At 47.3% G+C, this 115343-nt stretch carries 107 protein-coding genes, 2 tRNA genes and 1 pseudogene (1 of these 110 running past the window's edge); 38 read left to right on the top strand and 72 right to left on the bottom strand.

The genetic code is table 11. The features are described 5' to 3' along the window. From BLU47_RS02080 to BLU47_RS02055, 6 genes are all read right to left on the bottom strand, one after another. Nucleotides 1-2433: the 5' portion of a BT4734/BF3469 family protein gene (locus BLU47_RS02080; RefSeq protein ID WP_091957781.1), read on the bottom strand. 60 nt of this gene lie to the left of the window's left edge; only the first 2433 of its 2493 coding nucleotides appear in the window; the start codon lies at nt 2431-2433; its stop codon lies off the left edge, out of view. Between the two features lie 108 nt (nt 2434-2541). Further along, nucleotides 2542-2871 carry a hypothetical protein gene (locus BLU47_RS02075; protein WP_091957778.1) on the bottom strand — a complete coding sequence of 110 codons (330 nt, stop codon included), beginning with the start codon at nt 2869-2871 and terminating at the stop codon, nt 2542-2544. A gap of 106 nt (nt 2872-2977) precedes the next feature. Beyond that, complete coding sequence (locus BLU47_RS02070; RefSeq protein ID WP_091957776.1) at nt 2978-3298, bottom strand: hypothetical protein; 321 nt, start codon at nt 3296-3298, stop codon at nt 2978-2980. Nucleotides 3299-3304: 6 nt separating this feature from the next. After that, nucleotides 3305-3694 (bottom strand): hypothetical protein, encoded by a 390-nt coding sequence (locus BLU47_RS02065; protein WP_143025431.1) that lies wholly within the window; start codon nt 3692-3694, stop codon nt 3305-3307. Nucleotides 3695-3801: 107 nt separating this feature from the next. Next, nucleotides 3802-4278: a hypothetical protein gene (locus tag BLU47_RS02060; protein ID WP_091957772.1), complete on the bottom strand. Its 477-nt coding sequence runs from the start codon at nt 4276-4278 to the stop codon at nt 3802-3804. A gap of 191 nt (nt 4279-4469) precedes the next feature. Further along, nucleotides 4470-5303 carry a LexA family protein gene (locus tag BLU47_RS02055; RefSeq protein ID WP_091957769.1) on the bottom strand — a complete coding sequence of 278 codons (834 nt, stop codon included), beginning with the start codon at nt 5301-5303 and terminating at the stop codon, nt 4470-4472. Between the two features lie 328 nt (nt 5304-5631). On the opposite strand from BLU47_RS02055, the gene BLU47_RS02050 reads away from it, so the two are divergent. Further along, nucleotides 5632-6285: a putative polyvalent protein kinase domain-containing protein gene (locus BLU47_RS02050; RefSeq protein ID WP_091957767.1), complete on the top strand. Its 654-nt coding sequence runs from the start codon at nt 5632-5634 to the stop codon at nt 6283-6285. Nucleotides 6286-6369: 84 nt separating this feature from the next. Here the strand turns inward: BLU47_RS02050 and BLU47_RS02045 are convergent, their stop codons facing one another. The 13 genes from BLU47_RS02045 to BLU47_RS01990 all read right to left on the bottom strand — a co-directional run bounded on the left by BLU47_RS02045 (nt 6370) and on the right by BLU47_RS01990 (nt 24366). Then, the gene (locus BLU47_RS02045; RefSeq protein ID WP_091957764.1) at nt 6370-8742 is read right to left on the bottom strand and encodes a phospholipase D-like domain-containing protein; all 2373 of its coding nucleotides are present in this window, start codon (nt 8740-8742) and stop codon (nt 6370-6372) included. Beyond that, nucleotides 8729-10246, bottom strand: coding sequence for a hypothetical protein (locus BLU47_RS02040; protein ID WP_091957762.1), 1518 nt, complete (start codon nt 10244-10246; stop codon nt 8729-8731). The genes BLU47_RS02045 and BLU47_RS02040 overlap by 14 nt, the downstream gene beginning before the upstream one ends. A gap of 17 nt (nt 10247-10263) precedes the next feature. Continuing rightward, on the bottom strand, nt 10264-10602 hold the full coding sequence (locus BLU47_RS02035) for a hypothetical protein (RefSeq protein WP_091957760.1): 339 nt from the start codon (nt 10600-10602) through the stop codon (nt 10264-10266). A 100-nt stretch (nt 10603-10702) separates the two neighbouring features. Then, nucleotides 10703-14044 (bottom strand): type I restriction endonuclease subunit R, encoded by a 3342-nt coding sequence (locus tag BLU47_RS02030; RefSeq protein WP_091957756.1) that lies wholly within the window; start codon nt 14042-14044, stop codon nt 10703-10705. 12 nt (nt 14045-14056) lie between these two features. Continuing rightward, nucleotides 14057-14962, bottom strand: a complete 906-nt coding sequence (locus BLU47_RS02025) for a Fic family protein (RefSeq protein WP_255402069.1) — start codon at nt 14960-14962, stop codon at nt 14057-14059. Between the two features lie 78 nt (nt 14963-15040). Further along, nucleotides 15041-16150 carry a restriction endonuclease subunit S gene (locus tag BLU47_RS02020; protein ID WP_091957751.1) on the bottom strand — a complete coding sequence of 370 codons (1110 nt, stop codon included), beginning with the start codon at nt 16148-16150 and terminating at the stop codon, nt 15041-15043. A gap of 43 nt (nt 16151-16193) precedes the next feature. Continuing rightward, entirely contained in the window at nt 16194-16394 is a 201-nt protein-coding gene (locus tag BLU47_RS14630) for a hypothetical protein (RefSeq protein ID WP_176780415.1), read from the bottom strand. Between the two features lie 2 nt (nt 16395-16396). Further along, on the bottom strand, nt 16397-17914 hold the full coding sequence (locus BLU47_RS02015) for a class I SAM-dependent DNA methyltransferase (RefSeq protein WP_091957748.1): 1518 nt from the start codon (nt 17912-17914) through the stop codon (nt 16397-16399). A 46-nt stretch (nt 17915-17960) separates the two neighbouring features. Continuing rightward, nucleotides 17961-18176 carry a hypothetical protein gene (locus BLU47_RS02010; RefSeq protein WP_143025430.1) on the bottom strand — a complete coding sequence of 72 codons (216 nt, stop codon included), beginning with the start codon at nt 18174-18176 and terminating at the stop codon, nt 17961-17963. 118 nt (nt 18177-18294) lie between these two features. After that, nucleotides 18295-20541 (bottom strand): N-6 DNA methylase, encoded by a 2247-nt coding sequence (locus tag BLU47_RS02005; protein WP_091957743.1) that lies wholly within the window; start codon nt 20539-20541, stop codon nt 18295-18297. 76 nt (nt 20542-20617) lie between these two features. Beyond that, entirely contained in the window at nt 20618-21709 is a 1092-nt protein-coding gene (locus BLU47_RS02000; RefSeq protein ID WP_143025429.1) for a hypothetical protein, read from the bottom strand. Nucleotides 21710-21744: 35 nt separating this feature from the next. Continuing rightward, a complete protein-coding gene (locus BLU47_RS01995) occupies nt 21745-23301 on the bottom strand; it encodes an AAA family ATPase (RefSeq protein WP_143025428.1) in 1557 nt (518 codons plus the stop codon). Nucleotides 23302-23349: 48 nt separating this feature from the next. Continuing rightward, nucleotides 23350-24366 (bottom strand): helix-turn-helix transcriptional regulator, encoded by a 1017-nt coding sequence (locus tag BLU47_RS01990; protein WP_091957734.1) that lies wholly within the window; start codon nt 24364-24366, stop codon nt 23350-23352. Between the two features lie 776 nt (nt 24367-25142). Here BLU47_RS01990 and BLU47_RS01985 point away from each other — a divergent pair. From BLU47_RS01985 to BLU47_RS15045, 3 genes are all read left to right on the top strand, one after another. After that, entirely contained in the window at nt 25143-25709 is a 567-nt protein-coding gene (locus tag BLU47_RS01985) for an HU family DNA-binding protein (protein WP_091957731.1), read from the top strand. Between the two features lie 170 nt (nt 25710-25879). Then, nucleotides 25880-25996 carry a smalltalk protein gene (locus tag BLU47_RS14625; protein WP_176780414.1) on the top strand — a complete coding sequence of 39 codons (117 nt, stop codon included), beginning with the start codon at nt 25880-25882 and terminating at the stop codon, nt 25994-25996. Between the two features lie 40 nt (nt 25997-26036). After that, nucleotides 26037-26165 carry a hypothetical protein gene (locus tag BLU47_RS15045; protein ID WP_255402054.1) on the top strand — a complete coding sequence of 43 codons (129 nt, stop codon included), beginning with the start codon at nt 26037-26039 and terminating at the stop codon, nt 26163-26165. A 7-nt stretch (nt 26166-26172) separates the two neighbouring features. Here BLU47_RS15045 and BLU47_RS01980 read toward each other — a convergent pair whose 3' ends face one another. Next, entirely contained in the window at nt 26173-26535 is a 363-nt protein-coding gene (locus BLU47_RS01980; protein WP_091957729.1) for a SprT-like domain-containing protein, read from the bottom strand. 401 nt (nt 26536-26936) lie between these two features. Here BLU47_RS01980 and BLU47_RS14620 point away from each other — a divergent pair, with 401 nt between their 5' ends. Together BLU47_RS14620 and BLU47_RS01970 are read left to right on the top strand one after the other, a co-directional pair. Further along, nucleotides 26937-27107 (top strand): hypothetical protein, encoded by a 171-nt coding sequence (locus BLU47_RS14620; protein WP_176780413.1) that lies wholly within the window; start codon nt 26937-26939, stop codon nt 27105-27107. Nucleotides 27108-27187: 80 nt separating this feature from the next. Continuing rightward, nucleotides 27188-27694: a GNAT family N-acetyltransferase gene (locus tag BLU47_RS01970; protein WP_176780412.1), complete on the top strand. Its 507-nt coding sequence runs from the start codon at nt 27188-27190 to the stop codon at nt 27692-27694. Nucleotides 27695-27718: 24 nt separating this feature from the next. Here the strand turns inward: BLU47_RS01970 and BLU47_RS01965 are convergent, their stop codons facing one another. Next, nucleotides 27719-28318: a macro domain-containing protein gene (locus tag BLU47_RS01965; RefSeq protein WP_091957720.1), complete on the bottom strand. Its 600-nt coding sequence runs from the start codon at nt 28316-28318 to the stop codon at nt 27719-27721. A 22-nt stretch (nt 28319-28340) separates the two neighbouring features. Here BLU47_RS01965 and BLU47_RS01960 point away from each other — a divergent pair, with 22 nt between their 5' ends. Together BLU47_RS01960 and BLU47_RS01955 are read left to right on the top strand one after the other, a co-directional pair. Further along, the gene (locus BLU47_RS01960; protein ID WP_091957718.1) at nt 28341-29537 is read left to right on the top strand and encodes an L-serine ammonia-lyase, iron-sulfur-dependent, subunit alpha; all 1197 of its coding nucleotides are present in this window, start codon (nt 28341-28343) and stop codon (nt 29535-29537) included. A gap of 24 nt (nt 29538-29561) precedes the next feature. Next, nucleotides 29562-30041, top strand: coding sequence for a GNAT family N-acetyltransferase (locus tag BLU47_RS01955; protein ID WP_091957715.1), 480 nt, complete (start codon nt 29562-29564; stop codon nt 30039-30041). A 97-nt stretch (nt 30042-30138) separates the two neighbouring features. Here the strand turns inward: BLU47_RS01955 and BLU47_RS01950 are convergent, their stop codons facing one another. Further along, entirely contained in the window at nt 30139-30699 is a 561-nt protein-coding gene (locus BLU47_RS01950) for a M48 family metallopeptidase (RefSeq protein ID WP_091957713.1), read from the bottom strand. Between the two features lie 194 nt (nt 30700-30893). Here BLU47_RS01950 and BLU47_RS01945 point away from each other — a divergent pair, with 194 nt between their 5' ends. Then, a complete protein-coding gene (locus tag BLU47_RS01945) occupies nt 30894-31337 on the top strand; it encodes a MarR family winged helix-turn-helix transcriptional regulator (protein WP_091957710.1) in 444 nt (147 codons plus the stop codon). 47 nt (nt 31338-31384) lie between these two features. Further along, entirely contained in the window at nt 31385-33253 is a 1869-nt protein-coding gene (locus BLU47_RS01940; protein WP_091957708.1) for a TonB-dependent receptor plug domain-containing protein, read from the top strand. An 83-nt stretch (nt 33254-33336) separates the two neighbouring features. Here the strand turns inward: BLU47_RS01940 and BLU47_RS01935 are convergent, their stop codons facing one another. After that, nucleotides 33337-35295: a M13 family metallopeptidase gene (locus BLU47_RS01935; RefSeq protein ID WP_091957705.1), complete on the bottom strand. Its 1959-nt coding sequence runs from the start codon at nt 35293-35295 to the stop codon at nt 33337-33339. A gap of 155 nt (nt 35296-35450) precedes the next feature. Between BLU47_RS01935 and BLU47_RS01930 the strand changes: the two genes are divergently transcribed. From BLU47_RS01930 to BLU47_RS01880, 11 genes are all read left to right on the top strand, one after another. Then, nucleotides 35451-36113, top strand: a complete 663-nt coding sequence (locus BLU47_RS01930) for a B3/B4 domain-containing protein (RefSeq protein WP_091957703.1) — start codon at nt 35451-35453, stop codon at nt 36111-36113. Between the two features lie 11 nt (nt 36114-36124). Further along, nucleotides 36125-36532 carry a PaaI family thioesterase gene (locus tag BLU47_RS01925; protein WP_091957700.1) on the top strand — a complete coding sequence of 136 codons (408 nt, stop codon included), beginning with the start codon at nt 36125-36127 and terminating at the stop codon, nt 36530-36532. A 278-nt stretch (nt 36533-36810) separates the two neighbouring features. Then, the gene (locus tag BLU47_RS01920) at nt 36811-37515 is read left to right on the top strand and encodes a 4Fe-4S binding protein (RefSeq protein ID WP_091958323.1); all 705 of its coding nucleotides are present in this window, start codon (nt 36811-36813) and stop codon (nt 37513-37515) included. A gap of 66 nt (nt 37516-37581) precedes the next feature. Next, nucleotides 37582-38181, top strand: a complete 600-nt coding sequence (locus tag BLU47_RS01915; protein ID WP_091957698.1) for a formate/nitrite transporter family protein — start codon at nt 37582-37584, stop codon at nt 38179-38181. Between the two features lie 228 nt (nt 38182-38409). Then, the gene (gene thrC / locus BLU47_RS01910) at nt 38410-39714 is read left to right on the top strand and encodes a threonine synthase (protein ID WP_091957695.1); all 1305 of its coding nucleotides are present in this window, start codon (nt 38410-38412) and stop codon (nt 39712-39714) included. A 118-nt stretch (nt 39715-39832) separates the two neighbouring features. Then, nucleotides 39833-41272, top strand: coding sequence for a tagaturonate reductase (locus tag BLU47_RS01905; RefSeq protein ID WP_091958320.1), 1440 nt, complete (start codon nt 39833-39835; stop codon nt 41270-41272). 205 nt (nt 41273-41477) lie between these two features. After that, nucleotides 41478-43493, top strand: a complete 2016-nt coding sequence (locus tag BLU47_RS01900; protein ID WP_091957693.1) for a transketolase family protein — start codon at nt 41478-41480, stop codon at nt 43491-43493. Next, nucleotides 43493-43936 carry an RpiB/LacA/LacB family sugar-phosphate isomerase gene (locus BLU47_RS01895; RefSeq protein ID WP_091958317.1) on the top strand — a complete coding sequence of 148 codons (444 nt, stop codon included), beginning with the start codon at nt 43493-43495 and terminating at the stop codon, nt 43934-43936. Before BLU47_RS01900 ends, BLU47_RS01895 begins: the two co-directional genes overlap by 1 nt. A gap of 21 nt (nt 43937-43957) precedes the next feature. Then, a complete protein-coding gene (locus BLU47_RS01890) occupies nt 43958-44863 on the top strand; it encodes a type IX secretion system protein PorD (RefSeq protein ID WP_091957690.1) in 906 nt (301 codons plus the stop codon). Between the two features lies 1 nt (nt 44864). After that, nucleotides 44865-46523, top strand: coding sequence for a DNA repair protein RecN (gene recN, locus BLU47_RS01885; RefSeq protein WP_091957686.1), 1659 nt, complete (start codon nt 44865-44867; stop codon nt 46521-46523). Then, complete coding sequence (locus BLU47_RS01880) at nt 46520-48190, top strand: serine protease (RefSeq protein WP_091957681.1); 1671 nt, start codon at nt 46520-46522, stop codon at nt 48188-48190. Before recN ends, BLU47_RS01880 begins: the two co-directional genes overlap by 4 nt. Before the next feature lie 2 nt (nt 48191-48192). On the opposite strand, the gene dnaB is transcribed toward BLU47_RS01880, so the two are convergent. Both dnaB and BLU47_RS01870 read right to left on the bottom strand, forming a co-directional pair. Then, nucleotides 48193-49728 (bottom strand): replicative DNA helicase, encoded by a 1536-nt coding sequence (gene dnaB / locus BLU47_RS01875; protein WP_091957679.1) that lies wholly within the window; start codon nt 49726-49728, stop codon nt 48193-48195. Between the two features lie 90 nt (nt 49729-49818). Further along, the gene (locus BLU47_RS01870; protein WP_091957676.1) at nt 49819-50589 is read right to left on the bottom strand and encodes a gliding motility protein GldB-related protein; all 771 of its coding nucleotides are present in this window, start codon (nt 50587-50589) and stop codon (nt 49819-49821) included. A gap of 196 nt (nt 50590-50785) precedes the next feature. Here BLU47_RS01870 and BLU47_RS01865 point away from each other — a divergent pair, with 196 nt between their 5' ends. Next, the gene (locus tag BLU47_RS01865) at nt 50786-52009 is read left to right on the top strand and encodes a DUF4861 domain-containing protein (protein ID WP_091957672.1); all 1224 of its coding nucleotides are present in this window, start codon (nt 50786-50788) and stop codon (nt 52007-52009) included. On the opposite strand, the gene BLU47_RS01860 is transcribed toward BLU47_RS01865, so the two are convergent. Beyond that, nucleotides 51996-52631, bottom strand: coding sequence for a hypothetical protein (locus tag BLU47_RS01860; protein WP_091957670.1), 636 nt, complete (start codon nt 52629-52631; stop codon nt 51996-51998). The genes BLU47_RS01865 and BLU47_RS01860 overlap by 14 nt on opposite strands. 41 nt (nt 52632-52672) lie before the next feature. Between BLU47_RS01860 and BLU47_RS01855 the strand changes: the two genes are divergently transcribed. Then, the gene (locus tag BLU47_RS01855; RefSeq protein ID WP_091957668.1) at nt 52673-53887 is read left to right on the top strand and encodes a type IX secretion system plug protein; all 1215 of its coding nucleotides are present in this window, start codon (nt 52673-52675) and stop codon (nt 53885-53887) included. Here BLU47_RS01855 and BLU47_RS01850 read toward each other — a convergent pair. The 20 genes from BLU47_RS01850 to BLU47_RS01750 all read right to left on the bottom strand — a co-directional run bounded on the left by BLU47_RS01850 (nt 53863) and on the right by BLU47_RS01750 (nt 74075). Next, a complete protein-coding gene (locus BLU47_RS01850) occupies nt 53863-56343 on the bottom strand; it encodes a helix-turn-helix domain-containing protein (RefSeq protein ID WP_091957665.1) in 2481 nt (826 codons plus the stop codon). The genes BLU47_RS01855 and BLU47_RS01850 overlap by 25 nt on opposite strands. Before the next feature lie 66 nt (nt 56344-56409). Continuing rightward, nucleotides 56410-58155, bottom strand: a complete 1746-nt coding sequence (locus BLU47_RS01845; RefSeq protein WP_091957663.1) for a phospho-sugar mutase — start codon at nt 58153-58155, stop codon at nt 56410-56412. Between the two features lie 103 nt (nt 58156-58258). Continuing rightward, entirely contained in the window at nt 58259-59455 is a 1197-nt protein-coding gene (locus tag BLU47_RS01840) for a tetratricopeptide repeat protein (RefSeq protein ID WP_091957660.1), read from the bottom strand. Next, the gene (gene galE / locus BLU47_RS01835; RefSeq protein WP_091957658.1) at nt 59455-60495 is read right to left on the bottom strand and encodes a UDP-glucose 4-epimerase GalE; all 1041 of its coding nucleotides are present in this window, start codon (nt 60493-60495) and stop codon (nt 59455-59457) included. The genes BLU47_RS01840 and galE overlap by 1 nt, the downstream gene beginning before the upstream one ends. A 124-nt stretch (nt 60496-60619) precedes the next feature. Next, nucleotides 60620-60693, bottom strand: a tRNA-Asp gene (locus BLU47_RS01830). A gap of 44 nt (nt 60694-60737) precedes the next feature. Continuing rightward, nucleotides 60738-60811: transfer RNA gene (locus BLU47_RS01825), tRNA-Asp, on the bottom strand. 76 nt (nt 60812-60887) lie between these two features. Then, nucleotides 60888-61391 (bottom strand): GNAT family N-acetyltransferase, encoded by a 504-nt coding sequence (locus BLU47_RS01820; RefSeq protein ID WP_091957639.1) that lies wholly within the window; start codon nt 61389-61391, stop codon nt 60888-60890. After that, entirely contained in the window at nt 61378-62256 is an 879-nt protein-coding gene (locus BLU47_RS01815; protein ID WP_091957637.1) for a glycosyltransferase family 2 protein, read from the bottom strand. The genes BLU47_RS01820 and BLU47_RS01815 overlap by 14 nt, the downstream gene beginning before the upstream one ends. Then, entirely contained in the window at nt 62235-62474 is a 240-nt protein-coding gene (locus BLU47_RS01810) for a hypothetical protein (RefSeq protein WP_091957635.1), read from the bottom strand. Before BLU47_RS01810 ends, BLU47_RS01815 begins: the two co-directional genes overlap by 22 nt. A gap of 40 nt (nt 62475-62514) precedes the next feature. Next, on the bottom strand, nt 62515-63141 hold the full coding sequence (recR, locus tag BLU47_RS01805; protein WP_091957633.1) for a recombination mediator RecR: 627 nt from the start codon (nt 63139-63141) through the stop codon (nt 62515-62517). A 2-nt stretch (nt 63142-63143) separates the two neighbouring features. Beyond that, nucleotides 63144-64919 (bottom strand): ribosomal protection-like ABC-F family protein, encoded by a 1776-nt coding sequence (gene abc-f, locus BLU47_RS01800; RefSeq protein WP_091957630.1) that lies wholly within the window; start codon nt 64917-64919, stop codon nt 63144-63146. Further along, nucleotides 64916-66436, bottom strand: a complete 1521-nt coding sequence (locus tag BLU47_RS01795; RefSeq protein WP_091957628.1) for an SLC13 family permease — start codon at nt 66434-66436, stop codon at nt 64916-64918. Before BLU47_RS01795 ends, abc-f begins: the two co-directional genes overlap by 4 nt. A 28-nt stretch (nt 66437-66464) precedes the next feature. Next, nucleotides 66465-67532: an HAD family hydrolase gene (locus tag BLU47_RS01790; protein WP_091957625.1), complete on the bottom strand. Its 1068-nt coding sequence runs from the start codon at nt 67530-67532 to the stop codon at nt 66465-66467. Nucleotides 67533-67548: 16 nt separating this feature from the next. Then, nucleotides 67549-68151, bottom strand: coding sequence for a ribosome biogenesis GTP-binding protein YihA/YsxC (gene yihA / locus BLU47_RS01785; RefSeq protein WP_091957623.1), 603 nt, complete (start codon nt 68149-68151; stop codon nt 67549-67551). Between the two features lie 99 nt (nt 68152-68250). Further along, nucleotides 68251-68697, bottom strand: coding sequence for a D-Ala-D-Ala carboxypeptidase family metallohydrolase (locus BLU47_RS01780; RefSeq protein ID WP_091957620.1), 447 nt, complete (start codon nt 68695-68697; stop codon nt 68251-68253). Beyond that, complete coding sequence (locus tag BLU47_RS01775; RefSeq protein WP_255402053.1) at nt 68694-69128, bottom strand: hypothetical protein; 435 nt, start codon at nt 69126-69128, stop codon at nt 68694-68696. The genes BLU47_RS01780 and BLU47_RS01775 overlap by 4 nt, the downstream gene beginning before the upstream one ends. A 39-nt stretch (nt 69129-69167) precedes the next feature. Continuing rightward, nucleotides 69168-71501: a hypothetical protein gene (locus BLU47_RS01770; RefSeq protein ID WP_255402052.1), complete on the bottom strand. Its 2334-nt coding sequence runs from the start codon at nt 71499-71501 to the stop codon at nt 69168-69170. Nucleotides 71502-71505: 4 nt separating this feature from the next. Beyond that, the gene (locus BLU47_RS15040) at nt 71506-72210 is read right to left on the bottom strand and encodes a BRO family protein (RefSeq protein WP_255402051.1); all 705 of its coding nucleotides are present in this window, start codon (nt 72208-72210) and stop codon (nt 71506-71508) included. A 249-nt stretch (nt 72211-72459) separates the two neighbouring features. Beyond that, entirely contained in the window at nt 72460-72768 is a 309-nt protein-coding gene (locus tag BLU47_RS01755) for a hypothetical protein (protein WP_091957618.1), read from the bottom strand. Nucleotides 72769-72941: 173 nt separating this feature from the next. Continuing rightward, the gene (locus BLU47_RS01750; RefSeq protein WP_143025427.1) at nt 72942-74075 is read right to left on the bottom strand and encodes a hypothetical protein; all 1134 of its coding nucleotides are present in this window, start codon (nt 74073-74075) and stop codon (nt 72942-72944) included. Nucleotides 74076-74372: 297 nt separating this feature from the next. Between BLU47_RS01750 and BLU47_RS01745 the strand changes: the two genes are divergently transcribed. After that, nucleotides 74373-74606, top strand: a complete 234-nt coding sequence (locus BLU47_RS01745; protein WP_091957614.1) for a hypothetical protein — start codon at nt 74373-74375, stop codon at nt 74604-74606. Next, entirely contained in the window at nt 74597-74863 is a 267-nt protein-coding gene (locus BLU47_RS01740) for a Txe/YoeB family addiction module toxin (RefSeq protein ID WP_091957611.1), read from the top strand. Before BLU47_RS01745 ends, BLU47_RS01740 begins: the two co-directional genes overlap by 10 nt. 269 nt (nt 74864-75132) lie before the next feature. On the opposite strand, the gene BLU47_RS01735 is transcribed toward BLU47_RS01740, so the two are convergent. Further along, a complete protein-coding gene (locus BLU47_RS01735; RefSeq protein ID WP_143025426.1) occupies nt 75133-77361 on the bottom strand; it encodes a hypothetical protein in 2229 nt (742 codons plus the stop codon). A 242-nt stretch (nt 77362-77603) separates the two neighbouring features. Between BLU47_RS01735 and BLU47_RS01730 the strand changes: the two genes are divergently transcribed. The 4 genes from BLU47_RS01730 to BLU47_RS14610 all read left to right on the top strand — a co-directional run bounded on the left by BLU47_RS01730 (nt 77604) and on the right by BLU47_RS14610 (nt 79372). Then, a complete protein-coding gene (locus tag BLU47_RS01730; protein WP_143025425.1) occupies nt 77604-77852 on the top strand; it encodes a hypothetical protein in 249 nt (82 codons plus the stop codon). Between the two features lie 24 nt (nt 77853-77876). Then, nucleotides 77877-78026, top strand: coding sequence for a hypothetical protein (locus tag BLU47_RS14615; RefSeq protein WP_176780410.1), 150 nt, complete (start codon nt 77877-77879; stop codon nt 78024-78026). Between the two features lie 606 nt (nt 78027-78632). Beyond that, nucleotides 78633-79232: an HU family DNA-binding protein gene (locus BLU47_RS01725; RefSeq protein ID WP_091957603.1), complete on the top strand. Its 600-nt coding sequence runs from the start codon at nt 78633-78635 to the stop codon at nt 79230-79232. Nucleotides 79233-79258: 26 nt separating this feature from the next. After that, a complete protein-coding gene (locus BLU47_RS14610; protein WP_176780409.1) occupies nt 79259-79372 on the top strand; it encodes a smalltalk protein in 114 nt (37 codons plus the stop codon). A gap of 177 nt (nt 79373-79549) precedes the next feature. Here the strand turns inward: BLU47_RS14610 and BLU47_RS01720 are convergent, their stop codons facing one another. The 11 genes from BLU47_RS01720 to BLU47_RS14950 all read right to left on the bottom strand — a co-directional run bounded on the left by BLU47_RS01720 (nt 79550) and on the right by BLU47_RS14950 (nt 87451). Next, nucleotides 79550-80086 (bottom strand): TlpA family protein disulfide reductase, encoded by a 537-nt coding sequence (locus tag BLU47_RS01720; RefSeq protein WP_091957601.1) that lies wholly within the window; start codon nt 80084-80086, stop codon nt 79550-79552. 161 nt (nt 80087-80247) lie between these two features. Then, a complete protein-coding gene (locus BLU47_RS01715; RefSeq protein ID WP_143025424.1) occupies nt 80248-82236 on the bottom strand; it encodes a hypothetical protein in 1989 nt (662 codons plus the stop codon). A 241-nt stretch (nt 82237-82477) separates the two neighbouring features. Beyond that, nucleotides 82478-82903, bottom strand: a complete 426-nt coding sequence (locus tag BLU47_RS01710; protein WP_091957596.1) for an Hsp20/alpha crystallin family protein — start codon at nt 82901-82903, stop codon at nt 82478-82480. A 234-nt stretch (nt 82904-83137) separates the two neighbouring features. Further along, complete coding sequence (locus BLU47_RS01705) at nt 83138-83629, bottom strand: DUF4112 domain-containing protein (RefSeq protein WP_255402048.1); 492 nt, start codon at nt 83627-83629, stop codon at nt 83138-83140. Nucleotides 83630-83632: 3 nt separating this feature from the next. Further along, complete coding sequence (locus tag BLU47_RS01700; protein WP_091957593.1) at nt 83633-84001, bottom strand: YccF domain-containing protein; 369 nt, start codon at nt 83999-84001, stop codon at nt 83633-83635. A gap of 127 nt (nt 84002-84128) precedes the next feature. Further along, nucleotides 84129-84866 (bottom strand): carboxypeptidase-like regulatory domain-containing protein, encoded by a 738-nt coding sequence (locus BLU47_RS01695; protein ID WP_091957589.1) that lies wholly within the window; start codon nt 84864-84866, stop codon nt 84129-84131. After that, nucleotides 84863-85213, bottom strand: coding sequence for an MmcQ/YjbR family DNA-binding protein (locus BLU47_RS01690; protein WP_091957586.1), 351 nt, complete (start codon nt 85211-85213; stop codon nt 84863-84865). Before BLU47_RS01690 ends, BLU47_RS01695 begins: the two co-directional genes overlap by 4 nt. Before the next feature lie 20 nt (nt 85214-85233). After that, nucleotides 85234-85875 carry a hypothetical protein gene (locus tag BLU47_RS01685; RefSeq protein WP_143025423.1) on the bottom strand — a complete coding sequence of 214 codons (642 nt, stop codon included), beginning with the start codon at nt 85873-85875 and terminating at the stop codon, nt 85234-85236. Nucleotides 85876-86056: 181 nt separating this feature from the next. Next, nucleotides 86057-86779, bottom strand: a complete 723-nt coding sequence (locus BLU47_RS01680) for an aldo/keto reductase (RefSeq protein ID WP_143025422.1) — start codon at nt 86777-86779, stop codon at nt 86057-86059. A gap of 7 nt (nt 86780-86786) precedes the next feature. Further along, on the bottom strand, nt 86787-87323 hold the full coding sequence (locus tag BLU47_RS01675) for a flavodoxin family protein (RefSeq protein ID WP_091957577.1): 537 nt from the start codon (nt 87321-87323) through the stop codon (nt 86787-86789). 26 nt (nt 87324-87349) lie between these two features. Next, nucleotides 87350-87451 (bottom strand): NAD(P)H-dependent oxidoreductase, encoded by a 102-nt coding sequence (locus BLU47_RS14950; RefSeq protein WP_218131527.1) that lies wholly within the window; start codon nt 87449-87451, stop codon nt 87350-87352. Between the two features lie 174 nt (nt 87452-87625). Here BLU47_RS14950 and BLU47_RS01670 point away from each other — a divergent pair, with 174 nt between their 5' ends. Genes BLU47_RS01670 through BLU47_RS01660 form a run of 3 tightly spaced genes read left to right on the top strand, consistent with a single transcriptional unit; the run spans nt 87626 to nt 90497 of the window. Continuing rightward, nucleotides 87626-88780, top strand: coding sequence for a DUF4421 family protein (locus BLU47_RS01670; RefSeq protein WP_176780408.1), 1155 nt, complete (start codon nt 87626-87628; stop codon nt 88778-88780). Nucleotides 88781-88785: 5 nt separating this feature from the next. Beyond that, nucleotides 88786-90297 carry a Y-family DNA polymerase gene (locus BLU47_RS01665; RefSeq protein ID WP_091957573.1) on the top strand — a complete coding sequence of 504 codons (1512 nt, stop codon included), beginning with the start codon at nt 88786-88788 and terminating at the stop codon, nt 90295-90297. Continuing rightward, on the top strand, nt 90294-90497 hold the full coding sequence (locus BLU47_RS01660) for a hypothetical protein (protein ID WP_091957570.1): 204 nt from the start codon (nt 90294-90296) through the stop codon (nt 90495-90497). Before BLU47_RS01665 ends, BLU47_RS01660 begins: the two co-directional genes overlap by 4 nt. On the opposite strand, the gene BLU47_RS01655 is transcribed toward BLU47_RS01660, so the two are convergent. From BLU47_RS01655 to BLU47_RS01620, 8 genes are read right to left on the bottom strand one after another with little or no spacing between them, the layout of a single operon-like run. Then, entirely contained in the window at nt 90485-91666 is a 1182-nt protein-coding gene (locus BLU47_RS01655; protein WP_091957568.1) for a DUF4861 family protein, read from the bottom strand. The genes BLU47_RS01660 and BLU47_RS01655 overlap by 13 nt on opposite strands. Further along, complete coding sequence (locus BLU47_RS01650; RefSeq protein WP_091958304.1) at nt 91660-92922, bottom strand: DUF2264 domain-containing protein; 1263 nt, start codon at nt 92920-92922, stop codon at nt 91660-91662. Before BLU47_RS01650 ends, BLU47_RS01655 begins: the two co-directional genes overlap by 7 nt. Before the next feature lie 23 nt (nt 92923-92945). Next, a complete protein-coding gene (locus tag BLU47_RS01645) occupies nt 92946-94064 on the bottom strand; it encodes a glycoside hydrolase family 88/105 protein (protein WP_091957565.1) in 1119 nt (372 codons plus the stop codon). Between the two features lie 53 nt (nt 94065-94117). Beyond that, nucleotides 94118-94483 carry a hypothetical protein gene (locus tag BLU47_RS01640; protein WP_091957562.1) on the bottom strand — a complete coding sequence of 122 codons (366 nt, stop codon included), beginning with the start codon at nt 94481-94483 and terminating at the stop codon, nt 94118-94120. Further along, the gene (locus BLU47_RS01635) at nt 94480-95022 is read right to left on the bottom strand and encodes a beta-class carbonic anhydrase (protein ID WP_091957559.1); all 543 of its coding nucleotides are present in this window, start codon (nt 95020-95022) and stop codon (nt 94480-94482) included. Before BLU47_RS01635 ends, BLU47_RS01640 begins: the two co-directional genes overlap by 4 nt. Nucleotides 95023-95062: 40 nt before the next feature. Continuing rightward, nucleotides 95063-95608: a glutathione peroxidase gene (locus BLU47_RS01630; protein ID WP_091957557.1), complete on the bottom strand. Its 546-nt coding sequence runs from the start codon at nt 95606-95608 to the stop codon at nt 95063-95065. A gap of 22 nt (nt 95609-95630) precedes the next feature. After that, nucleotides 95631-96209: an LbetaH domain-containing protein gene (locus BLU47_RS01625; protein WP_091957554.1), complete on the bottom strand. Its 579-nt coding sequence runs from the start codon at nt 96207-96209 to the stop codon at nt 95631-95633. A gap of 17 nt (nt 96210-96226) precedes the next feature. Further along, nucleotides 96227-98551 carry a transglycosylase domain-containing protein gene (locus BLU47_RS01620; protein ID WP_091957552.1) on the bottom strand — a complete coding sequence of 775 codons (2325 nt, stop codon included), beginning with the start codon at nt 98549-98551 and terminating at the stop codon, nt 96227-96229. 127 nt (nt 98552-98678) lie between these two features. Between BLU47_RS01620 and pyrB the strand changes: the two genes are divergently transcribed. The 4 genes and pseudogenes from pyrB to BLU47_RS15245 form a co-directional block, all read left to right on the top strand. Continuing rightward, nucleotides 98679-99626, top strand: a complete 948-nt coding sequence (gene pyrB / locus BLU47_RS01615; protein WP_091957549.1) for an aspartate carbamoyltransferase — start codon at nt 98679-98681, stop codon at nt 99624-99626. Next, nucleotides 99623-100069, top strand: a complete 447-nt coding sequence (locus tag BLU47_RS01610) for an aspartate carbamoyltransferase regulatory subunit (protein WP_091957546.1) — start codon at nt 99623-99625, stop codon at nt 100067-100069. The genes pyrB and BLU47_RS01610 overlap by 4 nt, the downstream gene beginning before the upstream one ends. Nucleotides 100070-100158: 89 nt before the next feature. Further along, complete coding sequence (gene glyA / locus BLU47_RS01605) at nt 100159-101439, top strand: serine hydroxymethyltransferase (protein WP_091957542.1); 1281 nt, start codon at nt 100159-100161, stop codon at nt 101437-101439. Nucleotides 101440-101448: 9 nt separating this feature from the next. Further along, a pseudogene (locus BLU47_RS15245) lies at nt 101449-103947 on the top strand (two-component regulator propeller domain-containing protein); the annotation flags it as partial. Nucleotides 103948-104103: 156 nt separating this feature from the next. Here BLU47_RS15245 and BLU47_RS15030 read toward each other — a convergent pair. The 4 genes from BLU47_RS15030 to BLU47_RS01580 all read right to left on the bottom strand — a co-directional run bounded on the left by BLU47_RS15030 (nt 104104) and on the right by BLU47_RS01580 (nt 107634). Beyond that, nucleotides 104104-104703 (bottom strand): riboflavin synthase, encoded by a 600-nt coding sequence (locus BLU47_RS15030; protein WP_091957536.1) that lies wholly within the window; start codon nt 104701-104703, stop codon nt 104104-104106. Between the two features lie 295 nt (nt 104704-104998). Further along, nucleotides 104999-106168, bottom strand: a complete 1170-nt coding sequence (locus BLU47_RS01590; protein ID WP_091957534.1) for an MFS transporter — start codon at nt 106166-106168, stop codon at nt 104999-105001. Nucleotides 106169-106171: 3 nt separating this feature from the next. Further along, nucleotides 106172-106990, bottom strand: a complete 819-nt coding sequence (gene panB / locus BLU47_RS01585; protein WP_369796948.1) for a 3-methyl-2-oxobutanoate hydroxymethyltransferase — start codon at nt 106988-106990, stop codon at nt 106172-106174. A gap of 14 nt (nt 106991-107004) precedes the next feature. Next, the gene (locus BLU47_RS01580; protein ID WP_091957529.1) at nt 107005-107634 is read right to left on the bottom strand and encodes an HAD family hydrolase; all 630 of its coding nucleotides are present in this window, start codon (nt 107632-107634) and stop codon (nt 107005-107007) included. 120 nt (nt 107635-107754) lie between these two features. Between BLU47_RS01580 and BLU47_RS01575 the strand changes: the two genes are divergently transcribed. Further along, a complete protein-coding gene (locus BLU47_RS01575) occupies nt 107755-110025 on the top strand; it encodes a RelA/SpoT family protein (RefSeq protein WP_091957526.1) in 2271 nt (756 codons plus the stop codon). Between the two features lie 299 nt (nt 110026-110324). On the opposite strand, the gene BLU47_RS01570 is transcribed toward BLU47_RS01575, so the two are convergent. Then, nucleotides 110325-112247 carry a S8 family serine peptidase gene (locus tag BLU47_RS01570; protein WP_091957522.1) on the bottom strand — a complete coding sequence of 641 codons (1923 nt, stop codon included), beginning with the start codon at nt 112245-112247 and terminating at the stop codon, nt 110325-110327. A 107-nt stretch (nt 112248-112354) separates the two neighbouring features. Continuing rightward, nucleotides 112355-114766: a glycosyl hydrolase gene (locus tag BLU47_RS01565; RefSeq protein ID WP_176780407.1), complete on the bottom strand. Its 2412-nt coding sequence runs from the start codon at nt 114764-114766 to the stop codon at nt 112355-112357. A 252-nt stretch (nt 114767-115018) separates the two neighbouring features. On the opposite strand from BLU47_RS01565, the gene BLU47_RS01560 reads away from it, so the two are divergent. After that, nucleotides 115019-115343: helix-turn-helix domain-containing protein (locus tag BLU47_RS01560; RefSeq protein ID WP_143025421.1), on the top strand; the 325-nt coding region annotated here is incomplete at its 3' end.

Below are 115343 nucleotides of genomic sequence, written 5' to 3'. Positions count from 1 at the left end.
CTCTTCCACCTTTTCAGCCAGGCGGTCTTTCATCAGGCGGAACACCCGGGCGCGAGCCGACGTGTTGTTCTTCAGCCCAAAACAGCGCATCACATCCTCTGTCGTAAACTCCTCCGGCAGTCGTGCAAAAGCCTCGAAGGTCTTTTGTCTGCGTTGTACGTTCACGCTGGCGTCCTTCAACTTGTTGTCGAAGTAGTTCTCCGCCATCGCTCCGAAGTAGTGACGTTGACAGGCATACTGGATGTTCGTGATCAGCTCTGCCAGTCGCCAGTCCACCTCGTCCGTCTCGAACTCGCCACACCAGTAGTCACCGTCCTGGTGCATCTTGTCCCAGTGGCGCATCACGATGAACGGAGCAGAGAAGTTCAGGCCATGATAGGCACATCGTTTCAGCAACATCTCGTCGGCTTTCGAGTCGTTGTCGGCAGCATCAGCCATGCGACGTGCCGTCCAGTCGTAGAGCTCGTCCACTATCTTCTGCACCGTCAGCTCACCCTTCATCCTGTCCAGCTTCTCAGCCCATTCCTTCAGTCGGTTGTCACTCTCGTAGTCCACCGTCAACTCACGCGTCATCATCTCGAAGTTGGTGGCAGGCAACGGAATGCAGGTCAATCGCGTAGCCAGACCAGAACCGAAGTTCTGCTCGTTCACCATCTTCTTCAGGGCTATCGGCGTTCCGGTATAGATGAAGTTCCAGATGACGAAGAAGTTCTGGAGGATGCTGTCCACGTTCGAGTAAGCCTGACCGTCCTCCTCGTTGTGGAAGGCTTTCAGCTGCAAGGCCTGCTTGTCGATGTATGCCCCACCCTTCTGCAGCGACAGCGTGTTGTCCAGCTCCGTGTCGAAGGTCAGCATGTGCAACTGCATCAGCTCTCCGTCCACCTCCTCCACGGCGTTCACCATGTCCTGAATAAACTGGGCATTCGAGGTTCGAGCCGGGTGGATGCGAATCACCACCTTCGGCTTCTTCGGTTTCTCCTTGTTGGCACCCTTTGTGCGCATCTGCTCACGATAGGCATTGATAGCATCTTTTCCCACCTTGTCGGCTTCCACGATGGGCGATGCCAGCAACTTGAACAGTCGGGTGGCAAAGCTCTTACCACTGGCAGGATCACCGATGATCAGCGTCGAGTTGTTGAGTCTGCGGAGTTCCTCCGGACGGTGGTAGAAGCGGTAGGTACAGCGCGTCATGAGCGTCATCAGCAGACCGCCACCCACAAACAATGCTGCCGGATACTGGTTGCGCTTCAGTCCCTTGCAGATGTCGCGCAACAGGGGGAAATCGTCGAACATCGACTCTATCTGTGCACCCCAGTCCCACAAGCGTTGGTTGATGTCGGACTCAGCGGTGAGAGGTGAGAGGTAAGAGGTCAGAGAAATGTTCAAGCCCTGGAGGGTTTCGCGCATCATTTTGCTCAGTCCTTTCACGGGTTCCTTGCAGGCCGAATCGACGATGCTGCACAGTTCCTGTTCGTCCAGTCCCAGCCGTGGCATGATCTGCAGCAGCAGAGCCTTGTTATTGTCGCAGATAGCCCTCAGGTTCACCGCCAACTGGTACAGCTTCACGTTCCGTTCACCCTCCTGCGGCACACCCCCATTATGCGTCCACCACGCATCGATGATCTCACTATAAGGCACCCCCTTGAACGATAGAGGACCCACCTCCGTCCCCTCCCTGTGATGGAGGGGCGTAGATAGTTTTTGATCTTGAGTCTGACCACTCCCCTCACTAACAGGGAGGGGCTGGGGGTGGGTCTCTTGTGAATGACCGTCTCGATATAGAGCAGTATATCGCTCTGCAAACGCCTTGTTCTCATAGGTGAACAACTCCTTGTCCAGATACAGGATATCCGACTCTTTGCAGATGAACGACATGCGACTGGCGTCCTTGCAACTCTCGTCCACCTCCACGCCCAGCAGCTTCGCCATCTGGTGCTGGTTGTCAATCAGGTTACCCCATTCCGTGCGTGCCTTGAACACGATCTTCAACCCATGTCCGGAGGGTGTGATGTAGATGAGTAAGATGGACCCCCTCTTATCCCCCTGCAAGGGGGATGCAAATAGTTCTGCGTGCTCTTTTTGCCACTTGACAAATAGCTCACGTGGTGGCAGCATCATATTACTCCCCTCACTAACAGGGAGGGGCTGGGGGTGGGTCTGCTCCCCCACATGGTCCACGTCCATCACCACCAGTCCCGTCAGTCTCGTAGCACTCTGCTTGCGCCAGGCACCCGTCTTGCCACTCTTCGACGTGGTGTCGTCGAATATAGCCTGGAAGATGAAGGCAGGCAGTTTGCGCTTCAGGGCAGCATCACCCGTCTCTCTGAACTGATCGATATGCTCATTCCATTGTGTAGCCCTGACGAGCGCATAGAACTGCGCTTCGTCAATGGGCAACGTAGGATTATTGAAATTCTTCTGATAACAAAACATATTAGTTTACCGTTTACTGTTTACCGTTTACTGTTTACCGTTTACTGTTTACCGGTTATTCTTGCGTCCCTTCGGTAGCAAGCGAGCAGAGCTCGAGCGGTTTATTGTTTAAATGGTTTCTATCAGTTCTTTGTCAAGCAAGGATGTCTTGGCTTCCTTCATCTCTCGGTCGATGATGCTCAGGATGCGGGGCAGTCCCAGCTTCTTATAGATGCTCAGGAAAACCTTGTACTTCTCCGGCGACTCCTTCACCCAGCCCATCTCCAGCTGATGCACCAGCTTGTCCTTGGCCCGTTGCTTCTTCGTCTTGTGCTTCCAGTCGTCAAATGTTATAACACCTGTTGCCAAAGCCTTTTTCATCTGACCTGGAACACTCTTACCACTCATGAGGCGGATATATGCCTCTTCTGAAATGTCAATATTAATATTAATTATCATAATCGATTCGAATTTGTGAGCTATCAGGAGAAAGCGAAGATTTTAGTTTGAGCTCAATTCCGTACGTACACATTTTCTCCGCTCATGCCTTCGACTCGGTTATTGGTTATTCTTGCGTCCCTTCGGTAGCAAGCGAGCAGAGCTCGAGCGGGTTATTGTCCAAAGCTTCTCTCAGTGTCAGTTCACTGGTCAGCAGGAAGAGGAACTTCTCCTGGGCATCGGCAAAGCCTACCGACTCCAGCATCTTCACGATCTCTGCCACGGTGGATGACAGTCCCATCAGCGCCACCAGCGAGGGGTGTTCCACATGGGTATGCTGTCCCATTACATGCATCAGATCAATCATCAGCTGCTCTGATTCCTTCACTACGGCTTCCGCCTCCATGAACGCAGCATTCGTGCGCATCTCGTTCTTGTCTTTTTTCATTGTTGTTTACTGTTTAACGATTTTTTTTTTATCAAATCTCTGACACATCACCTTGAACATCGTTCGTTGCACTTCGTGATCGAACAAATACCTGTCACCCGTGTGCAAATAGTCCATCAGTGCGCCAATCATCTCCACCTGCCTGTCCGTCGTGTTGAACTCCAACATCTTGTTCGTCTTGACGTCCAGTGATTCTTCGCCCGTCCACTTTTTCAGCAAGTCGCGCATCGTTCTCAGACAATGGTCTGAAATGTCCGTCTCTTCCTCAGCCTTACGCTCCCATATGGCGCATTTCTGCCTGGCCTGATTCAGAGCCGCTTTGGTCTGGTTTAAAGCTTCTTGAGTTTCTTTCAGCTGCTGCTTGGTCAACTCCAATTCATTTTTCTCTTTTTTCATTTCTTTTTTCATTTCTTTTGAGTTTTAATTCGTTGCAAAGGTATGTTGTTTTCTCGCTCGTTTTCTGGTCAGCCATCGTGGTTTCCGACAATCCTTCCGACAATCCTTTATTCCTTCCGAGATGCTTCCGGGTTTGAGCACCGATTCCTGTTGAAAGCCAGCAGAAACAGTCTCACGATGTTGATTCTCCTCTTCCCTTCGACATCACTGGGGCCATCGCTGAACGTCCATTCGGGATAGTGTCCGCCTATCGTGTGCAAAGTGTCGTAGAGTGTTGTCTTGCCAGGTGTCTTTTCGATACCCAGAAGCTTCAAGTATGCGATATAGTCCAACGGCGAGTAGAAGAAGGGAGCACCCTTCAGCAATTCCTCATTCATGGCTGCCATGATGTACGAATGATCACGTGGGAAGCGTATCACCTTGCGCTTCTCCAGTTCGCTGATGGCTCTGGCAAAGCTTACATCCATGCTTGTAGCCATCTGTTCACCATCCGTTTCCACTACATTCACATCATGACAAAGCCGGAGCATTCCCAACACATGCTCATAGGCACTGTCGTCTACGTTCAAAATAATCTCTTTCATCTTTCCGAAGCGTTGTGAGATGTGACAGGCGTACGTACTTTCCTCATGAGACCTCACAATCTCGGATTAATACTGTGTGATCTTTGAATCACACGGCAAAGGTAATGCTATCTTTTCAGCATAAGGCATAAAAAAACTGGTCATTCCTGAACGACCAGAAATGACCAGAAAATGTAGGGGTAAATAGGATTTCAGCGGGCTATCAGGCTCCTGAAGATATCAACCAGCGACCAGAACTGCTGTTCATCGGCATATTTGTTTTTCGTGGGATCAGTATAGTCACTGAGCGATGTCTTCGAAGTTCGCTTAAAGCCAAACTCAGAACCGTACTCAGCCCATGTCGGGCGACGAATGGCACCTGCCTCCATCGCTGCACGCAAAGGCATCAGTATGTCCCTGGGCTTTTGTTTTCCGTCAGATAGTTCGTGCAGACGTCCTACCACCTTGTCGGCACACGCTGGACTAATGACAAGCTTCTTGAAATCCTCCGACTGAGCTTGCTCGACCGCCATCTGTGCCCTTGCCTCCTCGATGCTCTCCATTATATGCGCCATCGTATCCTGGGGATCATGTCGAAGGTGGGCTTTCACCTTGCCGAGGAATCGAACGTTCATGGTGCCATCAATCCTACGCGCTTTATATTTCTTGTTAGAGGGTATCAGCCATTGCTCACCGTTCTCTGCCAGGTAATAAGTCTTCAGAGTCCGTTCACCGTCAATGTCAGCCAGGACAATATCGTGGCTGTGGTATTCAGGCACCATCTCCATCACCAGCAAATCGCCAGGCATGATGTTCGCTCCAATCATGGAATCGCCTTTCGCACGCGTACAATACGTATCGTTTGCACCCAATATGTCGTCAGGCATCATCATCCAGACTGCCGGCACATCGCCAGTATCCTTCGGAATACCGCAAGAAACGGGCGCATCAAAGAAAGGCACTGGTGTGTTAAACACCATCCCTTCCATATCCGACTCGTTCAGCAAATAAGCCTTGCCCGTCTTTTTTATATGCAATCCCGACATAGAATTTGGTTTAAGCTATTGTTACGTTATAGGTATGCCATTGGCAAAAACTGGCTGCAAAAATACAAAATAATAATGGCCTGACAAAACGCCAGACCACTTACTTTTGTTTAATAATCGTTAAATCCTTTAGTACACTCAATCCCACCCTTCATCCATCATACATCACATGTCACCCGTCCCTGTGGCATGTCGATAAATTATTTCTTTGTTTTATTTGCTTGATTAACGATTTTATTGTATCTTTGCATTTGAATATAAGATTCAAACGCGAGAACAGGCTCAGCACTCGACCTGCACTGTCCTTGCCGCTGATATTTAAGAAAAGATGGATTATGACATTTCTCAACCAGTTCCACAAGGAAGTAACGGAGCGCAAGATGCGGAAAATAGCCGCATCGCAGCAATCGCCAATGAGCTCGAGCGACTTTGCACAATACATGAAGCGCAATCTGGAGATAGCCAACAAAATGTAAGTCGTTTCGAGACCGAGCAACGTGCCGCTGAACAAATGGCTAAAAGCCAGGGTTTCTGGATCCCTATGATGGATGTCTTCAATCTTGGTGTTCCTGGTCCAAGCGGCAACGAAAACGACACATACGTTGGAGAGAAAGTCATTTACAAAGTCAACAACCTGCTTAATAGTGGTAGTATTATTGGATTGTTGCACAAGGTCATGATGCACAATATTCTTTTCCCAGATACCGCTTATTCCTTTTATGGCTTTGCTGGGTTTGATGGACGCACCATCCAACCTGTTATTGTACAACCCAGAATAGCCGATGCTCATCCTGCCACAAAGATTCAGATTGACACCTATATGGCTGCCCTCGGTTTCGAGAAGACAACTCAAGATGGCTGTTTCAGAAACAGCCAATACGAGGTTTGGGATGTTTTACCTCGTAATGTTCTCGTCGATGACGAAGGAGACATCTTTGTGGTCGATGCAGAAATCAAGCATATTACTTCTTCCATCACTTAATCCCACCCTTCTTCCACATCAGTCACAGGCAAGGTACTTGTCGGGGTACTTCGGGCTGTCAGTTAAACCTTCCATTTGTGCTCATTAAAGTTTGTCGATAAAGTTCTTAACATGGCTATATCGGAATGCGTAGTCATATCTCTCTGACAAAGGCGAAAGTTCATCCTCAAGGAATTTTTCTGAAGGGATACCGAATAAGGATATAAGGGACTGAAGGGCTTGAAGCACACGATTCTTCAAATGCTCCTCTTTCCAAGTCGCATTTCTATAGAACAATGAACCGAAAAGCAAAGCATACTTCATGGTACGGTCTGTTTTCTTTTTAAAGTCTTCATCTTTGAATGAAGGTTTACCCATTGAACGGCAGAAGCCTGCAAAACGCTCTAGTGCTTCAATCCCGTCAACACACATACTCCTATCTAAACTGTCGTATAACTGCTTTTGGCAACTGCTTCTATAGATAGGGTCTATTTCATCAAATTGGTATTTATGTCTGTTGAGATAGCATATTTCAACAGAAGCAAACATGGATAATGAGAAGAAGTTCAAGTCATCCTTAGTTACGAATTTGAAAACAGATTTGTTGAGCTGTTCTGTACGCTTAGTAATAAGTTTAGAATAGTTTGACAAGACAGAACTAGACAACTCTCCATAACTTTTGATGGTCTTTTTCGATACAGAAATTTCTTCATACTCAACAATCTCTCTATCGTTGCTTGTTTCAGCTTTGCCTTCCTCCTCTTCATCAGTTATGGCGTCATCAATCGAACGAATCTTCTTTCTGATACTTTCTTCAATACATTCTATTAAGCGAGAAGTTCTATCAACAAGAATCGATCTGTGGCTACGAACTTCATCATTGTCATAAGCAGCATTGTATTTTATATCTGGTAATGATTTATCCCTCGTACGTTCTTTGCTTGAAGCAGTAACCTTTCTGAGTTGTTGATTATCATCTGTTTCATTAACAAGATCCCACATAATATCTGTTAGCATGTCTGCGACCTCTAAACCGTCATATCCTTCGTTTTCAATTCGTGAGATAAATCTGTTCAGGCTCCTGCTCGTTTGAGAAGGATTTGTTATTTCAAGATTGGCAATATTATTAATGAATACCTTGTTTGACAAACACTCTCCATTAGATGTAGCAATATAACATACTGACAAATCCTGTGCAAGTTTTGCTTCGACATAGCATCGCTCGTTTTCAATGGTATCTATTTTACAAATAGCCATGTTGTAACCATTATCAATTGCAACAAAACAATCTCCAGGAATTACTTGGTCACAGAAAATGGATAGCCTACCACTGTCATACTGAGCAGACAACACCCTATATTTTCTATGGTCATCATCAGTGCTGTCGGCAACAGCACGTTTCATATCCTTGACCTTAAAATCAATCTTCTGCTTGGTCTTTAAACCCAGTTCACTCATGAAATCAGTATTCGATGAAACATAGATAATACCAAATTCATCATTGATACCTCTGTTCTTGATTGTTCCTAATCCGGCAATAGTCGCATTGGCACTACCAATAACACAAAATTCCTTGTCAGATGTCTTAAAATGTATAATTTTGGCATGAAGCTGTCTGTCATATACCTTAAAGTTCATCTTACCTCTCACAGTCTCCTCAAAATCGAAGAAACTTATTCTTTTATTCTCAGGCATTTTGCATGGAGGGAGTGAACATGTTCGATGTATCAAAACATCGATTTTTGCATTGGTACATAATTCTGCCAATGTCACTAAAGAATCACCATTCTCGTCGAAGAAAGGACTAACAACTGTCACATTCTGCACGTCCTGAAGAGGGACAATATCGGTGATTTGTTTTAAATAGCTTGATGAATCGTCGTTGTAAAGAAGTGCTGCGTACAGTCCACTTTGAACATTACATAACCTATGAGGTACAACATGATATGTGGGACTTAACATCGTGCAATTTTCTGGAATCTCACGAAGAATACGATTATTATCAAAAGAAACGAATTGATTAGAGAATCGATATAGATATCGCCAACACTCTTCTATTAAGGGACGATGAGTATCGTTGTTGCTATCAACCATTAAACCAGTAAACGTTTCATGGTTTTTGCCATGACCAGTTACCGTCAAATTACCTGTACCCAAAACGATGAGAACGGAATCGTCACCAACAAAGATATTTATTTTGGGATGGAATGCGCCTTTTGAGCTAATGCCTTGTATGCTGTATTCTCTGCCTATTCCCTTCATGAAACGGGGATTGACATACTCCATCTCCTTTTCCAGTTGATTCGCATCTGCTAAAACATTAATGCTACATATTTGTTTTCTATGGAGCATGTTTACCAGATGTCTATCAAAATGAATCAGATCAATAGCATACGTCGTCAGAACTGCGGAGTGAAACTTTCCATTTTTTCCACCGCTAGGAATATCTGTAAATATATGATGCTCAATCATTGCCATAGTTCTGAATATAATTGTATGCTATATCCGTTAGCTGCCCGTCAGAGTCGATGTAGCTTAAATCCTGTAGGAAATTATAGAGAGAATCGATACGGGGACTAGTAGCAGTTGGATAACGTATTTCCACTAAAACGACCCTTCCATCTTCAAGAATAAACTTTCGTAGGTCGGTATCTGTATTGCCCATCTTACTAATAGCAATAATAGTATGCTCCTGCATGATTTGGTGTACAATGGAAACTATATACATATCAACAGACTGTTTAGAGTGAAGCAGCACATAAGATTTAAGCCCTTCACTTAATATACCACGCTGGCGAGTCAGATCATTTTCATTTTGAAAAGCCAAGATGCTTTCTTTGTTCAGCTCATATTCATTTTGTAATCTAAGCAATAGCCCCAACGATTGAACTGCTGCCTGAGTATAATCCTTTACATAGATAAACTCCTTCAGTTTATCAAACATCTCTTCGATTTTGCCATTTACATTCTGCTTCCACTCTTCTATTGAAGTATATTTCTTTTGTTCATCCATATATGAAAGCATTCTCTCTTTGATATCCTCCACAAGAATCTTCATCGACGGATTATACAAGTCGTATAATTCATTAAGAATTAAGCAAAAAACGGACTCAATGCAATAATGAAATGCTTCACACAAATAATAGAAATACCAGCCAAACGAGGCATCGTATTCATCATCTTTATCTGCATTCAAAAAACGGTGCTCGACAAAATCATTAACAGTGATGCCTTTATCTAAATCTTTCAGCATCAAAAGTACAGTCTCGCGACGCAAAGAAGAACCGTCATCATCCTGTTTTGTAAGCAAATGATTGAGAGCAACCCATTCTGCCGAGTTTACTACTATTCTGTTCAGGCCTAAAAGTTGTAATTCTTCTATTTCTTCTTCTGCTAAGCTACCTTCTACAATACAATCAATGAAAAGGTCTCTGGCATCTTTATCTACGCTTTTACTAAAGGCAGAAGCCAAAGCTTTTCCTTTGTCTCGAAGATAAAAACGGCCTTCTTCTATCTTGACCAGTTCATAATAAATGAGTGATCCTAAATAGTACTGGCCAAAAGCTCCAGTTTGGTAAGTCCAATATTTATCTTCTGAGCCATAATCACCACCGTCTGCCAAATTATAAAGTCCTTTTTCAATGAGCTTATACCTTTCCTGTGATACAAATAAGGCACCAACGACAGAACCGACATTCTGATTCTTCATGATAAGTGCCATAGCCAGTTCAGCCCGACGTATGAAATTGTACTGGTGAATTTCTGTTTGTTCCTCCGTTTCTAATTTGTCATATTCGTTAAGGAGCCAACAATATAGACTATAATAACGGATGTGACCCGTAAGGTTTGTCATGCCAGGCAACAACCTACTATAGGTCGCAACAGAACTATTCTGTATTCCCATTGGGTCACGCCCCCCCTTGAAGCCATCGTTAGTGGCCCAAAAGGGTGAAGTTATATCAGACTGCTTATATTGTGGCATATTACTCTTAGTTTAAATTAATCCCACCCTTCTTCGTCGTTATTCTCCATAAAGCGACGCATGCCGTTGTCATCCATGTCATCCTCGGATGCAGGGTCGAAGCCTCGCATATTGTCCGAGGAACTATGAACCCTTGAGGAACCAGATCTACTGCTGACGCTCGCAGGACTGGAAACAGTTTCTTTTTCTGCTTCATCCTTGAGTGTTTTCTCACTATCCAAAGAATCCTCCAGCTCTTTCTGATAGCGATCACCCCACCCCTCTTCCACGTCAGTCACAGGCAAATCACTCTTAGCCTTATTGCCGCAAGACAACAAGAGCACTACAGCTGTCAATATCAACCAACGATTCTTCATATTCTTTCAGACTTATTTTCTCCATGTAAAACCACATCCCTGGCCTCACAAGTGCCATCATCGAAGACTATGTGACAATGGTACCTGTCCCTGGTGTCACCTACGCAGATATCGAAATTACCTGATGGATCTCTTTTACGAAATCCTTTAGATTCATAAAGTGATCGCCAAAGGTTACTCGCCAGTTGAGGGCCTTCAATGGATATTCCATGAAGTTCTTCACTTCTATATCTCCATTGACACTCACATAGTCGAGAATATTCTTCAGATATCTTTCCTGTTCAGATGTCAGGTTATTGTCGTTGATGAAGTCCTGATATATCTGCAGGGCTTTCTTCCTGTCTATGCCATTGACAACACGGATGAATGCTGCCACATTTGACTGATAAGGATGTCCTTCTGCCAACTTGTCAAACTCTTCGCGAGTACCAAGATCTTCAAAGAAGACACGCTCCAGTTCTGCGAAATCACTTGCTGTCAACTGCTCAAACTTCTGTATCTTCTGAAGTGTTGGATTATCAGTATTCATTGCCAGATAATCAATCACTCTTTGCTTGTAAGATTTACGAATAACCACATCCACTCCACCTTCCTCAACCTCGTAAGGGTCTTCGATGTCGATAATAAATTTCTCTGTCTTTCTTGTGCCTTCAAGCAACTTGATCAGGTCTCTCAATTCTATCCTTACATGTTCAAGGCTGTCAAGTGATTCATTATCCCAGAATTGTGGCTGCTGAACCAATCGTATAGTGTCTATTCGCTTCATTACAGCAGGTATAGAGCCCTTCTTCTCCAGATGGGCAGCAACGTTTACAACCACCTGTCTGAACTGCCCCACACGAACTGTAGAGTCAATATGAGCCAGCTGAAGATGCAACATTACGACATCAAATTTCTTTGCCGATTCATCATCATCATCTTGTGGTATCAGCTTTCCTATTTCCTTCAAGCGCAACACATCTACATCAGAGATATAGGTCCATTTTTCCTTATCTCTGAATGGCTCTATGGTGTTCCAATACGGACGGGCATCCTTACGTTCCTTTACTATGCCGTTAACCTGCCTGTGCAGTAATGTCTTCAGGTCATCATGCATCTTCTTGTCAAATGCCTTCTCTTGATGTTCTGCACTTTGCAGTTCCTTGGCTATGTCGAGACGCAGAGAGAAGAGTCTTTCTGTCAGCGACTTGCTGTTTGAAGCATCTATGCCATCAGGCTTCTTGGAGAAATAATCAAAGTTGCCACACCAGTCAAAGATATAGAAAAGTTCCTTGTCCTTTCCCTCTCCGAAGATGTTAGGACAAAGGCGAGTGCCTCGACCTATCATCTGCTCGAACTTGATCTTCGACTTCACAATCTTAAAGAAGACAAGATTCAGTATCTCTGGCACATCAATACCAGTATCAAGCATATCCACACTGACAGCTATTTGTGGCAAGCTATCAGCAACCTTGAATTTGGCTATCAGCTTGTCATGATACTTCACCTGATTGTCTATCAACTGACAATAGTCAGCACCACGATTTGAATATAGCGCATGGAAACGCTCTACTATTCGCTCTGCGTGCTTGTGATTATAGGCAAAGATAATCGTCTTTCCTATATCTTCACCACTCTTAATCTTCAAGCCCTTTTCCATCAGTTCTGACAATACATTGTCTATCGTATCATCATTGATGAGATAGCGGAAAATCTCGTTTCCTTCAATGTCACGATGGTATTCCTTTGTAGGGTCTATACCCTTAAGCATCTTCTCGTAATCCCAGACCTTTTCCAACTCCTCCTTTTGTTCAGGCGTCAGCTCGTCATACTTGATACCATTGTTTATCATTTTCGAGTTATGGCGCTTTGCCTTGTAAGACACAAGGTAGCCATCGTTTACAGCCTCATCAAAGGTATATTCAAAGTTTGGCTCGTTCTCCAGTTCCAAGAGTCTGAAGGTGTTCTTGTCTATCTCGTCACGAGGCGTTGCCGTCAGACCTATCAACAGCGAATCGAAGTATTGGAAGATGGCGCCATACTTGCCGAATACGGACCTGTGGGCCTCATCGATGATAATCAGGTCAAAATGCCCCACACTGAACTTCACATCATACTCGTTGATGTAGTTCACCATTGTCTGGTATGTAGAGAACACAAAACGTGCATCCAAGTCTGGCTCATCATCATCTGACAGTGATGTCATCGACTCACTGGGCAGCAACTTTTCAAAGTTCCCCCTGGCCTGTTTCACCAGTTCTGTTCTGTCAGCAAGGAACAGTACTTTCTTTATCCAGTTGTTGTTGGAAAGCAGCTTACAGAGCGAAATACTCACACGCGTCTTACCTGTACCTGTTGCCAATACCAGCAATCCTCTGCGATGCTTCTTGTTGAGCCATTCCACAAGGCTCTTGATGGCTGTCTTCTGATACGCTCTGTCCGTAATAGTCTCATCAATGGTCAGGTCTTTAATGTCAGCCCTGCCACGTTTCTGCATCATATACTCCAAGTCATCATGACTATGAAATGATATCACGTCACGGTCAGGATACCCCAAACCGTCAATCACCTTGGTCACATAACCATTAGTATAGTATATGACTGGGCGAACACCATATTTCTTTTCCAGACAATCTGCATACAGTATTGCCTGTTCACGCCCCTTTCCTGCATTCTGTATGGTGCTCTTTGCCTCTATTACTGCCAAAGGCTTTCCACCCTTGCTAAACAATACATAGTCGCAATAGCCCTTACCGCTTGGGGTTGGCATTCCTTCCACCTCTACCTCAATACAAGCCTTTCCGCCTTGTATATCACCCTTTACAGTCAGGATATCCCACTTTGCTTCATTCAGCATATAGTCGATGAGACATCTTCTTGTGACAGCCTCGCTGGCGAGCGATTCCTTGGGTGTCTCTACAGGCTTGGTTGGATGGTCAACAACCTCCTTCGGCACGCTATCCACGACGTCAGGAGCCACCTGTGGTTCATCCGTTGTGATAGGCTGCATTCCTGGGAAGGCTTGTGGTATGAGCGTCGCATCAAATGCCATCATGCTCTTGATGGCCTTCCACCGATACAGGAAACCTTCTACCACATAGAAAAGAGCCCTCAGACAGATAAAGGCATCGTTCTTCTTGATCTCCTGCCCACTGATATGTGAGGCATGGTTGCCAAACTTCTTGACGGTATAGATATTCTTCTCAAACTCCCAGTCGTAATTGATGAAAGCATTCATCTCTGGGCGTTTCAGCATATCGTTCAGTGACTCCTTTTTCTCCACATTCGCTGATGTCATAGCGAGGTGGTTCTTCACCAGCCATTCCAATGCCTTGCGGGCATTAGAGGCGGACTCTTCAGGAAAAGAATTCTGAAATATTTCTGCCTTATCGCAATAAGCATGCAATTTGCTGAAGCTCGGAATATGCTGAGCTAAGAGCTGGATAAAGTCAAAATTCTTCATAGTACTGTGATATTAAATAATATAGTAACCACCATTCTTTGGGGCGCCACGAAACGCTATCCTTTTTGTGTCGGATAACGACTTCAGATGTCTTTGGATTGTCCTGAGGCTCTTCTGCAGCATTTCTGCTATGGTTGGAGCGTTTAACCCAGGATTGTTCTTGATGGCATCAAATAGTAGCTCGTCTAAATTTACACCGCCATTTACAGTATCATTTACACCGCCATTTACACCGCCATCAGTCAGAAGGCGCAGTAAGTCCATCTGTGTGGCAATTATTCGTTCAGCAATGAAATCTACAAAAACATTGGGAGTCTTATGCGATGCTTCAAGTGCCATCACATATTCATGCCGCAAAAGGGCAGGAATGAGTGCAATGGTGTATTCTCCTCTGATAAGGGCGAGATTAAGGATGAGTCGTGCTACTCGCCCGTTGCCATCAATGAAAGGATGAATAAATACAAATTTCTGATGGGCAAGAGCAGCAAACTCCGGAGTGGGCAGCCGATGCTCATTGTCGTTGAACCACTTCACGAACTTCTTCATGTCGCTCTCTATCCTTGCAGGGGGAGAGACTGCATACTGACTGCCGCTGATGAAGACAGGAACAGTTCGATAATGCCCTGCTTTCTCATTGTCTATTTTCTCATAGAACAATCTATGCAATTCAAGAATATCCGTTTCCTCCAATGGTTTGGTGGCGGCAAGCGTATGAATATAGTCATAGGCATGAGCATGCCCGACAGCTTCATATACATCACGCAGTGGCTTTCCCTCAATCGTCAAGCCGTCTTCTATCACTACCTTAGTTTCTGACTCTGTCAGGCTATTGCCCTCAATGGCGTTGCTGGTGTAGGTAAGACCTATACGATAATAGTCTCTGAGCGACTTTAACGTCTCTTCAGGCAAAGGTCGCATAGCTATCACCCTGTCTCGCAATTGTTCTGCAGTATGCAGCAATTTGGAGGAAATATATTGTTTCATATCGATTACGTTTTAGTCAAACCAATACTGCATTCGTGATGCCAACAAAGTCTCAAGGTCTTTTATAGTAGAACTAATCTGCGCTTTCTGCTGCTCTATCAACTCTATCCTCTTTGCAAATTCTTGCTGGAGGGAGAGAGGGGGAAGAGGACATTTTAGAGTTCTTAATGTGCCCAAAGCAACAAACTTTTGAGTTCCACCTTTATTTAAAGAAAGAAGATACTGTTTATATGAATCATTATCTAATAGTGCTTTTACATAAACATTCTTTACTAAACATGATTCAGGAAATTTAATTAAGGCTACATTTTTTACACAGAATTTCAAATTATTCTTGTGAACAATGATAGGCTTTCCAATTGTCCCAATCATTCCCATAATAATATCACCCTCATCAACATAAGAGCGCTTATTTATGGAATCATAATCTTCCTTACTAATGTAATTTACATTGGCATAATCTATAATGTCGCCTTGTATATTTTTGGACGTTATAAGGAAATATTCACTTTCCGATAAATATTGAGGTGAGTCATGAGTTCCATCACGAACATCACATACTTCCCCTAACTTCCTCACTTCCCATCCTTTTTTGTTTTCGATGGGGTCACCAAACATCTCATAGAATATGCTTTGAGCAAGATTGTCGAGGTCACTCAACTGAGCCTTCTTCAGACTTATCAGCTCATTAATCTTATCCAACTCCGCAACAATAGATAGCTGAACTTCAGCATTAGGAATAGCAATATCTATCTGTAACAAATCAGGAACTTTTAGATTTTTCTGAGCGAGGCCACGACCTAAGTGGTATATTTTATCATTTGAAGATAAAATAAATGTATCTAAATAGTTTTGTAGCAAAAGAGGTTCTTTGGATTTTATTGTCAAACCACTATCATTCAGAAAGAATTTGCCTATAACTTTTCTTGTACATTTTTTGGACATCGCAAAACGTGACACTACTACTCTATTTTCTCGATTGTAAGTATCCATCATAAAAGTTGCTCCTCCACCACCATATACAGGATATATAGAACCACCATCTCGCGCCTGAACAACTCGAGTGCCATATTCTATTTCACAAACCTCTCCTAATTTTTTATATGTCCAATTCTCTCTCATTCGGTTTCTCCGTTGGCTTCTTTAAACTCTGCAATCCACTCTCTTACTTTTGCCTGTAGCAAATCCTTGTCTGGCAAATAAAGCTGATATTGCGTAGCATAAATTCTCCAATTAGAGCAACAGCGTTGCCCCAATTGGAATTATCTTTATTATCAGAAGGTTCTTCCCAATTCTCCAATTGTGGCAATGGTGTTGCCACAATTACAGCATTCTCGTATACTTGTATTTCGTTCTTCTGTGCCATAATCATTTCCCTTCCAACATCTTATACAGTTCACTATAACCCTTCAGATATTCTCCTTCTGTCTTTTCAAGACGAGTAAGGATGTCTGCAACGGGTTCGTACTCTACCTTCTCCCTCTCTATCTCCTTGTACTTGTTGATAGAAAGGTCGTAGTTGTTCTCGCGAATCTCTTCCACAGGAACAAAGAAACTCTGCTCCTTACGAGAACGTGACTCCTCTGCCTTCTGGTTATGGAAGCGAGCAATTACATCTGGAATATCATTCTCACTGATAGGACTTCGCTTATCGTCAAGACTGAAGCCATCGGCTTTCATGTCATAGAACCACACCTTGTCAGTGCCACCACTATTCGTCTTTGTGAAGACAAGAACGGCAGTACTTACTCCAGCATAAGGCTTGAATACGCCACTTGGCATAGAGATAACAGCCTTCAGCTGTTGATGATCTACTATCTCCTTACGAATGGCAATATGGGCCTTGCTGGTGCCAAACAGCACTCCATCTGGAACGATACTGGCACAACGGCCTCCTACCTCCAAAGAGCGGACAAACTGAGCAAGGAACAGCAGCTCCGTCTTGCTGGTATTGGCGTATGCAAGGATCTTCTTGTTTACATTACCCTTATCAAGGCTGCCTGCAAAAGGTGGATTAGCCATAACAAGCGTATAGCACGACTGGTCGTCATTCTGTTCTGACAGGGAGTCACGCCAAGCGAGGTTGGGACTGCTGATATCATGAAGCAACAGGTTCATAGCGCCTATGCGCAACATCGTCTGGTCAGTATCATAGCCATTGATCATGCTGGTCTTGATGTGGGCAATATCCTCACTGGCATAGAGGGATTCACCATAGTTCTCCTTGATATACTTCACTGCCTCTACAAGGAAACCGGCACTACCCATTGCTGGGTCGCAGATATAATCCTTTGGAGTTGGATTCATCATTTCGACAATCATGCGGATGATGTGGCGAGGAGTACGGAACTGACCATTGGTACCTGATGCCGCCATCTTGCCAAGGATGTATTCATAGACATCACCCATAGCATCGCGATTGTTCATGTCGAGGGCATCGACACCATCAACAACCTTGGACAGCGTGCGAGCATTGGGAATCAGGAATATGGCAGACTTCATATAGCGGCTATAAGCACTTTCCTCGCCAGTTCCGATATGCTTGATAAACTCAAACACGCTTTGGCGAACGAGCTTGAACATGTTGTCTGAGCCAAGATTCTTGAATACATGCCAACGAAGATTTTCGTATGGAACGCCCTTCTTCTCCTCATCAGAAACAGCCTCTGGATTCACCCATAGCTGCCCATCAAGGAATGTAGGATTCTGAATCTCAGCACCCCAATCACGAGCATTCTCTTCCTCCTGCAGCTGCTTATCATCGAGCAACTTCATGAAGAAGATATAGGTCATCTGCTCCAATACTGTTATAGGGTTCGTAATACCTGCCACAAAGAAGGTATCCCATATCTGGTCAATCTTATTCTTTATCTCGCCTGTAATCATATCTTCATTTTAAGTTAGTAATGCAAAAGTATAAAATTATTTTCGATTACGCAAAAATAACCTTGTTTTTTGCATCATTCAGTTTTACCTTCTTGCTGAAGGAGATGGTCACACCATCATAGACGGCAGACACATCGACACCCTTTGCGATGAGAGTGTCTATGAGGACACTGTCATGAAGTCCACGAATAGAAGTCCATGCACGACTGCCAACCTGCTGGTTGAACTCATCAATAAGAGACTCAACACTTCTCTTTGCCATGCTTTCTTGAAGCTCTTTATAATACTCAGCTGTAACCATATTTAGAATGTTTTTCTGTTTCTGGGTGCAAAGGTAATGACTAACTATGCAAGTTTTCTGCATCGTTCAGAAAGATTCATTATATCAATGCTCTTCCATGAACTACATTTTCGATTAGTGTTTGCCGATATTCTGAGAATACATTGCCTGCATTGCCAAGAACTTCCGCAACATTATCTATTTTTCCAATGACCTTATCCAGATAAGAAACTAATCTTAGCTGCTCATCAATTGTCGGAATCCAACATTTTAAATCTAAGATGGTCTTTGATACTAAAGATTTAATAGTAGAACCTTTGGCTTGTGACATCAATGCTTTCTCATACCCTTTTAGTAAATAATACAAATATTGTGGAACTACGATATCCTCATTGGCACACCTGATTGATGCGAGAGAAGGTGGCAAAATTCCTTCAATTCCTTTGAAAATTTCACCAGTGTTTGCACCTTTCACAATGACAAGTACATCTTGGTGCGTAGCACACTTAGTTTGAGGCGTTATGCTATAATGTTGTTCTTCATTAGACGGATTCCTTAAATAGGGGACTGAGAGAACAGGTAATCCTGATCCATTATCGGAGGGAACAGGTGGCCTATTAATTCCCCAAGTCACTTCTACGACTGCGCGCAAAGGAAATTCACGCCAATTCTGTGGAACGGAATAATTTTCCTTGAGATTTAGACTTTCTTCTATAATGCCTTTCATGGAAGAAATAGCGTCAATCATTTGGGCCATCTCTGATGAAGCATCCTTCAGCGATGGTATATCAATTTCTTCAGTCTGGAAAAATTCATTAAATTGAATGGCGAAACCTTTCTCTACGGAACTATAATCAACTGTTATTTCACCCTTAGCATAGGGTTGGCGTTCCTTTGCCACAAATTCATTAATATCTGTGTCAAGTGAGATGGTTACTGTTTCTTTCTTCTTTCCATCTTCCAGAAGATTTACTTCGTAAAAACCAAATTGTTCATTATTTACAATCTTGGACATTGGAGAGTTACTCCATGATTTATACAAAGAAACAGCAGTTTTTACAAAACCTTCACCAATAGATATGCGACTACCTTTTTCTTCTTGAATAGTCAAATCAATAAGGCAGACTCTTCCTTTCTGGTCCTGATTCTTTTTGTTAGAAAGTATCCATAAATATACAGGGATATTAGTTGCAGCAAGCATTCCACTTGGCAAAGCAATGATTGTTTCAACCAAATCATTTTCAAACATCCACCTACGTATACGAGACTCTCCACTTGCAGCATTTCCACCCCATAACACAAATGAGTTGGTAATGAATGCAGCGCGGCTACCCTTTACATCCATTTTTGAGAGAATATGCTCAATAAATAGAAATTGGCTATCAGTGACATTTGGCAGGCCAATATGGAAACGCCCCTTCACATCAAAGCTTTCATTCTCAATTCTTTCTTTAAAAGGCCTCCATTGCTGTCCCAAAGGCATATCGGCAACTATGTATTGGAAATGAGAATTAGGGAAGAAATCATCTGTTAATGTATTACCATACAACACCTGACTATTCTCGTTGCCCGAAAGAAGAACCAACCCCTTTGCTATTGCACATGGGAAAACAGCCAATTCTTGTCCGTTTAGGGATATGTTATCCTGATGTGTGACTATGGTTTTTGCCTTTTCTCCTGCTACTGCAAGCATGCTCCCGGTTCCACAAACAGGATCATAAATGGAAACGATATTGTTATTTTCACTACATACATTATTAGAAAATAGACATTCACCTATTAAGTTTGACAACTCTAAGGAACTATAGAATTGTGAAATTCTGAGTCCACCTACTAAAGAAAAAACAGACGATACAAGTTCAATAAATTCTTCATTATCTATTGTCGCATTTGACAAATCCATCTCTGAAAAGAGTTGGAATAGTTCAACAATATATTTTGATTGGCGGTATAAAATGCCCAGATTCTGTTGAAACTCCATTCCAGCTAATATCTCTTGTACGTTCTTACTGAACCCCTGAAGGTATGTATTTAGAACGACCTCTATAGAATTATTTGCAAGCAAGATGTTACTTACGGTATATCCAGAATAATTATAGAATGAATAACCACCTGATATATCTCTAAGCTTTTTGTCCAATGTCTCATCGCTTAACCTTTCATAATTCTTCTGATAGAATTCTTGGCTCTTCTCTGCATACTTTCCTATTAAGCAATCGATACGACGCAAGAAGGTAAATGCAATAACAACCTGTTGCATCTGCATATCCGGCATTACACCTCGAATATGGGAACACACCTGCCAGATTTTTGAACTTGTTATTTTTATATTTTGTTCAATTGCCATACTTCAACTATAAATCATTCTTTCTTATTTGTTTCGACTGCAAAGTAATTATTCAGGTTTTTTGCATAGTCCCTTTTTATTTCATTACAGATTTCACTAATCTGTTTTGTATTTCTGAAAAAATTACTTTTTTATTATCAATTGCTGATTTGGGACATATACCATCTATACTATATTCGTACATGCAAGTTTCCAAATGTTTAGTACCATAAGAATTTATATAACTAATTCCATTTACTAATATAACATGGTTTTTGATGGGTCTATCATTGTTATCTATGATTCCTTTTGAAAACAATGAATCCCAATTTATCGTTTGGCTACATATACTTTTATCTCCACGAAAAGCTTTGAGGTCTTGTTCTGTTCTTATTACATGATAATTTGTAACAACTCTTCTGTTATGAGTTTTTTCATACCCTTCAGCCCCATATGGAATAGATACTACTTCAACTCTTATGTTATAGGAGTCCCTAAGACTTTTTATTCTGCCTGCGAGTTTCTTTGCAATCTTATTAAAGGAAATTGGACATGTACGACCTGTTTTATCCAGTTTCCAACTAAATAGGATTAAAACGTCATAGTAATTGTTCTTAGAGAATGAGAGAGGAAGTATTGCATTAATGATTTCCACAACATTATCCATTCCAGAATAAGTTTCTCCTTCTCCTCTGTCATTTGCATTTTTATCATTGGAGAATATGTATCTGTCACTTACAATGATTGTATTTGTTGGAGATTGTCTTATCTTTGACAGTATTTCTTTCCAACTATGGTCCAATTCACCTTCGCATGAAATAATTTCCCCCCAGTTGTTAAGTTCGGTGTCATCAATGTCGCTTTCATTCTTACAAATGACACCGTATTTTTTCTGAATACAATTAGCTTCTTCTGTTGTAACATCAAGGAAATAAATTGCACTTGGATCTTCAAGCACCTTTTCTGGACTATTTTTTATATCCAAAATCTTTTGTTTAGCAGGATTTGGACTTATATATCCATCTCTAATTAATTGACTAATTGGGGAGACGGAATTATCGCTTTTGTATGAATAGTCTTCATCATAATTCTCATAATAATGATCAATGTCTTCTTTTGTTGCATCAAGGAAAACTTCTTTTACATCTCGGCATGAAAGAATTTTTATCCATCTTGTCATTAAAGCCATGCTTTCCAATGCTTTTATGGTTACATATACATGCATTATTCAAGCCCCCTTTCTTTACGCATTAAATAGAAATTTGCCTTTCCGGCTTCGTCAAAAAAGCCAGGTTCAAACTTGTCTGTTAATCGACCATTCAAACTATAACCAATAGAATAAGGTGTGCCGTTTTGGGGCAAATAGTAAATTTTGAAAGGGTTATTTATTGCCTTATCTTCAGTGTCGTAATTTTTCCCCACAAGCACTTGGCTATTTCTAACTAAATATTCAGAATGTGTTTCAACTATAAAATGTACTCCAAACTTTTGGTCCACATAATATACCAACTCAATAATTTTACTTTGCAAAGCAGGATGCAGATTTTGCTCTGGTTCTTCCAATAACACGGTAAGGTTTTGTCCCTTATATTTTCGAATAAGAGTTGCCAAGCGGAGCAACAAAATAGTTAATTGAATAGATCCCATTCCTTTATCAGCTAAGTCCATGCCATCTGGATTCTCATCATCACTAATTAAGACTTGATAAGAATCGCCAGAATGTGACACAACTCTCAGAGAGTTTCCTATTTTAAACTCTTTGAGCCAAGTTTCTATAAAGTCAAATTCTTCTTCGCCAGTATTAATGCGTGCGTTGTAGAATTCGTGTATGGTACGATTGGTGTAATCGCTTGACCCTATGCAGTTGGCGTATATAGGAGTTTGAGCAACAGAATGAGCATAAACATATTCTATTGTCTGTCTATTAAACACCTCTTCAATTTCTTTAGCTATAGCGTTTATTTGTGTTTCTTTTCCCCTTATAAAGTTTTTGTTTGCTTCTTGTTCTTTAAATGCTTTAGAACGTTTGTCTCCTAATGATCCAACATAAGCATAGTTAACAAAACCTTTAATGAGTTCTGTGATAACATACTCTCCAATGTTATCACCGATAAAATAGGACATGCTAACTGTAACAGAATCTTCTTCTGTTATATTATAATCTGGCTTAAGCGTGTTGACTTGTTTCTCTAATTGCTCCAATTGCAATTTAATATTGGAGATTTCATTCAAATTTTTGCTTTTAGAAAGAGCATTATGCAGTTCTTTTATCCTTAATTCTATGGGATATTCCTCTTCTTCGTAACTATTTAGAGCCTCCTTGTCATAAACAAAACGAGCAGTCATCTGATTTTTTACAAAATCAAATGTAAAATGAATATTATCTTTTTCATCAGAAACAGCAATCATAGAAACCTCAGGTATAACACCAGGCTTTCTTTCTCCATGGATATTTACAACAAAACAGAATTTGTCTATTTTCATTGTGAAAACCATAGTATCTTCTTTACTTGGACTCTGACGACAGAATGCACGATAGAACTCGCCAATATTCACATGTTCTGCATCAAACTTAAATTGGGGCTTTACAGATTTAAAAACGTTACCCGCTCTATCTACGCTTTCTATTCTACTTTTTAAGAAGTCACGCATTAAAAGTATGGCTTTCACAAGTGTAGACTTACCTGCATTGTTTCCGCCTACCAATATTGTGATTTCTCCCAAATCTATGGTTGGAAAATCTTGAAACTTTCTAAAATTCTTAAAACCTATTTTGTTCATATTGATAATGTTATGTTCGTATATCTTGTTTTCTGGCTGCAAAATTACTCACTTACTGTGCAAGTTTTCTGCATTGTTCAAATATTTGTTATTCATGGCTTGAATTTTCCCTGCTATTCTTTCCCTGAAACTAGCAGGAGCTATCACCTCCATATCATCACCGAAGGAGAGTATCAGGGATTCTAACTCATTGTTTACCTTGACATTGATGGTGATAACGGCATAACCTTCTGCCTCCTCGATGATACGCTGTGAAAGGTGAAGGGGTTTGGTGCGAATATAGTTGAAACGCTTGCCTGTGACCTTGATGACGATGTCTTCTGCATCACTATCAGGAACGGTAACGCCAATCACATCATCGAAGTATTCTGAGAAATCAACATCTGCCTCCTTATAAGGTATAGCAATCTCTTCGAAGCTATCTATTCTGTCAAGGGCATAGTGCGCATAAGACTGATAGCCTATTGTCTGAGCAATGAGATACCAGCGGTCGTTGAACTGCTTGAGATGATAGGGATAGACATTAACTGTCTGCGTATCTTTTCCATAAGGCGTATATCTGAGTTTCAACACTCTTTTGGCAAGGATAGCCTGCAGGAGTTCTGAGAAAAACGAAATGCCTTTCAAATCTGGATTTGTCTGGAATGAAACAACAGGCGTATTGTCTTCGTTAAACAAACCTCCTTCTATTTGCATGAGGAAAGCTCGTGCCCAGTCATAGAGTGGTTCCCCTTCAAAATCCCTCAACACATAGATGGCATCTTGAATCTTGTGCCGTTCTTGATCGTTCATGCGGACAAGATGAATCGAGAAATCGGTATCAATATACCTATATATACGCTGGCGACCTTTACGGAGTTTTTCGTTCAACCTGATACCATAATCAGTTTCCATATTGACTATGTCGTTTTGAATAGTCCGCTTGGAGACCTCGGGTTTATCAAGTTTACGTAAAGCCTTGTTGCACTCATCGACAAGATCCTCGATGGTGTAATCTCTGTAGGGATTCCTGAAGCATTCGTTCAAGACCCGATAGCGTTCTATCACTTGTTTGTCAACAGGCATGTTAATAGAAAAGTAACTGTTTTAGTATTTGGGTACAAATATAATAAATATTTGTTGAAAAAGTATAGGAACAATCAACAATTTTACTTTTTTTACATAAAAACGCGAACAGAAGGGATAGCTCGAAGGGAAAAAGTCATTGTGTCTTAGCCTGAAATATGTTGACTCCTGCGGAGCCTATTCAACAAAAACAAGGGTTAAGAGAGAATCATTCAACTTCTGCCAGGGATAAGGATTAAGGTACCCAACAGGCATTCAACCTATGGCAGGGTTAAGGTAAAAAACATTCCGCTCGGCTTTACCGCTTCGCTTACGAAGAACTTTTTCTAGGGTAGTACATAACACCGTGACGCCGTGACGCCGTGACTTTACGATTTTTGATTTGTGCATCCAAGGGATGTATAGTATTTATATATTATATATATATTATAATATATATATAATATATAAATATATATAAAGTTACTCCCCTCGCTTAACATTTGCCCTTACGCTTGACTATTGATTTTCCAAATGTCACGGCGTCACGGCGTCACGGTGTGGAAAATCAAAAATATGGCTCTCTGGGCAGGAAAAACTTTTTTCCTAACCATGAAAAAAAATAAAATGAAAAATATTATGAAAATTCTTGTCAAATTATTTGGTGGTATGAAAAATATTTACTAACTTTGCAACGAAAACAATAACCAATAAACGTAAACAGTAAACTGTAAACAGTAAACCGTAAACAATAAACAATTAACCTTATTTATTAACCAATTAAAAATTATTACATTATGGCATTGAAAGTAAAAGCAGTAGAGAAGCTGGTGAAGTTCAGCAAGACGGACGCAGGTGTATGGCGCTGGGTGATGCAGCCCGAGTTGTACCTGGCACTGGCTCAGGAGAAAGTGATCAAGGAGGCTGCCCTCCGCAGTGGTGTGAGCCGTGGCGTGATGCAGGCTTGCTGGGACGCTGCTGGTGAGGTGATCAAGGCATGGGCAACGGAAGGTCACTCGGTGGCTCTGCCCGGACTGGGTACCATGCGCTTCGGATTGCGCGCCAAGTCGGTAGAGGACGTGAACGACGTGAAGTCGAGCCTTATCAGTACCCGTCGCATCATCTTCACGCCAGCAGTGGACCTGAAGGACGAGCTGAAGAACACCGCCGTGCAGATTACCTGCATCGACCGTGACGGCAAGGAGGTGAAGCGCGTGACCAGTGACGATGAAGGCAACGTAGAGGATCCGGAGAACCCTAACGGGAACGGGAACGGGAACGATAACGGGAACGATAACGGGAACGATAACGGGAACACCGGTGGTGACAGCGGTAGCATCGTAGACGGCGTGGACGAAGGGTAAGTGAAGAATTGAAGAATTCTTTGCAAGCAAAGCGACCAAAGGTCGAGCGGAAAAATTGAAAAATTGAAGGCTGCGATTAAGCGAGAGCAGAACCAAGCTTGCTTGGGTTTTGCCGAGCGTGAGCAGGCTCGATGTGAAACATCAAGAATTGAATCTTTAATCTTTAATCTATGAAACGGGAGACTTGGAAGACGATTTTGCAGTTTATTGTCAGTATTCTGACGGCTGCACTGACGGCATTTGGCACGGCATCGTGTATGGGACACGGTCCACTGGCGCTGCTTTAGGCGCACGGTGGTGACAACAAAAAATCCCCGACCTGCAGGAATGCAAGCCGGGGATTATCATGGTGGGTCCGTCTCTTACTTCTTCTTCATGATGATGACGATAACAGCATCGTCGCCCAACATGGGGGTAGGAATCGTGAGCGACAGCGTCTTTTCATCGTTCTTGTAAGTCAGCTTCAGCTCTGAGCCATCGCCATAAACTCAGGGCCATGGTCAGAACTCTTAATACCAAATAAACGAAGGAAACGGCTAAAGGCAGAACATTCACTGGGATTATTAAGATATAGATAGTAATGAATCATTTCATGAACCATAATGTTTCGGAATGTCTTTTCATCGAAATCGAAGTAGTCGGACATAAGAATCGACATGTAACGCTTTTTGACCGGCTTGTTCTTTTCTCCCCAGCGATACTCAAACTTACCCAGATTTCGATAGGTATGCATGAGACCAAACTTGGGCGTTCGCAACTGGTGGTTGAAGTACAATTGGTTACACTCCCAGAACATGTGAGGCATCGTGTTGTAATCTGCTATCATTATCAATCAATATTTAGTAAGACGCTGCAAAATTAGCGATTAAATTGCAATCACATTGTAAGTTTATAGGTATAGAGATTACTACTTCTCAAAGTTTTTTTGTAACTTTGTAAGAATTCGCAGGATTTCTTTAAATAAAGGCAGTCTGGGGAATTGAAGAAATAGCGGGTTACGAATAGGAGACCGTACTCAATTCCACGTTCTGCTATAAATTGCTATCAATGAGCACCCGTTACTGAGTCACCAGCCGTTTTATGACTCGTTGTCGAGGACAAAAGTACACATTATAATTGAAATGAGCAAATATTTATGCGATTTTTGGTAAAAATCATTGTTTTATAGAAAAAAAGAGCTATATTTGCAACCGATAAGAGACATTATTTGATTTGGAGGACGTAGTTATGTTAGGAGTTAATTCACCAAGAGAGCCGATTACACCTGAGTTTTCTAAGAAAATTCGGGCTGCATTATGGCGTGCAACGACTGGCAACCTGACTCCAGAGGAAAAGGATGCCATTCGCAGGGGACGTGAAGCCCGCAAGAGATGGAAGATTGTATGGGAGGACAAGTAAACTCATTTCTTCAAGAATTGCGGGTTAAGCCACTCCATGATTTCCATTGCCTCGAAACGTTTTGCTCAGGCGTCGAGTCAATGGACATTTTTATTCGTAATGATTTCCGCATGAGCGTTGAGAACCATTATTGTGCCGCTTATGTGGTAACATATCAAGATGAGGTTGTGGCAGTATTTGCCTTAAGCTTTGACTCTCTCGACCTTGATTCAGATGACAAGGAAGAACTTGAGGCGGGAATATCATCTACAGGAACACCAGACGTAGATTGGAACTACAAGGACACATTCTATTCAAAGCCACGGTATCCCGCACTTGATATTGCTTATCTTGCTGTCCAAGAAAAGTGGCGGGGACAAGGTGTGGGACATCTTTTAGTAGATACCATTGCAGAGCAAGCCCGTTCTCAGACATTTGCAGGATGTCAGTTCCTGACTGTTGAGGCTTTGGCTACTAGCGAATATAGTGCAGTAGGCTTTTATCAACGATGTGGATTTACTGCCAACGAGGTTCGTAAACCATATAAAGACACACTTCGTATGTTCCGTACTCTGTATGCCAACGAGGAAGAGTACGTTGACGAGTAGTGATAGTAAAGTGTATCACTCTCATCATTGATAATACTTCACATCTGCTTCCGTAAAGCAACACACAATCACTTCACCCTGATAGCCATTCTCAATATGCTTGGTCAGCACCTGGCGAGCAATTATGGCCGCCTCTGCCTTTGGGAATCCATAAACTCCGGTACTGATACAGGAGAAAGCGATGCTCTTCAAGTTATTTTCCTCAGCCAGTTTCATGGCCGTATCGTAACAAGAGGCTAGTAATTCCCGTTCATAATTATTGCCACCATACCATATTGGCCCAACAGTATGAATTACCTTCTTACAAGGCAAGTTATATGCATCCGTCATTTTGCTCTGTTCAGTTTCACAACCTCCCAGCGTTCTACACTCCTTCAACAGGCCTGGTCCTGCCGCACGATGTATGGCACCATCAACGCCGCCACCTCCCAGCAATGTTTTGTTTGCCGCATTCACTATCGCATCCCCATTCAGATTCAGGTGATACAGGAAGGAAATAATTCGAGCAGTAAATAGAAAATAAACAATCTTTGAAGGGATTTTTTGAAGATTATGTAGATAAATGGCCAAAAATCGAAAAGAAATGTGTAAGTTTGCAAGCAATAACAATAGTTTAATCGACATAAAGAATAAAACGAATTAAAATATGAAATCACTCAGAGAACTATTCCGTATCGGAAAAGGCCCGTCAAGCAGTCACACGATGGGACCAGACAATGCAGCACGTATCTATGCCAAGCGCCATCCCGAGGCCAAGAGCTTCGAAGTAACCCTTTACGGCAGTCTCGCTGCTACGGGAAAAGGTCACATGACCGATGTCGCCATCATTGACGTGCTTAGTAAGATAGCCCCAGTGAACATCGTCTGGCAACCCAAGATATTCCTGCCGTTCCATCCCAACGGCATGAAGTTCACAGCTGATGGAGGCGACGAGTGGACGGTATATAGCGTAGGCGGCGGTGCACTTTCTGAAGGCAAGGCAGAAGGTGACATGTTCGCTGCTGGCGGCGATGTCTATGAGATGCACAAGATCAAGGACATCATGGCGTGGTGCAAGAAAACAGGCCATGGCTACTGGGAATATGTGGAACAGTGTGAAGGACCGGAAATCTGGGATTTTCTGAAGGAAGTCTTTGATACGATGGAAAAAGCCGTAGAACGAGGTCTCGATGCAGAAGGCGCCCTGCCTGGTCCGTTGGGTCTTGCGCGCAAGGCTGTATCTTATCATGTGAAGGCACAAGGATACAATGAAACTGCCCGTTACAGTGCCCTACTCTATTCCTATGCATTGGCAGTCATTGAGGAGAATGCCTGTGGAGGCACGATTGTGACGGCTCCCACCTGTGGCAGTTGTGGTGTTCTTCCTGCCATTCTCTATGCGGCCTATCACGATCTGGGATTCTCTAAGCAGCGTGTACTGAGAGCCCTTGCTACAGCTGGACTCTTTGGCAACGTGATTAAGCACAATGCCAGCATCAGCGGCGCGGAAGTGGGATGTCAGGGCGAGGTGGGCGTAGCCTGTGCCATGGCCGCTGCAGCCGGTTGCCAGCTGTGGGGAGGCAGTCCCAACCAGATAGAATATGCTGCGGAAATGGGACTGGAGCATCACCTCGGCATGACCTGTGACCCCATCTGCGGATTGGTTCAGATTCCCTGTATCGAGCGCAATGCCTTTGCTGCCGCACGTGCTGCCGATGCGACATTCTATGCTATCACTTCCGACGGTAACCACCGCATTTCATTCGACCATGTGGTGGAGGTGATGAAACGCACAGGACACGACTTGCCCTCGCTTTACAAGGAGACAAGCGAAGGTGGACTTGCCTTGGAGTATAAAGAGTAATGTAAAATACGATTCTGATGAGATATGAAGAAAAATGTAGAGATACGCAAGGCAGAACGGCAGGATGTACCCTTGCTGCTGGAGTTCATACGGGGAATAGCCAAATACGGCAAGATGGAGAACGAGGTGGTGGCATCGCCTAATGTGCTGGAACAGGAAATGTTTGATGAACACAGAGCAGAGGCGGTGTTTGTCGTAGTAGATGGTCGTGAAGTAGGCTTTGCGCTCTACTTCTACAACTTCTCAACTTTCATCGGACACTCAGGACTGTATCTGGAGGACTTGTTTGTTTGGCCGGAAGAGCGAGGTAAAGGGTATGGGAAGGCCTTGCTGCTGCATCTGGTGAAGATAGCCAATGAGCATCATTGCGGAAGAATGGAGTGGATGAGCCTCGACTGGAACAAGCCCGCCAATGACTTCTATCGTTCACTCGGTGCCGTACCGATAGACGACTGTACGGTGTTTCGGCTGGACGCTGCGGCGATGGAACGGCTCAGCAAATAAATGCACAGGAACGTTTCGCTGTGCATTTATTTGTGGTTTGCCTATTGTGTTATTTTCATTTCCTTGCCATCCACGAACAATCGATGGCCGTTGGTTTTTAATAAAACTTCACGCACTTAATCGTAGCCCTGCGAGCTTCCTTCCAACGGGGGAAGAACTTGTCCATCAGTGCATGGAAACGGGCATTGTGGCTGGGTTCCAACAGATGGCACAGCTCATGAACCACGACATGCTCGACACACCATTCGGGCAACAGTAGCAGATAGGCGGAGAAGCAGATGGACTTTTCCCTGATATGGCAGACGCCCCATCGTGAGATCATCGCCTTGTAATAGATAGACGAAGGTTGCACACCCATCTCCTTGGAGTGACGATCAACCATCGGCTCTATCAAGGCTTTCAGTCGTCGCAGGGCATCGTCAGCCTGTTCTCTCGTCCTTAGCGGTAACTGATTATAAAAGTCAGCCCTGCGTTGCTGACTCTCACAGGTTTTCTTCCGTGCCTTGGCTATCCAGTCGCGATGTTCCTCGACGAACCGCTCCACCTCAGACTTAGGTATGCCGATAGGTGCCGACACATGTACATCGCCGTTTTTCACGATGCGCATTGACAGTCTCCTCGTTCTCCTGTATGTCACCTGTATGGTCATGTCAGTCATGCGAAAACAAAAATACGCACAAAATCCCTAACGCCCAAACTTTTTCGGATAATTGTGCAAACAATGAGCGCTTTTTAACATAAAAGCACACTAAATGTCGCCTACGATATTTTGTTAATCATTCTTAAAGTTTTAGGTAAATCGCTTACGATATAAAATATTCTTCTTACCTTTGCACCTGTAAAGAAAAATGAATTATGCACGCAGAATTACAGCTTGACAATCAGATTTGCTTCCGTCTCTACACGGCATCAAGACTCATCACGCAGGCATATACGCCGATGCTCACGGAACTGGGCATCACGTACCCGCAATACCTTGTACTGATGGTGCTCTGGGAGAAAGACTGCCAGCCGGTAAACGACATCGCTCGCAGGCTGGTGCTGGAGACGAACACGGTGACTCCCCTACTCCAACGCATGGAGAAGCAGGGCCTTGTCACCCGCAAGAAGGGCGAGCAGGACAAGCGTCAGCAGATTGTTAGCCTCACCGACAAAGGTCGCGACATGGAGGAACAAGCCTACAAACTCATCCCTGCCGGCATGGGAGAAACGCTGAAGGCCTGTCCGCTCCGGATGGAAGACTATACGCATCTGGCCAGTGAACTTGATTCTATCGTCGGCGCATTAAAGAAATAAAATCATCCAGGAGCGTGAAGTAAAATAGCAAGAGCAAACAAACGAAAATGAAGAAAATCATTGTCTTAACAACATTCAGCATAATGACTGCCGTCAGTGGGGCGCAGACCGCAGACTCACTGGCTTTGCAGGAAGTTGTAGTAACAGGAACAAGAAACGCAACAGACGTACGATATTTGCCGATGACGGTGAATGTGATTGGACGACAGCAGCTGACAGAACAGCATCAAACGAGTGTACTGCCGACGGTTATGCAACAGGTGCCAGGCTTCTTTGTCACCTCGCGCTCGATGATGGGTTATGGTGTTTCAACGGGTGCAGCAGGAGGTATCAACCTACGTGGTATCTCGGGTGGTGCTGGTCAGCTACTCGTCCTTATCGACGGTCATCCACAGTATCAGGGAATCTACGGACACCCCATCTCCGACAGCTATCAGGCTCTGATGGCTGAGCGCATCGAGGTGTTGCGTGGTCCTGCATCGGTACTCTACGGAAGCAATGCGATGGGTGGTGTGATGAACATCGTGACCCGTCAGTCTCGTGTGGATGGTGTCCGCACCGACATCAACCTTGGCGCAGGAAGCTATGGTACCATCCAGGCCGAGGCGTCCAACCAGGTGCGTAGTGGAAAGTTCAACAGCACGGTGTCTGCCCAGTATGGTCGCACCGACAACCACCGTCCACGCATGGGCTTCGAGCAGTATGGCGGTTACCTGAAGCTGGGCTATGACTTCAACGACCACTGGAATGCCTATGTCGACGCCAACATCACACACTTCAACGCGTCGCATCCAGGAACGGAAAGCAGTCCTCTCTACGACGCCAACCAATGGATTACCCGTGGTGTCGTGTCAGCAGCCTTGGAGAACCATTACGGCAACACCAGCGGTGCCATCTCCGTCTATTCAAACTTCGGACGCCATAAGATTGACGACGGCACTGCCGACGCCAGCAAGCCCACACAGCGCTATTTCCGTTCCAAGGACGCACTGACGGGCGTGTCATGGTATCAGAGCGTGCAGCTGTTCGAGGGCAACCGTCTGACTGCAGGCATGGACTACATGCACATCTACGGTTACGCCTACTACACTTCGAAGGCCACTGGCGACGTGATGGACACGCCCAACAAGCAGAGCGGCAAGTCGTATCGCAATGAGATAGCAGGCTATGTGGACTTCCGTCAGGACCTGCTGCAATGGCTCACCATCGATGCCGGTATCCGCATGGATCATCACTCCATCACTGGAACGGAGTGGATACCACAGGCTGGTATCGTGGTCCGTCCGATGGAGACCGGTGAGATCAAGGCGATGGCAAGCAAGGGATTCCGCAATCCCACCATGCGCGAGATGTACCTCTATCCCCCTTCAAACACGGATTTGAAGCCAGAGCGTCTCTGGAACTACGAGCTCTCATGGCGCCACCGTTTTGAGGCGTTCAACTACGGGCTGAACCTCTACTATATCAAGGGTGACAACATGATTCAGACCGTCCCCGTAGACGGCAAGCCACGCAATGTGAACACGGGAGAGATCGAGAACTACGGTGCCGAACTGGAAGCCCAGTATCGCATCAACAGCCATTGGACGCTCTCCACCAACCACTCGCTGCTGCACATGAAGAACGCCGTGGTGGCTGCTCCAAACTACAAGGGTTTCCTGGGTGCCGACTACCGCTGCGACAAGCTGACGGTGAATGCCGGTCTGCAATACATCGGTGGACTATATACTGCCGTCGGCGATGCCGAGCAGAAGGAGAACTTCTGTCTGCTGAACCTGTCGGTCAGCTACGCACTGACTCGTAACCTGGCACTCTGGGCACGTGGTGAGAACCTGCTGGCGCAGGGCTACGAGATCAACCTGGGCTATCCCATGCCCCGTGCAACGATGATGGGTGGCGTAAGTATCAATTTCTAATTATGTCTTGTGGTTATAACACCTCAGTTTTCGGATTAATTCTTCATTTTACAGGCAAAAAAGAACGAAAATAAACAGTCAGCTTACCATATTTCTATGCGCTCCTCGGGTTTGAGGAAGCGCTTGCCGTTCTGGATATGGAAGACTCGGTAGAACTCGTTGAGCTGATAGACATTGCCGAGGACGCGGACGGGCGACAGGGAATGGTCGGAAGTCAGGAATCCACGCTGATAATTCTCGCTGGAGTTCTCCATCCACAGATAGCCAAAGGCACGGAAGTAGTCGCGTGTCTGACGGTCGCGCTCAGCACCAGAGACACCTTTCTTGTCGAGCAGCTTCATCAGGGCATCGTAGCCGATGTAGAGACCTCCCAGGTCGGCAATGTTCTCGTCGCGTGTCAGCAGTCCGTTACAGGTATAGACGCCGTAGGTCTGCTTGTTGAAGAAGTCTATCTGCTTCTGACTGAGCTTGGCGAAGGCCTCTGCGTCGGCAGGCAGCATCCACGCCTTCTTCAAACCGTCCTTGTCATAGTCCTTGCCAGCCATGTCGAAGCCGTGCGTCATCTCGTGACCAATGATAGCGCCGAGGGTTCCGTAATTGAAGGCGTCGCTCCTCTTGGCGTCGAACATAGGTTGCTTGAGCGCATTGGTCGTGATGAGTATGTTGTTGTTGGAACGCTGATAGTAGGCGTTGTTTTGGAAGGACGGCGTGCTTATCTCGCTGCTATAGAAGAAGTCGTAGGGGTCTTTGCTGCCCAGCTTCTTCAAGATGATCTGGAACATCTGCTTGTAGATGGAGCAGATATCCTCATAGTACGACGACTTCTGGGCTGTCAGCTTGGGCATCCATTCGTCGCGACGGCTCTCGTCGTCGGTCCATCCTATCATCAGCATCATGGCATCCAGTTTCTCGATGGCTCTGGCCTTCGACACGTCACTCATCCAGGTGAGCTTGTTGATGCGCTCACGGAAGGCTTCGCGATACTCCTTTGCCATCTCGACGGCTGCTGTGCGATTGGCAGCAGGGATGGTCTTGTTATAGAGTGCACTGAGACGGACGTTCAGCGGGTTATAGTCGCCCATGAGGAATACCTTGATGGCATCCTCGGCTTTTGCTTCCGGATTGAGAATGATGAAGTCGTCGTCACGGTTGACCATCACATACTTGGTGAAGCGTTTCAGGTCGGCAAGTGACATGTCGGCGAAGAACTGGTTGATGTTTTTGTAGTCTTCCAGCAAGGACGTGAGCTCGCCGGCACCGTAGCCCGTACACTGGAGCATGAGTACCAGGGGGGCATTGCTGGAGGCTCGACGCCCTGCACCGGATGAGTGCGACAGGTAGAGCGACTCGTCGAAAGTCCGGCAGGCAGAGCCACCGAGGGCCTTCTTCTCCTTGGCAACGAGCGTGGTCCAGTCATTGATGACCTTTTCCATCTGAACGGCTTCCTCCCGACTGAATTGATAACGGTCTTTCAGCGCCTCATTTTCCATCGTGAAGTGGTCTGGCTCCGGCAGGGAGACGACTATCTCGACCCTCCGACAGAAGGGAGACGGAACGAGGACGAAGGGGCTGCTATAGCCTTCTATCATCAGCTCGCCCATCTTTTTATACATATCCTCTTTCGTGGCAACGGCATCGATGGCAGCCAGCTTCTGCATGAGCAGCTTTAAGTCGGCAGATGCGGCAGAGGGGTTGAAGTCGCTCTTCAGTCGCTTGAACACCTCGTCGCCAGCAATGATAGCCTCCACGTTGTCGATGAAATCTTTGCTCTTCTCGCTAAAGACGCTGTACGTCCCATTCACAGACTCGCCATAGCTCAGCGGATTTTCAGCCAACCACTTGCCGACGGCATATTGGTAGAAATCGTCGCCGGCAAAGGTATTCATATCCATATAGGGTGTGAATTCGGATGACTCGACGATGTTCTTGTGTTCGTTATACTGCAGAACTATTTCATGGTCTTCGACACTACACGACATCAACGACCAAGAAAAAATGCCTGCCAGCATCAGCACAGCTGTAAGGGAATGATATTTTCTCATATTTTTATCAGATTATTTGCATAAATAGGGTACAAAATTAAACAGAATTATGCTAACGTCCAACTTTTTTCGGAAAAACATGTCAATTACGAACGATTTTTTGTACTTTTGCAAAAATTAGACAAATTGATCAATATAACTAAACAATTGCGATGATGAAAGTCGTTGTTTCCCCTGAGATTGGAGCCGTGTGCCCTGAATTTGTTGGTGCTTGCATTGAAGCTTCTGTTGTCAACACCCCGTATTGCGAACCTCTTTGGCAAGAGATAGAACAGCTGGGCGCTCGCTTCCGCCAAGAGCTGACCACAGAGACGCTGAAGGACATGACCAGCATATCTGCCACGCGTCGAATCTATAAGGCTTGCGGAAAGGACCCCTCACGCTATCGTCCTGCTTCAGAGGCGCTCATCCGCCGTCTGCTCCAAGGAAAAGAACTGTATCAGCGCGACACCCTGGTCGATTTGGTTAACCTGGCATCCATTGCCTACGGCTACAGCATTGGCGGTTTTGATGCCGACAGGTTTGTGGGCGACACGCTGACCCTGGGAATAGGACGTGAAGGTGAGCCCTATGAAGGTATCGGACGCGGGCTAATAAACATCCACGGCCTGCCTGTATATCGCGATGCCGAAGGAGGTGTCGGCACCCCTACCAGCGATCATGAGCGCACCAAGATGACGATGGACACACGGCATCTAGTAGTGCTCATCAACGGCTACGATGGCAACAAACAGCGTGTGGAGGAGAATGCGCAGTACATTCAAGAACTGCTACGCAAATATGCTCAGAGTGACGGCGGACAGTATCATATGTATTAACCTATAGGGATATGGACATCAAAGAAACACTTAATCAGACCGACCGCTTCGCTGCTGCTACAGGCTGTCGTATCACAGAGGCTGACAACCATCATGCTGTGACGGTGATGACGGTCACCAAAGACCACCTGAACGGCGGCAATGTATGCCAAGGAGGTGCGCTGTTTACCTTGGCAGACCTGGCTATTGCGGCACTGATGAACCATGCCGGTCAACTCACTTTCGGCATCAGCAATTCCATCATGTTCGTTGCCAGTGCTCATGAAGGCGACACGCTACGAGCCGAAGCCGTATTCGTGTCGGACCATCATAAGATTCCATCGGTGGAAGTACGCGTAGAAAACCAGGACGGCGTCCTGATTTGCCACATCACCGGAATGGGATACCGCAAATCGACGCCGCTTCCTGATACTTTGTAAAGGCAACGAGCGCAGGTGGCTTTGTTGCCTGACGATTATATCTTTGTCATTTCAAAAGTGGCGGTATAGTGGCTATTAAAGTAATTACACAACGACGTGAAGGATGATTGTTAGAAAATGCTCTCTTCCTCAGAAAGCTGCCGGCGCTTGCGCCTCATTTCGCGAAACTCACTCATGTGATTCCTAATATTTCGTTAAAACTTGGGACAAAGGTAATAATAATAATTCTATTTTTTGTAACTTTGCCGAAATATTAGTAAAATGAACAAAAAATGATTATGCAACAGAAAAAGAACTTCCATCGGCACTTTGCGACACCAGGATTAAACCTCTATTGGATCATCATCGCGTATATCATCGTCGGATGGTTCTATCCTGTCATAGGACTCATCGCACTCATCTGCATGATTGGTCCCGTGATGACCAGCATCTGGAAAGGGCGCTGGTGGTGCGGACATGTGTGTCCTCGCGGCAACATGTACGATCGTCTGCTATCGAAATACTCACCCCACAAGCCGATACCGGCATTCGTGCGTACGTTTGGCTTCCGCCTGTTCATGGTGTTCTTTATCTTCAGCATGTTTGGCATCCAGCTAACATTCACCGTTCCCTGGAGCGAAGGCGGATTGGCAATGTGGGGTGGCATTGGGCGTGTGTTCTGGACGATTATCGTGGTGACTACCATTGTCGGCGTTACGCTGAGTTTCATCTATGCGCCACGCACCTGGTGCTCGTTCTGTCCGATGGGAACTATCTCCCGCTGGGTGGCTCCCAAGAAAGCACCGCTGCCCAAGGTTTTTACAAACATCCATGTTTCGAGTGCCTGTCAGATGAAGTGCAAGAGCTGTGCCCGTGTCTGTCCGATGCAACTCACGCCCTACGACAGTCGTGGACAGGAAATAGGCTATCTCGATCCAGACTGTCTGAAATGTGGTAAGTGTACGCTGGCCTGTCCTACGAAGATCATGACATTGAAACACTAAACATCAAAACAATATGAATCCGATGTTACACATATATTTCAGGATTTTTTTCGTAACTTTGCACCCATGAAACAGGAAATAGCCATTCTACGTTCAGCCATTATTGCAGGCATATGTATCTCTATAGGCTGTGTTGTCAACCTCCGTGTTGGCGGTGTTGCAGGTGCCGTATTATTCGCTTTCGGCCTCCTTGCCGTCGTCCATTACAAACTGAAGCTCTATACAGGCACTGCCGGCTTTATCCGTGCCAAGGGCGACTGGTCTATGCTTGGAGCCGTGCTTATCGGTAATATCGTGGGCTGTGCACTTACTGCCCTGGCATGTACCTATGCCCAGCCCGACATACTGCCTCCCGACCTTGCTATCGTTCAGTCCAGACTGGCAAAAGGCCCCCTTGCCTGCTTCCTGCTCGCCATAGGATGCGGTTTCATCATGACCACAGCCGTCCAATTCGGGCGCGAAGGGAAATTCCTTCCCCTACTCTTCGGCGTCCCTGTCTTCATCCTCTGTGGCTTTGCCCACTCCGTTGCTGACGCCTTTTATTTTCTGGCCGTTCCAGAGCTGTACAGCATTGATTTGCTGATTGTATATATTGCTGAGGTGCTGGGTAATTTTGCGGGCTGCAACCTTTACCGATGGGTCATCGCTAAGCAAGACCATATTTAGTTTACCTACGGCTCTTTGGTGTTCATGTGTTTGAGGTAATGAAAGACGTGATGGGCGAGCAATTACAGTCTTTTAGATGTGGAACTGTCATAGCATAGATCTTTACAAAATGGAATCATCGCATTAGGCAACACGGTCTCCACGGAAATTGTTTTCAAATTATTCGTCATTAATTTGGTTATTTGACGGATTTGCATTAATTTTGCACAAACATTTTTTGAAGAACTTATGAAGTATTACAGCACAAATGGAAAAGCACCGCTTGCCAGTCTGGAGAAAGCGGTGGTGAAAGGACTAGCAGAGGATCGCGGACTTTACATGCCGGAGCGTATCGAGAAGATGCCGAAGGCTTTCTTCGAGAATATGAGCAACATGTCGTTTCAGGACATTGCTTATAACGTGGCCAGTAATTTCTTCGGTGAAGATGTTGACGAAGATGCACTACAAGACATTGTCTATGACACGTTGAGCTTCGACTGTCCGGTAGTCAAGGTCACGGACAACATCTACTCGCTGGAACTGTTTCACGGCCCTACCCTCGCCTTCAAGGATGTCGGCGCACGATTCATGGCGCGACTGCTGGGATATTTCATCGGCAAATCAGGAAAATCAGGATTGGTAAACGTACTTGTTGCCACCAGCGGCGATACAGGATCGGCAGTAGCCAACGGATTCCTGGGTGTTGAGGGCATCCATGTCTACGTACTCTATCCGAAGGGCAAGGTAAGTCCCATCCAGGAGTGCCAATTCACGACGCTGGGTCAGAACATCACGGCTATCGAGGTGGATGGTGTGTTCGACGACTGTCAGGCACTGGTGAAGTCGGCATTCATGGACGACGAACTGAACAAGCACATGAAGCTGACATCAGCCAACTCCATCAATGTAGCCCGCTTCCTGCCCCAGTCCTTTTATTATTTTAACGCGTACGCCCGCATGAAGGAAAAACTGAACGGCAACAAACTCGTGATGTGTGTGCCCTCAGGCAACTTCGGCAACATCTGCTCCGCTCTGTTCGGACATGAGATGGGACTACCCATCGACCGCTTCATAGCCGCCAACAATGCCAACGACGTGTTCTACAACTACCTGCAGACCGGTCAGTACAACCCGAAGCCGAGTGTACAGACGCTAGCCAACGCCATGGACGTAGGCGACCCCTCGAACTTCGCACGCATCTACGACCTGTACGGCAAGTCGCATGCACGCATCAGCCAGCTCATCAGTGGTGCTACCTATAGCGACGAACAGATAGCCGAGACCATGCGCCAATGCTATAACGAAACGGGCTATATACTTGATCCTCACGGCGCTTGCGGCTATCGCGCACTAAAAGAAGGACTAAAAGAAGGTGAAATTGGCGTGTTCTGCGAGACCGCCCATCCGGCTAAGTTCAAAGAGAAGGTGGATGCCATTCTGGGTGCTGACATCGAGATACCAGCCCGTCTTCGTGCCTTTATGGACGGTGAGAAGCAAAGTGTGGAGATGAGCAAGGACTTTGCCGACTTCAAGCAATACCTGATGCATCAATAATAGGGATATTTGCAAACGTTAACGTAATATTTCAATATAAAATAGAACATATTTCAGAAATAATCACTAACTTTGCAGCATATTAAAAACAAACTATTACAAAAATACAAGTAAAATGTTGAAACCGTTAAACAAAAATTTCGCTCCGAAGAGCGTGATGCCTGAAAAGGTGATTCAGTTTGGTGAGGGTAACTTCCTCCGTGCGTTTGTTGATTGGATTATCTGGAACATGGACCAGAAAACCAATTTCAATGGTTCAGTAGTTGTTGTACAGCCCATTGACAAGGGTATGGTAGAATGGCTGAACGGCCAGGACTGCCTGTATCATGTCAACCTGCAGGGACGTGAGAACGGCAAGCCCGTGAACACCCTTGAGCGCATCGACGTCATCAGCCGCGCACTGAACCCCTACTCTCAGAACGACGCCTTCATGGCACTGGCTGACCAGCCCGAGATTCGTTTCGTCATTTCAAACACTACCGAGGCTGGTATCGCCTTCGACCCCGCCTGCAAGCTCGAGGACAAGCCCGCTTCAAGTTATCCCGGCAAGCTCGTGCAGCTGCTGTATCGTCGTTGGCAGACCTTCAACGGTGACCCCACGAAGGGACTTATCATTTTCCCATGCGAGTTGATTTTCCTCAACGGCCACGTGCTGAAGGATTGCATCAATAAGTACATCGAGCTGTGGCAGTTGCCCGCTGCCTTCAAGAAGTGGTTCGACGAGTGCTGCGGTGTATATGCTACATTGGTAGACCGTATCGTACCGGGCTTCCCCCGCAAGGAGATTGCCGAGATTCAGGAGAAGGTGGGCTATCGCGACAACCTCGTCGTACAGGCCGAGAACTTCCACCTCTGGGTCATCGAGGCACCTAAGGAAGTTGCCAAGGAATTCCCTGCAGACAAAGCCGGACTGCACGTGCTGTTCGTACCTTCAGAGGAACCCTACCACAAGCGTAAGGTTACCCTGCTGAACGGCCCGCACACCGTACTGAGCCCTGTTGCCTTCCTGAGCGGAGTCAACATCGTTCGTGACGCCTGCAACCATGAGGTTATCTCAAAATACATTCACAAGGTACAGTTTGAAGAGCTGATGCAGACCCTTGACCTGCCGATGGAAGAGCTGGAGAAGTTTGCCGGCGACGTACTGGAGCGCTTCGACAACCCGTTCGTAGACCACCAGGTAACGAGCATCATGCTCAACTCATTCCCCAAGTTCCAGGCTCGCGACCTGCCCGGCGTGAAGACCTACCTGGAGCGCAAGGGCGAACTGCCTAAGGGTTTGGTATTCGGTCTGGCTGCCATCATCACCTACTACAAGGGTGGCAAGCGTGCCGACGGTGTGGAGATTGTTCCAAACGACGACCAGAAGATTATGGATCTGCTGAAAGACCTGTGGGCTACCGGCGATACGCAGAAGGTGGCAGACGGTGTTCTGGGCGCAGAATTCATCTGGCAGGAAGACCTGAACAAGATTCAGGGACTGAACGCTATGGTTAAGCAGTTCCTCGACATTATCCAGGAGAAGGGTATGTTGGAGGCCGTCAAGACCATTCTTTAAAAAAGCATAGCCATCAGGCAGGGGAAGTGCAGCAGTGTACTTCCCCTGCTTTTTTGATATAAAATGTTTCATTTATTTCGCTTTTCGTTACTTTACATTAAAATATCATGAAAAACGACTGCAATAAGGTTTTTTTTTTGTACATTTGCAAGTGCAATTCAAAATAGGACTTTATAGGACTAACATACTTTATTAATTATTAATTATGACTAACGACAACAAAATCATGAACAAGGCAGCGGATAATATCCGAATCCTTGCTGCCTCGATGGTTGAGAAGGCAAAGTCTGGACACCCCGGTGGTGCTATGGGTGGTGCCGATTTCATTAACACCCTGTACAGTGAATTCCTGGTTTACGACCCCGAGAACCCCGCATGGGAAGGTCGCGACCGTTTCTTCCTGGATCCCGGTCACATGGCTCCAATGCTCTATAGCCAACTCGCCCTCATCGGCAAATTCACACTCGAAGACTTGAAGAACCTGCGCCAGTGGGGGTCCGTAACACCTGGTCACCCTGAGCGCGAAATCGAGCGCGGCATTGAGAATACCTCAGGTCCTTTGGGACAAGGTCACACCTTCGCCGTAGGTGCCGCCATCGCAGCCAAGTTCCTGAAGGCTCGCCTGGGCAACGTGATGAACCAGACTATCTACGCATACATCTCTGACGGTGGCGTTCAGGAGGAAATCTCACAGGGTGCCGGTCGTATTGCCGGTAACTTGGGACTCGATAACCTTATCATGTTCTACGACGCCAACGATATCCAGCTATCTACCAAGACAGAAGTGGTGACCAGCGAGGATACCGCCAAGAAATACGAGGCATGGGGATGGTATGTGCAGAAGATCGACGGTAACGACGTCGACCAAATCCGCGAAGCCATCAAGAATGCCCAGAAAGAAACAGAGCGTCCCAGCCTGATTATCGGACATTGCGTGATGGGTAAGGGTGCCCGCAAGGCTGACAACAGCTCTTACGAGAGCAACTGCGCTACCCACGGAGCACCACTCGGTGGCGACGCCTATATCAACACGATGAAGAACCTGGGTGCCGATCCTGAGAATCCGTTCCAGATATTCCCCGAGGTACAGGAACTGTATGCTAAACGCCGTGAGGAGCTGAAGCAGATTGTAGCCAAGCGCTATGCCGAAAAGGCTGAGTGGGCCAAGGGACATCCCGTACAGGCCAAGCAGCTGGAGGAATGGTTCAGCGGCAAGGCTCCGAAGATTGACTGGAGCAAGGTTGAACAGAAGGCTGGCTCTGCTACCCGTAGCGCCTCTGCTGCCGTTCTGGGTCAGCTGGCTGAGCAGGTGCCCAACATGATTTGTGCTTCTGCCGACCTGTCTAACTCTGACAATACCAACGGATTCCTGAAGAAGACCAAAGACCTCGTTCGTGGCGACTTCAGCGGTGCTTTCTTCGAGGCCGGTGTTGCCGAGCTCACAATGGCTTGCTGCTGTATCGGTATGGCACTGCATGGTGGTGTTATCCCTGCCTGCGGTACCTTCTTCGTATTCTCTGACTATATGAAGCCTGCCGTTCGTATGGCTGCCCTGATGGAGCTGCCCGTGAAGTTCATCTGGACCCACGACGCCTTCCGCGTTGGTGAGGATGGTCCTACTCACGAGCCCGTTGAGCAGGAAGCTCAGATACGTCTGATGGAGAAGCTGAAGAACCATCACGGCAAGAACTCCGTACTCGTTGTCCGTCCTGCTGACGCTGAGGAAACGACTGTCTGCTGGCGCATGGCTATGGAGAACGTCAACACACCTACCGCTCTCATCTTCTCTCGTCAGAACATCGAGATGCTGCCCGAGGGCAACGACTACAACAAGGCAGAGAAGGGTGCCTATGTCGTAGCTGGCTCTGACGAGAACTACGACGTCATCCTGTTGGCTTCCGGTTCGGAGGTTTCCACCCTGGAGGCTGGTGCCAAGCTGTTACGCGAAGACGGCGTGAAGGTACGCATCGTCAGCGTTCCTTCTGAAGGACTGTTCCGCAGCCAGTCGAAGGAGTACCAGCAGAGCGTATTGCCCGCTGGCAAGAAGAAGTTTGGTCTGACCGCTGGTCTGCCCGTCAACCTGGAAGGCCTGGTAGGTGCCGACGGTACCGTATGGGGCTTGGAGAGCTTCGGTTTCTCTGCTCCCTACAAGGTGCTCGACGAGAAGCTCGGCTTCACAGGTCAGAATGTTTATGAACAAGTTAAAAAATTATTAGCATGATAGATGTTAAGACCGTAGGAGTAGCCTGTGACCACGCAGGCTACCCTCTTAAAAAATATGTGCTCCAGTATCTGGAGGAGCACGGGTATCCATACAAGGACTATGGCACGTGGAGCGATGCTTCAGTAGACTATCCCGACTTCGGGCACGCACTGGCTGAAGGCATCGAGAGCGGCGAGGTATATCCCGGTATCGGCATCTGCGGCTCAGGCGAGGGCATCAGCATCACACTGAACAAGCATCAGGGTGTGCGCGCCGGACTGGCTTGGTGCACGGAGATTGCACACCTGATTCGTCAGCACAACGATGCCAACGTGCTGGTTATGCCCGGCCGTTTCATCGACAACAACACGGCAAAACAAATCATGGACGAGTTCTTCAAGACCACCTTCGAAGGCGGACGCCACCAGAAGCGCGTAGAGAAGATTCCCGTTCAAAAGTAATTCTTAGAGTCTTTGAAAAAGATGAACTATCGACTGGCATCGATATTACTCGCGATGCTGTGGATAACGACCGTCCGAGCTCAGGAACTGCAAGTGAAGATCAACATCAACACTCAGCAGGTAGAGGGCTCGGACAAGTCGGTATTCGACAACCTGAAACAAACACTGGAACAATGGATGAACGACCGCCAGTGGACTGAATTACAGTTTCAGAAACACGAGCGCATAGTATGTAATTTCAACCTGACGGTGACGAAATACAATAAAAGCGAAAACTCCTTTGAATGTACGGCGATGATTCAGGCGAACCGTCCCGTCTTCAACTCATCATACAACTCCACCTTATATAATAATAAGGACGGAGAATTCAACTTCCAATTTGCACAGTTCGACCAGCTGAACTACAACGACGAGATGGTGGACAACCAGCTGACGGCACTCATGGCATACTATGCCTACCTCATCATCGGACTAGACATGGACAGCTTTGCTCCTTTGGGAGGAACTGACGTTCTGCAACGCTGCATGAACCTTGTCAACAATGCGCAAAGTCTGGGCTTCCCGGGATGGAAGTCGTTCGAAGACAAGCGTAACCGCTTTGCCATTATCAACGACTATCTGGACGAACAGATGAAGCCTTTCCGTCAGTTGCAATACGACTACTATCGGCTGGGACTCGACGAGATGGCCAACAATGCCGACAGAGGCCGTGTGAACATCACGGAGGCTCTGGAGAAAGGTCTAAAAGTAGCTCACGAGCAGAAGCCACTTAGCCTATTGCCACAGATATGGACAGACTACAAACGTGACGAACTGGCTAATATCTACCAGGGAAAAGGAACACAGAAAGAGAAGGAGGCCGTTTACGACCTGCTACTGAATATCAATGCGTCACAAAGCAACGCATGGGACCAAATAAGAAAATAAGATGCTACAGCAACTCTATATCAAGAACTTCACACTGATTGACGAATTAGACATCCGGCTCCATCCAGGATTCTCCGTTATCACGGGTGAGACGGGAGCGGGAAAGTCTATCATCCTGGGAGCCATCGGACTGCTGCTCGGACAACGCGCCGACACAAAGAGTATCAAGCAGGGAGCTGACCGTTGTGTGATAGAAGCTCATTTCGACCTGTCACGATACGACATGAAGTCATTTTTCGATGAGAACGACATTGAATATGACGACAAAGACACCATCATCCGTCGCGAACTGACTGCGACAGGAAAGAGTCGTGCCTTCATTAACGATACACCGGTGGCTCTGTCAATGCTGAAAGAGTTAGGAGACCAACTAATGGATATTCACTCGCAACACCAGAACCTGCTGCTCAACAAGCAGGACTTCCAGTTGAATGTAGTCGACATCCTGGCTCAGGACACCAAAGAGGTGGCTGCCTATCAGAAAGTTTTTGCTCAATATCAGCAACAAAAGAAAGCATTGGAGACTTTGCGCGAAGAGATAGAACGCAACCGGCAGAATGTGGACTTCCTGCAATTCCAGTTCGATGAGCTCAGTGAAAGTAAACTGACAAAAGGAGAACAAGAGGAACTGGAGCAACAGAGTGACACCATGTCGCACGCTGAAGAAATCAAAACGGCACTCTACGAGACTGATAACGCACTGAACGGCGACGAGACAGGCGTGGTAGACATGATTCGAAAAGCCTCCAATGCGCTTGGAAGTATCAGTCAGGTTCTCCCCGACAGCGAGGAGTTAGTCGGACGTCTGGACTCATGTCGCATCGAACTGAAAGACATTGCTGACGAGGTGAGACGAATGCTGAACCATACCGATTTCGACCCCGAAGAATTGGATGTCATCAACAACCGTCTGGACCGTTTGTATGAGCTGGAGAAGAAATACCACGTAGAAACGGTTGAAGAACTTATCTCGCTACGCGATCAGCTGCAACAACAACTCAACAATATCGAGAACAGCGACGAAGCTGTTGCCAAAAAAGAAAAGGAAGTGGAGCAACTGCACACCATTTGTCAGGAACACGCCAACAAGGTGACGAAACTGCGTCAGACCATAGCCAAGCAGATGAAGAGTCAGATGGCAGGACGTCTGGAGGCATTAGGTATGCCTCATGCCCGCTTCGAGGTCAGTATCACAACTACTGAATTGGGACGTAACGGACAAGACAACGTTTCGTTCCTCTTCTCTGCCAACACCTCTACCCCACTCCAATCGGTGGCTCAGGTGGCTTCCGGAGGTGAGATAGCACGTGTCATGTTGTCGTTGAAGGCCATGATTAGCGGAGCCGTCAAGCTGCCAACCATCATCTTCGACGAGATAGATACTGGCGTTAGTGGAAAAATAGCGGAAAAAATGGCACAAATCATGCAGGAGATGGGACAGACAGAACGACAAGTTATCAGCATCACACACTTGCCACAGATTGCCGCACTGGGAAGCCACCATTATAAGGTGTCGAAGGAAGAAACGCCACAAGGTACCATCAGTCAGATGACAGAACTCACGCCAGACGAACGAATCAATGAGATAGCCCAGATGCTTAGTGGAAGTAACATTTCAAAAGCGGCTATAGACAATGCAAAACAACTATTGAAATTATGAAACGTATATCACTCATCTTTCTATTATGCTGTATAATATGGCCTGCCCACGCTCAGTCTTGGGCGAAGAAAGCCGCCAATGCAGTATTTACACTCAAGACATTCAGCGAGGACGGAAACTTACTTGCGAGCAGCAACGGTTTCTTCATCGGAGAACAAGGTGAGGCCCTCAGCTGTTTCGCACCATTCAAAAATGCTGCCAGAGCAGTCGTTATCGATGCCCAGGGCAAAGAACTTCCGGTGGAATGCCTGTCGGGTATCAACGAGATGTACGACGTGGCTAAGTTCCAGGTAGTTGCCAAAAAGACAACGGCACTATCTATTGCCTCTCAGACTACAGCCAATGGTTCGACAGTATGGCTGTTACCCTATTCCGTGAAGAAGGCACCGACTTGCATACAAGGAACCGTCAGCAAAGCGGAAACCTTCGGCAACAACGACACCTACTACACGCTGACGATGACGCTGAACGAACAACAGGTGGGGTGTCCTGTCATGAATGATCAGGGCGAGGCTATCGGAATCCTGCAACCTTCAGCCAACCAGAAGGCTGCAGAAGGCTATGCAGTCAGTGCCCGTTTTGCTGCCAACCTGCAAATGAATGGACTGAGCATCAATGATCCTACTTTACAGAATATCAAAATTGCCAAAGACCTGCCCGACAACCTGAACGACGCAACACTGGCACTATTCCTTTCGGCATCAACGATGGAAGCAGAGGCCTATGCCCAGCTGATAGAGCGCTATATCCAGAAATTCCCCCAATCGACGGACGGCTATGTCTATCGTGCCCGAACCAAGATTGCGAAGAATGACGTGGCTGGCGCTGACGAGGACTTCAAACTGGCTATCAAGATGGGAACAAACAAAGACGACGCCCACTTCCAATATGCGCAGACGATGCTGAGCCATTTGTTGTATAATAACAGTCAGGCAATAGATTCATGGACGCTGGATGCTGCATTAAAGGAGTCAGAGGAGGCCTATACCATCAATCCGCAACCCGTCTATCGCCAGCAACAGGCTCAGATTCTGTATGCCCAGAAGAAATTCGACGCAGCTTACAACATCTATATGGAACTGACGAAAAACGACATCATGAAGGCTGAGGCATATTATGCTGCTGCTGAATGTAAAGTGCAGCTTAATGATTCACAGGCTGCCCTTGCGTTGATGGACAGTGCCGTCAACACATTTACCAAACCTTACATTAAGACGGCGGCACCATATCTGCTTACCCGTGCCCAGATGTTGTACGATGCCAAGAAATATCGTCCGGCAGTTAATGACTTTAACGAATATGAAACACTAATGGCTGCTCAACTGAATGCGCATTTCTATTTCCTGCGCGAACAGGCTGAGTTTGGTGGACACTTGTATCAACAGGCACTTGACGATATCAAGAAAGCAGTAGAAATGGCTCCTGACGAGTTAGTCTATCGGGCAGAAAAAGCCAATTTGGAACTTCGTATCGGTATGACTGACGAGGCGATAGAAACAGCCAAGGGTTGTATCAGTAAGGACTCGGAAGCAAGTGACGGTTATCTGTTCTTGGGATTGGCACTATGTGTCAAAGGACAGAAAACAGAAGGACTGCAGAACCTGCAGAAAGCAAAAGAGCTCGGCAACAGCCAAGCTCAATCATTCATTGAAAAATATTCGAAATAGGTTCAGAACGGTAACGGACCACTCGGTTCCCCATATCCAAATGGCGACTCATCGGCAATAGGCTGAGAGTTGCCATTTACTTTACTACTCAGTATCTCACCTCCGTTATCGTCCGGTTTGTTTCCCAAACGACGGTCTTCAGGATTTTCAAAGCGAGTGTACTCACCGCGGAAGGTCAACAATACATCACCTGTAGCACCCTTACGATGCTTGGCAATAATAATCTGCGCCATACCGTGTAAGTCGTGACCATTATCATCTTGATAGATATGGTAATATTCTGGTCGATGAACAAACAGCACCATATCGGCATCCTGCTCAATGGCTCCCGACTCACGGAGGTCAGACAGTTGAGGACGCTTTCCTTCAAGTCCCTCTCGGCTCTCCACGCCACGATTCAACTGAGAGAGTGCCAGGATAGGCACATTCAATTCTTTAGCCAATCCCTTCAGCGAACGAGAGATCGTAGACACCTCTTCCTGACGGGAAGAGAAACGCATACCATTGGCATTCATCAACTGCAGGTAGTCTATCATGATAATCTTCACGTCATGCTCACGAACAAGACGACGCGCTTTTGTACGTAGTTCAAATACCGACAGACCTGGGGTGTCATCCACATACAAAGGAGCACCTAATAATCCGTTTAGACGCTTATCCAGACGGTCCCACTCATCAGGTCGTAACTGACCGTTCAGGATCTTCGAACCTTGAATCTCGCAGCAGTTGGAGATGAGTCGGTTGACCAGTTGTACATTCGACATTTCAAGCGAAAAGAAAGCCATTGGAACCTTGTAGTCTGCTGCAATATTCTTTGCCATAGACAATGCGAATGAGGTCTTACCCATTGCTGGTCGTCCTGCAATAATCACAAGATCGGAGGGTTGCCAGCCAGAGGTGATGTCATCCAGCTTATGATAACCCGTAGGCACACCTGTCAGACCTTCTTTGTTCGCAGCTGCCTTCTGGATTACATCAACGGCATTCTTGATAACGGGGTCTATCTGGGTGTAATCCTTCTTCATGTTTCGCTGGCCCAGTTCGAAAAGTGCGCTCTCTGTTTCCTGCATCAGGTCGTCAACATCAACCGTCTCGTCAAATGCCTTGGTTTCAATAACACTAGCAAAAGATATCAACTGGCGGGCTAATGATTTCTGAGCTATGATACGGGCATGATACTCAATGTTAGCAGACGAAGCCACTCGGGATGACAATTCTGTCACGTAACCAGGACCACCGATATCTTCCAAGTCGCCTTGTTTGGCTAATTGTTCCGTTACTGTCCATACGTCAACAGGCAACTCATGCATCGACAACTCACGGATAGCACTATATATCTTCTGGTTACGGGGTTCGTAAAAACTCTCAGGGTTTAGCATCTCGCATATCACCGCATAAGCATCCTTGTCAATCATCAAAGCACCCAAGACAGCACGTTCTATCTCGGTAGCCTGAGGCTGCACATGCGCATAGGTATTGTCTACAGACTGTTGTCTGCGACGACGTTGTCCTCCACTATTAGTTGTTTGTTCGGCCATAGTCTGTTTAAAATTGCTTAATGGGCTACAAAGGTAAGAAAAAAAAATGAGAGCACTCCCTTTAGCGTACTCAAAAATTGTGGCTTTTCACTATTTTTTGAAGAAAGTACTGTCAGAGATTGTTAACAACTGACTGATAGTCATCTGAGGGTAGCGTTTTACAAACGCATCAACCTGATTGACCCATTCGTTCTGAAAAACTGTTCGTTCGGTTATCTTGTTGACAACATATTGTATCACCCCCATATGCTGATCACGTTCAGTCTGTGAAACCTGAAGGTAAGCAGGAAGTGGATAAAGGCTGAGCACATAGAATCCAATACAATCGGGAACAATCATGGAACGATCCATCATGTGACGTTGTTCTTCCGTATAGTGGGCCATATAGAAAGGATAGTCTGCACCAAGATATTTGTCAAGACTGATGCCCAGCGTATTATTACCTACTACAATACTCTCATCAAAAGAACCTATCTGGGTGTAGATTTGCGGAAGTTCTATCTCTGGCAGTTCTTCCTTCAAACGAAGGAATGATGTCTCCAATTCCAGACTAATATCGTCCATATCAGCATACTGGTGTTGTACATCTGCCAGCATTGTCTGAAGCGTAGAGTCTTGGAAGAAATACAGGAATTTTTTGTTAATATCAGGATCGTTAACATGTCCCAGGTGCAATACGTCTTCTATCAACATGCGCGTCTGGATGGGATATACTGTATTCATCTGCTGGAGGGCAGCATAATCTCCTGTGGTCAGATAAAGATGCTCAATACGGTCATAACGTTGAACGCTGATTTGTTGCTTGTCAGAATCAGCATCATTGGGTTTCAACTGCCATTGACAGCCGATACACAATAACATTATCGTTATTAATATGCCGTATATCTTACCCATGAAAACGGGATTTGTTTTTAAATATATTTAAAATTCGAGGCAAAATTACTAAAAATTGTTTTAAAATCCAAATTTTAAACTAAAAAAATAAAAATTAGACCCGTTTTTTCGCTATTTTCGTTTATTTGTGTGAAATTTGCAGTTAACAAAACTACTTATCACAATGAAAAGAATATTATCCGTCATCGCATTAGCAGCCCTACATGCTACCGTTTTTGCCAACAGAACACTTATGGTTGGTGTCAGCAATCCCTCTCATTTTGCAAGGACTGATGTTCCAGTGGTTATCCCCCTAACTAATTATGGTGACGTTCGTTCTGCTTTAGTGACTGTTAACGGACAGGAGATTCCTTGTCAGTTAGACGATTTGAACCAAGACGAAATATTTGACGAGCTGTGTTTCCTCGCTGATTTAGGCAAAAAGGAAAAGAAGACCTATACCATCACCTTGAAGAATGAAGGAGAACCTCGTCCATATCCTGCCCGTGTCTATGCGGAGATGGTTCTGAGTAACACGAAGGATAAAAATTTGAAAAAACATCAGCAGAACAACTATATTGAATCATTAACTGCACGTGGAGATGCTGCTTACACCTATAACATACAACATCATCATGGTGTAGACTTTGAGAGTGAACTCAACGGTATTCGCATCTACTTTGATGCCCGTCAGACGCCCGATCTTTATGGAAAGTTCAAGAAACAGCTAGAGTTGAAAGAAACTCAGTTCTATACCCCTGACGAATTGAAAGACCAGGGATATGGTGATGATGTGTTATGGGTTGGTCAGACTTTCGGTCTGGGTGCCTTCCGTGGATGGGATGGTCAACAGCCCACGTTGGTAGAACCTGTGCGTTCCCGCACTCAGCGTGTCATCAGTTACGGTCCTTTGCGTGCCATTGTCGAGGTGGTAGATCGCGGTTGGAAGGCCGATGCACAAAGGGAGCCTGTTAATATGACACTTCGTTATACGCAATATGCTGGTCACCGTGATACCGATGTCGACGTGTTCTTCAACAAGGATGTAACCGACTACCGTTTCTCTACCGGTATTATCAACGTGAAAGGTTCCGAGGAGTTTAGTGACAAGAAAGGATTACGGGCATGTTGGGGCACTGACTATCCTGCTGCAGACACTATAAAATGGAAACGTGAAACCGTTGGTCTTGCAGTCTATGTGCCTCAGAAGAACATCGTCAGCGAAGAGCCTGCCAATAAGGACAACTATGCATATGTCCTAAAAGTCAATGGAAAGCATATGGATTACAAGGTTACATATACTTCTGACAATGAGTCATTTGGCTATCATAGCGCCAAGGAATGGTTTAAATTCCTCAAGGAATGGAAAAAGGAAGTTGAGCAACCGGTGAGTATCACAGTTCTATAATCTGCTCCTCAAACTTTCCGTCCTTATCTATCTTATAGGCTCTGGTCTGCTCCAGTATCGGTTTCTCGTCGTCCATGGAGCGATAGTATTTCATGAGTGTGATTTCCCATCGGCTTGTGATGTAATAATCCATGTAGCTCTTTCCGAAATCTATGGCACGGTCCTCCGACTTTTCTTCATAGATACACAACTGGTCGATGGGCTTGTGACGATCGTCTAAGGTATATAGGTAGAGTGAAGGTGTGATAGAGTCTATCTTCTCAACCAGCAAGACAACCTGATGAGAACCCGCATTGGGCAAAGCCAAAATGTCCAGTTCGGTAGCCGACAGGTATCCGAAATGCTCGTTCAAAACGCGTGGAACCTCCGTGAACTCGCCAATTCGTTGCCAGTGAGAACCTTCCGACTGCAAAGGAAGCAGTCGCCGTCCTATCTTCAGGAAGAAAGTTTCCAGAGGGTCTTCATCGGTGATGCCGGCTTTCAGTTGGATGTCTTTTACCTGTTCCGCCTTACGGATACTATCGACCATATGCTCATAATAAGCAGCGTCATGCTTCTTATGTCCACACGAGACCATCAGCATGACCAGCCCTATCGTCAGACAAATTGTAATCTTTCTCATAACTGCTTGCAAATATAAATATTTTTATCTAATTTTGCAACATGAAAACCAGATTTTTATTGTTTTTCCTCTTCATAGAAGTATGTTGCCAGGCAGGTAACCGCATCTATTCTCCCCGCATCAAAAGCCTGACAAGTATTGTCAATGGCGACTGGCTTAATCGTCCAGTTATCACGTTGAACAGTAGTGATCGAATGGTTGTTGGCTTTGACGAGCTATCCCATAACATTCTCAGACTTTCTTACACCATTGAGCGTTGTGAGGCCGACTGGAGCACGTCGAATGAAGTGTTTGAGAGCGATTGGTTGAGTGGATTCAACAACAATCCCATTGAAGACTACCGCAACTCCATCAACACGACGGTTCTCTACACCCACTACCAGTTTAAGATTCCCAACGAACGGTGCCAGTTGAAGATGAGCGGTAACTATCGATTGACGGTGTACGACGAGGATAACGACAATGAGAAGTTGCTGGAAGTAGCATTCTATGTGGTAGACCCGTTGATGACTGTCGGCATAGAAGCAACCACTAATACCGATGTAGACCATAACGACAGCCATCAACAACTAAACATGACCCTGCAATATAATCAGCTGCAGATAAACAATCCTGACGAAGAACTATATACTGTTATCATGCAGAACTGGACGGAAGATTATGCCCGTGTAAACGTCAAGCCCAATTATCGCAACCAGTCGGGTGCCCAATGGCTCCACAACCGCCAACTGATTTTCGATGCGGGCAATGAGTTCCATAAGTATGAAGTCTTGGACGTGAAACACACGACGATGGGACTGGAACATATCGAATGGGATGGACATTACTATCAGGCCTACCCTTTCACCGCTACCGTCCGCAAAAACTACCTGACCGACGTTGATGCCGACGGTGCCTTCTGTATCCGAAACAGTGATCGGACGGAGTCAGACTACACCTGTGACTATGTCTGGGTAAACTACTCCTTGGAGGCTCCCTATCAAGGTGATATCTACATCAACGGTCATTGGGCGACAGACATTCGTCGCGAGAGTTATCTGATGGAATATGACAATGCCACAAAGACTTATCATGCATCCATCATGCAGAAACAGGGATACTATTCCTACCAGTTCCTCACACCATCAGGAAAGAACCCGCCATCTGAGGGTAATTTTTTCCAGACCGAGAACCGCTATCAAGTGCTTGTATACTATAAGAAAGAAGGAGGACGTACTTGGCAACTCACAGGTTATCGAGCCTTAGTATTCCGGTAATCTATCGGTGTCATCCGGTACTGATGATAGAAAGATGCCAGGAAGAAATTGGGAGATGCAAAATGGCACTTGGCAGCAATCGCCTCAATTTCCATATCTGTGTTAATCAACATATCCTCTGCAATTTGCAGTCGAAGTCTGCCTATCAGCGGACGCGGATTCTTATCCAGATGTTCGGCCAATAACTGATAGAGTTTTTTCGTTGGCACGCCACAATAGGCGGCTAATTGGCTGACCGTGAACTCAGCATCCTCATCAAGACCGTTCACATAAGGCACTATTTTCTGCATCACCTCCATGAACTCCTCACTCATTATGGATTGCTTTTCGTATTTTTCATCCTGTTCTATAAGCGATACCGTGTAGGGGCTCAGGATCTCATTGGACGATTCTGTACAACGATCAGCGAACAACCGAATGCGGTGAATGATGTCTGTTCCTTCATTCTTACACATCATCCGCAGACGGGTGTTGCGGTTATAATAGTAGAAATTAGCCAGCAAAACGGTAAGCATAAAGACAAGCAGTAACATATATAGTCCCGTTGTACGCCACCATGGTTCATTGACTAACAGCGTCCATACATAAGGCTCATGACTCCAGCCGTCAGGTGTGAGCGATGCTTGTAGCTCAATATCATAACGACCGGGTCTGACACCCGTCAGTGGTAGATGCAGTATACCATTTTTATCCACAAGACCAGCAGAGTTAGCATGCGACAGCACCCGCCAATCGTCATAGAAAGGAATACCTTTTATCCTCACCCTGTAATAGGTCTGATTGGGACGGAAATAATTCAAGGCGGAGAAGTGTAACGACAACGAATTCTGGTCGTAGTTCACGTTGATTTCCTTAGCTCGCGATATAGCCTTGTTGACAATCACATGTCCTTCCACTTCTTTATTTGCTTCTACCTCCTGGCCATTTACCAAAATCTTGGTCATCTTCGGATACAGCGGGAACAATTCTTCCTGTTTGTTATGGAACTTGTCGGGATCAAACACCACCATATAGTCTTGCGACTGCATCACGATGCGACCGTCATTAAGCAGGGCAGCCATTCCGTTGACAAACGATTCTCTCGGCACATTATCCTTACTGATATAAGTCTCTACACGCGTAACGTCATTATTTTTGATAAACAAATGTGAGATACCATAACTCGTTGCAACCCAAATATCATGTTGAGCATCTTCCACGATGGAGTGAACCATTTCATTCATCAAACCGTCTTTCTTCGTAAAGATGCGCTTTTTCCCCCTTTCTGTCTTTTCCAGTTTCAGTCCTGTATACATGGCGGTCCATTTCCACCCTCGACTATCTTGGAAGATGTTATTTATCGGGCGGTTATAACTTTTCTTGGCAGAGGCAGGGAGTTTTTTCTCCATCAACAGATAGTATCGCATGGACTCCGGGTCATTCCATCCATAGAGATAGAAAGGCGTAGGATATGGTTTCGAATAAAGCAGTCCTCGTTTTTCAGTTCCTATCCACATACCACCCTGTCGGTCAAAGACCAGTGCATTGACATCAGTCGTCAGAAAGCGCGACTTGCTAAGAGCCAATTGAATGATATGTTTCTTCTCTGCAGTCTTCAGATTGTAAATCCAGTAACCCTCTGCACACCCCATGTAAAGTTTTTCATCATGAAACTCCATGCTGTTCAGATGATATTTCTCCTCCATTACCGTCTTCCATTTGCGTGTCTGCATATCAAAATAGCGCAGGATAGCCTCGTTTGCAGAAGCATTACGTATCTGGAAGTAACCTTGGCGATAAGGTGTGACAAATGATGAGCGCGCATAGCGTTGGGCTTCCTCTTCTGTATCAGCCTTCCGCTCAAAGAGGAAAGAGCCAGTATTCAAATCATATGCAGAAACTGAACCGTCGCCATAGAAAAGAAGCATCACACGACTATCGAAGACGTTAATATCTTGCAATTCTGCATCCTTGCGAACCTTGAATTCCTTGTGGTCATCAAGACCGTAGAGAGTCTCTCCTGACAATGCCCATAAGTGGTTGTTGACATCGGTAAAAAGGTCGTTAACAGGTTTCTTAAAACCTAGTTCAAGAAAGATATCCTTCACGCGAGGGACAAATTTCTCCATCATCAAGTCTACACATGTCACCTGATTCTTATCCTTCAGCCACAGATGATGATGCTTGTCAAACATTTGTCTATAATGACCTCGGTATTTTGACAATTGATACACGTTTTCCTCTTTCGGGTCAATATGCACAAACGAGGATCCGTCATAGAAATTGATGTGACCAATCGTGCTTATAACCATGCGTCCCGTTTTGGTACACTTAATGGTCTGGGCACCATTATCCGCCATACCGTTTGAAGCATCATATACGATGAACATGCGGTCTTCGTCTTGCGCATGAACCGAGAGAACGCCCAGTATCATCCAGGCGAGAAGTGACAGTTTCAGGTGGGATATTCTTATCATGTAAGACTTATTGTGAAGAGAGGGGACTACTCAGTAATTGAGGTCCCCTCTTCTTGTAATATGAAACTAGAGATTCAGACTTTTCTTGATAGCCTCGATCTTCTCCTCTGCAGCCTTAGTGCAACGCTCGTAGCAACCAGCGCACTTGAAGCTGGGATCTTTAACCTCGGTATAGAACTTAATCTTGGGCTCTGTACCAGAAGGACGAACGCTTACCTTGGTGCCGTCCTCACAGAACCATTGCAATACGTTCGATGTGGTAGGCATGTTGATCTTCTCTACCGTACCGTCTGCCTTCTTGGCCTCCAGTGTCTGATAGTCCTTCCACAGGCAGATCTTCGAACCTCCGAGTTCCTTAGGCGGATTGTTGCGGAAGTCAACCATCATCTGCTTAATCTCGTCAGCACCGGTCTTTCCGGGCTTCACAACATTGATGGTAACCTCCTTAGAGAAGCCGTATTCAGCATAGATGTCCATCAGCAGGTCATAGAGTGTCTTGCCATTGTCACGTGCCCAGGCAGCAATCTCGCAAATCAAGCAGATAGATGCGGGGGAGTCCTTATCACGAACCTTATCGAATGGCAGGAATCCAAACGACTCCTCACCACCGCCGATATACTTCTGTTTACCCTCTGAGATACGAATCTCGTTGGCAATCCACTTGAATCCTGTATAGCAGTCACGCAGCTCTACGCCATTCTTCTTTGCAATCTCAGCGATGACCTCGGTGGTAACGATGGTCTTTACCAGGAACTCATTGCCTTTCAACTGGCCCAACTTCTTCTTGTTGGCGATGATGTACCAAGAGAACATCATACAAGTCTGGTTACCATTCAGGATTTCCCACTCACCCTTCGGATTGCGGCAGACGATAGCCAAGCGGTCAGCGTCAGGGTCAGAAGCGATAACGAGGTCAGCATTCAACTTCGTGCCGAGCTTCATACCCAGCGTCATTGCCTCTGCATTCTCAGGGTTAGGACTTACTACCGTCGGGAAGTTACCGTCGATTACCATCTGCTCGGGAACAACGTGGATGTTCTGGAATCCCCATGAGCGCAGAGCCATTGGGATGATAACGCGACCTGTTCCGTGCATCGGTGAGTAAACGATGTTAAGGTCTTTCTGGCGCAGGATAACATCCTGATCAACCATTGCTTCCTTTACAGCCTGGATGTAGTCCCAGTCCATCTCACCACCGATGGGAATGATGAGGTCCTTGTTGCCCTCAAACTTCACATCTTCAATCTTCACTTTGTTCACCTCGTCGATGATACCCTTGTCATGCGGAGCAAGCACCTGAGCACCGTCGTCCCAATAGGCCTTGTATCCATTGTACTCGCGTGGGTTGTGCGATGCGGTAACATTAACACCTGCCTGACAACCAAGTTGACGGATGGCAAATGAGATCTCCGGTGTAGGACGAAGGCTCTCAAACAGATATACCTTGATGCCGTTTGCTGAGAAGATGTCAGCAACGGTTTCTGCGAACATACGTCCGTTGTTACGACAGTCGTGACCTACGACTACGGCACTCTGTTTGCCAGGGAAAGCCTTGTTGATATAGTTGGCAAATCCTTGCGTAGCCATACCTACGATATACTTGTTCATGCGGTTCGTACCGGCACCCATAATACCACGCAGTCCACCCGTACCAAACTCCAGGTTCTGGTAGAATGCATCAATAAGAGCTGTCTTGTCTGGATTGTCCAGCATAGCCTGCACTTCCTTACGTGTCTCCTCGTCAAAGGCCGGAGAGAGCCATACCTTTGCTTGTGCCTCGCACTGAGCAATGAGTTGAGCATTATTTTCCATAATTTTCAATTGATATGTTTTAGATTAAATAATTATCAATACGCAAAGATACTGATTTATATTTCAAAATCAGTATCTCAGCGTTATTTTTTAACATTTTTAATTATTTTCGCATCAATCGGTCAATCTCTTCGAACTGTTTTCCCATGTTCAGATGGAGATAGATACGGTAGAGCCCGACACCCCAGCGTTGTTTCGCGTCGGGTTGCAAACGCCGGTAGTCTTCCATATACGGACGGGCTTGCTGATAGAGCTGTTCCAGTCGTCGACGGTTCTTTCGTGGCTCGTTCTCGCTCTCTACAACCAGTGCCTTGTTAAGGTAACAGGTAGCAATATTGAGATAGGGTTCCGGCAGGGTGTCGTTCAGTTCAATAATACGTTGACTGGTCTCTATACATTCGTCATAGCGTTCCAAGTTGAGCAACGCTATCGATCGTCCCATTAAGAACAAGGTATTGCTGTCGTTGATCTCTACACCACGGTTGGCAATGACGAGCACGGAGTCCTGTCGTCCTTTACTGGAATAGTAGTCCGCTAGACGAGGAAAGAAGTACGGATGTTGCGGATAACGGTCAAACCCTTTGCGCAACATACCTACATAGCGAACAGTATCACCCAGTATCTGATAGGCCATTGCTTCGTTTTGCATACCGTATTCTATATAGGCAGAGTCACGTTCTGCAAGTGGGACATGTTTCAGCATACGCCGTGCATCCTTCGTTCTATAGGCGCAATAGGTTGCCCAATATGCAGCCGTTGTCAAAAGAGAGTCTGTCTTGTCGTAGTTGTATGCCGTATAAAGGGGTTGTCGGGCTCCTTCAATATACGCATCGAAATAGTCGTATGCCGACGAGTAGTTTCCCTTATGCACATGCCACGTTCCTCCATAATAGATGTTGGGACGTATGGCATGAAGCACTTCACCATGATCCTTGCGGAACGAGGGGCGAACACGTCCTTTGCGGTCTGGCAGACAGTCGAGGGAGTCTTGCTTGAACGCCACTTCCTGCAGGTGACAAATCAGCTTGTAAAAGGCTGCAGTGTCGTATTTCTGCTTCAGATAGAGTTTCTCGTTCGCCGCCATGTATTGGTTCAGGACAGCATCATACCACGTGTCGTAGATCTTGATGTTCTGGCGATTTGCCGAATCTTTCAGCAGGTCGGTCATCAGTTTCTCTGCCTTGTCGAAATCCTTTCCGCTCTTGATATACGCTCGGGCCTGATCAATCTGTTTCTTCTGCGAGAAGACGGACAGACCGAACAAGGTAAGGACAGACAGGCAGACGACGACTCTCTTCATTATTGCAGACCTTCCTCACGCAGTTTTTGCTGCCATTTCCAGGCACTCTTCAATACCTCCTCGGTAGGAGTATCGGCTTTCCATCCCAGTACTCGGTTGGCTTTATCCACATTGCCCCATACCTGTTCGATATCACCTTCACGACGTGGAGCATAGGTCCAATTTACCTTCACGCCAGTAGCCTTCTCGAATCCCTCGACAACCTCCAATGTAGAGAGTCCACGACCTGTTCCGATGTTGAACACCTCGACAGCGTCGGTGTCGGGTTTGTCCAGCACGCGTTCCATAGCTTTGACATGAGCCTTGGCAAGGTCAACGACATAAATATAGTCGCGTATGCAGGTATGGTCTGGTGTGTTATAGTCGTTGCCGAAAATCTTCAGCTGCTCACGAATACCGATAGCGGTCTGTGTGACGAAGGGGATGAGGTTCATAGGCACACCGTTAGGCAACTCACCGATCAGTGCAGAGGGATGAGCACCGATGGGGTTGAAATAGCGGAGGATAATCGACTTGACGGGAGCGCCAGAATGGATGTAGTCCTGGATAATCTCCTCGTTTATCTGCTTGGTGTTGCCGTAGGGTGACAATGCTTTTTGAATGGGAGCATCTTCGGTGACGGGCAGGTTCTCCTGACTAGGCTGTCCGTAGACGGTGCACGAACTGGAGAAGATGATACCCTTCACTTCGTACTTCGGCATCAGTTCCAACAGGTTGATGAGCGAAGTCAGGTTGTTACGGTAATACATCAAGGGTTTCTCCACACTTTCGCCAACGGCTTTGGATGCAGCAAAGTGGATGATACCTTCAATGGCGGGATATTTCTTGAACACGCGCTCCATAGCGTCGAAATCGCAGCAGTCTACTTTCTCGAATGCCGGACGGATGCCTGTGATTTTCTCAATACCATTGAGCACTTTCTCGTTTGAGTTCGAGAGGTTATCAACAATGACTACTTCGTAGCCCGCGTTTTGCAATTCCACCGTAGTATGGCTTCCAATAAAGCCCGTACCACCTGTAACAAGGATAGTCTGTTTCATTCTTTTAATGGGTTGTTTTTGTAATTTTGTGCAAAGGTACAAAAAAAATATGACGTAAGGAGGAATTAAAGGATAAAAAAACAAAAAAACTCATCGGAACTTCAACATTCCAATGAGCTTTCTGCGGTGCGTACGAGACTCGAACTCGTGACCTCCTGCGTGACAGGCAGGCATTCTAACCTACTGAACTAACGCACCAATATATTCTAAACTTCTCCATCACAACCTTCAACCTTTTCGTGCGGTGCGTACGAGACTCGAACTCGTGACCTCCTGCGTGACAGGCAGGCATTCTAACCTACTGAACTAACGCACCAAGGAGTTGCTTTTGTTGTTTAGCGGGTGCAAAGGTAATCAGAAAATCCGAATAAACAAAACTTTTTCGGGAAAATTTATAAAAATCTTTGCATTAACACCGCATCGGTATATTTTCTGCCGTCGTAGAGCCAGTCTTTCAACCTGTTTTGTGTCTGGAAACCTGCTTTTTCATAGAGAGCTAGAGCGGCCTCGTTGTCGGAAGCCACCACTCCATAGAGCTGATGCATGTGGAGCACCTGGCGGGCATAGCGGCACAATTCCTCCAAAGCTTCGGTGGCATAGCCCTTACGCCGTTCTGCATCCAGGATGACAATGCCTGTCTCTGCTCGCAGATGGCTGGGCGAGAAGTTAACCAGGTCGGCAATGCCGACCGTCTCCCCGTTATGGTCCTCAATAATCATACGTACCTGTCTGTCAGCATAGGCATCATCACTCGATGTGGCGATATAGTCGTGCAGTGTATAGCGGGAATACGGCACATTGGTCGTTCCCACGTTCCACAGTCGAGTGTCGTTCTCTATCTCGTAGAGCAAGTCGAGGTCTTCAGGCTCAATGGCTCGCAGTTTAATCGTCTTCATAGTCGTCGTGGTGAGGGTTGATAAAATGGTGCAGCTTCCTGCCTATCATCTGGATGAGGGCTATCGCAGCACGGAAATAGATAGCGCACTGTACGGGCAACGTGAAGAAAAAGCTCAGATGTCCGTAGTGTTTGCGGAAGAAGATGAGCATGGCCTGGTAGAACACGTGGACATAGCGGAACGACGACTTCTGCGTCGACTCTCCCTTGTAGTGTATGATGTCAAAAGGCAGGTACCAGTTCTGCCAACCGCCGTGGATGAGGCGGTATGAGAGATCGATGTCCTCACCGTACATGAAGTAATCCTCATCCAACAGCCCCACCTGGTTGAGGGCTTCGCGCCGCAACAGACAGTAGGCGCCACTGATGACCTCGATGCGACAGGGCTTGTCCCAAGGTAGGTCACTCATATAGTAGCGACGGGTGAACCCCAACATTTTAAGCATCGACACCCACGGTGTCGGAATGGCGCGCCGTGATTCCGGTGCGGGTTGTCCGTCACGTGTCAACATGCGTACACCTGCACCACCCGTCTCCAGATGTTCATCCATGAAAGCGATACATCCACGGATGGTGTCGGGATAGACGATGGTGTCAGGGTTCAGCAACAAAACATAGTCGGAGTCCGTCTGACGAATAGCCATATTGTTAGCACGTGCAAAACCCACATTCTCCTTGTTAGCAATGATCTGCACGTCAGGACAGTTTGCCTGCAGATAACTGACGGTATCATCCTTCGAGCAGTTGTCGACAACGATGATTTCGCCATCAATTCCCTCGAGGGCTTTTCGCACGCTATCAATACACTCCACCAACAGGCGGCGCACATTATAGCTGACAATGACTATGCTGATTTTCTTGGCCATACGAAAGGAAGACAAAGTAAGAGAATGACGCCGAGATAGAAGAATACGGTGGTACGATAGACGGCATAGAGGATGCCGTTCATCAACAGGGGTACCACAATTATCGCCATACGCAGTTTCCAGTTATGGCGAAACAAGCGCAGTCCCAGATAGGCACACAACAAGGTGGCTATCTCCATCAGCGTTGTCCATATAAATAATAAGGTGTCCGAATTCATCCCCTTTTCAATTTTATTTATTCTTCAATTTTTCAATTCTTTAATTCTTCAATTTTTCAAATGGAGTTCTGTTCAGTATGGATCGTCCCAGTGTCACCTCGTCGGTATATTCCAGTTCGTCACCTACGGAGATACCTCGTGCGATGATGCTGATTTTGACATTGGTATAGGGCGCCAGTTTTCGGAAGATGTAGAAGTTGGTGGTGTCGCCCTCCATCGTGGAACCGAGCGCTAGAATCACCTCCTTCACTTCCCCACTGGCAACGCGAGCCACCAGTGACTCGATTTCCAGGTCGGCAGGCCCGATACTGTCCATTGGCGATATGACGCCTCCCAGCACATGATAGCGCCCGTGAAATTGTTGTGTATTCTCCACAGCCATCACGTCCTGTATGTTCTCCACCACACATATGGTGCTATGGTCGCGTCGCGGGTCACTACAAATAGGACAGGTGTCACTGTCCGAGATGTTATGGCACACCTTGCATCGCTTCACCTCCCGACGCATCCTGGCGATGGTGTCGGCAAAGTGTGTCACGTCATCAGTTTCCTGGCGCAACAGGTGCAACACCAGTCGCAAGGCAGTCTTCCGACCTATTCCCGGCAGTTTGGCGAACTCCTGTACCGCCTGCTCCAGCAGTTGTGATGGATATTGTTGTTGTATCATGATTAATTCTCTATTTCACTCAGTTCCAGCCATCGCATCGATTTCTCGTCCAGCTCGTCCTTCAAGACAGGGAGCCGTTTACTTAGGGCAGTAATCTCGTCAACGGATGTCGTTCCTCCGCAGAGGGCTTCCTCTATCTGTTTCTGCTCTGCCTCCAGTGTGGCGATGTCTTTCTCCAACTGTTCCAGTTCTCGTTTCTCCTTGTAGCTTAGCTTGCGCTTGGCGGTGGCAACATTGTTTGCCGGCTGTTTCTTCTCGTTCTTAACGCTCTTCTCCGATTTCTCTTCTTCCTTCTCACCACTTGAGAATTCCCGATATTGTGTATAGTTACCGGGGAAGTCCTTGATTTCTCCTTGTCCCTTAAACACCAATAGGTGGTCAACCACCTTATCCATGAAATAGCGGTCGTGCGAGACGACGATGACGCATCCGGGAAAGTCCTGCAGGTATTCTTCCAGTATCTGCAGCGTCACGATATCCAGGTCGTTGGTAGGCTCGTCCAATACTAGGAAGTTGGGATTGCGCATCAGCACTGTACACAGGTACAGCTTGCGTCGCTCACCTCCCGAGAGTTTATAGACATAGTTGTGTTGCTGTTCGGGAGTGAACAGGAAATATTGCAGCAGTTGCGAAGCCGACAACTTGCGTCCGCTTCCCAAATCTACGTAGTCGGCAATGTCGGTAATGACGTCTATCACCTTCTGCTGTTCGTCAAACTGCAACCCTTCCTGCGAGAAGTAGCCGAACTTCACAGTGTCGCCAATCACGATGCGCCCTTCGTCTACGGGTTCCTCGCCCAGCAGCATCTTGATGAAAGTCGACTTTCCCGTACCGTTGGCTCCCACGATACCCATTTTCTCGAAACGTGAGAAATTGTAGTAGAAGTTCTTGAGGATGACGAGGTCGTCAAAGGCTTTGGAGATATACTGGCACTCAAAAATCTTCGAACCGATATAGACGTTGGATGCCTTCAGGCGCAGCTGGCGCTCCTCCAGTCGCTGCTTGGCGATGCGTTCCAGTTCGTAGAAAGCTTCCTCGCGGTATCGCGCCTTGTGCCCTCGGGCTTGCGGCATGCGTCGCATCCATTCCAGTTCGGTGCGGTACAGGTTGTTGGCGCGTGCTATCTCCGCCCTGCGGTTGTCGATGCGCTCCTGGCGTTTCTCCAAATAGTAGGCATAGTTGCCGCGATAGGTATAGATGGTGCGGTCGTCCAGTTCGAGGATGACGCTGCACACCCGGTCCAGGAAGAATCTGTCGTGGGTTACCATCAGTAATGTGCGGTTGCCGCGTTGCAGATATCCCTCCAGCCATTCTATCATCTCCAGATCCAGGTGGTTGGTGGGCTCGTCCAATATCAGCAGATCGGGTTCCGTCAGCAGTACGTTGGCCAGCGCCACACGCTTCTGCTGTCCACCGCTCAACTGTCCTACGGGTTGTTCCAGGTTACGAATCTTCAACTGTGTCAGTACCTGCTTAGCTTTCAGTACTTTATCCGGATCTCCTTGATGATTAAAGCAAGCATCCAGTACAGATTCATCAGGGTCGAAACGGGGTGTCTGTTCAAGGAATCCCACTTTCAAGTCGCGTCGGAAGATAATCTCTCCGCTGTCGTAGCCCTCCTTACCTGAGAGGATGCTGAGCAGCGTCGACTTACCCGTTCCGTTCTTGGCTATCAGTCCTACGCGCTGGCCTTCGCCAATGCTGAAACTGATGTCATTGAACAGCTGCAAGGCACCGAACGACTTCGAGAGGTGTTGAACGTCGAGATAGGGAATCATAGACCCATGACAAATTTAACAAACAGGATGACTACAGGTACGGTTACCAACAGGATACCGAAGAAGTCGATGATTAATCCCGTCTTGATCATCTTCGTGATAGGCACATAGCCTGATGCGTAGACGATGGCGTTTGGCGGTGTTGATACTGGCATCATGAATCCCAGCGACGAGGCAAGGGCAACTCCCACAGCGACAGGAATAGGACTGATGCCGACAGAGACTGCCGTCGTGATGGCGATAGAGCCTATCAGATTGACGGCAGCAGTGTGCGACGTGAACTCGGAGAGTATCAGGGCACTGATGCAGAACACACCCACGAAAACCCACTCGGAAGGCTGGTTGCCCAGCACGTCCTTCAGTCCGTTACCTATCCAGTCGGACAGTCCTGTTGTGTACATCATAGCACCCATTGACAGGCCGCCGCCAAAAAGCAGCAGTGTGCCCCACTCGATGCCTTCCATACCTTCTTTCCATTTCATCGTCATCTGGCCCGTCTTCACATTGACAGGCAGGAAGAACAACAACAAACCTCCCACCATAGCGGCAATAGACTCGGGGAAATGTTTGTCGTAGAAGGTCATCACCTCTGAATGGGCACCGTAGACAACGCTCAGCACACTCGGAGCCACCCACAGGAAAACAGCTACTCCGAAAGCTATCAGCGTGTTCTTCTGTGCACGTGTCCATTTTCCTAATGAAGCCACATAATCGCTGATGAATTTCTCGGCTCCCTCGATGTGTTTCACGTCGGCAGGGAACAAGCGCCACAGCACTATATAGGCTATCACGAAATAGATAATCATAGCCACCGTGCCCCATGTCATCCACTGGAAGAACGATACCGTTGGCGCTTGGGGAGCCAGCTCGTTGAGGAATCCCAGCATGATGATGTTGGGAGGTGTTCCGATGGGAGTCATCACACCGCCTATGCTGCAGGCATACGCTGTCATCAGCATCAGACCGGTGGCATATTTGTAGTTTTTCAAGTCGATGATCTTGCCGTTCTGGGCCATCATCTCACGGATGGCTTCCAAAAGTCCTAGGGCAATGGGAAACATCATGGCTGCTGTTGCCGTGTTACTAATCCATCCTGAACAGAGGATACAGGCCAGTCCGATGGCGAGGAAGATGCGGCGTGGCGAGTTGCCCACCCATTTCATCGACAGAATGCCGTAGGCGATGCGCTTGTCCAGTCCGTTGACCATCATACCCTTCGCCAGCAGGAAACCACCCATGAAAAGGAATATCAAGGGGTTGGCAAAGTTCGAGAAGGCGTCCTTGATGGGGGCAATGCCCAGCACCACACATAACGTGGGTCCCAGCAGCGATGTCACAGGGATGGGCACAGGTTCGGTAATCCACCAGATAGCTACGAGCGACATCACAGCCAGCATGTGGTGGGCATTCCCCGACAGTTCACCAATGGGCATCAACCAAATCAACAGGGCACACAAAGGACCCATCACGGCACCTACGACGCGTCGCATATGTTCAAATCCACCTTCTTCTTTCATCGCTTTTCCTCCAAAATCTTTTTAGTCTTTAAAAATGGAAATCTACTTTCTGTACACCAGGTCCATAGATAGTCTTGAAATCGTTCTTCATGGAGATGATGTGGTAGCCTGCTTCGCGCCATTTGGCCTCGCGACGGGCTCCTTCAGCCAGGTCGGCATGATCGCGGTCGGCATCGTCGGCCACCAGCATGAACGTGGCGGTGCGGTACTTCGCGTTACCCATGCAGTAGTTATGCATAGCGCAGTCGCCGCTGCTGTTGCCGAATGACAGGACGGGCACCTTACCAATCTCCTGCGATATCTGCAGCACCTTGTTGGTCTTCAGGTTCTTGATAATCAGTTCGTCGGTTCTCACCAAGTATTCTTCCTTACCCATCGTATAGGTCACACCGGGTTCCTCGCCTTGTTTGTTGGACTTCAGCTTCACATCCATGCCGATGACTCTGCTGGGCGATATTCCGATGCTCTCTACGAGCGAACGACAGATAAAGCGGTCGCTACCTGAGACCACATAGCAGGTAAAGTGATGGTCTGCCAGATAGGCAAACACTTCGAGCATGGGTTTGTAGAATCCCTGGCCGTAGGTCATGCCGGTAAATCCGTTGGCGGGCAGCGCTCCATAGGCCTTCACATAGGCGTCAAACTGGGCGAGCGTCATGCCGGAATAAGCCTTGGCGGCTGCATGGGCATGTATCATGTCGAAGTTGGCTGGCAATGGTTTGCCGGTGCGCACGAAGTCGCGGATGCTCTGTGCTGCCTCGCGCACATCCTCAGGGGCCTTGTCGCTGTAGCTCTTGTCGTCCAGCACGCGGTATTCCAGCATGTTGTATTCGAAATAGGTAGGATAGAGCTCGGCAACGAAGGTGCCGTCCATGTCGAACGTGGCAATACGGTCCTCCACCTTGATATAGTTGGCCGACTGCTCGTTGGTCACGTCCTCCACGTAACTTTTCAGTGCCGTCAGCGCCTCACAATTGTTCCACGACGGGAAATAGTCTTTCTGAGACTTTCCACTATCGCCTTCATCACAACTCATTGTCATGACCATCAGGCATATCAGCACCACGGTCTGCATCCACAAAGTATTTCTTTTCATTTCAATCCTTGATGTTTTAACTCTTCAATCCTTCATTGATTTCCTCAATATATCCCAGCACATCGTCCCTACCCTCTTTCTTCTCTGCAGAGGTCAGGAACATCGGGGGCATTTCCTCCCACGTCTCCGACAGTTTCTTCTTATATGCCTCCATCGCCTGGCGACACTTGTTGGGTGTCAGCTTGTCGGCTTTGGTGAAGACGATGGCGAAGGGCACCGACGACACACCGAGCCATTCGATGAACTCGAGGTCTATCTTCTGCGGTTCCAGCCGGATGTCAACCAGCACGAACACGTTGACTAGTTGCTCGCGTTGCAGGATGTAGCCGCGAATCATCTGATCCAGCTTGTCCACCTCCTTCTTCGACCGCTTGGCATAGCCGTAGCCGGGCAGGTCCACCAGATACCACTCCTTATTAATAATAAAGTGGTTGATGAGCAGCGTCTTACCCGGTGTGGCACTCGTCTTGGCGAGCTTGCGGTTGTTCGTCAGCATGTTAATCAGACTCGACTTCCCCACATTCGACCGTCCGATGAAGGCATACTCTGGCTTTGTGTCCTTGGGACACATTGACACCATGGGTGCTGAAAGTGAGAACTCTGCTTGTTTGATGTCCATCTCTATCTTGTTGTGAAATTACTGTACTTTTTTATTTTGTGATGCAAAAATAAGCTAAAAAAATGAGACTACCAAATTTTGTAATCTCATTTTCTTTTCCTACCGCTTGAAATTAGTTTTTCTCCGGTTGTCCTGTGGGCGCACCGCAAAATGAATCCAGACGACGCTACGCTTCTGCTCTATCAGCAGCTCGTCGAAGTCTTCGCGGCTTTGGTCGCTGATGTCCAGCAAGATAGCCGCATAGCGCAATGCCTGTTCCATCCCGATGCAACGGATGTCCACGGCGCACCCCGTCAGGTGGTTCGACGTAGGCACACCGCCTACCGCCTTGTTCACCGCTGCCGACCGGAAACCCGAGTTGATGATAATCGGGTCGTCACCATCGCCGTACTTGTCGTTCCATCGCTTCCGCAGACGTTCCAGCCAACGGCACACCCGCTTTAAGTTCTCTACTTGTGCCTCATTCGGCACGTTTGCTATATGCTGTTTTGTCTTGGTTAACTCAGCGAGCGTCATGTGCTCGCTGAGGTTAGTTTGTTTATTCATTTCTTCTTTTTGTTTACGTTAATTGGTGTACTATTAGGAAATGCGATGCTGTAGGCCGCGTCGAGGGCCTTCAGATTGATTTTCCAAAAACTGATGCCGGCACGTACGGCTACGATGGCGCGTAGCAGCTCACGGTGCCTGAGCGGATAGAGCGAGGGTAGGGGCAGTTCGTTCCATCCTTCCTGCTCACTGAGGTGGCACACCTCCCAGATGAAATCGTCGGTGGCTTCATAGCCGAACCACGACTTCAACACATTGCGGATACAGAACCGCTTATACTGACCTCCGAGGAGGCACCTCGTGCGCTCCAGCTTACGCCAGAGCTGCACGAAACATTCTTGATTGTTCTGAACGGACTCTCCCCCCGCCCTCTCTGTTAGAGAGGGAGCTGATAGTTTTTTTAATTGAGGGCTTGATTGTATCTGTTTCATATTATGATGTACGCTTAAGGTAGATTAATAATTATAAGACTATATACTCCCCTCGCTACAAGAGAGGGGGCGGGGGAGAGTCTGAAACTTCCGCTTATACTCCTCAGTCTTGCAGTACCTGCCGCTCACCTCGTCAAAGACAATATATCCGCGACTCTGCCAACTGCGCAACGTGCCGTCACCGCTACCACTCTTGCCCTGCTGCTGGCGCATCTGGCGGTACTGGTCTTTGGTGAATTCATCGGGCAGAAGTTCCAGCAGGTTCTGTGGCCCTGACTGACGTTGAATCTCCACCTCTTCACGAAGCTCTTTTTCAAGCTGTTGACCGAAGTACAACATCTTACACCAGAGATTATATTGCTGAGTCCAGCGGACAAAATCTGCAATTTCCTTCGACCATTTGTAGCCGTGAGCCACATAGAGCACCATTCCCTTCAGCCAGGCGATGACGTTGGCGCGATAGGAGAAAACCCTGTAGGCCTCGCTCTCATAGAGCTTTGCGGCATCCTTGTTCTCCTGCTTCATCTCGAGCGACAGCTTCTTCGACTGCGGGCACTCAATCAGTCCGTTGGCAGCCTCTAAGCGGTCGATGTAGGGCTTGAGTTCCTGCGCAAAGGTGTGGTCGTAGATGCCCTGAATGGGTGCGGTGTCATCGTCGTCATCGGCCTTGATAATCGTCGAGATGTCCAGTCGGCTCACAGTTCCGTCGTTCACCATCTTGAAGAAAAATTTCTTGGCGTTGGGAGGGGTCGTTGATGCGTTAAAGTTCCACCTTAAGGGGGCTATACCCGATACGCTGTCGGCACCTACGCGCTCCTGACCGGCATCACTGTTGTCAAAAGCCTTACGAATCAGCAGACCAACCTCATCCACCGTCCCTTTCGACGTCACCTTCTTCAAACCCTCAATCTCGTCCACGATGGTATAGATAAATCGCTGACCGTTGTTGTTGGCATCTACAATGCGCTGGTTAAAGACGGCATCTGTCAGGTTGTCAATCAACATCTGAATACAAATATCGGTTGGTCTGGGGTCTTTCTTCTGCTTCGCTCCCGGGTTCTTCTGCTTCCATTCCGCCTCACGTTGACGGTTGGGCTGGTCGCGCTGCTTGATGTCCTCCATGATGTACTCGATAGGCTTCTTGATGGTACCCTTACCGATACTCTGCCGGCCTATCAGGATGTTCATGAACGTGGCCTCGTGCTCCACGTTGTCCCAATAGCGGAACTTCACGCCGTGCAGGTGAGCACCCAGTGCCGGGAACACCGCATTGGCCACAGCGGGCTTGTAGAACCAGGGCACGTTCTTCGTCAACAGCCTAATCAGCGGCGGCAACTTCTTGGGCATCGCCGGTGGAGTGGTCAGCGTACCGCCACAAGCCTTGACTGCTTGTTGTGACTTCAACGCCTGCAGCACCTGCTTCAATCTGTAGGGCATACCCTTGCGAGGCTCTTTCAGCGCATTCTCAATAGTCTTGCGCCACTCAGCCTCTTCCTCTGGAGTGCACAGCGGAACCGACCCTTCTGTGCACTTTTTCGCCCAATAGTTGGGAACAACCTGCATCATCTTCTCCAGCGAATAGCCGCAGATGCTACGGATAGTCACCGCCAACTCAAACGTCAGCGCATTACGGTCACCCTCCACTGGCTCCTTACCATCGTTGAACAGCTCCCAATACTTCGCGATAATGTCCGCATAGGGAATGCCGTTGTAGGACAGACCCTCCCCCGTCCCCTCCCTGTGAGTGAGGGGAGTAGTATGCTGCAGTTCCTGAGAGTGACTGCTCTCCCCCTGCAGGGGGAGTTGGGAGGGGGTCTGTCTGAATATCTCATCATCCAAATAAATCAGCTCCGCCTCCGTCGTGGTGAAGAACACGCGGGTAATGTCCTTGGCACCCTTGTCGTACTCCACGCCCAGCAGATCGCTTGCCCAACGCAGATTGTCCTCCTGCGACAGCTCCTCGCGGCGACGAAATACCAGGTGGAAACCCTTCGACGCCGAGCGTTCCAGCATCAGCAGTCCCAGCGCATCCTTCTTCGACAGCACCATTTCGGGAACCTTCTTCAGCCATTCCTCCTTCCTGGCAGCTATCTGCTCTTCCCCTTCATGGGGAAGCGGGGAAGGGGTCCAGTCCACATCCATGCCCACCGTCGTACTCATGCGCTTGGCACCTTTCAGCGTGCCGTCGTCGTTGGGCAGACAGCTGTAGTTCATCTGCACCAGACTGCTCTTCACCGCCTCGTCGCCCTGTCGGATTCTCGCCACGTTGTCTTGCTGGAAACCGCCGTTGCGCAACTTCATATATTCCTCTCTCGTTAGAACGGGGCGCATCATTTTCACCCCGTCATTGTAATAAATCATGTGTACACTCATAGTCTTAGAAGTTGGGATAACCGAGTTTAGAATTCAAATAACGCAGGCCATCGAGCGTCCACGTCATATACACCTTCACCTTCTTGACACCCTTCAGCGAATAACTGACGTGTGTCCTCATGCGTACGAAGTCGCGGTCGGCCAGATCATCGCAGATGTTCCAATGACCCCCTCGACGATACTGGATGCCCATGTCGCGCACCACGCAGTTGAAGTCATAGACCGACATGTTGAACGTCTTGGCCACCTGGGTCGCCGTCAGCGTGTCCTCGGCATCGGCGTTCAGCATACAAAGCGTGCGACAAACAATGGCGTCGGCACGGTTGATAATCTCTTCATTGGAGAGCTGTCGGCCATTGGCATCCTTAGTTGGAATGTAACCGCCCGTCTTTCGGATCTGTGGCAGCACCTCGCTGGTCACCCAACGCTTGAAGGCCTTCGCCTGTGGCAGTTTAGAAGAGAGGATGAGTGCATACAGACCGCTCTCGTTGATGATGACAACCTTCGACTTATAGTTCGAACCAGTCCCCTGAATCAGGGTAGTGGTTTTGTCGTCGGTATCAACATGCGTGGCAATAGCGTTTTCTGGTTTGCTGTACCCCAGTGCCGTAGCCACGTCTTTGCCTACGAACATGATTTGGTTATTAACTTGGCAAGTACGAATCTCACCGAAAATATCACTTGTAAAAATCTGAATATTTGCTTTCATTTTGTTTGAGTTGAATTATTTAATTCACTTTTTCTCGCCATGCCAAAGCTCAAACGAGTTTGGCTTTGGTCATTTGGCTTATCGAAAAAGTTGAATTTTTAGCGAGAGAAGTTTAAGAAAGGGCCCTACACCTCACGGTGCTCAATTGATTCCCTCACTTCAACTCAGGGTTAATAGACTCTCCCCCCTGCCCCTCTCTTGTAGCGAGGGGAGATAATATTCTCCCCTAAAGGGGAGTTAGAGGGGTCTTTATTTCAGTTTCACGATATCAGTTGCCAGAATCTCTTGGAACGTCTGCCCCTGATATTCGTGTGTAGAGAAACGAAGCGTGGCTACTACCACATCACCTTCGTAGAACCTGCACGCCGCCAGATTGCCCAGCATGGCGCACACATACTCGTTTTCGAACGTCTTGCCTTGCAAGCGTCCTTCGGTCGAGCGACCACCCAGTTCGCGCAACACGATGTTGCACTTCTGAATAGTACCTGTTTCGGCCTTAGCCGACTGTACGCTGAAGGCCTCGCCCTGGCGTACCACTTTCAAGATTTTTGTTTCCATAATGTATCAATAAGTCAAAGATCGCGAAACCGATTTTCGAGCGAAGCTCAAAGATCACTTGTGATTGATTCACGCTGCAAAATTACAAACATACAAAAACAAAAAGCCCCTATATAGGGCCTATAATAGGGGCTATATAGGGGATAAACTATACTGTTTATCAGCGAGTTATGCTAATCCTCGAAAATCTTGTCTATCTCTTCCGAACGTGCGGGCGACTTGCCCGTTTCCTGCATTTCCCATTTCTCCTGTGCCAGATTGTTGATGTGCCACAGCTCCTGAAACGGCTTCCACTTCGAACGCATCTGCAACTTGTCGGAAAATACATCGGCAATATACATGGCCTGCTTTCGTGTCGTGGTGGGCGACAGCTGGTAATGTTCATCGACGAAGCCAGCTTTTTGCAACCTTTTCCAATACTTCATCGCCATACCGGTAGCCAACACATCGGGCAGAAGACTGCTGTCCTCACTTTCCTGTTGGGCATCTTGCAACTTCTTGTATTCCTCCTGCGCCAGCGTTATCTTGTGCATATACTTCAGGAAATTCGTACGGTTAGCCTTCGCCTTCTCCTCGCGGCGACTGGCGTAAAAATGCTGACCTACACGGGCCGCATTCACCACCAGAAAACCGTCGGTATAGTCAACTAACTTGCGCAGGACGGCATAGTTCTTGTAGATCAGTTTTCTGCTTTCTGTGTCCACGTCCAACTGTTCAAAATCAAACTCGCCCGGATAGCGTGTGGTGCGTTGTATGTGCTCCACCCTGGCACTGAACACACCCTTGTTGAACATGTGCACCAGCTTCTCCAAAGCGTAATCGACAATATCCTCCAGACTCGGTGTGCCGTAGCATTGGTCCTCCTTCCACTCGTCGAAGGTCTTACGCGCCGACTTTGCCGTCTTCGAGCCCAGATAGCGCCGCTTCTCCTGCTCATAGAGTCGTGCATATTCCTCATTGCTATGATGTCGCGACAGCTGACTGCCTATTTGCGACAGCACATTGCTCAGCCCGCCCAGCGCGTCGTTCACCTGCTGTGTCAATTCCTGCAAATCGTCGTTCTTTATGGTCAGTTCCCACGACAACACCTCTTCGCTCATCACGTCGAAGTCAGCATCAACATCGGCGTCCAGCACGGCCTCCTGACTGACACGATCCAATACCTCTTTCGACAGCATTTCCACTGCCTCCATAATGTCCGCCAACACGCCCATCAGCCGGTATCTCGTACCCGCCGAGGGCCGTTCTTCCCTCAAACTGGAAAGCCTCTCAGCCACTCCAGTCAGTATATTTTTGTAGTCCACCATTTGTTTTAATAACTAAGATTGTTTCAGATATTTCTTCCTATCATCATAGGGGACTGCAAAGGTATAAAAAATCTCATTACGCTAATACACCGGAATGGTTAATAATATAAAAAATGTGGATAACTCGCAGGTTATCCACAATTAGTTAGTAAAGTGCACAATAGGGTCGGTTCCGCTGTGCACTCCTGCTCTATGATGATTTTATGATCGTCCATAAATCAAATATTTTTCTTGTTTTTAATTGTTGGTAATAAAATATTGTTTATCTTTGCAGCGGAAAATATAAAAATAGCAGTTATGACAGCAGTACAAATGCAAATCAACACTGAGCTTTTCGGGGCTCTACAAGCCATATCGGGTGACGAAGCCTTGATGAAAAAGGCTGTGCGTGCACTCAAGCGAATTGCTGCACAGAAGCAAACGAGCAATGTTATGCCAATAGCAGAGCTGGAGGAAATAGTACGCCAGGGAGATAAGGAGATTGCTGCAGGTAATCTGCATCCCATTGCTATTGATGACCTATGGAAGTAGTTCTGCTTGAAAAAGCCCGTAAAGATCGTGATTATTGGAAGAAGACGGGTAATGTAAAAATCATGAAGCGCATCACCGACCTGCTTAATGATATAGAGAAACATCCTTTTACTGGTATAGGCAAACCAGAACCATTGAAAGGCAATCTCCAAGGCAAGTGGAGCAGGCGCATCAACAATGAGCACCGCATGGTTTACTCCATTAGCAGTGGACGTATTTACATTTATGTCTTTTCGTTGAAAGGTCATTATCTCTAAATTTTATCAAACGTCAATAGTTTATTCCGATAATATTCATACTGCTTTTCGCGCTGACATCAGCCATCTGACATCTTACATCAAACGTCACTCACCTGTCCCTGTGGCACCAGATATTTCTTCCTATCATCATAGGGGACTGCAAAGGTATAAAAAATCTCATTACGCTAATACACCGGAATGGTTAATAATATAAAAAATGTGGATAACTCGCAGGTTATCCACAATTAGTTAGTAAAGTGTTCGGAAGAGTTGGTTCTGTTGTGCTACTACTTCGCCGTGATAGTCATCGTGTAAGGATTCGGGTGATTGCCATCGGCGCAGTACCACTTGATGGTGAACTGCGATACGCCTCTGTCCAAGGCATAGCCTCTCAGCGTCTGCAAGGCATTGGGGTCGTTGAGCATTTTCTTCGACGTGTCCACCAGGCGCTGGATGGTGTTCTCGCTCTCAGGCGTCTGGTCGGCAAGCACGATGGTGGGCTGATAAAGGTTTGGGAACTGTGTCTTCAGGGCGTCGGTCAGTTCGTCTTTCACGCCTTTGTAGCCATCCTGTCCCAACTCCGGGAAGTCCACATCCATAGTCCACGTCTGCTTTGCACGGTTAGGAGTTTGGAGTGTATAGGAAACAGTATTGTTGTTGGCATCCGTAGAAGAGGTGGAACATAATTTACTGTCACCAAGAAGGAATAACGGTTCAGAAAAATCATCATCACCATCTGTACAGCTTGCAACAAGTGAACACATCGTTGGCATGTGGTATGTCTCTAAGGTGTATGCTCCTTCTGGATTAGCAACAGACCAGCATGCCTGATTGTCTATATTAACATCAGAGGTAAGAGCATCTGGTGCTATGGCATGTGTGGCATTTCCTTTGTCAATATCCCCCATATCAGTTTTGCCACATTCGTAGGTCCATTTTACCTTGTTTCCCTCTGTATTCTTTACACATTTCAACTCCTTTGCATTTTCCGTAGTCGTCAAGGTATATGATGTGCCTGTTGTCCAACCATGAGAGAAATTGAGTCCGAGTGCACCACTTGGATTACTTCCTACAAAACCGGGGCTAAAGGTACCGCCGATGGTATTGGTTTCAGACTCTGTTGTACCTACGGCAACTGAACGGCTGATGTTGTTGTTGTCGGTATCAGGGACAGCATCTTCGAGCTGTATGCTGCCTTTGCCTGTAAGGTTTAGAGAGAAATCACCCTTGTTAAACCAAGCACCATATACAGCACAGCCAATATAATCTCCATATATCCCCATCGCCAATTTCATTTCTTCTTCCATTTCGGAAAAGTCGAAGCCTAATGTATTGTCCGGGTCACTATATCTGCCTTTTTCTACCCCTATCCACTTATCATTGTTATACGGACCTCTATAGAGTGTCTTTGAGGCATTCCAGAGATCATCGCCTTCACGCTTGCCGCCTACTGAGGCTACAACTTTCTGTTCTGTGTAATAATAGTCTTTGTTGGTTTCCATGTTATGAACACCCCATACGCGGATGATTTCCTGATAGGCATTGTCCTTCTTGAGAGGATTGTTCACTTCAAGGATTTTATTGCCATCTTTGTCTTTGTTAACCAAAACAGCAGCGAGCGCATTCTGATAGGTGTGCTCCTCGCTGGCGCTCATCAGGCTGTTGATGGCATCACCACCATCAGCTCGGTTGCTCGCCCTGCGCACCTGCTGTGCTGCGTCGCGATTGTTCAGCCAACTGGCTGCACCATCGGCAAGGTAACCACTGCTGCATTGGTCATATTCTTGCGTGATGGTTTTTGTCTTGGTGCTATTCGAACCATCTTTGTTTGTTACAGTATAAGTAATAGTCCTGGTGCCATAAGGTGCACACTGGTAATAGCCCATACGGGAGAAGATGACCATCTCGGCAACAGCATCTGCCTCGCCTACCCCACTTCGGGTGGCTGCCAGAGCATTGATGTTTGTAATGCGAGTCTTCATCTTCGCTGCATCAGCATTGATAGTATTGCTGGAAGTCAGGGTGTTTGGTGGAACGATATTGACAACAACACCACTGCCATCATCTTTTGTAAGGATATCGTATGTTGCCTGCTCAAAATGTGCCGACAACTGCTCCAACACTTGTACCAAATGTGCATTATGGGGCTTCTCTATTGCGATATAGCCACCAGTCAGATATATCTTTGCTGCCTCCAGCCATTCAGTAAGAGGGCGATTTAGGATGTCCTCACCCTTAATCAGAACCATCTTCGTGCCAGCATCAAGGCTGCTCGTAGTCTTAGACAGACGGCGCACCAGCGCGCCACCCATAGACTTCTCGTCAAAGGAGCTCAGCACTGCTGTCGGAACATCTGCCGTCACCTTGACATTCAACTCGTCCACATTCACGTCGGTAGGATTAGTACCGCCGCCGTTATCATTGCTGGCTATGTCTTCTTTGGCACAGCCTGTCATCAACATCGCAATCCCTATCAGGACTGCGGAAAGAAAATAACTACGATTTTTAGTCTTCATAATCATTTCAGTTTTAGATTTTTGTCAATAGATGTTGCAAATATACAACATTTTTTTTGATATGCAAGCTAAATCACCATTTTTTTATCACACCGTGCCTGGCACCGTGTGACAGGGTTCATAGCCTTACCACTTATTTTTTACTGTCACGCCTGTCACGCCGTAACGCTTTTCTTATCGAAAATTTGGAAAGTTCAGAATTATTATCTATCTTTGCAATCAGAATAATAAAATGAATGACTATGAATGCAGTATCATTGAACAACCTTTGGACCTATATCCAAGGTCTTTCGCTTACGGCAAGCAATCGCAAATGGTTGGCCGAAAAGCTCATAGAACCCGAAACCAATGTCCCCCCAGTGTTACAAACCTGGGAGGAGGCTATGTCAGATCTTGACGAGTCGGAGAAAGAGTTCGAACGTGGTGATGTGCTGACGGATGAGGAGTTCAACACCAAGTGCCAGGCATTGATTGATAGTTTTGCAGTTTGAAAATGCAGTTAGAAGTATCCAAACGTGCTCAACGCCAATGGCTACGCATCCTTGTTTACTTCCATCATCAACGACTATTACAAGGTCATCTATTATGTTACGGGCGATACCCTCCGCATTGCAGCCTTCTGGGATATGCGCATGAATCCAGAAAAATTGAAAAAGACGATATAAACAACATTGTCGAACAAATAAAACAGATTGCCTATGGGCTAGGCATTCAACTTCTGCCAGGGTTAAGAATGAGGTACCCTAAAAGGCATTCAACCCATGGCAGGGTTAAGGTAAAAACCATTCCGCTCGGCTTTACCGCTTCGCTTACGAAGAACTTTTTCTAGTACATCTGCTCTCGCTGTTGCAGTGTTGCAGTGTTGCAGTGTTGCAGTTCCAAAATAGGTTATACGAAAGTCAAAAATTAACTCTATATTTATATATAAATATAGAAGTATTTTTAGGGTATGGGAATAGCCTTGAGAGAACTGCAACACTGCAACAACTACAACGTTTGAGACGAATCGGGAAAAATCGTAGAAAAATGAAGAATTTCTTGTGAAATATTCGTGAACCGCAATGAAAGATTCTTACCTTTGCAGTGTCAAATTGAAATAGCGGACGGGCGATCTTTAAGGATAAAAATTGCGAGATTTAAATCTAGAAATTGCGCGCATTAATGGTAGCAATTGTTTTCCTTAACAGCACCTTCTGGAAGCGAAACAAGACGACAACGAGAGTATTAACAAAATTGTTTACAAATGTCTAACTAACTTATTATTAAAAATTATGGCTATTAAAGTAATTGCACAGCGACGTGAAGTAAAGCTCGGTAAGAATCCTGGCAAGAAGTTCGTGATGCGTCCCGACCTCTACATCCCCATCCAGGAGAAGAAGGTGTTCGCGGAGGCTGCTACCCACTCGGGAATCTCTGCAGGTGTGATCAAGGCGGCTTGGGACGCCGCAGGTGAAGTAATCCGTACGTGGGCGACCGAAGGTCACTCCATCCCTCTGCCCGGACTCGGCACCATGCGCTTCGGTGTCCGCTCGAAGGCCGTTGCCGACCTCGAGGACGTGAAGACCAGCCTCATCAGCGTGCGCCGCATCATCTTCACCCCGAACGTGGACCTGAAGGACGAGCTGAAGAACACCTCCATCCAAATCACCTGTCTGGACGAGGACGGCAACGTGCTCAAGCGCGTGACCTCCGACGACAGCGGCGACGTGGAGGAGGATAACGGGAACGATAACGGGAACGGGAACGACGACGGCGGCGACAACACCGGTGATAACGGGAACGATAACGGGAACGGGAACGATAACACTGGCGGTGACAACCAGAGCGGTGGCGACAGCGGCAGCATAGTCGACGGTGTAGATGAAGGGTAAAAAGTTTAATCTTTAATTTTTAATTTATGAAAAGAGAAACTTGGAAGACCGTCATTCAGCTGATTGTGTCAATCCTCACGGCAGCCCTGACTGCCCTCGGAACTACGAGTTGCATGGGTCACGGCCCAATAGCATTCTAAACACAGACTTGTTAGTCTCTCCGCATCCGCAATCTCCACACAAGAGGTTGCGGATTTATTTGTCCACTTTGCCACATTAAGGAGGTCTCAATGTCGAATGTCAAGCATAAAAAATCCCGGCTTGCACATTACAGGTCGGGCTTTGAGTTCTTCTTTGGTCAATTTTGTTTAATCGATTTAATTACCCAACACTTCGTTGAGCTTATCTATCAAGTTGTCAATGTCGATATTGCTTGCGACAATCTTTCCTTTGGGATTCACCAACAGATTGGTTGGAATGCCGAACACCTTATAGGTTTCAACAGCCTTTGAATCCCAGCCTTTCAAATCGGAGAGGTGATGCCAGGACAATTTCATCTTCTTGACAGCTTTCTGCCAGGCCTGCGCATCATCATCGAGCGAGATACCTACGACCTCGAAGCCATTTGAATGGTATGCCTGATACACCTTGACCAACTCAGGCAGTTCTTCACGACAGGGGCCGCACCAGGATGCCCAGAAATCTATCAACACCCACTTTCCTTTACCCACATACTCACTTAGCCGATGCGTCTGACCATTAAGGTCTTTCATCTGCAAATCGGTGTATTGCTTACCAACAAAGACCTGCATCGGGTCCTCATCTTCTTCACCATTGGCTCCATTACCAGCCACTGCCGGACAGACCAGCCCCCACATCAGAGCCATCGTCCACAATAATAACTTCTTTTTCATTGCTTGTTTTATTAATTAATTCGGTATGAGCACACCCTGAGGGTGCTGATGATTTGTTACTTCATTTGAATGATCACTAGAACCGACCCCATGATCTGATGAGCCCCCGCCCAATGTGATGAGCGGGGACTCTTTTGAATGTTATGAATGCAGGGAGCGACTTAGTAGCGATTCTCAACTATAGCTGCGTAATACTCAATATTGGAGTTATAGGCAGTCCCATTTTGGTCCCACTTGTTTCTTGTTGAACCAACTCCCATGTAACCACCACCTATGATTCCCATATTTATTACCATAGCACCACCATAATCCTGCATCACAGGAGTAAAATCGACAGTTCCCATTACATTATCTGTTCCAAATTTGAAACTAGGATTAACCGTTGACAACAGCAGGGTTGGCTTATTATCCGAACCACCAGCCGGTGCCTTGGCATAGACAGCACCGCCTGCCATCTCGATGTCATTATCCTCTATGTCTTTTACTTTTGTACCTTCTACCAGCATTTTCATCCACCAGACCTTCCTTTCATTAGGATAGTAATAAGATTGATAATACTTGAAGATCGCTTCAGCCTCGGTATCGCGAATCAACTTATCCTTCACTTGTTTGTAATTATCTATCTTGATTTTACCAGCCTCATGCCACTCCGGGTAATAAGGATCATCACCACCTCTAAATGTCCCCCAAGGAACCTCTTTAGAATAGTTATACTTCTGCAACTCCTTGTGCATCACGAAGTGGGCACCTGGAATCTGGCAGACGCGGAACTCATCGGGGTTAGCGACCGTAAACTCGCAGAACTTCTCGAGCTGGGGTCTGTATTCATTGTAGTTTTTGTAGAGCGCGTTCTTATCTATGTCATCCAGATCACAATAGGTGGAGTAGAGGCAGATCATGAAGAGACACTTGGTAATCATTAACAAGTCGTTACCTCTATAGCTTTTGCGGTCGCCTGTACCCATGTGCTCCCAGGGATACTTGTCGTAGATTATTCCGTCGTAGATCTTGTCTATGCCCGTGCCGTAAGTGGAATGCTGCACGCTGGTGAGGTATTCCATGTACTCCCAAGTCAGATTGATATACTCATTGTTGCTACCCACCCATTTCCTGGCATAATTACCTAAATTTTTCTTATCCTCTTGGCTCAGTTCGTTCTTTTTGGTTGTATAGAGTTCGTAGGCATCGTCGAAGTAGGATCTGTTCCGCACCTTCAGCGGATTATAGTATGTTTTGTTTCGCTCGTTAATGATGTCAATCGTCGCTTGCTTTTGCATCTGTTTAGCGATGGCGGTGAGGCGATTGTTCACCTGGTTGAGCTTATTCAACATCTCCTGCTGCCCCTGTAATACCTTGTCGACTTTCCCAGTGATGGCATCAAGTTTCTTCTCTGAACTGTCATCCTTAAAGAGGGCGCCCAGAAGTTTAAAGCCTACGCTGATAACTGTGCCTACGCCGATAGCCCTGGTCTTGGCCGGTTCCACAGCGTCTTCTTCCCACACCAATGGCTTGTCCAGGTCATCCACCTTGACTTTAACCGGATTACCCTCATCATCTGTCACTTCTATTTCTACCGATTTGCTCCAGTCGATGCTTGCGTCGGGGCCTGCATCTTCTGCTATGAGCTCATAGTAGGCCATCAGCTCCTTCCAGTCGGCATCTGTGATATCCGAGCTCCAGTTGTCGAGGTTTTCGCAGAGCCATGCGAAGGTGGCGGTCGTCTTCTGGCCTTCGTAGGTCAGCTCGAACTGCATGATATCCTCGGAGGTTGCGGTGAAGTTGACCTTCTGGCCTGAGAGCGGATTGTCCTTGATGGTGGGGAAGGTGATGGTGCCTTCGCCCGTGCTCTTATTGTAGCTGATCTTTCCTTCGACGGGTTCGCTGGCGTCATCAGCTGTATAGGTGAAGAAGTAAGCCTTGTCGCCGTCAATCTGCATGCCGACAGCTGGCATCTCGGCCAGCTCTTCTTCGGTGTACTTGCCTGAGGTTAAAAGCGCTTCGTCGTACTCCGTCCAGATGCCCTGCTTCAGCTGGGCGGGGATTACGGACTTGCCATCCTCTCCTGATGATGGATTGTCGTCGTTGGTGCAGGCGCTCATGCCCAGCAGGAGAGCCGCGATTGCAAAGAATGCAAATAGTTTTTGTTTCATAAATTGAAATAATATTGGGTTAATACATTATTTTAGTTTGTGATTTCTACTTGTTGGTGCAAAGATACACACTTTTTCCAAAAAGTCAGCATTTTCTTCAAAAAAAAGAATCACGACCCATGCCCTGAGCCGTGATTTTTGTTGATTTCATGGATCAGGGAATCCCCTGATCTACCTAAAAGGAGCAGCACCTTCCCTCGGATGCTGCTCCCTCTATATGACTAATCAGAAATTGTAATCCTTACGAGACCTCGATGGCCTTGGTGACTTTCTCCTTCGGTTCGGTCTTCGGCATGGTGATGGTCAGGATGCCGTCCTCAACCTTGGCAGAAATCTTGTCTTTCACCACATCGTCTGGCAGCACGTAGTTCTGCTCGTAGTTAGAGTAGCTGAACTCACGGCGCAGATAGTGATGGTGCTTGTCCTCATGCTTGTGTTCCTGTTTGTTCTCAATGGCGATGGTGAGGTTGCCCTCGTCGTTGATGCTTACACGGCAATATTCTTTCTTGATGCCTGGAGCTGCAAGTTCCATCGTGTAGGCCTTCTCACTCTCCTTGACATTGACTGCGGGTGCTGTACTGTTGGCACGAGGCATGAAATCAGTGTTAAAGAAATCATCAAACATTGTTGGGAACCAACTGTTGCTTTTCATTAATCCGTTCAACATAATCAATACCTCCTAATTATACTTTTAGTTTAACTTATTTGTTTTTGACCTTTCGGTCGAGTCTGCTTTCGCAGCCTTGATCACCTCGGCTTGTTTGCTTCGGCTTTCACCAAACATAGTACAACTTTCGTGCCGATTGTCAATATGGCACTCGGAATAAGTCAGGATGGCACGGAATTTAAACTTGCTTAAACTATACTGACAATTTATTATACTTGGTTAAACATTGACAGTTCAGAAGATGGATGCTACCAATGAATACAGGTAGCTGCCAAAGCTGATGAGTGCCCATATCATCAAGGCTATGAGCAATAGTAGGACAATGAGGACGATGGCTGACTGCCAGGCTCGTTGGTTCACTTGCTTGATGACGGTTTCATCACCGTCAACAAAGCCCTGAATCATTGCCATATTCTTTGTATTGGCACGATGGAAGATGTCGATAACGTCACCGACGAAGAAGGGAATCATGCCCAAGAGCACATCACGCAGGGCATTATTGAGGACGGCCAGCGTCAAAGGTATGCTCTTGATGACTCTCGACGAGAAATACACGAACGGCACGACACAGAGTAACGTAATGGCATCGCCCCAGCCAGGGATGATGCCAATGAGTGCATCCAGATAGTAGCGATCCATGTAGCGCGTCAGACCACTCATCGTCTGATAGGCTTTGTTGTCCATCAGACGTTTACGCTGCAGTTCACGTTTCTCGTCCTTGTTCACGGGCTATACAACCTCTTTCCCAAAAGGTGAAAGAGCCAGCTTTGCAAGTCTGAAGTGCATCTTTCCGAATGGGATGCCGATGATGGTAATACAGAATATGAGACCGTAGAAGATGTGGGTAAGCCATATCCAGATGCCGCCAACGAAGAACCACAGCACATTCATGAAGATGCTCAGACAGCCAGGTTGCGACTCCCGCCATTTCACTTTCGTACCGAATGGCCAGATGGCCAGCATACCCAGTTTCAGACTCTGCAAGCCGAAGGGGATGCCGATGATGGTGATCATCAGTATCAGTCCGGCGATGAAGTACTCCAAGGCAATATGCAACCCTCCGAATACGATCCAGATGATGTTTCCTAACGTCTTCATTGATATTACTTCCTTTTAAAAGTTTCTATCTGTTAGACGTAATAACGGCATGAAAAGTTGCAATAATATTTAATTTTACACTTCTTCAGTTTCATGCTACGAGTTTTTGAGTCAGAGGCCCTGTCAGCTATCGGCAATCAGAATTTTGAAAGAAGCAGATATTCTCGCCCTTCTCGTGGTATTTAACATTTTCTGCAGTTATGCGGATTTTGTGAACGGTTCTGTCATCGTGACGAACATTATAGTCCAGCATCAAAATGAATGCACCCATTTTCTGATTGCCATATTGTTCTGTCGTATTTGCGATATGGCGAATCTTAACCTCTCTGTCATCGATGAATGCTTGAACCTGAAAATCTTCGAGTTTCACAGAATAGTCTATTACTCCATTGTTATTATCTCGGTAGAGTTTCTCATCGTATTTCATAGCCTCTGTAGCACTCATCGGGCGGGTATAAACCATCAGAGCATTAGTTCCTGTAGGGCAGAAAACTGTCGTGCCATACAGTTCAAGCCTATGGTAGCGAGGATTGATAATCAAGTCCTTGTCGGCAATGATATTCCAAGCCCAGAATTCCAGTCGTCGATCTTGTTCAGGAAGTTTACTGAATCTTACATACTCATCCCATTTGATAGCAGTAAGAGCCATGTATTTTCCTGGCTTAATTCCGTTCATCAGATAGAATCCAACGCTGTCGGTTACTACACTGTCAATTGCATTAAAGCGCCCATCCATGAGCATGACAGTACAATTACTGATAGGCTTGTCATTGAAATCGGTGACTCTGCCTGAAATTTTAATTGTTTGCTGTGCAAAAGCTGAAAGACTGGCCACAGTCAATAAAAAGGAGAATAACAGTTTCATATCTTTTTTTTCGTATATTTCGCCTTGACTACCTTGTATGAGTTTCGAGTCAGTTCCTTCAGCAGATCATCAGGGGCTGTCGTTGGATTAATGCCTATCCAGTGTTTGGGTGATTCGTTGTACGGGTTCCCGATACACTCATACTGTGCCTTAAGATCTTCAATGCGTTCTGGCTGGCATTTCAGCGAGATAACGGAGAAATCATTGCAATCGAAAAAAGAGAACATGTGGCCCATGACGTAGAACACCAACACTCCTTCGCCACTCTTAAACTTTTGGAACGGTAGTTTCTCTTCAATATCTGTGCTTAATGACAGGCAATACTCACGATAGTCTTCTATGTTCATGTGATTTGATAAATTGGAATTTAGTGACCTATAATGGATGGATTTTCGATAAGTTCTATATCTGGAACAGGGGACAATCCAATTTCTTTCATCAGGATATCTGACTCTGTTTTATCTTCTTTTAATACCCCTTTTTGAGGAAGCCATTGTTTGAATGGGCTGTTATACATTGATTTTTTCTGATATATAACCCAATATTTATCGAAGAAATAGGCGCAAGCCACGGCAGATAATCTCCCTTTCTTCACCTCATTTACTAGAAGGTCGTGTACGTCTTTCTCTTTCATCCTATGACAAGCATGTAGCATAATAGGTGTAAAACTGCATCCAATATATTTATAATTCCAGAATCTTCCTAATAATTCTTTTGTCGGCCATCCGTACTTTCGAATGAAATCAACAGCCTTATTAAAACAAAGTGTATCTATTGCATGCTCAACATTTGATGGCATTCTTTCTTTTTTTTCTTCTTGAAGAAAAGGGTCACGTATTCCTTGGTCTAAAGATACAATCTCCAGTACAATTAAAGCAAGACTATCTTGTTTTGTCAAAATTGTATCGGTATCGACATCATATGATAGCACATTTTTCCCTTGAATGGGTGAAACTTTAAGAAAACATGAAATAACTACTATTAAAAATAATGATAACAAATGATTCATTACGTTCCTTTTTAAATTCCGATTTATCTGTTTATATTTCATTCGCATTCTGAACTTCATACTTCAGCGCATCCGACGGCCATCCCGTGACATTCCTGCCAGTGTCAAGCAAACGGATCTCTTGGAGGTCATCATCTGTCAGGTTGAAGTCAAAGAGATTGTCACATACTCCAATTCGTGCTCACGATTGGACTTTCTCAATCATCCTTTCCTTGTGGGTTGTCTTTGGGATAATGACAATGCCGTTCTGAATCAGGAACTTCAAGGCCACCTGTGCAGATGTCTTGCCGTATTTCTCGCCGATATTCGTCAGCGTCTTGTTCCTGAAGATGCCGTGCTTCCCCTCTGCCAGCGGACTCCATGCTTCCAATGCCGTGTTGTACGGCTTCAGGTATTCCAGCATCTTCCTTTGCTGATAGAGCACATGGGTCTCGCATTGGTTCACAACAGGCTTCACCTTTGCATCATTTACAATCTTGGGGAACGTATTGGGATAGAAGTTTGACACACCAATGGCTTTGAACACGCCTTGCTCATAGAGTTCTTCGAGCGTATGCCACATGACGGTAGGATTGCCTACGGGCCAATGAATCAGCATCAAATCCACATAGTCAAGCCCCAGGCGTTTCATGGAATGGTCAACTGTACGCAAGGTTTCCTCCTTCGTATAGCAGGAATCGCATATCTTGGTAGTGATGAACAGTTCTTCACGGGGAACTCCACATGCCCGAACTGCATCACCAACGCCTTTCTCGTTGTAGTACATAGCAGCAGTGTCGATACTCCTATAGCCTACCGACACGGCATTTTCCACTACTCGCTGGGTTTCCCCATCGGAGATATTATAGACCCCAAGCCCGACCATCGGCATCTTCAGGCCGTTATTTAACGTCTTATATTCCATATCCTCCTCACACACGCTTGCCAAGTTCGTAAGCCTCTTGCAATTTGGGATTGCCTTCAATCTCACGGGCTTCGTTCACGCCGCCGCAGAAGAGCGTACCGGCCAGACGACTCTTTGGATAACAGTCTATCCAGCCAGTCAGTCCTGTCTCTGCACGTTTGGGGGTCTCAGCTTCATCCTCTGCAGCCGTCGTCAGCAGATAGACGTCACGAAACGCATAATCCTGCTCGTACATCGCATTCATGCGGTCTATGAGGGTTTTCATCTGCCCGCTCATCTCATAGTAATAGATAGGTGTTGCCCAGCAGATAACATCAGCCTTCAACACCTTGACCATGATGTCGTTAACATCGTCATTAATGACACAGTGCCCAAGTTTCTGGCAACCCAGACAACCCTTGCAGAACTGAATGTTCTTGCCATCGAGAGAAATCTTCTCCACTTCGTTTCCTGCTGCTTTGGCACCTTCCACAAACTGGTCGGCGAGCATGTCGCTGTTTGAGCCCCGTCTAAGGCTCGTAGAAATAACAATTACCTTTTTCATACAGTCTCTGATTCATCTGATAAAGTTCATGCCCTGCCACTCTTCTCCAATTGACGGGCTATCTCCGATAGTGCCGCGAACGTGTTGCCATTCTTGTTGGCACTGCCGTTTAATAATAATACTCTCATAATGTGTATTTGTGTAGTTTGACAGATTTTGTTGCAAATTTAGCAAATAACATGTTAAATTCATTATCAACGTGCCTATTTTTAACAAAAGTTTTTTTTTGAATCATAGATATGCTATTATTTAAAAAAATTACTATCTTTGCAGGCAAAAAGGCGGTACACACCCCACTTAAAATGAAGAAAACAAAGTTTATCAAACGAACGCTAGCCCTCATTACACTTGTCATTGGTACCTGTATCAGCATGCCTGTGATGGCGCAAGGAGGACTGAAGGGTTTCGTCAAGAAATTGGGAACTAAACTGGACTCGATGGCAGTCAAGGGTGTTGACAGACGCTATATTGATGCACCGACGAGGCCGTGGCAAATCATCTTGAGAGGCAACATCAACCAAACCATCGTGAGTATGCATTCAGAGGGTTACCTGGAAGGTCAGATGTATAGCGCCAAGCCCTACCTGAAGACGACACCCTCGCAGTATCTTGGTGTGTGGGTAGGCTATCGGGGCTACGGTCTGGGCTATACGGTGAACGTTGCCGGCGACAAAGGTAGCAATCTGACTTTCGGTGCCACGGGAGGCTCTTACGGCATCAACGTGCGCATCCACTCTTTCGAGAACAGCAACCCGGATTTCAACATCAACAGTCAGTTGCTCACCGAGGCGGAGATGGACTCCTGGAACAACATCACGCTCACAGACCCCATCAGCGTAAAGACCTTCATGGCCGACGGCTACTATCTCTTCAACGGCAAACGGTTCTCCTACTCGGCAGCCTACGACCAGTCGGCCATCCAGAAGCGCTCGGCAGGTTCGCTGATGGCGGGATTTATGTACAACTACACCCGCATCGACTATGCCTCGCAGTCTAATGGCGACCTCATCTTCCTGATGGGCAATCTGGGCAAGGTCAAGATGTGGCAGGGCAGCTTAGGTGTCGGCTATGCCTACAACTGGGTACCCGTGCGCGGCTTGCTCGTCAACATCATGGCGATGCCCATGCTTACCTTTGTCAACAAGCTCAGGGCTTACAACTATTCAACGAATATGCTGGAACTGTATAACGACCCCATCACCCACGACCCCACGGTTTCCAACGACGAGTGGGATAAGTGGTACTACGAGCATATACGGATAGCTCCTGAAGGTGAAGAGACCTACAACAGCGGACTGAGTATCGGTTTCGATGCCCGCACGTCACTGACCTACAACTTCGAGCGCATTTACTTCTGTGCCTACGGGCAATTCAACAACATCCGCTACCATCACAGCTCCAGCCACGGATACCTGAACGACTGGTTCATCAACACATCTATCGGTTTCCGTTTTTAGATAAAATGCAAGAGCAGCAGCGCACATATATTGCCATCGACTTGAAGTCGTTCTATGCTTCTGTGGAATGTGTGGACAGAGGGCTTGACCCGCTGACCACCAATCTCGTAGTGGCAGATGTGTCGAGGACAGAGAAAACCATCTGCCTGGCTGTTTCTCCTTCGCTCAAAGCTTATGGCATTGGCGGACGTGCACGACTGTTCGAGGTGGTTCAGAGAGTACGCGAGGTCAACTATGAGCGCAAAAAAGCTGCTGGCTGGAAGATGGCAGGCAAATCATATAATGACCCAGAACTGAAAGCCAATCCAAGTCTCGAACTCGACTATATTGCAGCACCACCGCGTATGGCTCACTATATTGAGGTAAGCACCAAAGTCTATCAGATTTACCTGAAATATATTGCTCCAGAGGACATACATGTCTATAGCATCGACGAGGTGTTCATGGATGTGACGGCTTACCTTGGCACCTATAAGATGACAGCCCATGAGTTGGCGATAAAGATGATCCGTGACGTACTTGCCACTACTGGCATCACGGCAACGGCAGGCATCGGCACCAACATGTATCTGGCAAAGGTGGCGATGGATATTGTGGCCAAGAAAGCCCCTGCCGACAAAGACGGTGTACGTATTGCCGAATTGGATGAAATGTCGTATCGACGTGAACTTTGGGATTACCAGCCGCTGACCAAGTTCTGGCGTGTAGGACGTGGAATTGCCGAGAAGCTGGCTGTCTATGGTATTGACACGATGGGAAAGATAGCCCGGATGTCAGTACAGAATGAAGGAATGCTTTACCGGCTCTTTGGCGTGAATGCAGAACTGCTGATAGACCATGCATGGGGTTGGGAACCGTGTACGATGGAGGCGGTGAAGGCATATCGGCCTGAGACCAACTCGTTCAGTAGCGGACAAGTTCTACAGGAGCCTTATACTTTCAAGAAAGCCCGTGTGGTGATACAGGAAATGGCTGAAGGAATGGCACTCGACTTGGTATCGAAGCGATTGGTGACAGACCAATTGGTGCTGACTGTCGGTTATGATGCAGAGAACCTGACTCGTCCTGAAATCCGTGAGAAGTATCATGGAGAGATAACCGCCAACTACTACGGTAAACAGGTGCCGAAACATGCTCACGGCACATTCAACTTCGAGAAACCCACATCATCCTCGCGCCTTATCATGGATGGGGCAACAGAATTGTTTGACAGCCATGTGAATCCGGATTTACTGATTCGCAGGTTGAACCTGACAACGAACCATGTGATATCGGAGGCATCTGTGGCAGCACAGGACAATGCTCCCCAGCAGCTTGACCTCTTCACGGACTACGAGGCATTAGAAAAGCAACGGAAGGAAGAGCAAGCCAAACTTGACAAGGAGCGCCGTATGCAGGAAGCACAGTTGAAAATCAAACAGCGTTTCGGCAAGAATGCCATCCTTAGAGGTCTGAACTTCGAGGAGGGAGCAACAGCCAAGGAACGTAACGAACAGATAGGAGGACACAAGGCATGACCAACGATTACGACGATATCATCAATCTGCCACATTACGAGCCAAAGCATCACCCGAGGATGTCGATGTGGAGCCGTGCAGCCCAGTTTGCACCCTTTGCCGCACTGACCGGCTATGATGCAGCCATTCACTCGGCTTTGCCACTTGCAAGCAAGGTGTTAGTTGCCGAAACTGACGAGAACCCATATCATGATGCATAGCGTATCTGTAGCGGATGCTTTATTCGTATCAGGTATTCATCGGCCAATAATTTCCAATGGGCAAAAGTTGAGACATCATAGAGACTCCATGCCGAACCGAAATAATAGGTATAGGGGGTTCCTTTGTATGGGTGGACCATACCTATTGCGTGATTTTTCGAACCTTTTAGAATCGTATGCTCATTAATCCCATTAGGGAAGAGTGTCCCCACATAAATCTGCGATTGGTGTACTTTCGGATTATCAGTCGGATCGGCATATAATACATAGTCGCTGTCTAATATCAGGTTTTCCTCTCCATGAAGCACGATACCAGTGGCCAGTGACATCGGTGTTTTAATGCCATCGTACCATACCGTCAGTTTATTGAAATGCGAGCCTTTATCCAAAGTGACCAACCGATGTTCTGTGATGCCGTCGGCTGTTTTACCATATACCAATTCAGCAGTAAAGCGGAGAGGACCGTTGTCGACAATCTTACACGCTTTAAAACAATAAGGGAATATCAGGTGTCCGTCTTTCATCAGAGCCGGTGCGCCACAGCCTAAGCTGGCTCCTACGGCATAGACATCCATCCCGTAGCCATGATCCAAATGGAAGGAGTGGTTCATGAAAAAATCACTCCCCTCTTTCGGCTTGCCTGCTTTCTTTAAAGAGTCTGCCTGATGCCAGCCCCAGTTGTGAAGACGGTAACGCTCTTCGACCACCAACTCGGGGGTATTCTTCACCCAGACGTCCGTACCGTATGACTTCTCACCGCTGCGCTGGAGTGCCGGACCGTAAAAGCGATAGATTCCACGATCGTTCTCCCAAGTAAGATCATCGAGTCGTTCTGGATATATCCTGCCGTGGACATACGATTTAAAGATGGACGGTTTGCCCTTTGAGATAGTATATACCACCTTCCCTTGAGGTTGCATAGACACCATTAGCAGGAGTTTACCATCGTAACTCTTCTGATAGGTCATCTCTTGACCTAAGGCATTTCTGACCACCAACGAATCATTGTGGCCGATGCCAAGCTTCTGGCAAATCGTGTCTAAATCGGCCTCAACAACCTCTTGCCGTTGAATATCACTCGGATTAGTAATGGTGAGCGATAAAGTCTGGGCATTCAACTTTAAGGAGACAGCTATTGCTATCCAGATGATGTGACGTAAACTTACCATTTGTCTTTTGTATGAATTGTATCCTCCCAACGGTGATCTTTCGGGAATGGCTGTCCTCCCCAGGCTTTCACCTGCGTCCAAGGCTGCGCTTCATCAGTCCAGAAGGGATGACTTGCGGGCAGTCCGAGGGGCATGAAAGCCAGTGAAGTCATATAGAGTGAACCATTGTTGGTATACCAATCGGCGGTCTCAGGCTGACGACCGCAGAAACCGATTGTCAGATAACCACCGGCGTTGAAATTCTCCTGAGTGTCGAACATGCGATGCAGTACCTTAGTCAAGGCTGCGCGCACCTGTCCGTTGCTGAGATCTGACGGCAACTTCTGATACCATGCCATCAAAGCCAGAGGTTGCATAGCAGCCATACGGTAAGGTGTTGAACGACCAATGACTGGAAATGTACCCTCAGGTGATATGAAACGTTCAAGGATAATGGCAAACTTCTGGGCACGCTTCAAAGCACGATCGTAATACTTCTTATAATCTATACGGGTGTTGGCCTTGGCATCAACCATCGCCTGAAGGGTCTCCAGATACATGGCATGAAACACATAGCTTGAATAATAGTCGAATGCGAACACAGGACCATCGGCATACCAACCATCGCCTACATACCACTCCTCTACTTTGCGACAGGCGGTGTTGACACGGAACTGATCATACTGAGCACCTGCCTTAGCCAGCAGACTCTCGATAGTAGACGAGAAAAGGAACCAGTTGGTGTAAGGTGGATCTATCTTACGCATACCTTGGAACTCCTTGATATAACGCTGTTTGGTAACATCATCGAGCGGAACCCACAGCGTGTCCCAGGCACGAAGGAACGATTCGGCAATATAGGCAGCATCCACCAAATTCTGCCCTGCTCTACCCCAACAGAGATAATCTGGCGAATTGGGGTCTACAGAGTTTTTGTAGGCAGTCAGTGCCCATTGGCGAAGCTGGCGGCGCTGCAGTCCCTCTGGCGTGTCATCGTCAGGCAGGGTAAGCCACGGAGCGATGCCAGCCATCAGACGGCCAAAGGTCTCCATATAGACTACAGAGCGATCACGATTGTCGAACGATGGAGAGAACTCCGTTTTCATATTCTTCTGCAACTCACCGCGAGCCATGTTCTCGAGTACCGGCTGTGCCATCTTGTAGGCCAGCGAACACCAATAATCGCGATCTGTCTGCTGTGACTGCTTGACTTTTCTTGCAGCCTGTGCAGGTAATAACAGCGAAATAACTGCCAAAATGATGATTGTTTTTTTCATTGTATGATGTATTTTATCTGTGTTCATCGACTGATATATCTTACATATTCACATGCTGCCAAAAGAAATGCACCCACACCGAAATTTGCCTGTGAATTGGCATTAACGGTCTGTCCTGGTATAGCGCGTTCACCAATGGGTTGAACATAGCCCACTATGCCGTCTTCCTGAAGGGCTATCGTGGCAAGGTAGTTCCATGCCTTCTCAATCGTAGGACCAAATTCTTCCTTTGAAAGGTAGCCATTGTTTACCCCCCAAAGCAGTCCGTAGCAAAAGAATGCTGTGCCGCTGGTCTCATAACCGGGAGCCTGCTCCGCATCCATCATCGAACGTGTCCAATAACCTTCTAGTTGCTGCAGTCGCTTCACCCCACGAGCCAAATTAACATACTTCTCTACAAAAAACGGCTGACGCGGATAACGCTCAGGCATATCCTGCAACACCTTGGCCAAGCCTGCCAGCACCCATCCGTCGCCACGAGCCCAGAAATCCTTCTTGCCACTGGCTGTTTGGTGTTTAGGATAAACATATTTCCCATCACGGAAATACAAGCCTGTCTGTTGGTCAAGCATAATAGAATCACTATATAGGATATTTTCGTATAGTTTACGCAGATATTTGGTGTCACCGGTTAGTTTGTACATCTTTGTCATAACAGGCATCACCATATACAAAGCATCAGCCCACCACCAATAGTCGTTTACCTTCGAGTCTGCCTCATACCCCATCACCTCTTTAGCGCGTGCCACCTTTTTCTCGTCAGGAGCAAGCTGGTATAAGTCAATATAAGTCTGGAAACAGATTTGCCAGTCGCCGAAGAGCACATAATCCTGACCCTCTCCATATTTCTTGTATTTCCATTTGGACGGGTCTGACTCCGTTGCTCCTTTCCACTGGTTATACTCGGCCCAGCGGATGCTGTAATCCAGCATTTCCTGGTCCTTCAACAGTTTATAGACTTCGATATTACCGGTATGGTAAGCAGCATGATCCCAAAATGCACGAACCTCGGCAGGATGGTTGGTCTGCCAGCAGATATTCACCTTTTTAATAACACTCTTTACTTCATCGACAGTCCATTTTTTTGCCTGAACAGTCATAACGATTCCAAGAGTTACCAGACATATAAATATTCTTTTCATTGATTGTGGTTTTAGTTACCTTTATATTTTATAACGAACTTGTCTTACTCAGATTATTGTTTCTCTAAGTAATCAAATAGTTTAAAGGTTCCTGTTTCCTCCTCGACATTGAGTGAAGGCACTTTCTCCACCATTCTTGTTGTGCCACTTGTCTTATTGACATAGAAATGCACAAACGCACCAGTATAGCTGCGGAATACAACTTGATACGCTGAGTCCGTCTCTTCACCCATTTGTACATACATGATGTCTGGGTTGTCCTTTGCCACACTCCAGTCATATTCCTTATGGCAATAGTTGTTCACACCCTCGAAAGCCATATCTGCTGTTATCTTGCTCTGTGAACCATTTGTGCCTTTGGAACCGCATGAGCATAAAAGCAAGGCTACAAATACGAATATATAAGCAATGTACTTCATAGGATTTCTTCTAATGCGCCAGTCTCTGAATCAATAATAAACCCACGAACCATGATGTCCTTCGGCACCAACGGATGAGTCTTGATGGTCTCTACGGTCTTACGGACGGAGGTCGGTGTGTCCTTAAAGCCCTCCAACCACTGGTCGAGGTCGATGCCACACTTGCGGATGGTGTCGAGTGTCTCATCCGTCACACCACGGGCTATCATCTCATGATGGAAGTGGTCGTAGCTCATGTGGCAGGCTCCGCAATGCGAGTGTGCCACCACCATGATTTCCTCCACACCTAACTCGTAAATAGCTACGATAAGGCTACGCATGGCAGAGTCAAAGGCAGAAATCACCAAGCCTCCAGCGTTCTTGATAATCTTGGCATCGCCATTCTTCAGACCGAGGGCTGCAGGGAGCAGTTCGGTAAGTCTGGTGTCCATACACGACAGGACGGCCAGTTTCTTGTCAGGATACTTGTCCGTCAGATACTTTTCGTAGACTTTTTGCTCTACGAAACTTTTATTAAAGTCGATAATCTGGTCTATCATACTCATAATACCTACTCTGCGTGCATATTTGTCTATTCTATTAGCCAAGCATTTCCTCAATATCCTTCTCGAAGTCCTTGGGTTCTGCAGTGGGCGCAAAACGCTTGATGGTCTCACCATCCTTCGAAATCAGGAACTTGGTGAAATTCCACAGAATATCACTGTCTTTCTCAACACTCTTGCTCAGGGTCTTCAGCAGAGTACGGGTAGCCTTTGCCTTCAGTCCCTTGTACTCTTCAGAGGGTGCCTGTGCCTTCAGATACTCAAAGATAGGCTGGGCATCGGAACCGTTGACATCACCCTTCCTCATAATCTGGAAGGTTACACCATAGTTCAGTTGGCAGAATTCTTCAATCTTTGCGTCACCCTCTGGATCCTGCTCCTTGAACTGGTTGCAGGGGAATCCGATAATGACGAGACCCTTATCCTTGTATTTCTGGTTCAACTCCTCCAGTCCTGCGAACTGAGGGGTGAAACCACACTTGCTGGCAGTGTTGACAATCAGCAATACCTTACCTTCAAACTGTGAGAAATCAATCTCCTTACCTCTGCTTGAAAAAGCCTTGAAATCATAAATCTTTTGCATACCTTTTTATTTTGATATTACCTCATTTTTGCAGAACAATCTGCTTGATGATTCGGGCAGGTATACCGCCCACCACCACATTGTCAGGCACATCTTTTGTCACCACTGCTCCTGCAGCAACGACGGCATTTCTGCCAATGGTCACTCCTGGACAGATAATGGCACCGATGCATATCCACGCATTCTCTTTTATCGTCACCTGTCCGAAATGGAAAAGGTTGTGCCTGTCGTACAAGTCGTGATCAACCGTTGTAATCTTAACCTCGGGTGCTATCAGTACGTTGTCCTCTATCACCACCTTACCAGGAGAGAGTATCGTTGCTCCTTTGTTGATGGTCACATTTTTCCCGATTGTTATCCTACACCCGCAATCACAATAGAAAGGAGAAACAATCGCGACACTATCATCTATCTCACGTTGGAACAGTTCTTCCAGCAGACTCTTATAATCAGGATCTGTGGGCTTCTTAGACGATATTTTCAGACATAATTCATGACTCCGTATCATCTCAGCTTCAACGTTACGCATACGGGGGTCACTTTTACGACCTGTCCCAGTAGCATCTATTAGGTCAAACATACCATCGAACAATTGATTCATGAGCAGCAAGACAAGGACTATTCGAAGATATCCTCGATAGAGACGCCATCACTGGCATCCTGCAGCCCCGATTCGTCAATGACACAAGGGTTATAGCCTTCCGGCATATCGAAGACAGCATTGGGATTATAGCCTAGGTGCTTGTCGGCATAGACACGCTGCATATAAAGAGCGAAGACGGGAAGTGCCATCGTGGCTCCCTGTCCCATAGCCATAGAGTCGAAGTGGATGTCTCGGTCGTCACCGCCTACCCACACACCGCTTACAAGCGTCGGAGTGAGTCCCATGAACCACGCGTCACTGTTGTTGTTGGTCGTACCGGTCTTACCACCCAACTCGCCCTTGAAACCATAGCGATAGCGCAGACGTCCACCCGTACCACCGTCAACGACGGCTTTCAGCATATAAAGCATCTTGTTGGCACTTTCCTCGCTGATGACCTCATTCATACGAGGCTGGAACTGGGCGATGAGGTTGCCCTCGTTGTCCTCAATCTTAGTGACGAACATGTGTGCAGCACGGATGCCGTGATTGACGAAGACCGTATAGGCACTGACCATCTCGCCCACGGTAATCTCACACGGACCAAGGCATAACGCCATAGAGGGATGAATCTCCGGATTGCGGATGCCATATTCATGAAGAAGGGTGACAAAAGCCTGCGGACTGAGCTTGCTCATCAGATAGGCAGATATCCAGTTGTTAGACTGCTGCAATCCCCACTTCAAAGTAACCATATCACCATAGCGCGCCTTGCTTGCATTACGTGGAGTCCAAGGCTGACCTGCCACCATATAGGTCTGTTGTACGTTAGGTGCCAAGTCGCAAGGTGAGAAACCGTTTTCCATTGCCAGCGAGTACAGGAACGGCTTGATGGTAGAACCCACCTGGCGGCGTCCGTCCATCACCATATCGTAGGCGAAGTGGGTGAAGTCAAGACCTCCGACATAGGCCTTCACATGTCCGTTCTGCGGACACATGCTCATAAAGCCCGAGCGAAGGAATGTCTTGTAGTAGCGGATGGAGTCGAGCGGTGTCATCACAGTGTCTATCTCACCATGATAGGTAAAGACGGACATCTCGGTCTTGGTATGGAAAGCCTTCATGATGTCATCCTCGGAAGCACCGGCGGCCTTCATCACCCGATAGCGGTCACACTGACGAACGGAGCGCATCAGGATTTTGTTCACCTGGTCGACGGAGAGGCTTCCTGAGAACGGGCCTGTGCTCCGGCCTCGTTTTTCCTTGGTGAAGGCGGGTTGGAGATACTTCGCAACATGCTCGTAGACGGCTTTCTCGGCATATTCTTGCATACGTGAGTCGATGGTGGTATACACTTTCAGTCCGTCAGTATAGACATTATAAGTCTCGCCGCTGCGTTTCCTGTTCTTGTTGCACCACCCGTAGAGGGGATCGTTCTCCCAGTTGAGCGAGTCGATATGATACTTCACCATATTCCACGACGGATAATCGGAACGGTTGGGCTCGTTAGCCATCATATAACGACGAAGGAAATCGCGGAAATAGGTAGCCAGTCCGTCCTTATGGTCGGCAACATGGAATTTGAGGTTCAAAGGCTCAGCAGAATATTTCTCGTATTCTTCCTGAGTCAGATAACCCTCCTTGGCCATTTGGTGGAGCACCACGTTACGACGCTCAAGACTACGGTCCGGATGGCGGACAGGATTGAAATAGGAGGGGTTTTTACACAAGCCGATGAGCACAGCGGACTCTGTGACGGTGAGGTCCTTAGGATCCTTACTGAAATAAGTGTTCGAAGCCGTCTTTATACCTACCGCATTGTGGAGAAAATCGAAGTAGTTGAGATACATGGCGATAATCTCATCCTTTGTATAGTTACGCTCCAACTTAACGGCTATCACCCACTCTATCGGCTTCTGCAACATGCGCTCCATCACGCTGTGCGCCGTACCGGAATAGAGCTGCTTAGCCAACTGCTGGGTGATGGTAGAACCACCACCGGCACTCTTCTGTCCCAACAGACCACGCTTGACGACGGCACGTCCCAATGCGATGAAATCGATACCCGAATGGTCGTAGAAACGGGCATCCTCGGTAGCCACCAGCGCCTTGATGAGCGAAGGCGATAACTGGGTGTAGTCTACAACCACACGGTTCTCACGGTTGTAGTTCCAGGTACCCAGCACTTTGCCGTCGGCTGAATATACCTGTGTGGCAAAGCGGTTGATTGGGTTCTGCAAGTCCTCAATAGGTGGCATATAGCCTATCCATCCCTCATAGATGGCATAGAAGGCACCTGCCGCCGCCAAGACGCCCAGAATAATCAGCGTCCACAAGGTCCGAACGAATATTTTTCTCATTGTTTATGTCTTTTTTCTTTACTAGTTGAGTGCAAAATTACAAAATTCTTTTCAATTATCGCATTTAAATCAGAAATTATGTGTAAATTTGCACTGACTTTTAAAGCCCATTAAATTTTCAACAAGGATGGAAAAGCATGATTTTGTGACGATAGCCAATCTCACCCGTGAGAAAATTCTCTACATGATTGAGATGGCTCAGGAGTTTGAACGCCACCCCAACCGTGAACTGCTAAAGGGGAAGGTGGTGGCTACTTTGTTCTTTGAACCCTCTACCCGTACCAGACTGAGTTTTGAGACTGCCGCCAACCGATTGGGGGCTCGTGTCATCGGATTTGCCGACCCGAAAATCACAAGCGGCACAAAGGGCGAAACGCTGAAAGACACCATCTCGATGGTTGCCAACTATGCCGACGTCATCGTAATGCGCCACTATATCGAGGGCGCCGCACAATATGCCTCTGAGGTTACCGACGTGCCCATCGTCAATGCGGGCGACGGAGCCCACCAGCATCCCTCACAGTGCATGCTTGACTTATACTCCATCTACAAGACCCAGGGGACGCTGGAGAACCTGAACATCTACCTGGTAGGCGACTTGAAATACGGTCGTACTGTACACTCGCTGATTATGGCTATGCGCCACTTTAATCCCACCTTCCACTTCGTAGCCCCCAAGGAATTGGCAATGCCCAACGAGTACAAGTTGTACTGCAAGGAACACGGCATTCAATATCAGGAGCACACGGCATTCAATGAAAAGGTGATCGCCGATGCCGACATCTTATATATGACGCGCGTACAAAAGGAAAGGTTCAGCGACCTGATGGAATACGAACGCGTGAAGAACGTATACATCCTGAACAACGACATGCTGCGACTGGCTAAGCCCAACATGAAGATACTGCACCCGCTGCCTCGCGTCAACGAGATAGCCTACGACGTGGACGAGAACCCACACGCCTACTACATCCAACAGGCCGGCAACGGACTGTTTGCCCGCGAAGCCATCTTCTGCGATGTATTAGGCATCTCACTGGACGAAGTTAAAAACGACAAAACCATTATCGCATGAATAAGAAAGAACGCCTGGTAGCCGCCATTGAGCACGGCACCGTCATTGATCACATACCGGCAGACAAGACCTACGAGGTAGCCAGTCTGCTCGGACTCTTCAACCTCAAGACTCCAGTAACCATCGGTATCAACTACCCCTCGCAGAAGGTAGGCAACAAAGGCATCATCAAGGTGTCTGACAAGTTCTTCACCGACGACGAGATATCACGCCTGTCGGTAGTGTCCCCGAAGGTTATCCTGAGCATCATCAGAGACTATGAGGTGGTAGAGAAGAAAACCGTGGAAACACCTAACGAAATTATCGGCATTGTAAAGTGCAACAACCCCAAGTGCATTACCAACAACGAGCCGATGGCAACCCACTTCCACGTAGAAGGCAACACACTGACTTGCCACTATTGCGAAAAGGAACAAGATATTAATAAGGTAGAATTAGTGTAAAAAACAAAGATTTCTCTTGGTATTTTACTCACTTATTCGTACCTTTGCAACATCGTATACACGTAAAACCAAACTGATAAGTTAAAACAATGGAAAGAGACAACGAGATTTTCGAGTTGATTGAACAAGAGCACCAGCGCCAACTGAAAGGCATTGAGCTGATTGCCAGTGAGAACTTTGTAAGCGACCAGGTCATGGAGGCTATGGGATCGTATTTGACCAACAAATATGCCGAGGGATATCCCGGCCACCGCTACTACGGAGGATGCCAGGTTGTCGACAAGGTTGAGCAACTGGCTATCGACCGCGTCTGCAAGCTGTTCGGTGCAGAATACGCCAACGTACAGCCCCACTCTGGTGCACAGGCCAATGCTGCCGTGCTGCTGACCGTACTGAAACCCGGCGACACCTTCATGGGTCTGAACCTTGATCACGGTGGTCACCTCTCACACGGTTCTTTGGTCAATACATCGGGAATCTTGTACAAGCCCGTAGGCTATAACCTGAATAAGGAGACTGGTCGCGTAGACTATGATGAGATGGAGCGTCTGGCTTTGGAGAACAAACCCAAGCTGATTATCGGCGGAGGCTCGGCATATAGCCGCGAGTGGGACTACAAGCGCATGCGTGAGATAGCAGACAAGGTAGGTGCCCTGTTGATGATTGATATGGCCCACCCAGCCGGACTGATTGCTGCCGGACTGCTGGACAACCCGCTGAAATATGCCCACATTGTCACCTCAACGACCCACAAGACCCTGCGTGGTCCTCGCGGTGGTATCATCCTGATGGGCAAGGACTTCGAAAACCCCTGGGGTCTAAAGACGCCAAAGGGTGTCACGAAGATGATGTCACAGCTGCTCAACTCTGCAGTATTCCCTGGACAGCAGGGCGGTCCTCTGGAACATGTCATTGCTGCTAAAGCAGTTGCCTTCGGTGAAGCACTGAAACCCGAATTCAAGGAATGGGCCAAACAGGTACAGAAGAATGCCAAGGTACTGGCCGACGAGCTCATCAAGCGCGGATTCACCATCGTTAGCGGTGGTACCGACAACCACTCTATGTTGGTTGACCTGCGCTCGAAGTATCCTGAACTGACAGGTAAGGTGGCTGAGAACGCTTTGGTAGCTGCCGACATTACGGTAAACAAGAATATGGTGCCCTTCGACAGTCGCTCTGCATTCCAGACATCTGGTATCCGTCTCGGAACTCCAGCCATCACTACTCGTGGTGCAAAGGAAGACCTGATGGTGGAGATTGCAGCACTGATAGAAGAAGTGCTCAATGATCCCGAGAACGAGCAGGTCATCAGCAGTGTGCGCAAGCGTGTCAACGAGCGCATGAAACAGTACCCGCTGTTTGCTTATTAAGCAACAAACATGACAAGAACCTACTTCAAAACAAAACTACTAATAACACTTGCGTTGCTGTTGCTTTCAGGTCCTCATGACCTGAGAGCACAGCATTTGCAAGCCTCCCTATCTCATTACTCAACAGAAGACGGACTGCCCAGCAACGCCATTGCCAACCTGACATGCGACGACTACGGCTATCTGTGGATATCCACCTGGAACGGCATTTCACGTTTCGATGGCTATCACTTCTACAACTACAAGACAGGAGTAGCCAGCGGCATCAGAGGTCTCCACAATCGTGTGGACGCCATGATTATTGACCAGGCACAGAATGTCTGGCTCAAGATGTACGACGGACGCATGTTCGTCATCAACCGCAAGACGGACCGCATAGAAGACCCGCTGGAGGGTATCAGCGGCCACGAGCAATACCACGTAGACTACTTCTTCACACCGTACGTCACCTCAACGAGCGACGTACTAATTTCCTACGACGACATTGGACTCTACAAGCTACGGTTAGATAGAAATGGATTTAAGCAAGATTTGATATCAACTGGAAATCTACGTGTTAACGCCGTAGTAGAAGGGTACCGCAACGATATCTGGGTTGGCACCGACAAGGGTGTTCACCGCATCAACATGTCCAACCTGTCATTAGAGCGTAAGGGCTATTTCGAAGAGGAGCACATCACCCGTCTGGCCACCAACGGATACAACATCTTCGTCGGTACCAAATCAGGTAAGATACTACAGTTCTCCTACGGACAGGAGCCCACACTGGTCAAGGACTTTGGCAGAGAGATTACCGGACTGTATGTCGACAGTCACGGACTCATCTGGTTCTCCGACCTGGGTGACGGAGCCTACCGACTGAACCCTAAGACGGGCGACGTCAAATTCTTCACCCAACGCTTAACGGCTCCTGAGTTCACCAGTCGCGGTGCCGAATTCGGTGAGTCTCTGGGTGTCGTATGGGTCAGAATGAACCACGGAGGCTACGGATACTACGACCGTGAGACTGACGAGGTCAATTATTTCCACAACGACCCCGTGAACCCTTGGAACTTGTCAAACACCGTCAATGCCAGACTGGAGATGAACGAAGGCGTCATCTGGGAATCGACCATCCGCCGCGGACTGGAGAAGTTGGAGGTACTGAAGCGCACTATCCCCCGTTCCTTCCTAGTCAACGAAGCCACCTCGACACTTGCCAACGAGATACGTGCCATGTATCACGACAAGAAACGTAACGTGACATTGCTGGGCAACAAGAGCGGACATATCTTCGTATTCGATGGTAACATGAACCTGAAAAACATCATCACACACGACTCCAAGGGACAACCCCTCAGCCGTCCCTACGGCATCTCGGGGGACGCACAAGGCAACTACTGGGTCAGCGACAAGGACAACGGAGTCTACAAGATAATGCCCACGGGAAGCGGATACGACATCATCAACTTCCGACATAACGACAAAGACCCCTACTCGCTCAGTGCCAACAGCGCCTACCTAACCGTAGAAGACCGCCAAGGCAACATTTGGGTGGCAACCTACGGAGGAGGTGTCAACGTGCTCCGCAAGGACAAGAATGGACGCTACATCGCCCTACATGCCAAGAACGTGATGAAACACTACCCCCACGACACCTATAGGAAGGTGCGCACCATTGCTATGGACAACGAGGGTAAGATTTGGGCAGGAACTACCGACGGCATCCTCATCATGGAGATACGCAACAACAATGTCGTAATCGAACCCCTGGAGACTCCAGAGGAGATGGAGAGAGGACTGATGAGTAACGACATCGTCTGTCTGGCCCGCGACAATCAAGGCGTGATGTGGGTAGGTTCAAATAGTGGAGGACTGAGTCGCACCACAACGAAAGATGAGAAGGGAATCTGGCAGTTCGAGAACTACGGCATCGAGCAGGGACTTCCCTCTGAAGAAATCTTCAGCATCACCTTCGACGACAAGGGGAACGTCTGGTTCGCCACCGATCACACCCTTTGCTCGTTCGACCCGAAAAAGAAGATCATCTCCACCTTCTCCAACCTCGAAGGTGTCGACGACACAATGACCTCGGAAGGAGCCGCCATCACCCTGTCCAACGGCAACATTCTTTTCGGAACGCTTAACGGATACTATACCGTAGACCGCAAGAAACTGATGACCAAGACGGGATCGCTGTTGAAACTGCGCATCACCGATTTCCTGGTCGACGGTGTCGTACAGACGCCCCGTCAGCCAGGACAGGCTTACGACTACTATGTCCCTGAGAGCAAGAGTGTCAAGTTGCTCCAGCAAGACGGTGAATTCAGTTTCCGCTTTGCGGCGCTTAACTACCAGTTGCAACACCGCGTCCACTATCAGTATAAGTTGGAGGGATACGACGAAGACTGGCAGAATGCCGGCAAGGACCGCATGGCGACCTATAGCAATCTGCCCTCCGGAACCTACCAGTTCCAGGTCAAGGCCTTCCTGTTAGAGTCGCCTGAGAACTACGACATGCGCACGATAGAAGTAGTCGTACCAGCCTCCTTCTTGCTGTCGACAAAAGCTATTTGGACATACCTGACATTGCTTACCATCATCGCCCTTACGGCACTTTGGTGGTATCAGCAGAGGATGAAGAACGGGAACGGGAACGTTAACGGGAACATGAACAGGAACGAATCAGAGCTGACTGAGTCGGGCGATGTACTTTCCGAGGATATCAAACTCGATGTTGACGACACTCCCTACGCGGATGTCACAGAAGTTGGTATGTTCGAAAGTGAAGGGGATGATAGCCACCTGAAATGAGTTTGACGTAGGATTGCAGACCGTCAGCGACACACCGTTCACAGTGACGGAACCTTTATCGACCGTGAAATAGCCGTTACGCGCCATTTTGCGGTTTTCTTCATATTCAAACGTGAAATACGTAGAGCCATTGGCGTCTTCCATTGCCGTGCAGCGGGCCGTCTCGTCAACATGTCCCTGTACGATATGTCCGTCCAGTCGTCCATTCATCAGCATCGAGCGCTCCACGTTCACCTTGTCGCCTACCTGCAACAGTCCGAGGTTGGTGCGCTCCAACGTCTCTTTCATCGCCGTTACGGTATAGGTGCCGTTCTCTATCTTTACAACGGTCAGGCACACGCCGTTATGAGCCACGCTCTGGTCAATGCTTAATTCGTCGACAAATGAGCATCGCAACGTGAAGTCAATATTATCTCTGTCTTTTTGAATAGCTACAACGGTAGCAAACTCCTCGATGATTCCGGAAAACATACTTTTTCTGATTAAATTTATGCTAACAAGAAAGAAAAGGGGCGCCCAGTGATGTGATGAAAACTCCTGTGTTACAAGATTAGAGTGCTCTCCGCTTTTGTAATCCACCGGCCTTCCGGCTTCTCCCCGAAGGAAGATGTGGCCCGCCATTGGCAAGAGAAGTCAGCTCGGTTTTCGATTTAATTTGATGAGTATCCCGATCGAACCGGCACGCCCCTGTTTCTCTATTTTCTGAGTGCAAATATACAAGTTTTATTTGAGACTTCCAAACATTAGCCGTTAATAAATCCTATTATCAGCGATTCTTGTTACGTACAAACCAGCTGTGGGTGAACAAATGATACATCAACAAGGCAGTTACAGTCAGCGACAGCGCCGTGTATAACAGGCTTTCAGGCTGGTCGTTGAAGAAGAGGTAGCCCATGCCGATACCTAGGCTCAAGCCAGTCTCCCACCCCAGGAAGTAAGTGCTCTGCGACGTGCCTCGCTGACAATGTCGGCTCAACTTGATAAAGAACAGCAGGAACCGTGACCCAATAATTCCCACACCCAGTCCGACGAGTACAGGTGCTACTGGAGACGTCGGATAGACCAGCAAGATGAGCAAGGCCGCAAGCAACAGGATGAGTCCCGTCACCACCTCGCTTTTCAGCTCGGCATCGCGGAATACGAAACGCTGCGAGAGCAACGCCAGCAGGAAGCCACCCATCATCAGGGCATAGAACAACGCCTCACGCGGCTGTGCCATCAACAGACCGACGACAATGGTGACCAGCAGCAAGTTGACGAACAGGATATAGCCGTGCGTCAGGAAGAAGCGGTCGAGCGACATCACATGAATACCCTCTTCGGGTGAACGGAAGGGAAAGGAAATCATCTTTACCAGCAACAGACTGGCTACGGCAAGTCCCATTGCGCAAAGGACGACACCTGAAAAGCCCCAGTGCATATAGACCAGGATGCCAGTCAGCGGCCCCAGTGAGAGGGCAAAGCGGGCAAACCACGAGGCACTGTGATTGGCTTCGGTACGCTGGAACGACTCGCAGGTGTCGATAATCAAGGTCGACGACAGCACCATCTGAGCCAGTCCGAAAGCAGCTCCCATCGCCAGTCGTTGAACCAGCACCACCCAGAACTCGATGAATTCCGAGCGAAGGCTGTCAATATACCATAGCAGTCCCATTGTGAGCGCTACGACCACGATGGCACGCATACACACGACGTTACGCCGATAGTGTTGCACCAGCCACGAACAGGGAGCACCGAAGAAATAGAGTCCAAGGGCAAAGGCACCCATCGCCAGTCCCGTTTCCTCAGCAGAGAAATTCTCCGTCGTCATCATCCACTGGGGCATGATGGGGATGAGGATGTACACCGACATCGTGAGTAGCAACGAACTGAAAGCCATCAGCCAGAACTCACGATGCCACAGTCGGATATGAACGGGGGTGTTCTGTGTATTCATCCATTAATAAGATTCGTTCGCATTGGGGAAGTCGCCCGTCTTGACGTCTTCCACATAGTGGCCCACCGCATCGGTGATGATGGTGTTGAGGTCGGCATAGCGGCGTAGGAAACGCGGCGAGAAGCCTTGTGTCATACCCAGCATGTCAGGGATGACCAGCACCTGTCCGTCCGTTCCGTTGCCTGCTCCGATACCTATCGTCGGACACTTCACCATCTTCGTCACCTCGGTAGCCAGCTGAGCAGGCACCTTCTCGAGAGTGATGCCGAAGCATCCTGCCTCATCCAGCAACTGCGCATCGCGCATCAGCTTGTCAGCCTCAGCCTGTTCCTTGGCGCGTACGGCATACGTACCGAACTTATTGATAGACTGCGGAGTCAGTCCGAGGTGAGCCATCACGGGGATTCCTGCGTCCAAGATGCGCTTTACGGTGTCCAGAATTTCCTCACCGCCTTCCATCTTCAGGGCGTCGCAACCACTCTCCTTCATGATGCGGATAGCGTTGGCCACACCCTCTGCGGCATTCACCTGATACGATCCGAAAGGCATGTCGCAAACCACCAGTGCTCGGTTGACGGCACGCACCACCGAACGGGCATGATAAATCATGTAGTCGACTGTCATCGGCAGTGTCGTCGCATTACCAGCCATCACGTTTGAAGCAGAGTCACCCACCAGGATGGCGTCAATACCAGCCTTGTCCACAATACCAGCCATTGTATAGTCATAAGAGGTGAGCATGGAAATCTTCTCACCATTCTGCTTCATTTCCATAAAACGGTGTGTTGTCACCTTTCGATTGTCACTTACTAAATATCCCATAATTCAATTAATGATTATCCTATAAGATTGATATAGTCATTTATTACCTCATCGCACAGCGGACGGATGCGTTCTGCCGGGTTGGTCGTAGCCAATCCTACCACACGCATGCCTGCTGCCCTACCCGACTTCAGCCCATTGAACGAGTCTTCAAAGACCACACAGTCCTCGGGAATCACGCCAAAGCGCTCGGCAGCTTTCAGGTAACAGTCGGGATCTGGCTTTGAACGTTCGAAGTCTTCTGAGGTCAGAATTGCATCAAACAAATCCTTGAATTCCGGATGGTGCTGATAGACGGCTTCCATCTTGATTTGGTTCGAACTGGTCACCACAGCGGTTTTAATGCCTTGTTTGCGCAAATCCTTGATATAATCCTCGAAGCCAGCAATATATGCATAGTCCATCTGTTTCTCGAATTTGTTCAGACGCGAGGTGATGAGTTGCTGTTTTTCCGCCAGCGGACCGGCAAACCAGGCATCATAAATCTGCACCAGCGTCTGACCTTTTATCTCGTGCTCCAGTCCCGGGTGCTCCGGATGAAACTCGCGACACTGCTCCCCCCAAAACACCGTGTACTGTGGTTCGGTATTGAACACGACCCCGTCGAGGTCGAACAATGCAGCTTTCATCTTCATCTTTTCCATTTGGGCTGCAAAGTTACAAATAATTCTTAATTCTTGGCACACAAAGCGAGAAAAATCTCCATTTCAGCGCTCATAATTGATAAATAATAGCTACCTTTGCACGTGAAATTGACACTAAACATGGCAGAAAGACTGGAATTCACACCGCAGGAGAAGGATGAAACACTGGTATTATACCAGCGTGTGCGCGAACAGATTGCGTCTTCACTCATCGAAGGCGACGAGGAACGTATGCGCAAGATGTTGATGAATGCTGTTGAGAGCCAACAGGTCAACCGCAACATCTTCGGCCTCAACCCTATCCTACTCGGTTTTCAGACCGCCCAACTCGTTGTCAACGAGATAGGCCTTCGTCGTGACGGTGTACTGGCAGTGCTCCTTCGCCCCAGTGTGGAACAGGGTTTGCTGACCATCGACGAGGTGCGCCGTCAATTTGGCGAGTCAGTGTCTCGCATCCTTTACGGCCTACAGCGCATCCAGGAGCTTTACCAGAAGAATCCCGTCATCGAGTCGGAGAATTTCCGTAATCTGTTGCTGTCCTTTGCCGAGGACATGCGTGTCATCCTCATTATGATTGCCGACCGCGTCAACCTGATGCGTCAGATTCGCGACACCAGCCATGCGGAGGCCAAGCGGAAAGTCAGCGAGGAAGCAGCCTACCTCTATGCGCCGTTGGCTCACAAGCTAGGTCTTTACAAGTTGAAGAGTGAACTGGAAGATCTCTCCCTGAAATACCTCGAGCACGACGCTTACTACCATATCAAGGACAAGCTCAGCGAGACCAAGCAGAGTCGCGACGCCTATATCGAGCACTTCATCAAGCCCGTCAGCGAGCGCCTGAAGGAGGCTGGTCTGAAGTTCCATATCAAGGGGCGCACCAAGTCGATACACAGCATCTGGCAGAAGATGAAGAAGCAGAAGTGCGCCTTCGAGGGTGTCTACGACCTCTTTGCCATCCGGATTATTTTAGAGGTGAGTGGAGAGAGGAAAGAGGCGAGAGATATGACTGACGGGAAAGAGGTAAGAGAACTGCACCGCACCGAGGTGATGCAGTGCTGGCAGGCCTTCGCCCTCGTCACCTCGATGTACCAGCCTAACCCCAAGCGACTGCGCGACTGGCTCAGTGTGCCCAAGTCGAACGGCTACGAGAGCCTGCACATCACCGTGCTGGGTCCCGAACAGAAATGGGTTGAGGTACAGATACGCACCGAGCGCATGGACGAGATTGCGGAACGCGGTGTGGCTGCCCACTGGCGCTACAAGGGTGTGAAGAGCGAGTCGGGACTCGACGACTGGCTGACGAACATCCGCACCATGCTCGAGATGAGCGACGGCATGGAGGCTATGGACCAGTTCAAGATGGACCTCTATGAAGACGAAGTCTTCGTGTTCACCCCCAAGGGCGACCTCTACAAGTTCCCCAAGGGAGCCACCGTGCTCGACTTCGCCTACCATATCCACTCCAAGATAGGCAACAGCTGCGTCGGAGCCCGCATCAACGGCAAGGTCGTCTCGTTGCGCCAACAGTTGCAGAGTGGCGACCAGGTGGAGATCATGACCTCCGCCAACCAGAAGCCCAAGCAAGACTGGCTGAACATGGTGAAGACCTCGCGCGCCAAGTCGAAGATACGCCTGGCACTGAAAGAGACGCAGGTCAAGGAGGGACTCTTTGCCAAGGAGACCTTAGAGCGCAAGTTCAAGAACCGCAAGCTGGAGATGGACGAGAGCATCATGCAGGTGCTTATCCGCAAACTGGGTTTCAAGGAGGTCAGCGACTTCTATCGTCAGGTAGCATCAGGCGAGTTGGACGTCAACCACGTCATTGACCGCTATGTGGAGTTGCAACAGGGCGACCAACCCGTCACAGGCAACAATGTCGCCGAGAGTGCCGCCAACTTCGTACTCGAGAAATCTCACCTCTCACCCCTTACCTCTAACCTCTCAGACGACGTGCTCGTCATCGACCGCAACCTGAAAGGCATCGACTACCAGCTTGCGCGCTGCTGTCAGCCCATCTATGGCGACCCTGTATTCGGCTTCGTCACCATCAGCGGCGGCATCAAGATACACCGTGAGGATTGCCCCAACGCCCCCGAACTGAAAAAGCGCTTCGGCTATCGCATCGTGCGCGCCAAGTGGAGCGGCAAGGGCTCCAGCCAGTACGCCATCACCCTGCGCGTCATTGGCAACGACGACATCGGCATCGTCAACAACCTCACCAGCATCATCTCCAAAGAAGAGAAGCTCATCCTGCGCAGCATCAACATCGACTCCCACGACGGCCTGTTCAGCGGTACCCTCACCCTCATGATCGACGACAACACCCGTCTTGAGGCACTCGTCAAGAAGCTACGCACCGTGAAAGGCGTCAAGCAGGTAGAGCGACTATAAAGAAACTATCAGTCCCCTATCACCTTTATTATCTTTATATTCAAAAAGTAACCCCTCCTATGTTTAGTAAAAGTCCTCTCGAACTGAGCAATGTTTAGGATGGTTGCCTAAGAACAAACATGTTATGGTTGAGTCAGCCCAAACCATCAACAGAAAACCAACAGAGCATTATAATTTTCTTTTGTTTTCGAGGGTTCGATTCCCCTATCGACTACGATAAGCCACTGATAATCAGTGTTTTTTGTTTTTACACAAATACACCTGCAGTTTTCGACAGAATATTCGTGTCTTGGGGTTTCCTATCTGTTGACGTACTTGTGGCCTTTGTAGATGACGAGACCCTTATGCGACTTATCCACTTGCTGTCCCAGCATGTTATATACCGGAGCATCAATGCTGTACATAGTAGCAGGGGTCGCATGACGTTGTTTGTCGTTAGTGACGACGTCGATGTCTGTATTGTTCAGTATTTTCTTCAAACCAGCCAGACAGTCTATCTTTCCATAGCCCACCTGCGTCTTGTTGTGAGAAGGAATCTTGTTAATGTTGGTGGTCCACTCATCATTGATGCTGGTTTCTTTCATTATCTGTTTTATTTCATCGACGGTGAGGTTCGGATTTGCCTGCATCCACAGAGCCACGATGCCCGCAACCATAGGACTCGCCAGAGAAGTACCTTCAGAAAGTGCATACCAGTTGGTGCGTCCGAACTTTATAACCCCAGGGCATAGGGTTGTGAGGTCTTTGTCTTTATTAATCACTCCTGGCTGCCCCTGAATGAAGTAGTCAGTGTAGTCGTAGTTATTAGCTGCCGCAATGATGCCCTTTCCTGGTGCCAACACTGTGGGGTGAGCCAGGCCGTTGTCATCAATGCCATAGCTGGAGAAGTCGGCTATCTCGCCTATTTCCTGCTTCTTGCCTGTCAGCCTCGACTCTGAATAGCTTTGGCTGCTGCCGTCGTAGCTGGTCCAGTCGGTGCGAGTTACATAGGCTCCCACACTGATAGCTGCATCAACGCAAAAGTCCGTACCAAAGTTAAAGTCGCCGTTGCCTTTGGTGTAACCAGCTTTGGCAAAATCGTAGTTGTTCCAATTGGGCGCGTCGAAGCAAGGCTCTCCATTTTCGTCAGCGTCGCACATCAGCTTTACGGTCTGTCCAGCATTTCCTGCTTTAACCACCAAGGCAAGACGATATTTCGGTTCGTCCATCTTATAGTTGAGTCTCCAATTATAGTATACAGCATCTTTGCCGTCTAAGTTTTTGATGATCTCTCTGGCTGTCTTCTTCAAATCGATTACTGGTATGACGGCACCAGTCTTGGCATCTCTCACATGTTCTGCCCAGTCACAAAACATACCGTTAGTGGTGTCCACCACCTTCAGTTCTATCATGAAGTCCTGATAGTCGTCGGCATAGGCGCTGTAATATGCATCATAGGTCACAGGCTTCGTAGGTTCTTCCACGAGAGGAAAGGTATTGGAACCCAGCACCGTTTTCAGTTCCTCGCTGGTGCTGTTGAATTTCCTTGTTATTGACTGCCAGTTTGATGCAGAGTTGCCTGTAGCATAGATGATAGCGCGACCTGGTTTCGAGCCGTTTCCTGTCTGTATGGCTGTGGCTATGGCGGTCACATCACTGCCATCGTGCAGTCCTAAATTGTCTCCGAGGCTGATATTTATTACTGCAGGTTTGCCCACACTGGTAGCGTAGTCGAAGATTTCTTTTATGCACTCGTTGACGTTTTCGCCACCGATGTAATCTCCCATTCCGCACAAGATGAGGTCGGCCTCAGGAGCCATACCCTGCAGGCTATTTCCCAAGTCAGAACCTCCAGCGATAGACGAAGTCATAGTGCCATGTGAGTCGTTTTTGTCTGCAGTCAGCGCCATGATTTCCTGTTCGGTTGAGAACACCCTCTTATTCTTTTGCGAGAAATCTATGACCTTCACAATGCGCAACTTGCCGTCAGTGGGGTTGCGGAAGGCAGCGTGATTGTAGTCTATACCGCTATCTATGACACCCAGCACGACCCCCTTGCCTGTATAGGCTTGGGGCAAGTGCTGCGCCTGGGCTTCCTCTGCGGTATTCACCTTCTCTACATTCGTATATTTGCGAGCCTCATGGGTCAACGTGCGTTTCTTCTCACCAGCCTTCACTCCTGTTGCCGTCAGTAGCAGCAAGGTAGCTATCATTAGGATATTTAGGATATTTCTTTTCTTCATTATACTGTTTCATATTTGCACGGCAAAGTTACAAAGAAATAGTGGGCCGACCTAATTGTCACCCACTATTATATGCAAAAAATAGTTAATTCCTTACTGTCCCCCTGTCACATTGCTTTCGTAGTCAATAGTTCTATAGAACCCAACAATCCTGATGGAAGCAGGGGGGATTCTTTTGTGAAGAACTTGAAGCATCCGACGGTCTTTCTTCCTTTGGAGGGGCGTGGGGTGCCATTGCTCAGCCACTCGGGAATCTTTGCCATATAACGACCTGCCGTAGGACTGCCTGGGGCATAGGTGTATGTCAGGGGTTCTGACCATTCTATGTCGTCTGGCTCCTGCTCATCGCCTATCATGCGGTTAGGCCACAGGTTGGTAACGTCAATACTTATGGTGTTGGTGCCTTTATGAATGGCAGAGGTGATATCCAATAGGAATGGTGCCTTCCATAGAGTGGGGAAGGGCTTGCCATTGACGGTTACAGAGGCAAGGTTTTTTACTTGACCTAAGCTGATGATATAGCGTGCGTCTTTCTTCTGCTTCTTAATGGTAAACGAATTGCTGTATGTCGCTGTACCTGAGAAATACCTTACGTTGCTGTCAGAGGATGTCGTCCAGTCGAACAGAGTGTCATTATCAACAATGATGTCATCAGCGTCTTTATAGTGAAAAGCCACCTTCCACCCTTTGTCTATCTCTGTCCTGTTGTCGCTGGTCGGGAGTGAGGTTAGCAGTTGGTTTTCAGGACGTGGCGTTTCAGAAGATGTCTCTGTATCTGAGATAATGATAAATCTTGAACCGTACGGCTCTATGGAGAGTATCATGGGGCTGTCGTCAATCTTCTGCATAGTAAGATTGTATGCATCCCATATCTCCAGTTTCCTGCCTTTGGCAACGGGGGCAAGCCGGATGGTGTCTGATACGCTTTCGTTTGTAGGATTACAGAGGAACAGTATGTCATTATCTCCGTCAGTGCGCTGATATGTCATGAACCTGTCCGTTCCCTTCCATTGCTGTTTCGTCGGCACACCACGTTGCAGGAGAGACTGACAGCGTGCCATATAGTCGAAAAGTGCGCGTGCTCCACCAGCTTTCCACCATGTCTGATTGGGTACGAAATGTGTGCCCCAGATGCCGAATGACATTCCCGGCTCTACATTTGTCCAAGGGTTGCAGGCGCCTGCATGGAGCATCATCTTGTTAACACCATTGCAGTAGGCTTTGTCGCATATCGGCTTTAAGGATTGCGGGTCGTCTTTCCATGCGTGAAGAGGCCAGCACGTAAAGGCTTCTGCGGCAAGCAACGGGCGTTGCAGATTTCTCATCACCTGCTCATGACGCTTCATGTCTTTCCAACCCCATGTCTCGGGCTTAACCCAGAATTCTGTCGCTATGACTGCGCTGTTTGCCTCCTTGAGTATCTTGTTGATATCGAGCACTTGGAATGGCTTCTGCCCGCCTGTACCGTACGGCTCTATCATCAGCTGCATACCGGGTGTCTTGCGTGCCAGCTGATTCATATAGCCATAATAGTTTTCTGCAAAGAGTGAGGTGACAACATCTACGAGGTCTTTCTTGAATCGTGCCGACTCTTCCTTACTGCCGATGATGTTGCGCCCTACGATGTAAGGCAGGTATGGCAGTATGTCATATTTCTTCCGTTTCAAGAACTCATCTGGCAAAACCACACTCCAATCCTGACCGCCAGCCTCATAGCTGTCTATCTCTATTATATTAAACGTTTTGCCGGCATGAGGTCCTGCAATGTCTATGAGCATCTGTGGATATGCATCCCAAAAGGCCTTTACAGCCACCCTGTTCATCTTGTCACACTCCAGCCCTTGTCCCGACAGAGGGGCTTGTGCTTCGTTGGTCTTTCCGTTTGTCGTGTGTCCGAAACGCAGAAGGCTATACCCGGAAATGTCTTTGGCAAGGGCAGAAGGAATGTTTGCTATCTGAGTTGACTTGTCAAAATACTGTGTCAGGTCTATTATGTTTTCCTTCATGACAATGCTGTCGTCAGGAAGTGCCAAGAGGCAGATGTCTTCGTAATAGTTGTATTTTTCGTCAACCTTTGGACGAGGGAGTGCGACACTAATAAAGATAGGTTTTTTCTTGCCTTTGCCAACAGCTGTGTCGGGCATCTTTGTTTCTGAGAACACAAGTTTCTGCATGCTATATTCCGGTGTCACTGTTCCGTAGGCACTTGATGACCATCCGGGGCAGTTGTGGGTACCGAAGGTGAGTCCGAGACGCTGGCACTCATCCATCGTCCAACGCATCATAGACTTCCATTTCTCTGAACCGATAGCGCAGGTGGGGTCACCAACCCTGCTTTGCTGGTCACCGCCAATCTGAAAATTCTGTACGCCAGACAGTCCAGCAGCCTTGAAAGCCTCCAGATCTTTCGTGATAGCCTCCTTACTGACAAGCCCATCCATCCATTGCCATATTATCAATGAACGTTGCCCGTCAGTCGGCGAAATAAAATCATTCCGATACCCCTGTGCAACTGCCATAACAGCAGACACACATACCAAAAATAAACACGCAATTTTCTTCATTGACCTAGTTTCACTCCTTCTTCCGTTTCGACTCTACGATGATTATTATAACTCGGTGTCGTATTGTGCTTCATAAGCGTGGGTTAATAGTAATTATAGGTGCAAAGATAGGCATTTCAAGGCAAACAACCAAATGAATCGCCTAGTTTTTACGGAATCACGAGGCCCTCTGTGTCCTGATATGCAAGTGTCTTGCCCTGAAAAACGTTGAATCAAAAACAACGTTTAAAAATGGAGAAAACAGAAGATTCAGATTTGTTGGAGTTGCAGGAACTCGCACTAAAGCACAAAAACGTCAAAAAGCACAAGTCTTTGGCTGAAATACGCATGATAGTCAAGGCCCATTTGTTAAATCATGTGCCAACTGAGCAACTAAGTGCAGATTTTGGTGTTAGTAGTAGGACAATTCGAAGATGGATTAGTACCTTTGCAGACGGGAAAGTGCCTGAGCGTAGAAGACAAGGCATTCCAGATGTCAAACCAAATCCGTCTAGTATGTCTAAAAAGAGTCAGAGACCAGTGGAGAGCGAGG

It is taken from the genome of Prevotella sp. tc2-28, from assembly GCF_900107705.1.
GTDB lineage: Bacteria > Bacteroidota > Bacteroidia > Bacteroidales > Bacteroidaceae > Prevotella.
This window is presented reverse-complemented; position numbering and strand designations above follow the sequence as displayed.

Excerpts from the sequence above, each read along its gene's own strand:
- BLU47_RS02055 (WP_091957769.1), bottom strand. The coding sequence starts at position 5,303 with ATGTCGGGATTGCATATAAAAAAGACGGGCAAGGCTTATTTGCTGAAC.
- BLU47_RS01630 (WP_091957557.1), bottom strand. The coding sequence starts at position 95,608 with ATGCAAAAGATTTATGATTTCAAGGCTTTTTCAAGCAGAGGTAAGGAG.
- BLU47_RS02040 (WP_091957762.1), bottom strand. The coding sequence starts at position 10,246 with ATGCCACAATATAAGCAGTCTGATATAACTTCACCCTTTTGGGCCACT.
- BLU47_RS15040 (WP_255402051.1), bottom strand. The coding sequence starts at position 72,210 with ATGAAAGCAAATATTCAGATTTTTACAAGTGATATTTTCGGTGAGATT.
- BLU47_RS01620 (WP_091957552.1), bottom strand. The coding sequence starts at position 98,551 with ATGAGAAAAATATTCGTTCGGACCTTGTGGACGCTGATTATTCTGGGC.
- BLU47_RS01940 (WP_091957708.1), top strand. The coding sequence starts at position 31,385 with ATGAAGAAAATCATTGTCTTAACAACATTCAGCATAATGACTGCCGTC.
- BLU47_RS01715 (WP_143025424.1), bottom strand. The coding sequence starts at position 82,236 with ATGAAACAAAAACTATTTGCATTCTTTGCAATCGCGGCTCTCCTGCTG.
- BLU47_RS02010 (WP_143025430.1), bottom strand. The coding sequence starts at position 18,176 with ATGGCAAAGAGAAGTGTTGAGTCTCTTATTGATGAGTTCAACCAGCAG.
- BLU47_RS01880 (WP_091957681.1), top strand. The coding sequence starts at position 46,520 with ATGAAACGTATATCACTCATCTTTCTATTATGCTGTATAATATGGCCT.
- BLU47_RS01795 (WP_091957628.1), bottom strand. The coding sequence starts at position 66,436 with ATGAAAGAAGAAGGTGGATTTGAACATATGCGACGCGTCGTAGGTGCC.
- BLU47_RS01660 (WP_091957570.1), top strand. The coding sequence starts at position 90,294 with ATGACCAACGATTACGACGATATCATCAATCTGCCACATTACGAGCCA.
- BLU47_RS01775 (WP_255402053.1), bottom strand. The coding sequence starts at position 69,128 with ATGAAACAGATACAATCAAGCCCTCAATTAAAAAAACTATCAGCTCCC.
- BLU47_RS14610 (WP_176780409.1), top strand. The coding sequence starts at position 79,259 with ATGAAAAGAGAAACTTGGAAGACCGTCATTCAGCTGATTGTGTCAATC.
- BLU47_RS01740 (WP_091957611.1), top strand. The coding sequence starts at position 74,597 with ATGGAAGTAGTTCTGCTTGAAAAAGCCCGTAAAGATCGTGATTATTGG.
- BLU47_RS01845 (WP_091957663.1), bottom strand. The coding sequence starts at position 58,155 with ATGGAAAATAATGCTCAACTCATTGCTCAGTGCGAGGCACAAGCAAAG.
- BLU47_RS01570 (WP_091957522.1), bottom strand. The coding sequence starts at position 112,247 with ATGAAGAAAAGAAATATCCTAAATATCCTAATGATAGCTACCTTGCTG.
- BLU47_RS01685 (WP_143025423.1), bottom strand. The coding sequence starts at position 85,875 with ATGAATCATTTGTTATCATTATTTTTAATAGTAGTTATTTCATGTTTT.
- BLU47_RS02065 (WP_143025431.1), bottom strand. The coding sequence starts at position 3,694 with ATGAAAAAAGAGAAAAATGAATTGGAGTTGACCAAGCAGCAGCTGAAA.
- BLU47_RS02075 (WP_091957778.1), bottom strand. The coding sequence starts at position 2,871 with ATGATAATTAATATTAATATTGACATTTCAGAAGAGGCATATATCCGC.
- BLU47_RS01965 (WP_091957720.1), bottom strand. The coding sequence starts at position 28,318 with ATGTCGATTAAACTATTGTTATTGCTTGCAAACTTACACATTTCTTTT.
- galE (WP_091957658.1), bottom strand. The coding sequence starts at position 60,495 with ATGAAACAGACTATCCTTGTTACAGGTGGTACGGGCTTTATTGGAAGC.
- BLU47_RS01575 (WP_091957526.1), top strand. The coding sequence starts at position 107,755 with ATGGCAGAAAGACTGGAATTCACACCGCAGGAGAAGGATGAAACACTG.
- abc-f (WP_091957630.1), bottom strand. The coding sequence starts at position 64,919 with ATGATTCCCTATCTCGACGTTCAACACCTCTCGAAGTCGTTCGGTGCC.
- yihA (WP_091957623.1), bottom strand. The coding sequence starts at position 68,151 with ATGGACATCAAACAAGCAGAGTTCTCACTTTCAGCACCCATGGTGTCA.
- BLU47_RS01720 (WP_091957601.1), bottom strand. The coding sequence starts at position 80,086 with ATGAAAAAGAAGTTATTATTGTGGACGATGGCTCTGATGTGGGGGCTG.
- BLU47_RS02030 (WP_091957756.1), bottom strand. The coding sequence starts at position 14,044 with ATGAAGAATTTTGACTTTATCCAGCTCTTAGCTCAGCATATTCCGAGC.
- BLU47_RS01755 (WP_091957618.1), bottom strand. The coding sequence starts at position 72,768 with ATGGAAACAAAAATCTTGAAAGTGGTACGCCAGGGCGAGGCCTTCAGC.
- BLU47_RS01745 (WP_091957614.1), top strand. The coding sequence starts at position 74,373 with ATGACAGCAGTACAAATGCAAATCAACACTGAGCTTTTCGGGGCTCTA.
- BLU47_RS01970 (WP_176780412.1), top strand. The coding sequence starts at position 27,188 with ATGGACATTTTTATTCGTAATGATTTCCGCATGAGCGTTGAGAACCAT.
- BLU47_RS01590 (WP_091957534.1), bottom strand. The coding sequence starts at position 106,168 with ATGAATACACAGAACACCCCCGTTCATATCCGACTGTGGCATCGTGAG.
- thrC (WP_091957695.1), top strand. The coding sequence starts at position 38,410 with ATGAAGTATTACAGCACAAATGGAAAAGCACCGCTTGCCAGTCTGGAG.
- BLU47_RS01700 (WP_091957593.1), bottom strand. The coding sequence starts at position 84,001 with ATGAAGACGTTAGGAAACATCATCTGGATCGTATTCGGAGGGTTGCAT.
- BLU47_RS01930 (WP_091957703.1), top strand. The coding sequence starts at position 35,451 with ATGAAAGTCGTTGTTTCCCCTGAGATTGGAGCCGTGTGCCCTGAATTT.
- BLU47_RS01820 (WP_091957639.1), bottom strand. The coding sequence starts at position 61,391 with ATGAAGACGATTAAACTGCGAGCCATTGAGCCTGAAGACCTCGACTTG.
- BLU47_RS01695 (WP_091957589.1), bottom strand. The coding sequence starts at position 84,866 with ATGAAACTGTTATTCTCCTTTTTATTGACTGTGGCCAGTCTTTCAGCT.
- BLU47_RS01645 (WP_091957565.1), bottom strand. The coding sequence starts at position 94,064 with ATGAAAAGAATATTTATATGTCTGGTAACTCTTGGAATCGTTATGACT.
- pyrB (WP_091957549.1), top strand. The coding sequence starts at position 98,679 with ATGGAAAAGCATGATTTTGTGACGATAGCCAATCTCACCCGTGAGAAA.
- BLU47_RS01925 (WP_091957700.1), top strand. The coding sequence starts at position 36,125 with ATGGACATCAAAGAAACACTTAATCAGACCGACCGCTTCGCTGCTGCT.
- BLU47_RS01985 (WP_091957731.1), top strand. The coding sequence starts at position 25,143 with ATGGCATTGAAAGTAAAAGCAGTAGAGAAGCTGGTGAAGTTCAGCAAG.
- BLU47_RS01990 (WP_091957734.1), bottom strand. The coding sequence starts at position 24,366 with ATGCCTGTTGACAAACAAGTGATAGAACGCTATCGGGTCTTGAACGAA.
- BLU47_RS01625 (WP_091957554.1), bottom strand. The coding sequence starts at position 96,209 with ATGAATCAATTGTTCGATGGTATGTTTGACCTAATAGATGCTACTGGG.
- BLU47_RS01690 (WP_091957586.1), bottom strand. The coding sequence starts at position 85,213 with ATGAACATAGAAGACTATCGTGAGTATTGCCTGTCATTAAGCACAGAT.
- BLU47_RS02005 (WP_091957743.1), bottom strand. The coding sequence starts at position 20,541 with ATGGCAATTGAACAAAATATAAAAATAACAAGTTCAAAAATCTGGCAG.
- BLU47_RS02050 (WP_091957767.1), top strand. The coding sequence starts at position 5,632 with ATGGATTATGACATTTCTCAACCAGTTCCACAAGGAAGTAACGGAGCG.
- BLU47_RS14630 (WP_176780415.1), bottom strand. The coding sequence starts at position 16,394 with ATGGCACAGAAGAACGAAATACAAGTATACGAGAATGCTGTAATTGTG.
- BLU47_RS01710 (WP_091957596.1), bottom strand. The coding sequence starts at position 82,903 with ATGTTGAACGGATTAATGAAAAGCAACAGTTGGTTCCCAACAATGTTT.
- BLU47_RS01920 (WP_091958323.1), top strand. The coding sequence starts at position 36,811 with ATGCAACAGAAAAAGAACTTCCATCGGCACTTTGCGACACCAGGATTA.
- BLU47_RS01955 (WP_091957715.1), top strand. The coding sequence starts at position 29,562 with ATGAAGAAAAATGTAGAGATACGCAAGGCAGAACGGCAGGATGTACCC.
- BLU47_RS01680 (WP_143025422.1), bottom strand. The coding sequence starts at position 86,779 with ATGGAATATAAGACGTTAAATAACGGCCTGAAGATGCCGATGGTCGGG.
- BLU47_RS01790 (WP_091957625.1), bottom strand. The coding sequence starts at position 67,532 with ATGAAAAGAAATACTTTGTGGATGCAGACCGTGGTGCTGATATGCCTG.
- BLU47_RS01855 (WP_091957668.1), top strand. The coding sequence starts at position 52,673 with ATGAAAACCAGATTTTTATTGTTTTTCCTCTTCATAGAAGTATGTTGC.
- BLU47_RS01580 (WP_091957529.1), bottom strand. The coding sequence starts at position 107,634 with ATGGAAAAGATGAAGATGAAAGCTGCATTGTTCGACCTCGACGGGGTC.
- BLU47_RS01665 (WP_091957573.1), top strand. The coding sequence starts at position 88,786 with ATGCAAGAGCAGCAGCGCACATATATTGCCATCGACTTGAAGTCGTTC.
- BLU47_RS02060 (WP_091957772.1), bottom strand. The coding sequence starts at position 4,278 with ATGAAAGAGATTATTTTGAACGTAGACGACAGTGCCTATGAGCATGTG.
- BLU47_RS01670 (WP_176780408.1), top strand. The coding sequence starts at position 87,626 with ATGAAGAAAACAAAGTTTATCAAACGAACGCTAGCCCTCATTACACTT.
- BLU47_RS02070 (WP_091957776.1), bottom strand. The coding sequence starts at position 3,298 with ATGAAAAAAGACAAGAACGAGATGCGCACGAATGCTGCGTTCATGGAG.
- BLU47_RS02020 (WP_091957751.1), bottom strand. The coding sequence starts at position 16,150 with ATGAGAGAGAATTGGACATATAAAAAATTAGGAGAGGTTTGTGAAATA.
- BLU47_RS01950 (WP_091957713.1), bottom strand. The coding sequence starts at position 30,699 with ATGACTGACATGACCATACAGGTGACATACAGGAGAACGAGGAGACTG.
- BLU47_RS01840 (WP_091957660.1), bottom strand. The coding sequence starts at position 59,455 with ATGAAGAGAGTCGTCGTCTGCCTGTCTGTCCTTACCTTGTTCGGTCTG.
- BLU47_RS01900 (WP_091957693.1), top strand. The coding sequence starts at position 41,478 with ATGACTAACGACAACAAAATCATGAACAAGGCAGCGGATAATATCCGA.
- BLU47_RS01860 (WP_091957670.1), bottom strand. The coding sequence starts at position 52,631 with ATGAGAAAGATTACAATTTGTCTGACGATAGGGCTGGTCATGCTGATG.
- BLU47_RS02000 (WP_143025429.1), bottom strand. The coding sequence starts at position 21,709 with ATGGCTTTAATGACAAGATGGATAAAAATTCTTTCATGCCGAGATGTA.
- BLU47_RS01640 (WP_091957562.1), bottom strand. The coding sequence starts at position 94,483 with ATGAAGTACATTGCTTATATATTCGTATTTGTAGCCTTGCTTTTATGC.
- BLU47_RS14620 (WP_176780413.1), top strand. The coding sequence starts at position 26,937 with ATGTTAGGAGTTAATTCACCAAGAGAGCCGATTACACCTGAGTTTTCT.
- BLU47_RS01810 (WP_091957635.1), bottom strand. The coding sequence starts at position 62,474 with ATGAATTCGGACACCTTATTATTTATATGGACAACGCTGATGGAGATA.
- BLU47_RS01565 (WP_176780407.1), bottom strand. The coding sequence starts at position 114,766 with ATGGCAGTTGCACAGGGGTATCGGAATGATTTTATTTCGCCGACTGAC.
- BLU47_RS01850 (WP_091957665.1), bottom strand. The coding sequence starts at position 56,343 with ATGATAAGAATATCCCACCTGAAACTGTCACTTCTCGCCTGGATGATA.
- BLU47_RS01915 (WP_091957698.1), top strand. The coding sequence starts at position 37,582 with ATGAAACAGGAAATAGCCATTCTACGTTCAGCCATTATTGCAGGCATA.
- BLU47_RS02045 (WP_091957764.1), bottom strand. The coding sequence starts at position 8,742 with ATGGCAATGATTGAGCATCATATATTTACAGATATTCCTAGCGGTGGA.
- panB (WP_369796948.1), bottom strand. The coding sequence starts at position 106,990 with ATGGGATATTTAGTAAGTGACAATCGAAAGGTGACAACACACCGTTTT.
- BLU47_RS15045 (WP_255402054.1), top strand. The coding sequence starts at position 26,037 with ATGCAAGCCGGGGATTATCATGGTGGGTCCGTCTCTTACTTCTTCTTC.
- BLU47_RS01935 (WP_091957705.1), bottom strand. The coding sequence starts at position 35,295 with ATGAGAAAATATCATTCCCTTACAGCTGTGCTGATGCTGGCAGGCATT.
- BLU47_RS01770 (WP_255402052.1), bottom strand. The coding sequence starts at position 71,501 with ATGAGTGTACACATGATTTATTACAATGACGGGGTGAAAATGATGCGC.
- BLU47_RS14625 (WP_176780414.1), top strand. The coding sequence starts at position 25,880 with ATGAAACGGGAGACTTGGAAGACGATTTTGCAGTTTATTGTCAGTATT.
- BLU47_RS01675 (WP_091957577.1), bottom strand. The coding sequence starts at position 87,323 with ATGAAAAAGGTAATTGTTATTTCTACGAGCCTTAGACGGGGCTCAAAC.
- BLU47_RS01890 (WP_091957690.1), top strand. The coding sequence starts at position 43,958 with ATGAACTATCGACTGGCATCGATATTACTCGCGATGCTGTGGATAACG.
- BLU47_RS02015 (WP_091957748.1), bottom strand. The coding sequence starts at position 17,914 with ATGATTACAGGCGAGATAAAGAATAAGATTGACCAGATATGGGATACC.
- BLU47_RS01995 (WP_143025428.1), bottom strand. The coding sequence starts at position 23,301 with ATGAACAAAATAGGTTTTAAGAATTTTAGAAAGTTTCAAGATTTTCCA.
- BLU47_RS01725 (WP_091957603.1), top strand. The coding sequence starts at position 78,633 with ATGGCTATTAAAGTAATTGCACAGCGACGTGAAGTAAAGCTCGGTAAG.
- BLU47_RS01655 (WP_091957568.1), bottom strand. The coding sequence starts at position 91,666 with ATGGTAAGTTTACGTCACATCATCTGGATAGCAATAGCTGTCTCCTTA.
- BLU47_RS01780 (WP_091957620.1), bottom strand. The coding sequence starts at position 68,697 with ATGAATAAACAAACTAACCTCAGCGAGCACATGACGCTCGCTGAGTTA.
- BLU47_RS02025 (WP_255402069.1), bottom strand. The coding sequence starts at position 14,962 with ATGCGACCTTTGCCTGAAGAGACGTTAAAGTCGCTCAGAGACTATTAT.
- BLU47_RS02035 (WP_091957760.1), bottom strand. The coding sequence starts at position 10,602 with ATGAAGAATCGTTGGTTGATATTGACAGCTGTAGTGCTCTTGTTGTCT.
- BLU47_RS01815 (WP_091957637.1), bottom strand. The coding sequence starts at position 62,256 with ATGGCCAAGAAAATCAGCATAGTCATTGTCAGCTATAATGTGCGCCGC.
- recN (WP_091957686.1), top strand. The coding sequence starts at position 44,865 with ATGCTACAGCAACTCTATATCAAGAACTTCACACTGATTGACGAATTA.
- BLU47_RS01865 (WP_091957672.1), top strand. The coding sequence starts at position 50,786 with ATGAAAAGAATATTATCCGTCATCGCATTAGCAGCCCTACATGCTACC.
- BLU47_RS15030 (WP_091957536.1), bottom strand. The coding sequence starts at position 104,703 with ATGTTTTCCGGAATCATCGAGGAGTTTGCTACCGTTGTAGCTATTCAA.
- BLU47_RS14950 (WP_218131527.1), bottom strand. The coding sequence starts at position 87,451 with ATGAGAGTATTATTATTAAACGGCAGTGCCAACAAGAATGGCAACACG.
- BLU47_RS01735 (WP_143025426.1), bottom strand. The coding sequence starts at position 77,361 with ATGAAGACTAAAAATCGTAGTTATTTTCTTTCCGCAGTCCTGATAGGG.
- glyA (WP_091957542.1), top strand. The coding sequence starts at position 100,159 with ATGGAAAGAGACAACGAGATTTTCGAGTTGATTGAACAAGAGCACCAG.
- recR (WP_091957633.1), bottom strand. The coding sequence starts at position 63,141 with ATGATACAACAACAATATCCATCACAACTGCTGGAGCAGGCGGTACAG.
- dnaB (WP_091957679.1), bottom strand. The coding sequence starts at position 49,728 with ATGGCCGAACAAACAACTAATAGTGGAGGACAACGTCGTCGCAGACAA.
- BLU47_RS01870 (WP_091957676.1), bottom strand. The coding sequence starts at position 50,589 with ATGTTATTGTGTATCGGCTGTCAATGGCAGTTGAAACCCAATGATGCT.
- BLU47_RS01730 (WP_143025425.1), top strand. The coding sequence starts at position 77,604 with ATGAATGCAGTATCATTGAACAACCTTTGGACCTATATCCAAGGTCTT.
- BLU47_RS01650 (WP_091958304.1), bottom strand. The coding sequence starts at position 92,922 with ATGAAAAAAACAATCATCATTTTGGCAGTTATTTCGCTGTTATTACCT.
- BLU47_RS01980 (WP_091957729.1), bottom strand. The coding sequence starts at position 26,535 with ATGATAGCAGATTACAACACGATGCCTCACATGTTCTGGGAGTGTAAC.
- BLU47_RS01750 (WP_143025427.1), bottom strand. The coding sequence starts at position 74,075 with ATGGTGGACTACAAAAATATACTGACTGGAGTGGCTGAGAGGCTTTCC.
- BLU47_RS01960 (WP_091957718.1), top strand. The coding sequence starts at position 28,341 with ATGAAATCACTCAGAGAACTATTCCGTATCGGAAAAGGCCCGTCAAGC.
- BLU47_RS01635 (WP_091957559.1), bottom strand. The coding sequence starts at position 95,022 with ATGATAGACCAGATTATCGACTTTAATAAAAGTTTCGTAGAGCAAAAA.
- BLU47_RS01610 (WP_091957546.1), top strand. The coding sequence starts at position 99,623 with ATGAATAAGAAAGAACGCCTGGTAGCCGCCATTGAGCACGGCACCGTC.